The sequence below is a fragment of the Neorhizobium sp. SHOUNA12A genome (assembly GCF_023006505.1).
In the GTDB taxonomy this organism is placed as follows: Bacteria; Pseudomonadota; Alphaproteobacteria; order Rhizobiales; family Rhizobiaceae; genus Neorhizobium.
The window spans coordinates 1-85975 of sequence record NZ_JALBGV010000018.1 but is presented as its reverse complement, the minus strand read 5'-3'; the positions used below and the strand labels follow the sequence as shown (position 1 = coordinate 85975).

87 protein-coding genes, 12 pseudogenes and 1 other annotated feature are annotated in these 85975 nt (G+C 56.6%); of the genes and pseudogenes, 56 read left to right on the top strand and 43 right to left on the bottom strand.

Annotation, left to right across the window (positions count from 1 at the left end; translation table 11 throughout):
• A partial coding sequence (locus tag MOV63_RS11240; protein ID WP_247033813.1) for a DUF1173 family protein occupies nt 1–550 on the top strand: 550 nt, incomplete at its 5' end.
• 9 nt (nt 551–559) lie between these two features.
• Here the strand turns inward: MOV63_RS11240 and MOV63_RS11235 are convergent.
• Nucleotides 560–781 carry a hypothetical protein gene (locus MOV63_RS11235; RefSeq protein ID WP_247033811.1) on the bottom strand — a complete coding sequence of 74 codons (222 nt, stop codon included), beginning with the start codon at nt 779–781 and terminating at the stop codon, nt 560–562.
• A gap of 143 nt (nt 782–924) precedes the next feature.
• On the opposite strand from MOV63_RS11235, the gene MOV63_RS11230 reads away from it, so the two are divergent.
• The 3 genes and pseudogenes from MOV63_RS11230 to MOV63_RS11220 form a co-directional block, all read left to right on the top strand.
• On the top strand, nt 925–1191 hold the full coding sequence (locus tag MOV63_RS11230; protein ID WP_247033809.1) for a WGR domain-containing protein: 267 nt from the start codon (nt 925–927) through the stop codon (nt 1189–1191).
• Nucleotides 1192–1213: 22 nt separating this feature from the next.
• A complete protein-coding gene (locus MOV63_RS11225; protein WP_247033807.1) occupies nt 1214–2017 on the top strand; it encodes a group II intron maturase-specific domain-containing protein in 804 nt (267 codons plus the stop codon).
• Nucleotides 2018–2089: 72 nt separating this feature from the next.
• A pseudogene (locus tag MOV63_RS11220) lies at nt 2090–2209 on the top strand (HU family DNA-binding protein); the annotation flags it as partial.
• A gap of 87 nt (nt 2210–2296) precedes the next feature.
• Here MOV63_RS11220 and MOV63_RS11215 read toward each other — a convergent pair.
• Nucleotides 2297–2423: pseudogene (locus tag MOV63_RS11215) on the bottom strand (DUF736 family protein); the annotation flags it as partial.
• Nucleotides 2424–2567: 144 nt separating this feature from the next.
• Between MOV63_RS11215 and MOV63_RS11210 the strand changes: the two are divergent.
• The 3 genes from MOV63_RS11210 (at nt 2568) to MOV63_RS11200 (ending at nt 7623) form a co-directional block, all read left to right on the top strand.
• On the top strand, nt 2568–3446 hold the full coding sequence (locus tag MOV63_RS11210; protein WP_247033806.1) for a tyrosine-type recombinase/integrase: 879 nt from the start codon (nt 2568–2570) through the stop codon (nt 3444–3446).
• Nucleotides 3447–3456: 10 nt separating this feature from the next.
• On the top strand, nt 3457–4653 hold the full coding sequence (locus tag MOV63_RS11205; protein ID WP_247033804.1) for an IS91 family transposase: 1197 nt from the start codon (nt 3457–3459) through the stop codon (nt 4651–4653).
• 483 nt (nt 4654–5136) lie between these two features.
• On the top strand, nt 5137–7623 hold the full coding sequence (locus tag MOV63_RS11200; RefSeq protein WP_247033803.1) for a TOTE conflict system archaeo-eukaryotic primase domain-containing protein: 2487 nt from the start codon (nt 5137–5139) through the stop codon (nt 7621–7623).
• Between the two features lie 36 nt (nt 7624–7659).
• Here the strand turns inward: MOV63_RS11200 and MOV63_RS11195 are convergent.
• The 4 genes and pseudogenes from MOV63_RS11195 to MOV63_RS11180 all read right to left on the bottom strand — a co-directional run.
• Nucleotides 7660–7951 (bottom strand): annotated as a pseudogene (locus MOV63_RS11195) (DUF736 domain-containing protein).
• Nucleotides 7952–8088: 137 nt separating this feature from the next.
• Nucleotides 8089–8415: a DUF736 domain-containing protein gene (locus tag MOV63_RS11190; RefSeq protein WP_247033802.1), complete on the bottom strand. Its 327-nt coding sequence runs from the start codon at nt 8413–8415 to the stop codon at nt 8089–8091.
• Between the two features lie 621 nt (nt 8416–9036).
• Nucleotides 9037–9347, bottom strand: a pseudogene (locus MOV63_RS11185) (ATP-binding protein); the annotation flags it as partial.
• A pseudogene (locus MOV63_RS11180) lies at nt 9337–9585 on the bottom strand (IS21 family transposase); the annotation flags it as partial. The pseudogenes MOV63_RS11180 and MOV63_RS11185, both read right to left, overlap by 11 nt.
• Before the next feature lie 361 nt (nt 9586–9946).
• Between MOV63_RS11180 and MOV63_RS11175 the strand changes: the two are divergent.
• On the top strand, nt 9947–10138 hold the full coding sequence (locus MOV63_RS11175; RefSeq protein ID WP_247033801.1) for a hypothetical protein: 192 nt from the start codon (nt 9947–9949) through the stop codon (nt 10136–10138).
• 61 nt (nt 10139–10199) lie between these two features.
• Here MOV63_RS11175 and MOV63_RS11170 read toward each other — a convergent pair whose 3' ends face one another.
• Nucleotides 10200–10919, bottom strand: coding sequence for a hypothetical protein (locus MOV63_RS11170; protein ID WP_247033800.1), 720 nt, complete (start codon nt 10917–10919; stop codon nt 10200–10202).
• Between the two features lie 238 nt (nt 10920–11157).
• Between MOV63_RS11170 and MOV63_RS32945 the strand changes: the two are divergent.
• A pseudogene (locus MOV63_RS32945) lies at nt 11158–11412 on the top strand (transposase); the annotation flags it as partial.
• A gap of 109 nt (nt 11413–11521) precedes the next feature.
• Complete coding sequence (locus MOV63_RS11165; RefSeq protein ID WP_247033799.1) at nt 11522–11788, top strand: transposase; 267 nt, start codon at nt 11522–11524, stop codon at nt 11786–11788.
• Nucleotides 11789–11904: 116 nt separating this feature from the next.
• Here MOV63_RS11165 and MOV63_RS11160 read toward each other — a convergent pair.
• Nucleotides 11905–12628 (bottom strand): annotated as a pseudogene (locus tag MOV63_RS11160) (IS21 family transposase); the annotation flags it as partial.
• Nucleotides 12629–13127: 499 nt separating this feature from the next.
• On the bottom strand, nt 13128–14102 hold the full coding sequence (locus tag MOV63_RS11155; protein WP_405029320.1) for a 3'-5' exonuclease: 975 nt from the start codon (nt 14100–14102) through the stop codon (nt 13128–13130).
• Between the two features lie 899 nt (nt 14103–15001).
• On the opposite strand from MOV63_RS11155, the gene MOV63_RS11150 reads away from it, so the two are divergent.
• The gene (locus MOV63_RS11150) at nt 15002–15202 is read left to right on the top strand and encodes a hypothetical protein (protein WP_247033798.1); all 201 of its coding nucleotides are present in this window, start codon (nt 15002–15004) and stop codon (nt 15200–15202) included.
• Nucleotides 15203–15482: 280 nt separating this feature from the next.
• Here the strand turns inward: MOV63_RS11150 and MOV63_RS11145 are convergent, their stop codons facing one another.
• Nucleotides 15483–16379, bottom strand: coding sequence for a HEPN domain-containing protein (locus tag MOV63_RS11145; RefSeq protein WP_247033796.1), 897 nt, complete (start codon nt 16377–16379; stop codon nt 15483–15485).
• Between the two features lie 365 nt (nt 16380–16744).
• On the opposite strand from MOV63_RS11145, the gene MOV63_RS11140 reads away from it, so the two are divergent.
• Genes MOV63_RS11140 through MOV63_RS11110 form a run of 7 tightly spaced genes read left to right on the top strand, consistent with a single transcriptional unit; the run spans nt 16745 to nt 22379 of the window.
• On the top strand, nt 16745–18031 hold the full coding sequence (locus MOV63_RS11140; protein WP_247033794.1) for a DegT/DnrJ/EryC1/StrS family aminotransferase: 1287 nt from the start codon (nt 16745–16747) through the stop codon (nt 18029–18031).
• Nucleotides 18032–18043: 12 nt separating this feature from the next.
• Nucleotides 18044–18793, top strand: coding sequence for an aspartate kinase (locus MOV63_RS11135; protein WP_247033792.1), 750 nt, complete (start codon nt 18044–18046; stop codon nt 18791–18793).
• Nucleotides 18775–19614, top strand: a complete 840-nt coding sequence (locus MOV63_RS11130) for a nucleoside-diphosphate kinase (protein ID WP_247033790.1) — start codon at nt 18775–18777, stop codon at nt 19612–19614. The genes MOV63_RS11135 and MOV63_RS11130 overlap by 19 nt, the downstream gene beginning before the upstream one ends.
• Complete coding sequence (locus MOV63_RS11125; protein ID WP_247033788.1) at nt 19611–20225, top strand: hypothetical protein; 615 nt, start codon at nt 19611–19613, stop codon at nt 20223–20225. Before MOV63_RS11130 ends, MOV63_RS11125 begins: the two co-directional genes overlap by 4 nt.
• Nucleotides 20218–21312 (top strand): DMT family transporter, encoded by a 1095-nt coding sequence (locus MOV63_RS11120; RefSeq protein WP_247033786.1) that lies wholly within the window; start codon nt 20218–20220, stop codon nt 21310–21312. The genes MOV63_RS11125 and MOV63_RS11120 overlap by 8 nt, the downstream gene beginning before the upstream one ends.
• Entirely contained in the window at nt 21309–22130 is an 822-nt protein-coding gene (locus MOV63_RS11115; RefSeq protein WP_247033785.1) for a MurR/RpiR family transcriptional regulator, read from the top strand. Before MOV63_RS11120 ends, MOV63_RS11115 begins: the two co-directional genes overlap by 4 nt.
• A 60-nt stretch (nt 22131–22190) precedes the next feature.
• The gene (locus tag MOV63_RS11110) at nt 22191–22379 is read left to right on the top strand and encodes a hypothetical protein (protein ID WP_247033784.1); all 189 of its coding nucleotides are present in this window, start codon (nt 22191–22193) and stop codon (nt 22377–22379) included.
• 91 nt (nt 22380–22470) lie between these two features.
• Here the strand turns inward: MOV63_RS11110 and MOV63_RS11105 are convergent, their stop codons facing one another.
• Nucleotides 22471–22653, bottom strand: coding sequence for a hypothetical protein (locus MOV63_RS11105; RefSeq protein ID WP_247033783.1), 183 nt, complete (start codon nt 22651–22653; stop codon nt 22471–22473).
• On the opposite strand from MOV63_RS11105, the gene MOV63_RS11100 reads away from it, so the two are divergent.
• The 4 genes and pseudogenes from MOV63_RS11100 to MOV63_RS11085 all read left to right on the top strand — a co-directional run bounded on the left by MOV63_RS11100 (nt 22640) and on the right by MOV63_RS11085 (nt 24415).
• Nucleotides 22640–22819 carry a hypothetical protein gene (locus tag MOV63_RS11100; RefSeq protein WP_247033782.1) on the top strand — a complete coding sequence of 60 codons (180 nt, stop codon included), beginning with the start codon at nt 22640–22642 and terminating at the stop codon, nt 22817–22819. The two genes, MOV63_RS11105 and MOV63_RS11100, sit on opposite strands and share 14 nt — an antisense overlap.
• A gap of 71 nt (nt 22820–22890) precedes the next feature.
• A complete protein-coding gene (locus MOV63_RS11095; RefSeq protein ID WP_247033781.1) occupies nt 22891–23121 on the top strand; it encodes a helix-turn-helix transcriptional regulator in 231 nt (76 codons plus the stop codon).
• Nucleotides 23118–23826 (top strand): annotated as a pseudogene (locus tag MOV63_RS11090) (HipA N-terminal domain-containing protein). The gene MOV63_RS11095 and the pseudogene MOV63_RS11090 overlap by 4 nt, the downstream one beginning before the upstream one ends.
• 193 nt (nt 23827–24019) lie before the next feature.
• Complete coding sequence (locus tag MOV63_RS11085) at nt 24020–24415, top strand: hypothetical protein (RefSeq protein ID WP_247033780.1); 396 nt, start codon at nt 24020–24022, stop codon at nt 24413–24415.
• 48 nt (nt 24416–24463) lie between these two features.
• Here the strand turns inward: MOV63_RS11085 and MOV63_RS11080 are convergent.
• The 3 genes and pseudogenes from MOV63_RS11080 to MOV63_RS11070 form a co-directional block, all read right to left on the bottom strand.
• A pseudogene (locus tag MOV63_RS11080) lies at nt 24464–24755 on the bottom strand (helix-turn-helix domain-containing protein).
• 163 nt (nt 24756–24918) lie between these two features.
• A complete protein-coding gene (locus MOV63_RS11075; protein ID WP_247033779.1) occupies nt 24919–25194 on the bottom strand; it encodes a hypothetical protein in 276 nt (91 codons plus the stop codon).
• Nucleotides 25195–25329: 135 nt separating this feature from the next.
• Nucleotides 25330–25617 carry a DUF3892 domain-containing protein gene (locus tag MOV63_RS11070; RefSeq protein ID WP_247033778.1) on the bottom strand — a complete coding sequence of 96 codons (288 nt, stop codon included), beginning with the start codon at nt 25615–25617 and terminating at the stop codon, nt 25330–25332.
• 552 nt (nt 25618–26169) lie between these two features.
• Between MOV63_RS11070 and MOV63_RS11065 the strand changes: the two genes are divergently transcribed.
• From MOV63_RS11065 to MOV63_RS11045, 5 genes are read left to right on the top strand one after another with little or no spacing between them, the layout of a single operon-like run.
• Nucleotides 26170–26793, top strand: coding sequence for a restriction endonuclease subunit S (locus tag MOV63_RS11065; protein WP_247033777.1), 624 nt, complete (start codon nt 26170–26172; stop codon nt 26791–26793).
• Between the two features lie 8 nt (nt 26794–26801).
• The gene (locus tag MOV63_RS11060) at nt 26802–28397 is read left to right on the top strand and encodes a class I SAM-dependent DNA methyltransferase (protein ID WP_247033776.1); all 1596 of its coding nucleotides are present in this window, start codon (nt 26802–26804) and stop codon (nt 28395–28397) included.
• Nucleotides 28387–29607, top strand: a complete 1221-nt coding sequence (locus MOV63_RS11055; RefSeq protein WP_247033775.1) for a restriction endonuclease subunit S — start codon at nt 28387–28389, stop codon at nt 29605–29607. Before MOV63_RS11060 ends, MOV63_RS11055 begins: the two co-directional genes overlap by 11 nt.
• Nucleotides 29604–32573 (top strand): type I restriction endonuclease subunit R, encoded by a 2970-nt coding sequence (locus tag MOV63_RS11050; RefSeq protein ID WP_247033774.1) that lies wholly within the window; start codon nt 29604–29606, stop codon nt 32571–32573. Before MOV63_RS11055 ends, MOV63_RS11050 begins: the two co-directional genes overlap by 4 nt.
• Nucleotides 32570–33310: a M48 family metallopeptidase gene (locus MOV63_RS11045; protein WP_247033773.1), complete on the top strand. Its 741-nt coding sequence runs from the start codon at nt 32570–32572 to the stop codon at nt 33308–33310. The genes MOV63_RS11050 and MOV63_RS11045 overlap by 4 nt, the downstream gene beginning before the upstream one ends.
• Nucleotides 33311–33416: 106 nt before the next feature.
• On the opposite strand, the gene MOV63_RS11040 is transcribed toward MOV63_RS11045, so the two are convergent.
• The 4 genes from MOV63_RS11040 to MOV63_RS11025 all read right to left on the bottom strand — a co-directional run bounded on the left by MOV63_RS11040 (nt 33417) and on the right by MOV63_RS11025 (nt 37038).
• Entirely contained in the window at nt 33417–33770 is a 354-nt protein-coding gene (locus tag MOV63_RS11040; protein WP_247033772.1) for a hypothetical protein, read from the bottom strand.
• Nucleotides 33771–34357: 587 nt separating this feature from the next.
• On the bottom strand, nt 34358–35314 hold the full coding sequence (locus tag MOV63_RS11035; RefSeq protein ID WP_247033771.1) for a hypothetical protein: 957 nt from the start codon (nt 35312–35314) through the stop codon (nt 34358–34360).
• A gap of 39 nt (nt 35315–35353) precedes the next feature.
• Nucleotides 35354–36214, bottom strand: coding sequence for a nucleotidyl transferase AbiEii/AbiGii toxin family protein (locus tag MOV63_RS11030; RefSeq protein ID WP_247033770.1), 861 nt, complete (start codon nt 36212–36214; stop codon nt 35354–35356).
• Entirely contained in the window at nt 36211–37038 is an 828-nt protein-coding gene (locus MOV63_RS11025) for a type IV toxin-antitoxin system AbiEi family antitoxin (RefSeq protein ID WP_247033769.1), read from the bottom strand. The genes MOV63_RS11030 and MOV63_RS11025 overlap by 4 nt, the downstream gene beginning before the upstream one ends.
• Nucleotides 37039–37596: 558 nt before the next feature.
• Here MOV63_RS11025 and MOV63_RS11020 point away from each other — a divergent pair.
• Nucleotides 37597–37818: pseudogene (locus MOV63_RS11020) on the top strand (IS110 family transposase); the annotation flags it as partial.
• Between the two features lie 485 nt (nt 37819–38303).
• Here MOV63_RS11020 and MOV63_RS11015 read toward each other — a convergent pair.
• Complete coding sequence (locus MOV63_RS11015; protein WP_247033768.1) at nt 38304–39221, bottom strand: ArdC family protein; 918 nt, start codon at nt 39219–39221, stop codon at nt 38304–38306.
• 735 nt (nt 39222–39956) lie between these two features.
• On the opposite strand from MOV63_RS11015, the gene MOV63_RS11010 reads away from it, so the two are divergent.
• The 3 genes from MOV63_RS11010 to MOV63_RS11000 are packed head-to-tail and all read left to right on the top strand — an operon-like array spanning nt 39957 to nt 40862.
• On the top strand, nt 39957–40334 hold the full coding sequence (locus tag MOV63_RS11010; RefSeq protein WP_309500823.1) for a helix-turn-helix transcriptional regulator: 378 nt from the start codon (nt 39957–39959) through the stop codon (nt 40332–40334).
• A complete protein-coding gene (locus tag MOV63_RS11005; RefSeq protein ID WP_247033766.1) occupies nt 40334–40657 on the top strand; it encodes a HipA N-terminal domain-containing protein in 324 nt (107 codons plus the stop codon). Before MOV63_RS11010 ends, MOV63_RS11005 begins: the two co-directional genes overlap by 1 nt.
• Nucleotides 40641–40862, top strand: a complete 222-nt coding sequence (locus MOV63_RS11000) for a hypothetical protein (protein ID WP_247033820.1) — start codon at nt 40641–40643, stop codon at nt 40860–40862. Before MOV63_RS11005 ends, MOV63_RS11000 begins: the two co-directional genes overlap by 17 nt.
• 604 nt (nt 40863–41466) lie before the next feature.
• On the opposite strand, the gene MOV63_RS10990 is transcribed toward MOV63_RS11000, so the two are convergent.
• Together MOV63_RS10990 and MOV63_RS10985 are read right to left on the bottom strand one after the other, a co-directional pair.
• Nucleotides 41467–41910: a type II toxin-antitoxin system VapC family toxin gene (locus tag MOV63_RS10990; RefSeq protein WP_247033817.1), complete on the bottom strand. Its 444-nt coding sequence runs from the start codon at nt 41908–41910 to the stop codon at nt 41467–41469.
• On the bottom strand, nt 41907–42206 hold the full coding sequence (locus MOV63_RS10985; RefSeq protein WP_247033764.1) for a hypothetical protein: 300 nt from the start codon (nt 42204–42206) through the stop codon (nt 41907–41909). The genes MOV63_RS10990 and MOV63_RS10985 overlap by 4 nt, the downstream gene beginning before the upstream one ends.
• A 130-nt stretch (nt 42207–42336) precedes the next feature.
• Here MOV63_RS10985 and MOV63_RS10980 point away from each other — a divergent pair, with 130 nt between their 5' ends.
• Complete coding sequence (locus MOV63_RS10980; protein WP_247033763.1) at nt 42337–42846, top strand: hypothetical protein; 510 nt, start codon at nt 42337–42339, stop codon at nt 42844–42846.
• Here MOV63_RS10980 and MOV63_RS10975 read toward each other — a convergent pair.
• The 8 genes from MOV63_RS10975 to MOV63_RS32785 all read right to left on the bottom strand — a co-directional run bounded on the left by MOV63_RS10975 (nt 42792) and on the right by MOV63_RS32785 (nt 52127).
• The gene (locus MOV63_RS10975) at nt 42792–44441 is read right to left on the bottom strand and encodes a Na/Pi cotransporter family protein (RefSeq protein WP_247033762.1); all 1650 of its coding nucleotides are present in this window, start codon (nt 44439–44441) and stop codon (nt 42792–42794) included. The two genes, MOV63_RS10980 and MOV63_RS10975, sit on opposite strands and share 55 nt — an antisense overlap.
• A 193-nt stretch (nt 44442–44634) precedes the next feature.
• Nucleotides 44635–45135, bottom strand: coding sequence for a GNAT family N-acetyltransferase (locus MOV63_RS10970; RefSeq protein ID WP_247033761.1), 501 nt, complete (start codon nt 45133–45135; stop codon nt 44635–44637).
• A gap of 282 nt (nt 45136–45417) precedes the next feature.
• A complete protein-coding gene (locus MOV63_RS10965; RefSeq protein ID WP_247033760.1) occupies nt 45418–47151 on the bottom strand; it encodes an HAD-IA family hydrolase in 1734 nt (577 codons plus the stop codon).
• A 22-nt stretch (nt 47152–47173) separates the two neighbouring features.
• Nucleotides 47174–47962, bottom strand: a complete 789-nt coding sequence (locus tag MOV63_RS10960; RefSeq protein ID WP_247033759.1) for a phosphodiesterase — start codon at nt 47960–47962, stop codon at nt 47174–47176.
• A 15-nt stretch (nt 47963–47977) separates the two neighbouring features.
• The gene (locus MOV63_RS10955) at nt 47978–49225 is read right to left on the bottom strand and encodes an ABC transporter substrate-binding protein (protein ID WP_247033758.1); all 1248 of its coding nucleotides are present in this window, start codon (nt 49223–49225) and stop codon (nt 47978–47980) included.
• Between the two features lie 21 nt (nt 49226–49246).
• Nucleotides 49247–50083 (bottom strand): carbohydrate ABC transporter permease, encoded by an 837-nt coding sequence (locus MOV63_RS10950; RefSeq protein WP_247033757.1) that lies wholly within the window; start codon nt 50081–50083, stop codon nt 49247–49249.
• Nucleotides 50083–50985 (bottom strand): carbohydrate ABC transporter permease, encoded by a 903-nt coding sequence (locus MOV63_RS10945; protein WP_247033755.1) that lies wholly within the window; start codon nt 50983–50985, stop codon nt 50083–50085. The genes MOV63_RS10950 and MOV63_RS10945 overlap by 1 nt, the downstream gene beginning before the upstream one ends.
• Complete coding sequence (locus MOV63_RS32785) at nt 50982–52127, bottom strand: ABC transporter ATP-binding protein (RefSeq protein WP_293402712.1); 1146 nt, start codon at nt 52125–52127, stop codon at nt 50982–50984. Before MOV63_RS32785 ends, MOV63_RS10945 begins: the two co-directional genes overlap by 4 nt.
• 304 nt (nt 52128–52431) lie before the next feature.
• Between MOV63_RS32785 and MOV63_RS10935 the strand changes: the two genes are divergently transcribed.
• Together MOV63_RS10935 and MOV63_RS10930 are read left to right on the top strand one after the other, a co-directional pair.
• Nucleotides 52432–53187, top strand: a complete 756-nt coding sequence (locus MOV63_RS10935) for a MurR/RpiR family transcriptional regulator (RefSeq protein ID WP_247033754.1) — start codon at nt 52432–52434, stop codon at nt 53185–53187.
• Nucleotides 53188–53473: 286 nt separating this feature from the next.
• On the top strand, nt 53474–53932 hold the full coding sequence (locus tag MOV63_RS10930) for a helix-turn-helix domain-containing protein (RefSeq protein WP_247033752.1): 459 nt from the start codon (nt 53474–53476) through the stop codon (nt 53930–53932).
• 151 nt (nt 53933–54083) lie between these two features.
• On the opposite strand, the gene MOV63_RS10925 is transcribed toward MOV63_RS10930, so the two are convergent.
• From MOV63_RS10925 to MOV63_RS10915, 3 genes and pseudogenes are all read right to left on the bottom strand, one after another.
• Nucleotides 54084–54311 carry a GNAT family N-acetyltransferase gene (locus MOV63_RS10925; RefSeq protein WP_247033750.1) on the bottom strand — a complete coding sequence of 76 codons (228 nt, stop codon included), beginning with the start codon at nt 54309–54311 and terminating at the stop codon, nt 54084–54086.
• Between the two features lie 72 nt (nt 54312–54383).
• A pseudogene (locus tag MOV63_RS32940) lies at nt 54384–54705 on the bottom strand (ATP-binding protein); the annotation flags it as partial.
• Nucleotides 54706–55076: 371 nt separating this feature from the next.
• Nucleotides 55077–55403 (bottom strand): hypothetical protein, encoded by a 327-nt coding sequence (locus MOV63_RS10915; RefSeq protein ID WP_247033749.1) that lies wholly within the window; start codon nt 55401–55403, stop codon nt 55077–55079.
• Nucleotides 55404–55463: 60 nt separating this feature from the next.
• Here MOV63_RS10915 and MOV63_RS10910 point away from each other — a divergent pair, with 60 nt between their 5' ends.
• The 6 genes from MOV63_RS10910 to MOV63_RS10885 all read left to right on the top strand — a co-directional run bounded on the left by MOV63_RS10910 (nt 55464) and on the right by MOV63_RS10885 (nt 58191).
• Nucleotides 55464–55616 carry a hypothetical protein gene (locus tag MOV63_RS10910; RefSeq protein ID WP_247033748.1) on the top strand — a complete coding sequence of 51 codons (153 nt, stop codon included), beginning with the start codon at nt 55464–55466 and terminating at the stop codon, nt 55614–55616.
• Between the two features lie 199 nt (nt 55617–55815).
• Nucleotides 55816–56199 (top strand): type II toxin-antitoxin system RelE/ParE family toxin, encoded by a 384-nt coding sequence (locus MOV63_RS10905; RefSeq protein WP_247033747.1) that lies wholly within the window; start codon nt 55816–55818, stop codon nt 56197–56199.
• Nucleotides 56196–56534, top strand: a complete 339-nt coding sequence (locus MOV63_RS10900; RefSeq protein WP_247033746.1) for a helix-turn-helix domain-containing protein — start codon at nt 56196–56198, stop codon at nt 56532–56534. Before MOV63_RS10905 ends, MOV63_RS10900 begins: the two co-directional genes overlap by 4 nt.
• A gap of 300 nt (nt 56535–56834) precedes the next feature.
• The gene (locus MOV63_RS10895; protein WP_247033745.1) at nt 56835–57074 is read left to right on the top strand and encodes a hypothetical protein; all 240 of its coding nucleotides are present in this window, start codon (nt 56835–56837) and stop codon (nt 57072–57074) included.
• Between the two features lie 3 nt (nt 57075–57077).
• The gene (locus MOV63_RS10890) at nt 57078–57329 is read left to right on the top strand and encodes a hypothetical protein (RefSeq protein WP_247033744.1); all 252 of its coding nucleotides are present in this window, start codon (nt 57078–57080) and stop codon (nt 57327–57329) included.
• Between the two features lie 4 nt (nt 57330–57333).
• Nucleotides 57334–58191, top strand: a complete 858-nt coding sequence (locus MOV63_RS10885) for a DUF3800 domain-containing protein (RefSeq protein WP_405029322.1) — start codon at nt 57334–57336, stop codon at nt 58189–58191.
• A gap of 914 nt (nt 58192–59105) precedes the next feature.
• Here MOV63_RS10885 and MOV63_RS10880 read toward each other — a convergent pair.
• The 5 genes from MOV63_RS10880 to MOV63_RS10860 all read right to left on the bottom strand — a co-directional run bounded on the left by MOV63_RS10880 (nt 59106) and on the right by MOV63_RS10860 (nt 63414).
• Entirely contained in the window at nt 59106–59345 is a 240-nt protein-coding gene (locus tag MOV63_RS10880) for a hypothetical protein (protein WP_247033743.1), read from the bottom strand.
• 30 nt (nt 59346–59375) lie between these two features.
• A complete protein-coding gene (locus MOV63_RS10875; protein ID WP_247033741.1) occupies nt 59376–59954 on the bottom strand; it encodes a CDP-alcohol phosphatidyltransferase family protein in 579 nt (192 codons plus the stop codon).
• Between the two features lie 111 nt (nt 59955–60065).
• Entirely contained in the window at nt 60066–61352 is a 1287-nt protein-coding gene (locus tag MOV63_RS10870; protein ID WP_247033739.1) for a UDP-N-acetylglucosamine 1-carboxyvinyltransferase, read from the bottom strand.
• A gap of 138 nt (nt 61353–61490) precedes the next feature.
• A complete protein-coding gene (locus MOV63_RS10865; RefSeq protein ID WP_247033737.1) occupies nt 61491–62645 on the bottom strand; it encodes an iron-containing alcohol dehydrogenase in 1155 nt (384 codons plus the stop codon).
• Nucleotides 62629–63414 (bottom strand): phytanoyl-CoA dioxygenase family protein, encoded by a 786-nt coding sequence (locus tag MOV63_RS10860; RefSeq protein ID WP_247033734.1) that lies wholly within the window; start codon nt 63412–63414, stop codon nt 62629–62631. The genes MOV63_RS10865 and MOV63_RS10860 overlap by 17 nt, the downstream gene beginning before the upstream one ends.
• Before the next feature lie 268 nt (nt 63415–63682).
• Here MOV63_RS10860 and MOV63_RS10855 point away from each other — a divergent pair, with 268 nt between their 5' ends.
• From MOV63_RS10855 to aepY, 3 genes are read left to right on the top strand one after another with little or no spacing between them, the layout of a single operon-like run.
• Nucleotides 63683–65296 carry a B12-binding domain-containing radical SAM protein gene (locus MOV63_RS10855; RefSeq protein WP_247033733.1) on the top strand — a complete coding sequence of 538 codons (1614 nt, stop codon included), beginning with the start codon at nt 63683–63685 and terminating at the stop codon, nt 65294–65296.
• A gap of 16 nt (nt 65297–65312) precedes the next feature.
• Entirely contained in the window at nt 65313–66611 is a 1299-nt protein-coding gene (locus tag MOV63_RS10850) for an isocitrate lyase/phosphoenolpyruvate mutase family protein (RefSeq protein ID WP_247033731.1), read from the top strand.
• 11 nt (nt 66612–66622) lie between these two features.
• Nucleotides 66623–67732 (top strand): phosphonopyruvate decarboxylase, encoded by a 1110-nt coding sequence (aepY, locus tag MOV63_RS10845; RefSeq protein WP_247033729.1) that lies wholly within the window; start codon nt 66623–66625, stop codon nt 67730–67732.
• A 69-nt stretch (nt 67733–67801) separates the two neighbouring features.
• Here the strand turns inward: aepY and MOV63_RS10840 are convergent, their stop codons facing one another.
• A complete protein-coding gene (locus MOV63_RS10840) occupies nt 67802–68926 on the bottom strand; it encodes an alpha-D-ribose 1-methylphosphonate 5-triphosphate diphosphatase (protein ID WP_247033728.1) in 1125 nt (374 codons plus the stop codon).
• A gap of 820 nt (nt 68927–69746) precedes the next feature.
• On the opposite strand from MOV63_RS10840, the gene MOV63_RS10835 reads away from it, so the two are divergent.
• Together MOV63_RS10835 and tnpB are read left to right on the top strand one after the other, a co-directional pair.
• Entirely contained in the window at nt 69747–71648 is a 1902-nt protein-coding gene (locus MOV63_RS10835) for a potassium transporter Kup (RefSeq protein ID WP_405029321.1), read from the top strand.
• Between the two features lie 336 nt (nt 71649–71984).
• Nucleotides 71985–72371 (top strand): transposase, encoded by a 387-nt coding sequence (gene tnpB, locus MOV63_RS10830; protein ID WP_247033727.1) that lies wholly within the window; start codon nt 71985–71987, stop codon nt 72369–72371.
• A gap of 671 nt (nt 72372–73042) precedes the next feature.
• Here tnpB and MOV63_RS10825 read toward each other — a convergent pair.
• Together MOV63_RS10825 and MOV63_RS10820 are read right to left on the bottom strand one after the other, a co-directional pair.
• Nucleotides 73043–74188: a hypothetical protein gene (locus MOV63_RS10825; RefSeq protein ID WP_247033726.1), complete on the bottom strand. Its 1146-nt coding sequence runs from the start codon at nt 74186–74188 to the stop codon at nt 73043–73045.
• Nucleotides 74189–74195: 7 nt separating this feature from the next.
• Nucleotides 74196–75110 (bottom strand): S1/P1 nuclease, encoded by a 915-nt coding sequence (locus tag MOV63_RS10820; RefSeq protein ID WP_247033725.1) that lies wholly within the window; start codon nt 75108–75110, stop codon nt 74196–74198.
• Between the two features lie 186 nt (nt 75111–75296).
• On the opposite strand from MOV63_RS10820, the gene MOV63_RS10815 reads away from it, so the two are divergent.
• The 6 genes from MOV63_RS10815 to MOV63_RS10795 all read left to right on the top strand — a co-directional run bounded on the left by MOV63_RS10815 (nt 75297) and on the right by MOV63_RS10795 (nt 78918).
• Nucleotides 75297–76010, top strand: a complete 714-nt coding sequence (locus MOV63_RS10815; RefSeq protein WP_247033724.1) for a helix-turn-helix domain-containing protein — start codon at nt 75297–75299, stop codon at nt 76008–76010.
• A 59-nt stretch (nt 76011–76069) separates the two neighbouring features.
• The gene (locus MOV63_RS10810; protein WP_247033723.1) at nt 76070–76321 is read left to right on the top strand and encodes a hypothetical protein; all 252 of its coding nucleotides are present in this window, start codon (nt 76070–76072) and stop codon (nt 76319–76321) included.
• Between the two features lie 104 nt (nt 76322–76425).
• The gene (locus MOV63_RS10805; protein ID WP_247033721.1) at nt 76426–76968 is read left to right on the top strand and encodes a hypothetical protein; all 543 of its coding nucleotides are present in this window, start codon (nt 76426–76428) and stop codon (nt 76966–76968) included.
• 50 nt (nt 76969–77018) lie between these two features.
• Nucleotides 77019–77450 (top strand): HNH endonuclease, encoded by a 432-nt coding sequence (locus MOV63_RS32935; RefSeq protein ID WP_366518535.1) that lies wholly within the window; start codon nt 77019–77021, stop codon nt 77448–77450.
• An 828-nt stretch (nt 77451–78278) separates the two neighbouring features.
• Entirely contained in the window at nt 78279–78641 is a 363-nt protein-coding gene (locus MOV63_RS10800) for a type II toxin-antitoxin system RelE/ParE family toxin (RefSeq protein ID WP_247033719.1), read from the top strand.
• A gap of 34 nt (nt 78642–78675) precedes the next feature.
• Nucleotides 78676–78918: an XRE family transcriptional regulator gene (locus MOV63_RS10795; RefSeq protein ID WP_309500822.1), complete on the top strand. Its 243-nt coding sequence runs from the start codon at nt 78676–78678 to the stop codon at nt 78916–78918.
• Between the two features lie 65 nt (nt 78919–78983).
• Here the strand turns inward: MOV63_RS10795 and MOV63_RS10790 are convergent.
• Nucleotides 78984–80212 (bottom strand): IS3 family transposase gene (locus tag MOV63_RS10790; protein WP_247033716.1). Its coding sequence is split into 2 segments (ribosomal slippage): nt 78984–79918 and nt 79918–80212, totalling 1230 coding nucleotides; the frame shifts between segments, so codons are not numbered across the junction.
• Nucleotides 79815–79931 (bottom strand) — a sequence feature (AL1L pseudoknot). It overlaps the preceding gene by 117 nt.
• Nucleotides 80213–80976: 764 nt before the next feature.
• Here MOV63_RS10790 and MOV63_RS10785 point away from each other — a divergent pair.
• The 5 genes and pseudogenes from MOV63_RS10785 (at nt 80977) to MOV63_RS10765 (ending at nt 84400) form a co-directional block, all read left to right on the top strand.
• Nucleotides 80977–81261 (top strand): type II toxin-antitoxin system ParD family antitoxin, encoded by a 285-nt coding sequence (locus MOV63_RS10785; protein ID WP_247033715.1) that lies wholly within the window; start codon nt 80977–80979, stop codon nt 81259–81261.
• The gene (locus tag MOV63_RS10780) at nt 81258–81569 is read left to right on the top strand and encodes a type II toxin-antitoxin system RelE/ParE family toxin (RefSeq protein ID WP_247033714.1); all 312 of its coding nucleotides are present in this window, start codon (nt 81258–81260) and stop codon (nt 81567–81569) included. The genes MOV63_RS10785 and MOV63_RS10780 overlap by 4 nt, the downstream gene beginning before the upstream one ends.
• 156 nt (nt 81570–81725) lie before the next feature.
• Nucleotides 81726–82595 carry an AAA family ATPase gene (locus MOV63_RS10775; protein ID WP_247033713.1) on the top strand — a complete coding sequence of 290 codons (870 nt, stop codon included), beginning with the start codon at nt 81726–81728 and terminating at the stop codon, nt 82593–82595.
• Nucleotides 82511–83050 (top strand): hypothetical protein, encoded by a 540-nt coding sequence (locus tag MOV63_RS10770; RefSeq protein ID WP_247033819.1) that lies wholly within the window; start codon nt 82511–82513, stop codon nt 83048–83050. The genes MOV63_RS10775 and MOV63_RS10770 overlap by 85 nt, the downstream gene beginning before the upstream one ends.
• Before the next feature lie 480 nt (nt 83051–83530).
• A pseudogene (locus MOV63_RS10765) lies at nt 83531–84400 on the top strand (site-specific integrase).
• Here MOV63_RS10765 and MOV63_RS10760 read toward each other — a convergent pair.
• Both MOV63_RS10760 and MOV63_RS10755 read right to left on the bottom strand, forming a co-directional pair.
• Entirely contained in the window at nt 84395–85660 is a 1266-nt protein-coding gene (locus MOV63_RS10760; RefSeq protein ID WP_247033712.1) for an ImmA/IrrE family metallo-endopeptidase, read from the bottom strand. The pseudogene MOV63_RS10765 and the gene MOV63_RS10760 sit on opposite strands and share 6 nt — an antisense overlap.
• Nucleotides 85644–85799, bottom strand: coding sequence for a hypothetical protein (locus MOV63_RS10755; RefSeq protein ID WP_247033711.1), 156 nt, complete (start codon nt 85797–85799; stop codon nt 85644–85646). The genes MOV63_RS10760 and MOV63_RS10755 overlap by 17 nt, the downstream gene beginning before the upstream one ends.
• Nucleotides 85800–85975: the final 176 nt, after the last annotated feature.

The following is an 85975-nucleotide window of genomic DNA, read 5'->3' as shown; positions in this document are numbered from 1 at the left end:
GAAAAAGCTGATGGTGCTGATTGGGGAGATCAAGGAGTTCGCAGAGGCGCGCAACGGCCGTCAGGTGGTGATCAAACACATGCCGGGCTTCCGGCTCTATCTCGAAGAGCCCGCATGGCGATCCCTGCAACGGCGGTTTGAAACGGAACTGATGCTATGGCAGAGCACCGGGACATCGCATCTGATGGCGATCATGACGATCTGGGGCACGCCGGCCGGTATTACCACCATCAACGAGATTGCCGTGATGGCGGTTACCGAACACTGGCTGCCGATCGAGAGCGCCTATGAACAGCTCCTGGTCGATCGCCTCGGCCGCCTGCACTCCAAGTCGGTAAAGGGGTTGAGGTTCGATCTCCCGCGCATTCACCCGTTAGCAAATGCGATCCTGCCGGAAACAAGGCCCCTGCCCTGCGCGCTCTATATCGTCCCACCGGATGCCGGCGATGACTTCCAGGCAGCCGTGGGCAAGATGATCGACGCGCGGCCGGATCTGGCAGCATGGATCTGGCGGGTCACCGAGGGTGACATGCCGCCGCTGCCGGCCTAGGTCGTCAGCCTATTCGTCCTCGGCACCTTCCAGCAACCCGTCATAAACCTCCAGGAGCGCATTGGTGATTGCCTGCTCGAGGGCGCTTCCCGCTTCGCGAAGTTCTCCCTCGGTGCCGTCCCGCGCGGCTTTCGCCAGCTCGAACCCCTGTTCGCCGACGATCTGCTTTGCGGCCTCGATCGCCCACAGGCCGAAATCTCCGCGGCTGTCGATCGTGAGTGCGTTGTCCATTGCCGTCTACCCGTTGATGGAAAACGACTTCTATCGCGTCTCCTCGATGATCGCCAGCATTCATCAAAGTCGTGAATCGAAGCGCCTCCACCGATTCATAACTGTCGTTGGACGCAAGAGCCCGCTTTCGTCATCTTTTGCCCATGGTGACTTATACCTTTCAGCTTTACTGCCAGCGGATCGACGTAACGAAAAACATGGCGCGCTATTATGCATTGTCGATGCAGCCGACCCTGTTCGGAGAGATGGCCGTGGTACGCCGCTGGGGCCGGATCGGCAAACGCGGCGGCGAGAAGTCTGACGTGTTTGCGACGGATAAGGAAGCCGCCACACGCTTCCTCGAACTGGCACGGCTCAAGCGAGCCAAAGGCTACAGACCAGTGGGAACCTGTGGAAATCCCGGCAACTAGGTCATTTCATCGCGTTGCATGAATGACAGAGCCGAAATCAGCTGTCAGGGATCGTCACGGCCCAAGGCGTCGCAACAGCCTGACCAAGGTTCACTTGATATGTTACGCCGATGACTTCGTCGTCACAGGTGCTTCGAAAGAAGTGCTGGAGGAGGCGAAATCTATGGTCGAGGAATTTCTGTCAGAACGGGGCTTGTCTCTGTCTGAAGAGAAGACTCGCATCGTGCGGGTCGAGGAAGGCTTCGACTTCCTCGGCTGGAACGTGCGCAGATATGATGGGCATACCCACATCAAACCCGCCAAGAAGAACGTGGTGGCATTTATGCGCAAGATTCGGACGATCATCAAGGGTGCCGCCGATGTGAAGCAGGAGTATCTGATAATGCGGCTGAACCCGGTCATACGGGGATGGACCAATTATCATCACAACCAGGTGGCGAAGGAGACCTTTCGCAAGGTCGAGCACCTCATCTGGAAGTGTCTCTGGCAGTGGGCCTGTCGTAGACACCCGGACAAGCCGCTTCGCTGGGTGAAGTATCGTTACTTCGCTCGGGAAGGTACGCGAGACTGGGGATTCCGCGCAGGGATGAAGGATAAGGCAGGAAACTTCAAGTTCATCCGCCTCATCCACGCGTCCGACGTACCGATACGTCGCCACTGCAAAATCCGGGCCGAAGCGAATCCTTTCGATCCCACGTGGGACAGCTACTTCGCCGCAAGGCGCGGTATGCCATCGGAAGTTACGGATCGGCCCAGTGAGTGCACATCCTTTACCGATGCACAGGAACTGGCGGCTCTGGTCAAACAGGGCTTAGCGGAGGCTTGAGCTGTATGCTGGGAAACTCGCATGTACAGTTCTTAGGGAGGAGCGGCCCGGCAACGGGTCGTTCCTACCCGACAGGACGCGCCGGAGCGCGAAGGTCGCAATCCTGCGACGGGCGAAGCGATGAAGATCGCAGCCTCGAAGAAGCTGGCGTTCACGCCAGCCAAGGCGCTCGAGGATGCGCTGAACAAGTGACATGAAAAGAGCCCCGCCTGGTCGGCAGGGCTCTCTTCGCTTTGCTTAGCCGCGGGTGGTGCGCGACCCGACCAGTTGTAACCCTTCCTAGCCCTGCACTTCGGTAAGCGTCGCTAGATCGGAGCCGGAAAGCTCGGGTCGTCGAGCCTCACCGAGATGTAGTCCCGCTCGGTCTCGCGGGCCTGCTTCTGCACCCTGCCCCGAACTCGACGTTTTGCGGCGCACCGCAAAACACGGATTGGACTAACCCGCTCCGCTACGCCGGAGCGGCAAGGAGGTCACGTATTCAGTAGGAGCCCCAACTGCGCGAGGATGGGACGGCTGTTTGCAGCCATTCCATCGGACAGAGGAGCTCGTCATGACCCCACTTCGCCAGCGCATGAGCGAGGACATGCAGGTGCGCAATTTTTCGCTCAATACCCAACTCGCGTATCTCCAACAGGTGTCGCTGTTTGCGCGATACTTCAGCAAGTCGCCGGACTTGCTCGGCCGCGAGGACGTCCGGATCTATCAGGTCTACCTGGTCAACGAGAAGAAGCTGGCGCCGGGCTCGATCCACACCGCCATTTCGGCGCTGCGTTTTCTCTACAAGGTGACGCTCGAAAGAGACTGGGTGCCTGAAGAGGTCCTCCCGCTTCCCAAGAAGCCACAGAAGCTGCCGATCATCCTTAGTCCCGAGGAAGTGCAGCGGTTTCTCGCCTGCGTATTCGACGTCAAACATCACGCCATCCTGACCACGTGCTACGCCGCCGGCCTACGCATTTCGGAAGCAGTGCACCTGAAGACGACTGACATCGACAGCCAGAGAATGGTCGTCCGTGTCGAGCAGGGCAAAGGTCAAAAGGACCGCTATGTGATGCTGTCGCCCAAGCTCCTGGAGATCCTACGCGATTACTGGAGGATGCGGCGGCCAGAGGAATGGCTCTTCCCCGGCGATCGTACCGGCCAACCGATCACCCGGGATGCGGTGGGGCAGGCCTGCGCGAAAGCGCACAACCTCTCGCGCTTGTCCAAACCGGTCACACCTCACAGCCTGAGGCACGCCTTCGCCGTTCATCTCCTGGAGGCAGGCGCCGACGTGCGCACCATTCAGCTGCTGCTCGGTCACCGCAGCCTCGCGACCACCGCCCATTATCTGCGCATCGCCACCAACAAGGTCTGCGCCACGTCGAGCCCCTTCGAGCTCTTGCCACGTCCCGCGCCCTCCCTGCCGCCACCCAAGCCCGAGTACTTCTGAGCTTGCGCCGATGCCCCGTTCGGGGCCGGAAGTGGCGGATATATTCCGTCGCCACGGCGAGGCCTATCGTGCCCAGCACACGTCGCTGTCGACTGCTCAGCGCCGTGTTATGACGGCGATCGAGTTGTGCCGAACCGCCGCGCTCGGGGGGCACGTCGAAGCGTGCGACCAATGCGGACACCGGCGCATCGCCTTCAACAGCTGCCGCGACAGGCATTGTCCCCGCTGCCAATCGCTCGCCCGTGCGCAATGGCTGGAGGATCGTCGCGCCGAGCTGCTCGACACACAGTACTTTCATGTCGTCTTCACACTGCCGGAGGCCATCGCCGCCATCGCCTATCAGAACAAGGCGCTCGTCTACGGCCTGCTATTCCGCGCCACCGCCGAGACGCTGCGCACCATCGCTGCCGACCCCAAGCATCTCGGCGCCGAGATCGGTTTCTTCGCCGTGCTGCACACCTGGGGGCAGAATCTACTGCACCATCCCCACCTGCACCGTGTCGTCCCTGGTGGCGGGTTCTCGCCGGACGGCACGCGATGGATCGCCTGCAAGCCCGGTTTCTTCCTGCCGGTCCGCGTGCTCTCACGCCTGTTTCGACGATTGTTCCTGGAGCACCTGGAGAAAGCCTTCGACGCCGGCAAGCTGCAGTTCTTTTCCGACTTGCAGCGCCTCAACGAACGCAACGCCTTCCGTCGCTATCTGGCGCCGCTTCGAAAAGCCGACTGGGTGGTCTACGCCAAGCCACCCTTCGCCGGGCCCGAACAGGTGCTCGATTACGTCGGCCGTTATACGCACCGCGTCGCCATCTCCAACAATCGACTCGTCGATATCGAGGATGGCGCGGTGCGTTTCCGCTGGAAGGATTATCGGCACGGCGATCGGCAAAAGGTCATGACCGTGTCGGCCGATGAGTTCATCCGCCGCTTTCTGTTGCACGTCCTACCCGAGGGCTTCCATCGCATCCGCTACTACGGTTTCCTCGGCAATCGCTACCGCGAACAAAAGCTTGCCCATTGCCGCGATCTGCTCGGCATGCCGGTTCCCGAGCCATCGGCGAGCCAGGCTCCGAAGGAGTACCGCGATCGTTACGAGGAACTCACCGGGCGTTCCCTCAGGCAATGCCCGGCCTGTCGTCAAGGGCAGATGATCACTATCGAAACCTTCGACGGCGTTACCGGACCCTCGCCATACTGGGATACGTCATGAAAGAAGCGCGCCGCTTTCATCGTCGCCGTATCGCTCCGTTCGGCCGGCAAACCGCGCCGGTTCCGCCAAGGTGTGTGCCGACCTGCCCTCCAGTCCCTCCCGGCAGGACACAGCGTCAACCGTCACGTTTATCGAGACCGGAATCCGCGCTGATTTCGTCACCCACGCTCCCGCCACCCCTGCCTCCACGCCACTGTGCGATGCCCTTTCCTTGGACGGGCACCATTCAATACCCATAGAACCCCACGCGCGCCCGCGGCTTAGCCCAACACGTTTTTAACTTACCGTCGCTGTCAGACTCGGCGCGTTCCGCAATGTCGATTACCGCGACGCCAAGCTAAAAACGCTCTGCATTATGCTGATAACGTGATTATGCAGGAGTGTGGGTCGCTGAAGGTCGGACTTGCCGGTGATTTCTGCGGATTCTGCTCCGCATAATCCCGGAGGCTGAGATGGATAGTGCGTCTTAAAATACGGACGCCTTTGGCCTATGCTGATCCCCACGATCATTTGGCGAAAGCTGCAAAGTTGGCGGAAAAGAATGATGCATGGGAAAACATTGCTCGCATTCGACAGCGGCTGGCTGATCTGAATGAAGAGCGGACGGCGCTTGAGCGTGAACTGGATGCGTTTGAGCAACAGCTGATTTCCGATAGCCAGGCCGACGCAGCGAAGCCAGCCTTCGCCGACGCCCCTGTTACCAACAGCTCACCGTCGATGGAGAAGGTGGAGTTATTCCGGCAGCTGTTTGCCGGGCGCCCCGACGTCTTCCCGGTTCGCTGGAACAACAAGAAGGACGGACGCTTCGGCTATTCACCGGCCTGTTCCAATGAATGGGCGAAAGGAATCTGCGGCAAGCCGAAGGTGAAATGCGGGGACTGCCTGCATCAGGCTTTCATCCCATATTCCGGAGATATCATCGAAAAGCACCTCCGTGGCGGCGATGCTCGCTCAAGCGACTTTGTTGCCGGCGTATATCCATTGCTGCAAGACGAAACATGCTGGTTCCTTGCTGCTGACTTCGACAAGGAAAGCTGGGCGGATGATACCAGAGCTTTGCTGGCAACATGTCGTGCAAAAGGTATTGCCGCAGCCCTCGAACGCTCGAGGTCGGGAAACGGAGGCCATGTCTGGATATTCTTCGCCGAGCCCATTCCGGCCAGGATCGCCCGTCAACTGGGTGCCGCGCTGATAACAGAGACGATGGAGGACCGCCCTGAGATCGGCTTCACGTCTTATGACCGTTTCTTTCCCAATCAGGACACGATGCCACTTGGCGGCTTTGGCAATTTGATCGCGCTTCCCCTGCAAAGGAAGGCCCGCGAAAATGGCAACAGCGTTTTTGTAGATGGCGACTTGCGACCTTACGATGACCAGTGGGCGTACCTGTCGTCTTTATCCAGGTTAACGGCAGACGAAGTCTTCAGGATCGCCGACGAAGCCGAAATGTCGGGGCGGGTCTTGGGCGTCCGGATGCCGGTCGATGACGAACATGCCGACGAGCCTTGGAAGATGTTACCGTCGCGTCGTAGCGAGCCGCGGCGAATAGAGGCTGCGATCCCGCAACGCATCAAGGTCGTGGTCGCCGATCAGGTCTACATCGATAGGACTGAGCTTCCGTCCGTACTGATTGCGCAGTTCGTGCGCCTGGCAGCATTCCAAAACCCGGAATTCTATCGCGCACAAGCAATGCGACTGCCGACATTCGGCAGGCCGCGGATCATCTCATGCGCCGAACTTCATCCACGCCATGTCGCTCTACCGCGAGGCTGTTTCGACGAAGCAATCGAACTCATCGAGAGGCACGGTTCGACCGCCGCTTTAGACGATCATCGCGAAGATGGGGCTGCGCTACTTGCCGGCATTGCGTTCCAGGGCGAACTGCGGCGGCCCCAGTCGAGGGCCTTTGATGCTCTTGTCGCCCATGACACCGGTGTGCTTGCCGCGACGACGGCCTTTGGCAAGACGGTTGTCGCAGCCGCGCTTATTGCACATCGGGCGCGCAACGCGTTAGTTCTTGTCCATCGCAGGGAGCTTCTCACCCAGTGGGTGGAGCGCCTGAGCTCCTTTCTGTCCATTGATCCAAAGCAGATCGGCGTCATCGGGGGCGGAAAAAGAAAGCCAACTGGGATCATCGATGTGGCGCTGATCCAAAGCCTGGTACGGAATGGCGAGGTCGATGACATTGTCGGCAATTACGGTCATCTGATCGTCGATGAATGCCACCATCTGTCCGCTGCAAGTTTTGAACTTGTCGCTCGCAGATCCAAGGCGCGATACGTCGTTGGCCTTTCAGCGACGGTCGCCCGAAAAGACGGACATCATCCAATCATCTTCATGCAATGCGGCCTCGTTCGCCATCGGGTCGATGCAAGAGTACAAGCTGCCGAGCGTGGTATTCGCCACCGTGCCCGTGACCGTTCGACAAAGTTTGAGTTGCCGGCGCCTCTGATCTTGGCCGAGCGCCCGTCAATACCCGCGATCTATGCCGCCCTTGCGCAGGACCACGGGCGAAATGAACTTATCTTCGATGATGTGTTGAAATCGCTTGAAGCCAAGCGCTCACCGATCGTTCTGACCGAGCGGAGGGACCACCTCGATTATCTCCAGCAGAAGTTCTCACCGTTTGTAAAAAATCTGGTGGTGCTGCGCGGTGGTATGTCGGCGAAGGATCGCAAGCAAGCCACCACGGCGTTGAATGTCGCAGACGATGATGAGCGCCTGATACTTGCGATAGGGCGCTATATCGGGGAAGGCTTCGATGACGCCCGGCTCGACACGTTGTTCCTGACCATGCCTATCGCCTGGAAGGGAACTCTGGCGCAGTATGTCGGCCGTCTCCATCGCCAGCATGATGGAAAGAGAGACGTCTTGGTCGTCGATTATGTCGATAGCACCGTTCCCGTTCTGGCCCGGATGGCCGCAAAGCGACGCGTGGGTTATCGCGCGCTGGGCTATGTGATCGAATGAGGGCGCCCCGCTTTGAGCGGAGCGCCGTGGTGCTGGTCAGCGTGACCATGAGCTTGTGCTCGCCCTTGTCGCCCTGAACGAGGGAGGCGTAGACCGGCGCCGTGAAGGATGGATCGTCGAGCTTGAGCGAGAGGTATTCTGCGCCCGTTCCGCGGGCGGTCCGGCTCCAGCCTGCTCCGAACTCGACACCGGTTGCTGTGACCCGGAAGTCGGGTGCGCGGTCGTTGTCGCAGGACTTGATGGATGCCTTGACGTTGAGGGTGAGCGTCTTGATGGTGCCATTGTAGGCGCCGGTTTCGTCGCGGGTAAAGGTGCCGATCTGAGCCATTGTCGTGATCCTTTTCAGTTGGTCGGGCCGCGCCCATCGCGGTCTCACATGAGATTCACCCGTCCAGCTTCAGGTTGCTGAGTAGGCCATTCGGGGAATGACGCCCCGCGGCATTGCGGGGCGTCACCTTGAGAGTTTCAGTCACCGTTGCGGCGGTTCGGCCGCGACCAGATGAGGCTGTAGTTCTGGCCGTCCTCGTCTTCGACAAGATTGGCGTAGATCGGAGCGCTGAAGCTCGGATCATCAAGCTTGAGACCAAGGTAATTCCGGCCCTCGCTAGACTGCTTGGACCAGGCGGCGCCCATTTCGATGCGGCCGACGAAGACCCGGTGGCTGGGGGTGTTTTCGCCGCTGGCGCGCGTATCGGGAATGATACGAACCTTCTTGGCCTGGAGGGAGAGAGTGACGATCTCGCCGCTGAACTCATTGTTGGTGGACTGCTGGAATGTACCGATGGTAGCCATTTTCGTCTCCTGACTGGTTGTCGAAGCCGCCCTGTGCGGCCTCGTGGCGGTCAAGAAGCAACGGGCCAAGGCCGACTGCATCCTGGGACCGGAGCGTCAGCGGAGGACGGCGTCAGACGAGCTTGTTGCTTCGCGAGGAATGCGGCATAGCCGCAGGGGAAGAAGGTCGACTAAGCCGTTGCAGGTCAAAGGCCTGACCGGGGCCAGACCAGCCAGCAAAGAGGCAGCACGGGACGGCCTTCAGCATCATGCTGGTGAACGATGCTGGCCATTGGTCATTCAGCCGCACGGCCGGCAGAAGTGGTTAGATCGGCCCCCGCATGATGAACCTAAGGTCTGAGCCCATTCCTGATCCGCGCAGATGCACATATCAACACATCCGGTCGCCGCACAGGCGGCTGCACCATAATCCCGCTTCGACGGCAAGGCTCAGGAGGACGATACCATTCTCGATGACGGCGTTGGCCAAACCGCGATCCGGTTGTCCGCCTGGTTCCGGCGGGGCTGATCAGGCCTCTACCGAACTGATAAGTTGACCTCGTCATGCGCGCAATATGACTCCTTCGATGACGACCCCCGGCGGTGACATATTTCCACAATGCCGCGACAAGCTTTCTGGCTATTCTGCGCTCCGTCGATGAACTCGCATCGGTGCAGTTGGCGCACAGTTGCTTCGTTGATTTCGCTGGCGGCGAAGGCGTATCCGGAGATGTCTTTGTAGGTCGGGAAACGGGCGGCCTTCATGTGATAGGCAATCGAGCGGACCTCACGCTCGGCCATTTCGGCTTTCAGCAATTGGGACAGGATCGGCACGGCCGCGTCAAAGGCGGGAGCCCTTCGCCCGATCAGGTCTGTGACGGCCTGGGCCATGCCATACATCTTCAGACTACGCACAATAATAACGACGGCGCGCTCGCAGGATTATGACGCATGGCGACCTCCCACGATCTGGACACGCAAACCATCGTAGCGTTCTACATTGACTTTGGGTTCGCGCAGCAAGGTCAGCGCTTGTGGCCTATCGATGTCGGGACCGTCGGCCGTTTTGCCGTCGATCAGTCGGTGCAGCAGGTTTAGGACATGCGTTTTCGTTGCCACGCCCGCATCCAGAGCAAGTTCCACAGCCCGGGTGACAACCTGTTCGTCGTGATGAAGCACGAGGTCCAGGATAACACCTAGTGATGAGAAAGGCCCCCAGGGACTCTCCCCAGGTCTGTACGCACTTCGTTTTCGAAGTCGTCCAGCTTCATCAAGAGAGCATCCACCAACGAGATTTCCTTCTCTGTTTGCGAGGTTCCAGCGCTATGAGCGTTCATCAGTTCCATCTCTACTGAGGAAAAAAATTCGTTAATTTGAGCTTCGCTTGCGCCTTTATTGGTCCATAGGACGAAGAGGCGGCGTGCAAGAGTGTGGTAGACGACATTGTTGCAATTGCAACTAGGAGTAATTCACATAGTCCTACCACATAGCCTGTCAGTTGGCTGCGTGGCACGAAAGGTAGATTGGCCGCGCACTTTTCGTGGACAAGCTGATGGATTATATCAGCGGTGAGCTCGCCAATATTAAGCAGAACGGCATCGGCATAAAGATCGACACACATCCATGCACGGCCTGCGGTCAAGTCCTTATGCGACATATGGGCAAGAGGGCGGCGGCTTTTGGTGGGATGCGGCAATTTCCAGTTCGAAGCGGAAAATCAGATACCCGCGTGTCGGCCGTGTAATATGCGGCGGAGTAATCGTTCTATCCCGCAATATCTGGTCTATCGCGGCCGCCCCCTGATCTCAATCGCGGCCATCACCGCGATCTCTTGGCCGGTCCGGACGGCTGTAATTGATGAGCGGCTTTCCGTCGATAAGCCGCTCGAAGTTCGTCAGAACTCTATCTTCGAACGTTTTGGTGTCTATCTGAAGCTTCGGTTTGGCCGTTGATGCAATGTCGAGACGCTTCGCGTCGACCGGCAACTCATGCTCCAGTTTTCGTTTCCTGACGTTTCCGGAGTTTGACAACTCGCCGCCGCTATCCGCACGTGCCACGGCCTTTGGCTTCGCCATTTCCGCCGCTGCCTTGGAAACGCCCGTTGGCGGGTTAATGAGACGCAGAGGCTTTGTACTGAACCAACCCATCCGGGGCATTTTTGACGCATCCGATTCTTCTAGACCGCCTGCTTCCGGCTGCCACTCCGGTGATGCGGCGGAAGGAGCCATGATTTCGGGTGCGGCGGCTCCCAGTCTTCTAATTGGATTTGATGGTAACCCGACTGGTGCCTCTGGTGTCGTCGTACGCACAGCGTTCTTTATGTCATGAATACGCTCGAAGTAGTCTATGAAAGATAAATCATCGGGAGACCAGTCATGCGGATCGGGTTTAACTGGTTCGCTGTCGATCGACGTTGCGGGACTGACAGATCGCGCGTCCTGCGGGGATGTGGAGGAAGAGCCTGCAGACCATGGGGTGGCAGAGCCGGGGATGGCATCGTGTCTATCATCATCTGAGCCCGGCATCCTGCTCCTACCTCTTCGATGTACTCCCGCTCGCTGGAAAAAGACTACCTAATCCAGAACGCAAAGCAAACATTTAAGCGCTTCAACCGTAATAGCTCCGCAGAACGTTGAAGGCGCTTCATCTGCGAGTGAGTAGGCCAGGCCCCCTTACGTCGCTATGGCGACCGGGATCATCATTATGAGGTCTGCATGCAGGCGGCGGGAAGCCCAATAATTGGCTTCCCAAATCGGTCCAACGATGATTCAGTCCCTCTATTTTGGAGGCAACGATATGACGGATTTCTTTTGGTTTTCGGATGCGCAATGGGATCGGATCGCGCCGCTTCTACCCACGGACGTGCGGGGAATGAAGCGCGTTGATGACCGTCGTGTGCTGAGCGGGATCGTTCATGCCCTGCGATCCGGTGGCCGTTGGGCCGACTGCGCCGATGTCTACGGTCCGAAGAAGACGCTCTACAATCGGTTCGTCCGCTGGTCAGAGCGCGGCATATGGGAAGGCATTTTCAGCGCACTTGCCGGGTCCGAAGACGTACCCGATCAACTGTTCATCGACAGTTCCTGCATCAAGGTGCATCGCTGTGCGGGCGGTGGAAAAGGGGGCCTTGGCCCATGGTATCGGCCGCACGAAAGGTGGACGCAACACCAAGCTCCAAGCTGTCTGCGACGACAAAGGCCGCCCGTGCGTCCTGCTCCTGACGCCCGGAAACGTCAACGATTGCAAGGTCGCCGAACTGTGTATCGCGGCCATACCGCCCTCTGCAGAACTCGTCGCCGACAAGGGGTACGACAGTCAGGCTCTGCGTGAATGGCTGGAAGCGCGTGGCACCCAACCCGTGATCCGGTCGTCCGCCTGGTTCCGCCGGGACTGATCAGGCCTCTACCGAACTGGCTATGTTGATCTTGTCGTGCGCGCAGTATGCCCCCCTAGATGACGACCCCGGCGGTGACGTATTTCCACAATGCCACCACAAGCTTTCTGGCTAGCGCCGTACACACTCTCGATCGAACCATTCTCGTGTGCGATGCCTTTGTTATTGCGCGTCGGCTTCATATGGTAGTGAGCGCAAAGCTCCTCATAGCGATGGGTCAGGTCTTCCCGATCATCGGCAGCAGTCAGGTTGCGGAATGCGGCCAACAGGCTGTCGCTGCGATGGTCGTGTGGCGCGCCGCCAGGGGACCACAGCGCGCTCTGCAACCCTTCTGCAAGGGCGACGAAGCTTTCGCCGCCGAGGATGACATGGGCATGTTCGAAGCCGGAATAGGCAAGGCGGAAGTGATACAGCAGACAGTCGAGCAATTACCCAGCGACCGTGACTTTCAGACTGCCCATGTCGGTAAAATCCGACAGGCCCAACCGTCCGGGCTCCTGGACCTGACTGAAGATGACTTCCTGCTCTGCGCCATGTTCGGCGCGCCAGAACCGAATGCGCCGTTTCATCGTGAGCCGGATGCTGCCCCCAAGCTCCGGTTGACGGCGTGGTATCTCCTCATAAATTGTGACAGCACGAATGCCTGGTGCAGCCTGAAACAGGGTGACAATCTCCGCGTCGAAGATATCGGCCGGTGGATTTGGTCGCCGGCGTCCTCGCGGTTTTGCCTTCTGCGAGGGAAGGCGGACATCCTTCCCTATGCGAAAAGCGGTGGTTCGCCCGATCGAAGCCTTGGTGGCAGCAACCGTGACGGAATAATTTTAACATGAAAAGCCTCATCTGATGATCGGTTGCATGGCGACCTGGCACAAAGTGATTCTTCGGTTTTGGAAAACCGCCAGATTGACCGCGATCACAGGCGCAAGGCATGCCTGAAATTTGCGTCCCCTCTTGATTGATGCTGAATTCCAGGTTGATCGCCGCGCGGCATCGAGCCGAACGACGTGAGGCGGTCTTCGGTCAGACATGCCTCATCGAGACCGCGGCGGGTGTGTCATTCGGCCGTAGGAAGGAAAGGCAACGGCTGCCTAAAGGATGCTCCATGTGTGACGGCTTGTCTCAACCATCTCTCATTATCACCGAGAGCAAGGCCTGTGGCTCAGGAGCGTGAAATCGCTGTCCTTTTCCGGCTCGCGGAAGCCTGCTTGACGGTGAGGGCAATGGTCTTGAGAAACGCCGCGCTGAAACTACCAAGCGGCTTTGTGGACTCGAAATCAAATGCCTCGTCGAGCTCCACCGATTATACTCGTCGACAATGACGCACCGGCCGCAACCCGTTTCAAGCGCGAAATCGGTCAAATGCAGTTAGATATTTGATTGGCGGATCAGCTTCCGGATAACCGTAGATATCTGTTCGCAAATATTGCAATTCACTTTCCAGCAGCGGCTCGTCGACTTCGATCCACCACGACTTTGGCCGCCCGTCGCTGCCATCCGACCAACGATAACCACGTGCCTTTAAATGATCCTTCATATCGAACGGGCTGTTTTCGGCAAAGATGCGCACACGCGAGCGCTGGCTGGCTCGATAAAGTTCGGCGAATGGGGTCAACGCATGTGCGTGGACCTCCTGGGCTAAGACTTCGAGCAGAGCGAAACAGTCATCGATGGCCCGGTGGCCATCATGAAAATAGCCGGCTTGGCCGAGTAGATAGCTGAGCTTGGTGCCTTCGAAGCCGCGGTTCGACCAGTCAACCTCGGAATGCGAACAAGCCCAAGCTTTGCCCGATAGGATCGGCGAAAAAGCTTCGCAGAATGGCCGATCGAAAGCTGCATTGTGGGCAACAACAATGTCGGCCGGCTCGATCAACCGGCGCAACGTTGCCATGTCGATCACCTGTCCCGCGACGAGCTCGTCGGTTATGCCTGTGAGCCTGTTGATCTCAGACGGGATTGGATTGCTTGGCTGCTGCAATCCACCGTAAACTCCGACCACGTCACCGATCGTACCCGATGAATCGAACGTGAAGGCGATCGCCCCGATCTCGATGATCTCGTGCCGACGATAGTCAAGACCGGTGGTCTCTGTATCGAGGATGACGCCGTGAAGCGGGAATTCCGGACGCGTCGTAGCGGCTATGTTTCGCGGCTGTAACTTTCGCAGGATGCGGTAACGACCGGTCGAAGCCAGGTGGGCGACCATGTCCGCCTCGTCCATTTCGATAGATCTCGAGCGTTTCGAGGTCGAGTCGGGGCTCGGATGGGTGGCCCTTTCGCCCTCACTCTCGGCAAACATGTCGAACTGCAAATTCATGGCCCATACTCGAAATCGTCATCCTCCAGCAGTAGCATTGCGAGCGGGTTAAGTCACCGCTGTTACCAACCTCATTAGGCAGCAATATCGTAGACTGCGGCGTTGGTCTTCCTCACTCCTGCGGCAGGAGGCAGATAGCCCTGTCACCGTCCATTTCCGCGCGACGTTCACCGGCCTGACCGGCCGGGTGCTTCGTTCATGGCGAATCCCTTGAGCGGTATGCTCATCGAAGGTCATGCAGCTCGCTCCGACGAGGCAGTATTGGAGACTTCCGTATCCGCCGGCGATGTCGAAGGCAGGTTGTCCGAATTGCTTCTACCCCTGCTTTCCTCCCTCTTCGATCGTTTTGGGATAGCCGGTCCGTCGTAGAATCGCGTTGATGTGGAGGTGCAATATGCTGCTCGCCACATCACCCGAAGTGGGGTCACCAAAGAGGGGATCGATATCGAGCCAATCGTCAGTATGTCATCGCGGCGGTTATCACTGCGGAGGCCATCCAATAGATTACTTTTCGCAAGTCTCCGTCGAATGCGTAAAGCGCTGCCGTTCCGAGGTTCAAGGCGATCATAATTGTAGGTAGAATAGAGACAATTGACATGGAGCCCAACGACGAGTGAATCTTCTTGCATCAATGGCGGCACTCTATTCCACAGCCGGAACTGGGACATCCGTAACTCAGCTACGATTGTAGTAGCCTTAAGGTGGCCTGGAGGATGGTTATTCATTTGGCCAAAGAGAGTTCAGGAAACCCGACTTCGCGAAAAACCTCGACGCGATGCTGGAACTCCTTTGGCTCAAATGCATAACCTTTTGGGAAAACCGGGGCACCGACGCGTCTTGCGGCTGTCACCGACGTTCCAAATTGGGCGGTGCACTGAAGCAGGCCCAGAATTTAACCAGTGGACGATAAGCCGAATGCCAATTCTGGCAGCTGGATTGACCTAGCGGACCCGAAGCCGGATCCCGGCCAACTTAAGGAACAGACGGGGAACTGCTGGATCGCTCGCGATCTTGGCATCAGCGAGAACACCGTCGCCGACATTGTTCAGCGCCAACTCAAGGAGTTTATTGCAAAAGTCGCAGACCCGAAGTTAACGTAATAAGGCCATTCGTGCCAACCGAGCATCCCTTCATTAAAAAATGACGTTACATCTGCAACTCAATTTCTCTCCCGATACCACGCTCGGCCATTGGAGCGGTGCCGACCTGATGTGGTTGACGGCCTCAGCTCCCGCACCGGCATTGACACCTATCAGCTTAATCTCTTCCCCTAGCTGCGCATTTCGCTTCGTTGGGACAGTCATTTCAGCAAGTCGCGGACAAGCGTTCGCTAAATCGAGGACGGCGGGTCCGATCGAATTCCGCTCGTCTGGTTGCTGCTCAAGCCGGGGAAGCAAGCCTCTCGCGACATATCTGATCCACAAGTGCCTGCAAAGCCTTTATCCGCTCGACAACCCAACTGAGCTCTTCCGCCGTGATCGTGTAGTGCGGCGAGTAGCGTGCGTCCACATAGGCGCGATCGAGCCGCTCAAAGCTGCGCCGCGCGAACTTCGTGTCGCGGGGCCAGGCTGGGATGAGGCGGGGATCGACGCCCTCTGCGGCTGACCGGAGCATTTTCAGGCGGTGGGATTTTGGGCTATAGAGCGTCAAGACTTGCAGAACACAATGATAGGCCTCCTCCGTAGCCTGATGCAGCATAAAAGCGCCATGGCGCCAGATTCCATTGGCCAAGCTGAATTCCGCGACCTTCAGCGCGTCCAGCGAAAGCTGATACCACTGGTCGTAATATCCCTGCGCCTCCGCCCTCGCCTCCTCGGCGCTCAGAGCCTTTGGCCTTGCCAGCGGATGGCCGGTTTCCTCATAAAGCACAATTCCATCGCGGGCGATATCCACGAAAAAAGGCTTACCGCGCGCAAGCTTGTCATTGACGTCCTGGAGGCTGTGGACAATGAAATTGACGGGGGTCTTGATCCGATTGGTGATGGTGGTCTCGCGTAGGAGATGTTCGGAAACGTGATGCCAGACCTCGTGTTCTTCGCTCCAGGTCTCGATATTGACCACAATCAGCAGATCGTAGTCCGACCGATAACCGCTGCTCCGATCCTCGACCCAGTCTCCCCTCGCGTAGGAGCCGAAGAGAATAACCTTGAGTATGCGTCCTGGCTTTTGCTTGCCGGCCTGAGCCTGCTCAAACTCGTCAAAGACAATTTTGACGGCGCGTGAAAGCTCGGCTCTTTTCCGCTCCGGTAGATGTTCGAGATGATCTAAAAGTGACAAACCTCAACCCCGACTTTCATAGCAGCCTTATGGCAGCACTGCCTACCAGATCCACCCGAATTGTGCATCCCGCAACTCGACGATAGGCGTTGTCCGCCATGTTTGACAATGGCCTCGGACCATAACCGTCCGGCCTGTGCCTTGCTCACCACAAATGCCGCAGCTCATCTATCGCGTGTGTAACGATCGCGGCGGCGGCGGGCGATCATAATTCATCAAAATGCTCGCTCAGATAGAATTGTTATTTGACAGATTTATGACAATCTGTCATCACATAGAAACTCACATACAACCGAAGCGAAAGCTGTTGCGATGACCTCGCGGCAGCGATGCATTCCCATTGACCATTGAAATGGAGGCATGCGGTGCGAAATATTCCAGACGCGGCAAGGATTTCACGACCTATTCCGCATTTTCTCGCAAGGCAATCCGAGCTTGCCGTCAAGGGCGGCCCGTCGGTGATCAAGGACGGCGCGGTGACGACATGGCCCGCAGCAAATCCTAGGCATGTCGCACCCTTAAGGGTTGTCGTTGAGAGCGGTCGCTATCATCGGGTCAATCATCCCATTGTGACGGCGCTTGAGCAAAGTGTTTCTACCTTTGCTTGCGGCCGTCAGGCTCGTGCCGTGGGCAGTGGCACGGCCGCGATCCACATCGCGCTGGACTACTTCAAGTCGCGAGGCAACCATGTCGTCACCGCGGCGCTTAACTGGCCAGGCGCCGTGGGTCCCATTGCGATCGCTGGACTCGAGCCTATCTTTGTGGACGTGGAGCTTGGCAATGCAGCGCTTGACCAAGATCTAGCCGTTCAAGCTCTCGATGCGGCAACTGGTGCAGTGTTGATCACCCACCTGTTCGGCGGCAATATCCGGTGCCCTCGGCTGCGGCAAAATGGCCGAGCGTTCGGCGCTGCGCTAGTCGATGATGTCTGCCAGTCAATCGGCGCTCTGCAGCGAACCGACGATGGCCGGCTTCTCGACAGCGACGCGTTGACGCTTTCCGGCAATGGCGCCAAGCACCTTGGCGCAGGGGAACTCGGATTTCTCGTCACCGACCATAGTGGTCTGATCGATCATGTCGACAGGGTGTCGCTGACGAGCTCGTCGCGCAACGGTGAGCGCGTGTTCTCGCCGGACACGCTGGGCTTCAATTACCGACCGAACGTTTTTTCAGCGTCACTTGCCCACTCCCGCCTGGCAAGCATGGACGAACAATTGTCGGCGCGGCGCAGGAACGCCGCCTTCCTTTGGACGGAGCTGCGCGAATGTGAAGGCCTTGTCCCTCTTTTCGATTTATCTGATTCCTTGCACTCTTTCCTGAACTTTCCCCTTCGGTTCGACCTTGAGGTATTGGGCATGCCAGAGGGGCCGGCTGCTCGTGACATCATCATCGAGGCCCTTCGCGCCGAAGGTGTGCCGGTCTGGGTCTGGTTAACGAAGCCGGTGTTTGACTATCTGCCGGCATTCAGGGGCAAATGGTCGGCCGCCGCGTTTCCGAATACGGCAACGCTGTTGGACACGATGTTCTACATTTCCGAGATCGCGCCGCCCAACGGCCTCGACCTCATGCACGCCTATGCAGACGCCTTCAGAAAGGTGTGGGCTGCAATGCCTGAGCTCCGCGCCGATACTTGGCGAAAAGTCGTCGAGTGACGGGAGAAGGCCATGCGTTCTCAAATCGAGGGGTTCACAGTCTATGGCATCGATGCGGTGATCAAATTTGGCGGCAGCCTGACGCGAGACCTCGTCGCGACGAAGCTGCTGATCGAAGGCATCGCCGCTTGCGCCCAACTGGGTCACCGCCTGATCGTGATTCCGGGCGGAGGCCGTCCTGATAAAGCGATCGAGGAGATTGACCGTGAACAGCCGCTTGCGCCCGAAACCGCTCACCGCGCGACCGCGATGGCGCAGGACCAGACGGGGTTGATCCTCTGTGACCGCGGCTTCTCTGGAAAACTTCAGCCCTGCGAGACGCTACGGGAGTGCAGAATCGCGCTCGACGCCGGCCGGGTTCCAGTTCTCCTGCCGGCCAGGCTGCTAATGGATCTCGATCCGGTCGCCATGACATGGGACGTCACCTCGGACGCCGTTGCCGCGTGGTTTGCCTGGCTCGTCGATGCGACACGGATCGCCATCCTCACAGATGTCGATGGTGTGTACAGAGCCGGCTGCATCGGCGTTGAAAGCGACTTGATTCGAAATATCGCGCCGACGGACCTTCTTGAGATGGGCCATACGTCGGTCGATCGATGTGCGGCCGCCTGGATCAGCGACAAGGATCTGGAGGCCGCCGTCATCAACGGGCGCCACCCCGAAAGGCTCCGGCACTGGCTAGGGGGAGAGACTTTCGTCGGTACCCATATATCAAACCGCGTGCCCCCAGGAGAGATTGAACTATGTTCAGTGGTTCCTTAGATGCGGCCACCGTTTACGGCCCCGAGGTCATCGTTTCCGGATTGATGCCGTCTCTCGACGCCTTCATCGTTGCGTCAACTGGGCTTGAGGTGACGAGACGTTTTCTCGCGGTGCATGATGCGGCTTCCATAACGGATTTCTACAGTCTGACCGGATCAACGTCTGGCCAACACTTTCCTCTCGTCGTCGATCTATTCGAAGCGCGGTCATGCTGCGTCTCGATCTGGAGAGGCCTTGAAGCCCTACCGCGGCTGCAGAAAGTTAAGGGTGCAACACAACCATGTCGCGCCGAACCTGGCACCGTCCGAGCCGGCTTCTGGTGCGATAATCCCGTTGCCAATCTGCTGCATGTCAGCGATAGCGATAATATCGCACGCGAAGAGTTTCGAATCCTCGAAGCTCGATCGGTTACCGGCGATATCGTCGCCGGACCCCATAAGCTGGTACGCATCGCCGAGCGACCGCTGAATTCAGGTCTCTACCAGTTTGCGAGCGCGATCAGCAATCACGCGCAAGGCGGATTACCACTGGCGCAGATGGAGCGTGATCGGGATGCAGCGAGAACCGCTGCCATCTTGATAAATTACCTTCTCGATTTGTCGGAGTCCGTATCGGGATCGCTTGAGCGCCTGATCTACGCGTTTTTGGCAGGCGACAGCGAGTTCGTGAGAAGCAATCTTTCTCACCTCGGCCCAATCTCGGCTTGGCAAAGACTGATGATAGACAGCGCGATCCATTCCAACCCGCTTTGGATGGAGAAGATCAGCACCTCGCCTGCGTTCCTTTCGCAGCGAGGATCTCGAAATTGGAGCGCGGGATGACACTTTCGCAGTTTCAGTCCGACGTGGTGTCCACCCTCGCCGCCAACCGAACCCCGCGAAGTTTCTTCAGTGGCTCCGCAATCTTGGGCGGGTATCTTAGACGGCGCGTTGGCGACATCGATATTCATTGCGTTTCCGAGCCCGACTACGTCTCCTCCATGGACACCGATCTCGCCACATTGGAAAAGCATGCTATCGCAGCCAAGCCGCTATTACGGCGGGAGGCCGAAACCGAGATGATGATTTGCCGGGATGACGAGGTCACGGCCATCAACTGGGTCGTCAGCGGAGAGCCGCGCATTTGCCCACCGATTGCCGATAGGGAGTTCGGCTGGCGCGTGTCGCTTGCGGATGCGGTGCTTGAAAAGCTTTTGATGGCCGAAGGGAGCGACCCGATCAAGCATTATGACGATCTGGGGGAGTGTGCCAATGCCGGGCTTTTTTCCTTTGATCTTGTGCTTATCGCCGCGGCCTCCAACCACTCACTCCGCCTCGTCGATGCCGCCGACGCGATTGTGGCGGCGCTCATTCGCTCGACGAACCTGAACGCCGCGGCGGCATCGAAGATCATCGCCGCAAGGGCGCGTTTCATGCGGGTAAGTAATGTCTAACAGTCTGCGCCAGGGCACCAGCTTGGGCTGGTTGGGGGCGGGCTTGGGGTCCCTGTCGGCCATTCTCAGCGGCATAACGGTGCTTGCCGCCAAACATGCGTCCCAGGACATCGATGGCCTGTTGCTGACAGGGTGGCGCATTGGCATCGGGCTTGCTTGCCTTGGACCTATCGCCATTTGGCCTTGTCGGGGAGTGACCCTGCGCCTGTGCGCCCTGATCGTCACAGTCGGTGCCATTGTCTGCGGCCTGACGCCCTGGCTGATCATGGAGGGTCTCATCCGAACAGATGCTTCGACGGCGGTCATTGTGCTTTGCTTCACACCGGTGCTCACGCTCATCATCGCCAGGCTGCTCGGTCGAGAACGTGGCTCCTTCTCACGCTCGTTCGGTGCCGCGACAGCGTTTGTCGGCCTTTGCCTGTGTGTATCCTCAACGGGTCCCCTGCAAGAGCACAGCAACGCAGACCGTATGATGGGCATTGGATTGCTCACGGTCGCTGCGTTCTCCAGCGCAATCTATAACGTCCTGGCCCGGCCGTTGGTCAGTGGGGCGGGTGCGTTGGCGACGACCTTCCTGACGATGCTGGGCGGCGCCATCGCGCTCTCGATCATGATACTCATCCGCGACCACCATGTTTGGTCAAAGGAGCCATCTATGGAGACCTGGATCCTCATATTCTTCGTCGGTGCTGGTGGCGCGGTGCAATCGCTCCTGTGGCTTGCGGCGATGCGTTGCGCCGAGGCAGGCAAAATCGCGGTGCTTGTGACGTTAAGCCCTCTGTCCACTCAGATTCTCGAAGTTTGGCTTTTTGGTCGCGCCACCCCCGCCGCGATGCTGGCGGGCATCGCGGCGATCATCATAGGGTCTTGCCTGGCTTTGAGATCGACCAGTTCACCAAGTGGTCCGCAAAGCCTCCATCCCGATGGCAAGGGTGTGCGAGTAACCAGCTGCGCAAATCACGGTCAGCCCATCTCTCCGGCGACGGCTTATTCACGAGCCGTCCTATCGACGCTATACCATCGTTCGATCGAGTCGCGGTGCAGGCAAGGAACTCGACTCACATTAGGTATGCGTGGTCATAGATGAACTCACAGCGTAGCGTTTTGCCAATGATCAGGGCCCATATGCCCCAATTGCCGATGGCACTCCGACGTATCGGCAAATATATCGTCGAGAATCCTGACTTGATCGTCAAACAAACAGCTGACCAGGTCGCGACGCTATCGGGAAGCGGCAAGGCGAGCGTGGTGCGCTTTTGCCGCTTGATCGGCTTTGAGGGCTTTCAGGATTTCAAATTTGCGCTCGCGGGAGAGCTGGCGGCACGGCCGGTGCGGGCACCAGACGCCTCTGCTCTGGCCAGCCGTCAGATTTCCGAGACGTTGAGGGGGACGCTCTCGGCGGCGCTCCAGGACAACGTATCCCTGCTCGACTACAACAACGTCGAAACACTCGCTGTTCGTCTTGTCGACGCGCGGCGGGTCGATATTTATGGCGCGGGTGTCTCGGGCATCTTGGCGACACTGCTGGCAACTCGGCTTTTGAGGCTTGGCATCATGGCGTTCGCGTTTAGCGACCCGAAGATCGGCGCCGAACTCGCCCACGGGCTTGATGCAACATCCGTCGCCATCGGTCTGTCCGAGACCGGAATCACGTCCGAGACGGTCCAGGCTTTGAAACGGGCTCGCAGCGCTGGCGTGTTCACAGCGGCGATCACGGCGAGGCCAGATAGCCCGATCGTCGCGTCGGCTGAAACGGTTCTTCTGGCCGCCGCCGCGGAATCTCCGTTGACGGGCGGTGCGCTGACCGTGGCGTTCACCCAGCTCTTTGTGATCGAGGTCTTGGTATCCGCCGTAGCTATTGAGATCGGTCGCAGGGAGGCGAGGCGCCCGCGGGGCAAGCGATGACCTAACCAACCGGATCGCGCGTTTGGCGTGCGACGCTCCATCCGACGGCGCATGTCATGTATGATTGCCATAGAAGGCGGCATCATTTTCAGCAAGTTTGAACAGCGCTTCTTCAATCTCGGGCGTCTGCGCCAACTCGCTGGCTCGGATGAGCTCTTCGAGGAAATATGGCTCACGGTGCGAATGCGCATCCAATCGGGAAGACGTTCGCGACCATCGTCACGCATCATCGCCCACCGTGTGGAGTGAAACGATTCCCTCCTTGGCGAGGCGCATGGGCGCAAAATCAAAGAGTGGAGATAGGGATTATTCCCTCCGGATGCTTGCTGAGTGCTGAATTTCAGCCGTGATTGTCGGGATTGCCGAGCGCCAGGTTGGCTATGTCCGCGAAGGGGTCGGCGGAATATTGGCGCGGCATGTCGATATAGGCCTCATGAGTACCAACATGGCCGAAATCGGCAACGCCGATCGCGGCCACGAGGCTTTCCCTGGCCCAGCCGGACGATTCCGTGTTCAAATTCATGCTGCACGACGCACCGAATCTAGAAATCGGCAGCCCGCAAATTGCGGACGAGCGTAAGTATCCTGTTCAGCCGCGTTATTCGAATGGCGTGCGGCTGAATATGTTTATAAAACTTATTTTTCCCGATCGGGAATTTTTGGTCGACACTTTCGCCAAATTCGAATGATTTTCCCGATCGGGAAAATTCTGTAGACACAGGGCCAATTTCTCGGTTATTTTCCCGATCGGGAAATAAAAATGGCAAAACAAGTCAAAAATCCAGCCGACATCGGCGCCCTGGTCCGCAGCACACGCAAGGAGCAAAACTTGCGGCAGGACGAGCTTGCCGGCGTTTCGGGCGTCGGCCTCCGGTTCATTGTCGATCTCGAAGCCGGCAAGCCTACAGCACAGATCGGAAAAGTCTTGCAGGTTCTGCAAACGCTCGGATGTTCGATCGATATATTGGCTCCTGGAGAACGTAGAAAATGACGGTAAGAGTTCTCAACGTCTGGTGGGATGGTCGCATTGTCGGGCAATTCACCCAAGATAAGCATGGCTATATCGGCTTTGCCTACACCGAAGCTTGGCTTGATGACAAAAACGCTTCCACTTTCGGCCTCACTTCCGAAGCGCCCGGAGCGTTTCTCTCGCCATGAATGCCGCCCATTTTTCGGCGGCCTATTGCCCGAGGAAAGCCAGCGTCTGGTTGCGGCGCAGGCGTTGTGTGTTTCACCTGCCAACGACTTCGCCCTTCTTGATCGCTTGGGCGGCGACGTCGCCGGCACGCTTCAACTTTTGGCTGAAGGCCAGGAACCGATCGGAGCAGGACTGATTGCGGATCAGCAAACAGCAGCTCTGGATGAGGCAGGAATCGTTCGACGGAGGATGGCTCCGCTGTACGACCTGCTTTCCACATTGGCCTACCCAGACCTTTCGCCGAAAATGGCTATGCGAATCGGCGAGCGCGCGACGCTTTCGGAAATGGACGCAGCTGGTTGGCAGGCTTTCTCGAAGGAGACAGGTGTCGGCTTACTCTTAGTACGCCGTCGGGTGAAAGAACTAACTGATGCCACAGGGGAAGCGATTCCCCGATTATCAGAAAATATGTCCCCACTTGCCGCCGATTCTGTGGCGTTAAATCGCGTTGCGGCTTTGATCGCAGGCCGTGCCAAACTCGTGGCCCTGAGCATTTAACTCAACAGCGCTAACCATCTCCGCAGACATAACCCAAATATTGAGTTGTGGCCCCGGTTGCAGCGCGCGCGAGCGGCTTGCGGCGAAACCTCGTAAAACCAGACATGGCTGCAGAGCCGCGAGGCAAAGAGCAGCCTTGATTTTTTCTCTTAAAACTACTATTTTTGCTTAAAGTGAAAAAATTGAGGCAATAATGGCTACTATCGACGTGGATTTTGAAGTTTACAAGGCCCTCACCATTCGGCGTGAAACAGAGGAAATGACCTATAATGACGTCCTCAGGCAGCTGTTGAGTCTCGGCGAACAAAAGAGTTCTGAAAACGTCACCGAGAACCTTGGAGCCCTAGTTTACAAGGGTGCCGAGTTCCCCGAAGGGACGCAATTCCGTGCCACGTATAAAGGGCAGACATATACAGGCGCGATCAAGGGCGGTGTTTGGCTTGATGAAAAAGGGAGGGTACAAAATAGCCCCTCCGAAGCCGCTTACGGCATTACGGGCAATCATGTAAATGGCTGGCGCTTCTGGGAATGCCGCCGTCCTTCAGACACGGCCTGGCGGTCCATTGATTCGCTACGCCCAAAAAAGTAGGCGGTTTGCATACGCCGCGAAAACGAGTTTCGGCTCAGTCCAGGGTTGCTAGCTCGGAAGATCATCCCTTCGAGGGACAAAGCCAATCTCAAAACCGAATAGCCTGCCGATCTTTTGTAAGGTCGCAAGCGTTGCGATTTGCCTTTCCAGCCTCAATTCCCGCGATTTTACGTTTTTGCAGAAAGAGCATTCTGGCAAATTCTACTTGTGTCATGCCCAAGCCTTTGCGGATTTCTACCAACGCATCGGGCAAGCGCAGATCGGTAATCCGTGCACGTTCGGCAATTTCACGCCGGTTTGCCAAGATCTCGTCTTTTGTCGGCGTCTTCCAGCGAGGTATGATCTAATCTCCGGTGGCACTGATCAGGGGGCGAACGCCCAAGCTGACGACCCCCATAAGATGGGATTATTGGGGCTACTGCTATATACGCTTTCAACCCACCGGAATGGGTTGAAAGCGTATCCATTGTGGGGAAGCTGACCTGGCTCGATCCTGCCTGGGTCTAGAAGCCGAGCAAAGACCAAAAGCTTCTGGAATAGCAGGAGCCATCTCGCTCCCGTTCTTTGCATTCCGGTTTGAGTTTGAACTTTTCTTTTGCCATACACGCGTCGATGAGCGGCGCCTCAGTCTTCGCGGCAAATTTCTTTTCCGCGATAGCCTCCTGGCGACACAATTCGACAGCGTCATTTACTGGACCTGCGATAGCGGTCCGCCGTTCCGCATTGGCGCTTGCCGCCAAAGATGCAGCACAGATCGTTGCGAGGATAAAGTTTCGCATGCTTTCTCCTGAAATATCATGTCTGTCGGACCCATGCCGGTTCTGAAGAGACACGCTGCGGCGCCGCCGCCGCGTGTCTGCTGCCAGGCGACAGAAGCCTCACGATCAATGTCGCGAGGCTTCTGTCTTGACGGATTAGCCGCACTCCTGGAGAGCAAGCAGGTTATTGCTCCAATACCCGTCTGCCTGAGTCTGAAGGTACTTGCGTCCGCTGGGGCTCACGCGCACATGAACCCAAGCCACAACCCCGGTTTCCTTGGTGTAGAAACGGTGGGTGTTACCCTCGATGAATCCGACCACATTGGGTACGGTATCGCGCCACCGTCCGGAGCCATCAGGCTTCGGACCACCAATATGGGTGATGTGCTCATGGGTGCTGTTGCGGTCAGGCTTGTTAATGCAGTCAATACGATAGTCTGCCATTCCGGCGATCTTTCTCAGAAATATGACCTGCCCGAAGCGTCAGATCATTGATTTTTGAAACAGGGCCGGCTAGTTTCGCGATTGTTCAAGTCACGACTAGTGGGCTTCGGCCCTGGTCTTTGGAAACCGGTTGTTAGCGCAGCCGGTTTTCCATCCAAGTTACCTTCGGCGTCAGATATGGCCCCCTCGGCGGAAGTTCCTCAGGGTCGGCCGACTGAACGTCTGAGAACCGTGATCCGTCCTTGATTTCAGCAATCCGACCCTGGTTTACGCCGAAGAATGCAGCGATGTCGTGATGGCGGTCCCCCCGGCGAATCATCCCCTTGATAAGGGCTGCGTCTGCTTCCGTAAGTGAGAGCCGACTCGGCTCAGCGCGTGTAGGCATATATTTTTCTCCACTAAGTTAAGTTGAGTCAGGTTTTTGCACCCGACTATTCCCATATGACAGACTCAAAATCGGATTGCAAGTCATAATCTGATTATTAGGCTCCGTAGTAAGCTACAAGTTATGACCGTATTGACCGCGAAATTAATTTCTGCCATGATACGGGCATGAAAAAGATAGAAGAAGAACACCTCTTCGCGCTGCGTTTGGCGGAGGTTGCTGAAGTTTTTGCTGGTGTCGGCGTCTCGCGGGAGGAGACGATTGAGCGACCAGGTGACAAGCTGCCAGTGATTGGCGTGCGTGACCTCCAAGATGGCGCCGTTTCTCCTATAGAACGGCTGGATACCGTCGGCTTCCATGACCGCAACCGCGCTGTCAGTTATGCGGTTCGCGAAAACGATGTCCTGGTTACGGGCCGAGGTACAGTGCTGAAATTCGGCCTTGTCGGTAGTGAAACCGCAGGCGCTGTCGCCAGTGGCAACGTGATCGTTATAAGACCCAAGCCCCCCACAGTAGGGGGAGCCCTTTTTGCCATCCTTTCAAGTGACGTCTTCCGCCCAAAGATAGAAGTGTTGCGCAGAGGGGCGACGACGCTCTTGTCGCTGTCACCGAAAGACCTTGCAAAAATCGAGATCGATTTGCCGTCTGTCAATGAGCAGCAGCGAATTGCCGCTCTCGTCACAGACACCCAAACCGCTTATCGCACCGCCATAGAAGCCGCCGAAATCCGTCGCGCTCTTGCGCATCGTTTGATTGACGCACGCCTCTTCGGCACCAACAAGCAACTATGAGAAGAACCATGGCCAAACTTACGCTGAGCGAGCTTTACAATCATCTGTGGCGATCCGCCGACATTCTGCGAGGGTCGATCGATAGCTCGGACTACAAGATTTACATTTTCGGCTTTCTCTTCTTGAAACGTCTCTCCGATCGCTTCGAGGAGGAAGCACAAGAGTGCATCCGAAATGGTCTCAGCCCGGAAATCGCCTATAGCGACCCGGATGAGCATGAATTTTTCCTCGCCGAACGGGCACGCTGGTCGGAATTGAAGAAGCTGACGACCGGCATCGGCGATCAGCTCAACAAGGCCTGCGCAGCGATCGAGGACCATAATCCGTCGATCGAAGGCGTGCTCGCCAATATCGACTTCAATTCGGAATCACGCCTCGGCGATGCCAAGAACCGCGAAGGCGTGCTCGCCCGGCTGATCGATCATTTTTCACGCATTGACCTGTCGAATGCCTCTCTATCCGAGCCGGACATGTTGGGGCGCGCCTATGAATATCTGATCGATAAGTTTGCCGACGACGCGGGCAAGAAGGGTGGCGAGTTCTACACGCCGCACCATGTCGTGCGCCTGATCGTTGAATTGCTTGATCCCAAGCCGGGTATGCGCATCAGTGATCCTACCTGCGGTTCGGGCGGCATGTTGATTGAAAGCGCACGCCACATCGCCGATTTCGAAGGTAAACGCCTGGGGCAGCCGGTCAACGTGACGCTGCACGGACAGGAGAAGAACCTCGGCACTTGGGCCATCGCCAAGATGAACCTGCTGTTGCATGGGCTTCGCGACGCCCGGATCGAAAAGGGCGACACTATCCGCAATCCGCGTCTTCTCGATGCTGACGGCAACCTGATCCTTTATGACCGCGTTATCGCCAATCCGCCGTTCTCCCTCGACAGTTGGGGGGCGGACGACGTTTCTGGTGAAAACGAGAAGAAGGGGTTTAATCGCTTCATCTACGGCATTCCGCCGAAGAACATGGGCGATATGGCCTTCGTTCAGCACATGGTGGCGACGCTCTCGCCCAAAGGCGTCTGCGGCGTGGTCATGCCGCACGGCGTGCTTTTCCGTGGCTCGGGCGATGGGCGCATTCGCGAGGGGCTGCTGAAAGCCAACCTGCTAGAGGCGATCATCGGCCTGCCGGAAAACCTCTTTGCTGGCACGGGCATCCCTGCGACCGTTCTCATCCTCAACAAGGACAAACCGAAATCGCGCGAGGGCAAAGTATTGTTCATTCACGCAGCAAAAGAATTTGAGGAGCGGCCCAAGAAGAATATCTTGGGAGAGAATAACATCCGCCGTATCGTCGATGCCTTTGAGGCATGGGGTGAGATTGGCGCATTTTACGATAAGGCGAAGGACGTTCAGGAACTTAACTATCGCAAAGCCATCTGCGAACCGAACAACCGCTTCTGCCGCGTTGTTGATTTGAAGGAAATCGAGGAGAACGACTTCAATCTCAACATCTCCCGTTACATCGACACGCTGGAGCCGGAAAAGCCGATCGATGTGAAAGGAGAGTTGGAAAAGCTCTGGATTGCCGAGAAAGCACGTGACGAAGCCGCGGCGCGCATGAATGCCCTTCTGAAGGAAATGGGCTATGTCAACTGAGCAGTCGTGGCGACCCGTCCGGATTGGCGACCTCATCCGGGAGAGCCGCATCAAAGGCAGCAACGGCAGCAGCGCGAAAAAGCTGACCATTCGGCTTTACGGACGTGGCATCGTCGCAAGCAGCGACAGAGGTGGCAGCGAAGCGACTAACTATTTTCGACGGAAGGCAGGTCAATTTGCTTACAGCAAACTCGATTGCCTCAATGGCGCATTCGGGATTGTTCCGGAACATCTAGATGGATACGAAACGACGCTCGATCTTCCGGCCTTCGACTTCCTGGGAAAAGTGGATCCCGATTGGTTCTTGAAAATGGTCTCGCGTCCCGCGTTCTACGGACGGTTCAAGTTCGCTGCGATCGGTTCGCGAAAGGCCAACCGAGTCCCGACCGTCGAATTTCTTGCAACGAGGTTGAGTATTCCCCCGCTTGCGGAACAGCGCGCGATTGCCGAGGTCTTGGGCGCGGTTGATAACGCTATCGCAAAGACGGAAGCCTCGATCGAGGCCATAACGCAGACTTTGAACAAGACAGTTAGTTGGGTTCTGGAAAATGCAAAGTCCGTAGCCGTTCCGACCGTGAGTTTTGGTGAAGTGATCGAGAGCACCAAATACGGAACATCAGCGAAGTGCGATGATAATCCTTCGGGCTTCCCTGTACTTAGAATTCCAAATGTGCTCAGCCATGGAGTTGATCAGGGACATCTGAAGTACGCAGACCTGCCCCCTGACGAAGCAAAGAAATTTGAGCTTCGAGATGGTGATCTTTTGGCGGTTCGAACCAATGGAAATCCGGAATATGTAGGCCGAATGGCACTCATCAAAGATCTGCCAAGGGGTACACTCTATGCATCATATCTCATTCGTATTCGGGTCGATCAGAAAAAAGTGCTACCCGAATTTGTCTGGCTTAGCTCGGAAACCTTCCCGCTAAGGGACAGTCTAACGGCAGCGGCAACAACTTCAGCTGGAAATTTCAACATCAACTCGGATGGTTTGAAGTCTGCTCGACTGCCACTTCCAAGCATGGACGTCCAAAAAGAAGTTGTAGCTGCGGCGGAAATTCTGCGTCTTCGCAGATCGCGCGAGCAGGAATATCTTGAGCAGTTGCGAGATACCTCTACCGCCCTTGCCCAAGAACTCCTCTCCGGTCGCCTTCGCCTGCCCGAAAGCATGATTGGGCGACATCGCGACCAGCCCGAGCGCGCGGCATGAACGAAGCTGTTGACAGGCTGGAAATCGAATGGGTGGAGGAGCCTGCTGCGGAACTGTTACGCGTGCTGTTCGACTATCGGTTCCTGACCGGTGATGACGTGCGCCAATTGCGCGACGGGCCATCCAGCGAACCGGTGCTGACCAATCGGCTCGCCGAAAGTCTCACCCGTCTAAACCCTTGGCTTGACGAGGACGGGGTGCGCCGGGCCATCACGGCGATCACCCGCATCGCCGCCGTCGATCTGATGGAGGCCAACGAAAAGGCCCACACGGCGCTCTCTTACGGCGTCACGGCTGCCCATACAGAGAAGGACCGTCGGCAGGACCGCACAGTGCGGTTCTTCGACTTTGACAATGTGTCCGCCAACAGCTTCGAGTTTGCCCGGCAGGTGGCCATCAAGGGGCCGCGACAGGATGTGATCCCGGACATTGTCGTCTATGTGAACGGGTTGCCACTGGCTGTCATCGAATGCAAATCACCGGCGCTGGCCGATCCGATCGGCGAGGCCGTTCGCCAGTTTCGCCGCTACGAAGGCCGCGACGAATTTTCTGGGCTTGGCGCGCCGCGCTTGTTCGAAACGGCGCAAATCTCAATCGCGCTCGCCCGCGACGTCGCAAAATTCGGCACTACCCAGGCCCCGGCGCGACATTGGGCGGAATGGAAGGACGCCTATCCGCTGTCGCTCGACACGCTCGCCTCTCAGCTCGGACGCAGCCCGACCGGCCAAGACATTCTGCTCGCAGGGCTTTTGAACCCCGCTAACCTACTCGATCTCGTGCGCAATTTTGTGATGTTCGAGACGATCGACGGCCGACGCATCAAGAAGCTGGCGCGCTATCAGCAGTTCGTCGCCGTCGGCAAGGCCATCGACCGCATACGGTCGGCGCAAGACCCCAAGCGACGCGGTGGGGTGATCCACCACACCCAGGGCTCGGGCAAGTCGCTGACCATGGTGTTTCTTGCGACAAAGTTGCGCCGCTTGCCGGAGGCGGAAAACCCGACGCTGGTTATTGTCACCGACCGCACCGATCTCGATGATCAGATCTCCGCCCAGTTCAAGCGCTCGGGGTTTCCGAACCCCATTCAGGCAACCAGCGGCGAGGCCCTGCGCGAAGCCCTATCGGGTGGTGCCGGAACCACGGTGCTGACGACTGTGCACAAGTTCCACAGCGCTGTGCCGAAGCGGTCCTCAGTGATCTCCGAAGCTGAGAACGTGTTCGTCATGGTGGACGAAGCCCACCGCACGCAATATGGCGCGCTCGCCGCCCGGATGCGCGCCGGGCTGCCCAACGCCTGCATGCTCGCTTTCACCGGCACGCCCATCGACAAGAAGGACCGCAGTACCCGTGAGGTGTTCGGCGACTATCTGCACCGCTACCTGATCGATCAGGCGGTGAAAGACGGCGCGACGGTGCCGATCTATTACGAAATGCGCGACGCCAGGTTACGGATCGAGGGACGGGAACTGGAACGGGATATCCGTAAGGCGTTTCCCGAACTGAGCGACGACGAACTTGCAAAGCTCAAACGGGGTACGCGGCTACAAGAGAAGCTGGCTGGCGCTCAGGTTCGTATCGATGCCATCGCACGGGACTTGCTCCACCACTACCGCGCCGTGATCGAGCCCAACGGCTTCAAGGCGCAGGTCGTCACGATCAGCCGCGACGTAGCGGTCAGTTATGTCGAGACGTTGCGCAAGCTCGGCGCGCCCGAGTGCGCGCTGATCATGTCCAACTCCAACAACGATAGTGCTCGGTTGCAAGTGCATTACCTTTCGAAACGGGATCGCGACGATCGAATCGCCCGGTTCAAAAGGCCGAATGACCCGCTCAAGATCCTGGTCGTCTGCGATATGCTGCTGACCGGCTTCGATGCCGCGGTCGAGCAGGTGCTCTATCTCGACGCCCCCTTGCGCGAACACACGCTCCTACAAGCCATCGCCCGTGTGAACCGCACGGCGGATGGGAAGACTTACGGTCTCGTGGTCGATTACTGGGGCGACAACCGCCGCATCACCGCCGCCCTCGATCTGTTTTCGGAAGAAGATGGTGTGCTCAACGCTATGCGTTCGTTTAGCGATAAGGTGCAGTTGCTCGAAAGCCGTCACCGTGCGGGCATGCGCCTGTTTGAGGGCATCGATAGACGGGATGAGGAAGCCTGCCTCGCACAGTTGGAGCATGACGACGTGCGGGCCAAATTCGAACTCGATTTCCAGCGCTTCAACGAGGCGATGGACATGATCCTGCCCGACCCGAAAGCGTTGGAGGAGCCCTACGCCTCCGATCTGAAGTGGCTCGCCCGCCTGCGCGCGGTCGCCGGTCGGCGGTACCGCGAAGAAAGATTCGATGCCAAGCCTTATGGCGCCAAAGTGGGCGAGATCGTAACACGTTATCTATCGAGCGACGGTGTGGAGCAATTGCTTGCGCCGCGAGATATTCTTGATCCCGCTTTTAAGCAGCACCTTGATATGCTGACTTCCGCGGAGGCGAAAGCCGCGGAAATTGAGCACGCGATCCGGCATGAAATTCATGTTCACCGAGATGAGAATCCGACGGCCTATGCGTCTCTCTGGGAGCAAGTCGAGCGCATCGTGAATGAGCGGCGCGAAGCAAGAGTGTCGGCCGCTAGCGCGCTCGCCCGGCTTCAGGAGATTGTCGACAGGGTGGCGACTGTTCGGGCTGGAACCACGTCTACTGGCCATGGTTTGTCAGGAACGGCCGGCGCGATATTTCCTTTTATCGATGTTGCGCTGGACGGAAAAGCGAGTGCTGACGCCGCCTCAGACTTGGCAGGTGCGCTCGAAGGCTATGCGACCGTCGTGGACTGGCAGTTGAAAGAGGATGTGCAGCGCCAGATGAGGCGTGCAATCAAGGAGAGATTGCGAGCACAGGGCTTGGGGGCAGCCCGGATCGAGTCGGTCACGGCTATGATCATGGATGTCGCCCGAGCGAGACTATCCAGATGATACCGGCCGGTACGCAATTTGTCGATTTCGGCGGGGAACGCATCGTATATGCGGTGGAACGAACGGCGCGACGCAAGACGGTTGCGATCTCGGTTGGCTATGATGGAGTGCGAGTTTTGGCTCCGTTTGACGTGAATGACACCGACATCACTGAAGTGGTTCGGAAAAAGGGGCCATGGGTATTAAAGAAGCAAGCCTTGTATCAGGAGCTCGGCGGCAATCCGCCATTTAGGGAATTCATCAGTGGGGAGACCTTTCATTATTTGGGTCGGCCCTACCGGCTAAAAGTCATTCCAGACATCAACACGCTTGTCACCAGGATCACGGCACGAGGAGCGCTGCTTATTGCCCCGGCGCCTTCCGGCGTTGATGCTGCGATTCGCCGATCTTCCGTTCGAAGCGGACTTCGTCTTTGGTATCACGACAAAGCCAAGATTCATTTTCCCAAGCGGGCGAAGGCAATGGCCAACCTACTGGGAATACCTACCCCAATTGTTCAGATCGTGGACCAGTCCAAGAGATGGGGTAGCTGTGATGCCCATGGCAGAATACGCCTGAATTGGCGTCTGGTCATGGCGCCAATGGCGTTAGTCGATTACGTAATCGCACATGAGAGCTGCCATATCTTGGAACACAATCACTCTCAACGTTTTTGGCGGTTACTTGAGACAATTATGCCCGACTACGAGCTGCGTGTTCGTCAGCTCGATCGGAACGGCCATATGTACACCTGGTAGCGCTAGGACATTCAGTTCGGCTATTCCAGATAGAGACGATAGCGGCTTAGAAACGTATTCTGGCGTGCGTGAACTTTCCTAGCGGGATAGGCCGTGAAAAGCCCGCTCAAGCAAAGGCAAAAAACAGTATCGGCAGATCTTCAATTCGGCTGCGTCCGGTCAGAACAAACATAGGAAGAGTACCGCCCACCGCAAGCAATGCGATAGCGATGTGAAATCTCCTCGTTATCTCGTCCAATCGTGCGGCTGCTTTTCTAATTCTCATCTTCTTCGACAAAGCTTTTCGCTCTGCCGACAACCTATCATTTTGGCGCGCGAGATACGACTTGCTAGGCTCAGATGGGGTATTCGGCTTGAGCCCATCTTCGAGGATTTTGGACAGGAGGTGCTGCGCTTCGTGCTGATGATAAACGTGGTCTGTTCTCCAACAGCCAGAAACATCAGAAGGGAAGCGCAGCATGAAGTATTATGCGGGTTTGGACGTCTCTCTGAAAGAGACCTCTATATGCATCTTGGATGAAGCGGGCGCGGTGCTCCGAGTGAGCCTAGAGATGACAGTAAACTCCCTCTTGCTCTGAGTCGAGGCAAGGTGCGATACCCCGACCGTTCGAGCTTTTGTGTCTTGGACGATGCAGCTACGATAATCCTTATTATCGGCTACGGGAGGCATGTCTAGTACACGTCGACGGATGAGGCGGATGGAGACTTGCGATAATCGGACCGAAATTGGATGGGCTACGCCCGCCTATTTGAAGACCGGACATGACCGAGATACACTGTATCTAGCCTTATTTTGGTCCGTTGCAAACGCGAAATGTAGGCCTGGGTCAAACTTTAAAACTGCAAATATAACACCAATTATTCATCGTATCGTTGGGGATACGAGGCGATATTGGGTCGCAACTCAATCGAAAACGGCCTTGAGGAGCAGTTGCGAAAACCGGGTTCTATGAAAGAGGTCGACCGGTGATCGGGGCGGCAACTCGGACAAGTTGTCGTATTAAGTATTAACGGTCGGAGGATGAGCCCCTCTGCCGATATCCAGTCTCATAACTTGCGTATGAGCGATGGGTGATCAACCGGCACCCAACGGCCATCTTGGTCGTGGGAGATGCTCACGTAGCTTTGTTCTGGTGTCCATTTGGGCGTCTCGGCAAACTGGAAAAAAGCGCTCAGATCCGAGTGACCACCCAAACCGATCGTCGGGGTATATTGAGCTGCGAGCATAATCACACATGCGGCGACGGCGTTGAACGTGTGTTCGAGCCGCGCGTCGCTAAATTGTGTTTCTCTATCGTGTTTGACCCGGTTGTAAGCGTCGTACCAGGGGAGAGTCTTGGTGGGATCTTGAGAATTCCACCCGGCAAAGGGGCGAATAGGCGTTAGCCACGGATAGGGACGAAAGCCGACCGCATACTGATCGAGGCGCATGACCGGTAGCATCCGCACATAGTCGTTCGTGTTGAGTTTCTGGCCCGACCGACCGTTCGCGACCAGTACCCCCCGCCAATGCGCTTCGACCTCGGTCGCCGCAAGGATCAGCAGGTTGCGTATTTCGTGACCGTAAACACCCAGCGTTTCGGTATGGGGATGAACGATTTGGCAGATGCGATCGAGATGATGCGTCAGAGCGCGCGCTTGACCAGCACCTATGGCGATCGTGTCGCGCTCGTCGCCGGCGCTGGGACTTTTAGGATGGGCTAAGCTGCCATTTAGCGGCCTGGCGATGCGACGATAGTAGTGCGCCGGCGGGAGATCGAGGCGATGGAACGGCCCGGTCTCGGGGCCGCCAGGAGCAAACCAAGGGGTGTCTTCTCGAAATGCCGCCCAAATCGAGGTCCGTTTGCCCCTTTTAATATAGGTCCCCGCGCCCTGCTCGGGATTGGAAACACCCAGCCTCACTGCCTCAGAGTCTTCGATACGCCACACCTGCGTGCCGGACCCATCCTCGTCCTGGCGAAGATAGTGCGGCGGCGGCTCCTCTTCTCTCGCTCCGTCTTTCATCCCAGGCCGCCCTCGACGTTATCGTTCCAATTCGTATCTCTACACTACGCCGAAGCGCTCGCGCATTTCAGCGGTGCGTAACCACGTGTCACCGGGCAAGCGTTCGATGAATGCCTCGAAAACGCTGGTAAAGGACTGGAGGGTCGTTTGGTCGGTCAGCGTGTCGGCCTGCGGTGTTGGAAGCAATGGCTGCATGTCGGTCAGAAAGCGCGGCCGGGCAAGCTTTGCGAACATCCGTTCCTCAGCCTGTGCGCGCGTGATGACCTGCCCCGAAAGGGCGACGTAACGGCCAAAAAAGTCAGCCACTTTCTCTGTGTCCAGGCCCTCAAACGTGTCTAGCCCATGCGCCAAGTCGTAAAGATCCCGGCCCTTCTCCCGCTGCAGAAGTGCGCGCAGCTTGGTGGCCAACATTTCCTCGCGGGAGAATGTCGGAACGGATGCATTTCCGGTGAACCATGGATTGGTCACGCCGAACGGCAAGTCGATCGGCGGATCAAACGCTTCGATCTCGCTGATATTGGTTTCGATCTTGACGCGGATGGGGACGCCGCTGTCGTCCTCCGCCTCAATCCGGAATTTCAACTTGGGGGCGACCGGGCTCGACTCGTACTGACCGTGTCCAAGCCACGGCTCGAGAACGACACGCAAGGCGTCCAGGACCGGCCCGATCGGCCCGGCCTCTGTGCGCACGAGATCAATGTCTTCCGAGTAGCGCAGCGGAGCGGGGAAATGCAGCTTGTTGAGGGCTGTGCCGCCGCGAAACCTCAAGGCCTCGCGCAAGAAGGGGTCTGCGAATATCGCGACGATCGCCCGGCTGATGATGAGATCCTGCTCGATCTGCCGTTGGTCGGCCCATGGCGCGACATTGCCCCAGGCGATAATGTTCTGAGCTGGTATCATTCATCAGCCTCCGGATAACGGCGGACGATGACCCGCCAACGTGGGTCGCGCTCGAGCACTTCGGTAGCAAAGTCGGGATCGCCGGCTTCTTTTCGGTCCAGTTCCGTCCAGGGCAGGTTGCCACGCTCCTCCAAGGCGGTACGCATCGAGGTCATGCGTGCACCGTGACCCAGTCTGTCGAGGAGGTAGCCAAGGCGCTGTACGACCGGGCGCTCGGTGACGCGCGACAGGCTGGTTAGGCTTTCGAAATCGATCTGCGGCGCGATATCCCTGAGGACAGTGAAGACGTTGTCAAGGCCGCCGGCGCCACGAGAGTAGCGCAGAATATCGAGTGCGGTCAGAGCCGGTGACGACACTCTCATCGAACCTGTTTCGGTCTTCTTGTCGATAATGCCCGCGGCGACGGCCTCCATGTCCTTACGGTAGTAGAAGACGACGCGGTTGCGACCGGCCCTGATTTTGGGGAGGCGTTTGGCTGCTACGACTTGAAACTCCATCACGGCCTGGTGCGTGGCGCCGTGCAGTTCGGCAGCCTTAAGCAGACCGACATAATAGGAATTCCCTTCATGGCGCATCAGCGCGTCGATGTACCAGGACGGTGGCGGGGCGCCCAATGACATAAATTGTGGAGCGACGACGATATAGAAGTCGTGGCGTGGGTTGAGGAGCAGTTTTCGACGCTGCAGGCGCTCGGCCGAGTCCAGGAATGCACCACGATTGATGCCTAGCGCTTCGGTTGCCTCACGGCCGGCAAACACCACCCGGCCCTGGGAGAGCAAGTTTGAGGTATAGGCAGAAAGCGCAGAGCGTTGATCGTGAACCATGTCCAATTATCCGCTCTATGTGCAGATATTGCAACACGTCTTGTTCCCAATCGTGATCCATGTTGAATAATCCGCGCTAAATGCAGATTTTCCAACATGATTTTCTCGATTGTTCGCGAATTTGGTCGTCGACGGACGTTCCTTGCGTGTGAATTTGGGGACGGGCACCACCGATTTGATCGATGCGCTTCGACCGCTACCGCCCTGACGAATGTGCCCCACAGGCCCGCTTCGAGATGCTATCTCTTCACTCCGTCGAAAATCTAGCACAAGCAAAGGTCATGGCCTTTGAGGCAATATCGTCCGCGCTCTCGCGCGACCCGGCGGCGCAAGACAAGAAGCAAGCTGAGAATCCTGCCCAAGTACTAGTTTAACGAGACCTGCGTCCGATATTCCCATGACTTAACAAGGCGCGGTCGCCACAATCACGTTATGGATTAGTGAGCGATTCTAGTTCACTACGTGCTTCAGAGGTTGATCCCTGCGACTGGCTGAAATCAGGATCGAGAACTTTCGCACGTTCGGCGAAGGTAATGCCGGCTTCAGGATGTCGTTGCCGACGCTATGATGAGAACGCTGCTCTATGAAGCCGCACAATCGCTGCTGACACGGGTGCAGAAATGGTCGTGGCTGAAAGCCTGGGCGATGAATATCGCCAAACGCCGAGGCTTGCAGAGAGCCGTCGTCGCCTTGGCGCGAAGACTGTCAGTGATCATCCATCGGATGTGGAGTGATGGCTCGGAGTTCCGCTGGACGAAGGATATGGCGACGGCAACCTAAGTATTCTGCTTTAAAGGGGTAACCAAGTTCCGCCTGCTGGCGGTGAAATGTCCTTCGCGGGACGATGGATAAGACGAGTTCGCCATGAGTCCAGTACCGATCCGCATAACAGGATCAGGACGTGGCTCAGATTGTTCCGCCTTATCCTTCTGATCCCATATGTGGAGAGCCAATATGCTCATCCCGAAGAGAAGCGAGACCCGCGAAAGGCTTTTCCCACCGGCAATACCGGAAAGCTCGAAAGCGCTTGACCTCGACACGCCGAATAGAGAAGGACTTATTAAATTGCTTGCGGCCGCCTCCTTTCGATCCCAATGAATCAAAGGCAGTAGCCCACCGCAAGCAGCCCAGGTTGGCAGCATACGACACGACGCGCCTATCGCTAGGATGTCCGAGCCTCAATTGACGAAGTGCGACGGCCGCAGCACATCGAACCGAGCTGGGTCTCACCTTCGGAAACATAGGTCTTTTTCATGCTCCGTCTCCTATGCCGCTTCCGCGCGGGTTTGAGCTTCCGGCTGCTCCGCCACACCGCTGAACGCATGCAGGAAATCGGCGGCGCGCTGCGCATGGGCGGCGGCGGTGAAGATGGCCCGCTTATCGCCTTTAAGGACGGTCAGCCAGTTGCCGATATAGGCCGCATGATCTTCACGAACTTCCGGCGTGATGTTGAGATCGGCGCAAAGGAAGGCCGCGCCAAGTTCGGCAACAAGCTCCTCCATAGCGTAGCCCTCATCACCCCAACGTTTCCGGCCAAGATCGCGGTCCAGCCGGTTCTTGTGCTTGGTCCAGTGAACCCCCTCATGCGCCAAGGTGGCATAATAGCTTTCGGCATCCTTGAAGGTCTCGAAAGGCGGTAGCTGAATTCGGTCCTCGCCCGGGGTGTAATAGGCTCGGTTCCCGCCGTGGCGCATATCCGCACCGGTTGCGGCAAAGAAAGCCTCCGCATGTTCAATGCGCTGAACCGGATCAAGAACGGTTTGCGCCGGGTGAGTGTATTGTTGGGGAAGTCCGTCGATCTGTTCGACATTGAACACCGTATAGCCCTTCATATAAGGAATATCGCGCTCGATCTCTTCGCCGCTGGCCTCGTCCGTGTCCGTCCTTTGTAGGGTGCTGGCATAGACAACAGAACTGCCGCGCTCGCCTTTTCTGACATGCGCCCCAAACTCCTGCGCCTGTTTGAAAGTCATCCAGATCGGGGCGGAATAACCCTTCTCGATAGCCTCGGCCCACAGCATGACGACGTTGATGCCGCGATAGGGAACGCCGTTGCCCCTGAGCGGCCTTGTGATCCGCCCCGCCGCATGTTCCGCGTTCCATGGCTGCATCCAAGGCCGCACGCCTTTTTCAAGATCGGCAATGATACGATTGGTGACGGTCTCGTAAATATCCTTCTTCATGGGAAAACCTCGCTGTGTAACGGTTTGAATTCAGCGAAGCTCTTTCTTTTCAAAAGCCGCGCCTGAACCCTTGGCCAGCGCCGAGCGTCCAATTAAAAGGCCCGCGTCAGCGGGTTGGACGATCGACCGTCAGAACGGGGCTCCAAAGCCTCACCGCCTCAGGGCGGTGGAGTTCCGACAACACGGGAGGGCGAAGCCCGAATGGAGCGGGCCGGAGGAACTGAGGCTATTGGACAAGCCCCGGTCGTCGGTGTAAGCTGGAAAGAAGGGTTCAAGCGCGCGAATGCGCGCGCAACCAAAGACAGGCGGCCGAGGCCGCACCGTTTATTCCCCGATATCCACGCCCCTGACCAGCCCTTTACGCTCAACAAGATCGAGAATCTTGATAGCTGTGCTGTTTGGTTTTTTGCTTCCCTGCTCCCACGCGGCAATAGCCTGGGACGCGGGAACACTTTCACCAAGGTGCGGCGTTGACTAACGCCGCCCGTTCGAAAGCCTCGGTCTGATTTGATCTCTCTCGAATAGGCTAGATCGGCTCATCGGGAACAGATCATTGGCGCGCTTGAAAGAGCGCCAGGGTAGCGACCGCGCTCTTGCAACGGGCTAACGCCCATGGCTCGCATATAAGCGCAGGGTCGGCCCAGTCATAACTATTGCCCTTGCCTTGTCGAATTCGGCAATTAGTCATATATGACGTAAAACTAGCTTTTAATGTTCTTATCTGGATTATTGTCAATGGGATCGCCGAAATCAAAGTTGGTCCTTGAAAGACTGGGAAACGACATCCGAGGCGCTCGCTTGCGGCGCGGCATCGCCGTGGCTGATCTGGCCGTGCGCGCGGGCACATCGCCCAGCACTGTCGCGCGCTTGGAAAGGGGGGGCCCGGGTGTCGGAATTGGCACGCTTGCCGATATTCTGGTTGTACTTGGCCTTGTCGACCGGCTGGCCGACCTGATCGACATCCGCAAGGACGATCTGGGTCTGGCATTGACGGTCGAACGCCAGCCGCGTCGCGGGCGATCTTTTGCGACCACACTCCGCAGACAGAAGGCGAAGGCTAAGACGGCACCGGATGATCCGGATGTCGTCGATCCGGACGGCGCGTCATTCTGATGACCGACTTCAACGCCCATGTCGTTCTCGGCGAGAGCTTGACACCCGTTGGCCAACTGCGGTTTACGCAGGCGGGGCCGCGGCAGTTCTCGACCTTTGCCTATGATCCAGCCTGGATCGAAAATCTGCGCGCCTTTGCCGTGCAGCCAGGCTTTCCCATTGACGCTGGGCCATTTCAGACATCTGGTCAGCCCGGAAACATGCGCGACGCATTGGCGGGCGTCTTCGCCGACGCCGCACCGGATAGCTGGGGGCTGCAGGCTTCCCGAACGCAGCTATGGCAACGGCCCTTCCGAGTTCGGGTACTTGACGCTGTCCGATGATGCCTGCCGGCAGGGCGCGCTACGCTTTGTGGACGATCGGGGAGCAATCATCCGGGGAAGCGCGGCCGACGCGATACCGCGTCTGGTCGATCTGGAGGCCATCACCACCATCGCCCGTGCCTATGAGCAGGGCAAGGAGATATGCGCGGGAAACCGTCATTGCCGAGAAAATCCAGGCGATGGTGGCTCTGGGGCGGGCGAATAGCCGGATGAAGGATTTTACGATATCTGGATTCTCAGCCGGTCGTTCACCTTCAACAGCGACAGGCTGTCACGAGGGATGGCCGCCACCTTCGCGCGACGCGGGACGGCGATAATACCTCAACCTGCCGGATGCGCTGACGCCGGCCTTTGCCGAGGATGCGCAAAAGCAGCGACAATTGCGTGCGTTTGTCGGAGATGTCGCCTACGATCCGGGTGATCTGGGGACAGTCATTCGAGCTATAGGCGCATTCTTAATGCCCCAGGCCTCCTCGGCAGCGAGCTCGGGCCAATGAGCGGCTTGATTTCGACCATGGGTGTGTGGGGAACTGACAAGGCGGCCTCCCTGAGCGGATATACGCCCATCAACACGTCCCAAGTCCGATCGAACCTCACTTCGCGGCTCCAGAGCGCGTATCAAGTCTGGCGATCGGGCCGGTGGCGCTCGCGGCGGCTATTGCCAGGGTCTCTGCGCGGCCACTCTGCGATCAGGGCCTGCAGGCGGAGGCGGCCTTGCTTCTGATCAAGCGCCGAAAGGGTATCGCCGACATCGCGGCTCTCGGTTAAACCGATAAGCTGGTATTCTAGCGGGGCTGCGGCTGGTCCTGTCATTTCCGTCCCCTGTCGCCATCCCTGATCGGATTGACGAACTCGATATCGAAGAAGTCTTTTTCGTTGTCGGTCACGACGATGCAGTCGTTGGCTTCGGCAACGGCGGCGATGATCGTGTCGAGGGCGCTCCGAGGGCGTCCGTTGGCTTTGCCGTTGGCCATGAGCCGCGCCCATATGAGGCCAGCTTTCTCGTCGAACGACAGAACCCGGCCTGCAAAAAGTATCTGCGGACCGTCCGGCCCCGTAAACCAGGTTTCGAGTTCGTCACGTCGCTTGCCTGATGGCTTCTCAAGCACGCCACGGCGAATCTCAGCGACAGTGAGCGAGGCGATGAAAAGGTCATCGTCGTTCTGGTCGGCCATCCAGACGAGCAGGGACTCCGACGGGGTCGGTTTCGCGATGTTACTGATGATGTTGGTATCGAGCAGATATCGCATCAGATCTCCACCTTGCGTCCTTCTTCGCGAGGACGACTAAGGTCGAGCTCGGCTCCGACGAGCGGGGATCGGCGCAGTGCGGCAAGGATGCCGCCTTTTTTCGGCGGCTCACCGGCGATGGTCTGGCTGACAGCCGCGCGAAGGCGAGAGGCATCCGGGCCGTCTTCGGCAAGGCGGCGCGCCAATGATCGAATGAGGTCGCGGTCGGCATCGCGACCAAGCACCTCAAAGCGGGCCAGACCGCGCTCGCTAAGGCGAGATCGATAGTTTTGGATGGCGCGTTTTTGCGAGCTGCCCATGGTAACCTCTGACTTATTTCCAGTAATATAGCCAGAAGGTGACGTTTTAGCAAGGTCCGGTTAGGCTGCCTGCGGCCCGCCAGCGGCACTGTCGCAGCTTGTGGAGCGTCTTGATGCGACTGTCTTCGGGTTGATCGAGGCCCTCGACGCTGATCGCGCCGACCTGCCCAAGCTGCTCGATGAGGCCCTACGCCGATCATTGTGGGCGCGACAGATTTCGCGTGAGGGAGAAGGCACCAAAGCGTTGCATCAGAAAATATTCGAGGCTCGCGCCAACCTCATCTGGACGTGGACAACGGCGCAAGCCCGAAAGGGACACTTCGCAATGGGTGTCGGGCTTGAGGCCGGCCTGACGATCGATGAGATGGCAGACGAACTGGGAGCACTGGTCGATCGTGCGGGCATGGCGTCACTTCCTGGTGACGTAGAGGAACTTTCGGAAGCGCTGGCCGGCCTTGGCGAGCGGCTTCTGGTCATGCGGCCGTTCATTCCTGACAAGAAAACCGCGTTGCCCGGCAATTGGAAAATCATTCTCCGGCAGTGGATTTCGGGAACTGATGTCTTGGAAATGTCGGTTCCGCGGTTTCAAAAGCCGGACAGGGGGAACACCTGCTGTTGGGATCGGTCGAGAACCGAGTAAGCAGTCGAGGTGACAAGATGTGAGTTGATTTGCTTGAAGTCGCTTAGCAGGTCGAGATGTACCGAGCTGGCCTCGGCGGCACTGATATCGCCCTCGCCGAGCCGCCTAAAATGTTCTATGGCGCCCTCGCGCTCGGCGGTGCGGAATGCCGTTTTCTCATCGATCAGCAAGCGTGCCAGGCGGCCATCCTGAGACATGAAGAGGGCGGCCGCGTTCCTTAAATTCCTCATCAGGCGATCCACGAGCTCTTCAAGAATCCGCCTCTCATCGTCAGAAAAGGCGATCCCTTTGCGGCCACACTTCTCCAAACGAGGAAAGACGTTCCGATCGAGGACATCACCCGCTTGTTCCAACCCCGTCGAGAACAAAAGGATTTGTTCCCGCCGGCGGTGCTCCGCCTCGCCGAGCCAGTCGGGACCCATCGACGTGACATATCGCTTTATCGCGTTGTCGAGCCGGTCGAGAACGTCGTCCAGCTTCCTCAATCCCGAAAACAGCTTGCGATCCGGTACATGGAGCGCGCGCCTGGCACCCGCCAGCATTTCGTCCAAGGTATCGACCAACCGCAGAACCTCACGCGCGGCCGCTTCCAGCGCGACGGCCGGGGTCCCCCGTGCCACAGGTTCAAGGTAGCGGGGTCGCCCCGCATCGGTATCGTCCGGCCTGCTTGGCATCAACCTTGTCAGGATATTCGCGACCGGCGACAGGAAAGGCAGAGATATCAGCGATACGATGAGATTGAAGCCTGTGTGGAAGTTCGCGACAGCGCGCGCCCCGTCACCGTCGGTTGGCGCCATAAAGGACGCGATAGGATCAAGTGCCGCGAAAGCCACCGCTATCCCGAAGACCTTGGTCAAAAGGTTACCAACAGGAAGCCGCTTGGAGGAAAGATCAGGCCCCGCCGCCTCGACAACCGGGTTGATAGCTGTCCCGAGGTTCGCACCGAGGGTGAGAACGAATGCCTGATTGGGGTCAATCACGCCGTTGGCCGCCAGCGACATGACCAACAAGACGACCGCGACGCTGGAATGAGCGGCCCAGGTTAAGGCCGCCGAGAGCACGAGGCTGAGAAGCGGCATGGAGGAAAGCATGCTCAGCACCGAGCCCAATCTCATAGCCCGTGAAAATTCAGACACGACCTCCAGCAACTGGTGAAGCGCGAGAAGCATAAAGCCAAGGCCGATAAAGACGCGGCCGAGATGACGCATCTCCGGCTTCATCGCGCGGCGAAAGAATACCAGGCCCACCAGAATCAGGGCGGGCGACGCCGCTGCCACATCAAAGGAAAAGAGCTGCGTGATAAGCGTCGTGCCAACATTGGCGCCGAGCATGATGGCAAGAGCGGGAACCAGGCCGACATAACCACTCGCGGCGAATCCCGACGCGATCATACCTGTCGCGGTACTGCTTTGAAGAATAGCGGTGGCGACCAGACCGGCGAGGAAAGCCCTGAACCGACCGCGGAGCGCTACCCCGAGGAACCTCCTCAATTTCGGTCCATACGCGCGCTGGATGCCGGTTTGCACCATCCGCGTTCCCCACAGGAGCAGCGCGATGTGGCCAAAAAGGCTGATTACCGCAAGGATCGTGGACATGGCAACTCTCGTTTGTTGGGGAACGCGTTCCACATCGCCGACCTGTCGATTGACAAAGTTGGACGGCGTCGCGCCCTGTTGTGTGGCTCGAATAGTCGGGCGCGCCACGCTTGATGACGCAGGCGCTCAACCGCGATTTCGCCCCGCCGAGCGCGCCGCTCGCCCGACATGAGTCAGCCAACCGGTGCCGCCGTTACTCCAGGCTGAGTGCCATGAGGAATTCATCATGGAAGACATCTCCGATTTTCAGCGCGCGCGGCTCGCGGCCATATTCCCGGAAGCCGAGGTCATGGTACAGGCGATAGGCAGCCGGATTATCGGTTGAAACGGTTAGTCTGAGCTCGCTCACCATCCCTCTCACGTCATTGATCAGCGTCGCGAGCATGTTCTTGGCCAGCCCGTGACCCCGGGCATCCGGCATCAGATAGATCCCCCAGATCGTGCCTTTGTGGCGTGTTTTTGCGAGGCCCCCCCTCTCCATGGCGGCGATCCCTTTGAGGGTATCCTCGCGCCAAACGCCGAAGACGACATGTGTCTCCAGTCGGTTCGAAAAAAATGACAGCGGTTCGACGGCCTCTTCCGCGAAGGAATAACCAAAAAACCGCGGCGCGCTTCGCAAGGCCTCGAGACGAATCGATCTGAAAGCAGCAGCGTCTTTGGGTGTCAGGCGCCGGATTGTAAAACTGTCTGCCATTGACAACCTCCACCGTTCGATCGGGTGAGTTTTATCGCGATCCGATCTCTTTCGGAATATCCCCCAACCGCTTCTCCGGGGAATGGCGGTTGGCGCTGGGCTATGCGCGCCCTCACAAGACGATGGTGTCTCCTCTCGAACAACGGTTTGAACAGGCGGTACCTGGGTGCGGACAGCGCTCGAGGACCGGCGAGCAGCCGGTGATCCATCAGGACCCGGCACAAAGAGGCTCGACCAGCGCGGATCAACGCTTCGTTGTTGGGCGAATGTCGCGGGGTCACGTTAGCCGGTCCCCAAGACCTCATTGATCAAAACCGGTCGCCCCTCTTTTATGCTCTTGAGGGTCGCCTCGATCATTCCGGTCACAACGAGCCCGTCGTAACCGGTTGCCTCGGGCATGTCGCCGGAGGCGACGCAATCGATGAAATATTTGATCGGTTCATACTGAAAGCCCCAGGCCTTTCCGTAGCGTGTGAGGGCTTCCGACGAAAACGGCGTGTGGAAGCGGTCGGTGTAGATCCAAAGGTTTGGCTCGTTGCGCAGATCGAGTCCCCCCTCCGTACCATAGAGGGTAAGGCGCTGGTCCACCACATTCGAGTAGCTCTCCGGGAGGATCCAGGAGCTTTCCAAAGTGAACACGGCGTCATTCTCGAAGGTGAACATTGCCTGGATTGTGTCGAAGCAATCGATATTGTGGCTTTGCAACACGCCTCTGGAACCCTTGGCGTAGACTTCCCGCGGCTCGGAGGCGACGAGCCATCGGACGATATCGGTCATGTGTGGCATCAGGAACCACTCCGGTCCCGAGCGCGCCCCCCATCCCAGCATCTTGGTCGGCACCCAAATAGTGTCACTGAGGCGGGCATATCCCATGACCGGCTTACCAAGTTTGCCACTTTCCGCATAGGATTTGGCACCCATGAACAACGGATGCCACCGCGCGTGAAAATCCACCATCAGGATGCCGCCGCCGGTTTCGGCCGCGTCGAGGATCGCCTTGGCGTCGGCGACCGATGTCGCGATAGGTTTTTCGATCAGCACGTTTTTGCCCGCAAGCAACGCGGCCACGGCCGGCTCCCGATGGAGATGGTCGGGGGTGGCGATCGTGACCGCCTCCACATCCGAGGTGAGAACGTCCGTTAGTCGCGTCGACCAGTCGCAGCCGAACCGTTCGGCTGCGGCGCGGGCGCGGTTTTCATCCAGATCACAGATGACCGCCAATTCGGCCGCCGCGTGCGACTTCAACGCCAACGCGTGGTTGGCGCCCCATATCCCGGCGCCGACGATCGCGGTTTTGACCGGCCTTGTGTTTGTCGTCATTGGTTCTGCCTCCCTTGTTCGGTTGACGGGCCTGCGAAGCCCAGGGGAAAGATGGTTGAGGATGTCGGCGAGCTGGAAGATGACAACCTCCGCGCCGGCCGCCTTCAAAAGGTCCGCATGTCCCGGTCCGCAATGGCTGCCGCCACAAAAACCAATTACCCGCATTCCAGCTCTGACGCCCGCGGTCACACCTGCGACACTGTCTTCCACGACCACGCTGTCTTGAGGCGCAACACCCATCTCTTGCGCGGCGTGCAGGAAAATATCAGGTGCCGGCTTTCCATTCGGCACCATCGCGGTGCTGAAGATGTTGGGGTGAAAGAGAGGTAGCAAGCGGGTCATCTGCAGACCGAGCCGGAGTTTCCCGGGCGCGCTGCTGGAGGCGACGCAGACTTTCGTATTGAGCTGTTCCAAGAGTGCGCGAACACCCGTGATCGGCCGCAACACCGTTCGAAAAGCGGCCTCGACCCGCTCCTTGACCTGCTCCTCCAGTTCCGCTGGCGTCGTGAATTGGTAGTCCGCGCGCAGAATGCGTGACAATTCCGCGAAATTGATTCCCGTAAATCGGCGCGTGACCTCTTCAAGGCCAATGGGGCATCCGGCGGATTTCAAAGCGCGGGTGAGGATCTCGCACCCCAGATACTCGCTGTCGATGAGAACGCCGTCACAGTCGAAAATGATGAGTTTTGGATTCATGGGATCGTTCCTGGTGGAGCCTTCAAACGCCGCCCGATATCGCAAGGACCGGCCATTCCTCGGCCTCCACACGCGTGACGCGGAAGCTGTTTCTGTCGAGAGTCGCGATATCGAATTGGGGCGTCATGGCGACGAAGCGCGCGTCGCGGCTGGAAAAGTCCGGCAGGATGTGGTGAGCCGTGCCGGCGGAGGTGGTGAATGGTATTCCGTCCCACTGTCCCGACATGGAGACATGGACGTGTCCGCAAAAAATGTGCCTGACCCGCCCGTGCGCCTTAAGAAGTGACATGACGGCATCGGGATTGCTGAGGAGCATCCCCTCGAAATGCGGCAAGCCAACGCCGCGGAAGGGGTAATGCGTGAAGATCGCGACGTCCTTGTCGGCGGCGTCCGCCAGTGTGTCGGCCAGCCACGACAAGCGGTTTTCGCAGAGCCGGCCCTGCGATGAGCCTGGCGCCAGCGTGTCCAGGTAAATGAAACGCGCACCGCCGATATCGTCGAAATTCTGGATGAACCCGTGCGCATCGGTTGCCGTGTCACTGAAGACCGACCGAAAGCTGGCCCGGTCGTCGTGATTGCCGAGCATCAGCCGCGTGGGGACGGGAAAGGTCGCCAACCTTTCCCGCAGCATCGTGTAGGCTTGGGCTTGGGCGCGGTCGGCGAGGTCGCCGCTGATCACACAGAGGCGCGCGTCGGAATAATCTCGCTCGATTCTTCTAAACACGTGATCCAATCGACGCATCGGATCGATCCCAAACAGTGTCTCGTCCGGTCCAACGAGGTGGGGATCGGTGACATGGGCGATAATCAATGGGGAATCTCCGCGTCACTTCGGAAGCAGTGCGCGCGTCTCGCGCGCCATGGCCGCCAAGGTTTCCTCGGCATCGGCCCCACCCGCGATCCGTGTCATGTTGTCGACGAGATTCCGAGCGATTTTGACGCCGTTCTGGCCCGGCCACGCGGCCCACTTGCGCGCGATCGGAATCTGACGTGAACTGGTTTCCCAGTTCGGGTTCTGTTTGAAAAAATCACCGAGATAGGTCGCCTCCAAGGCTCTGGTGTTCGCCGGCATGTAGCCTGTGGCCTTCGCGACGATTGTCTGTCCGACCGGACCGCTGGCGAATTTGATATAGTCCCAGGCGGCTTTCTGTTTTTCGTGATCGGTTGTGACGATGACGGCGGCCATGCCGCCGGTCGGCACCCCTGCCCTTTGCGGATTGGCGAGCGGCATGGTTGAGGTCCGCATGACGAACTTGCCGCCGATCTGCTTTTCGAAAGTGCTGATGATGGAGGGCGAGGTGAAGTAGATTCCGAGCGTGCCGGCCGCAAATTGCTGGCGCGCGGCGCGCTGCTCGATCGCCTTCTGCCCGCCCTCCGTGAAGAAGCGTTTGAAGAGCCGCATCGCGGCCTTGCCCTGTGCGCCGTCAAACGCGATGTCTTTGCCGTCGGCGCTCATTAACTCGCCGCCCTGATTGAAGATCAGATTCTGAAACATCCAGTCGTCCGTCCCCACATCGTAATACATGCCGTCGATGCCGCCGCCCAATGCTGTGATCGAGTGCGCGAGCTTGATCAGGCCGTCCCAATCGGTCGGCAGCCTGCCGGGATCGCCGCCGGCTGCCTTCACCAGGTCCGTGTTGAAAAAGACGATCGGGGTGGAGGTGGCATAGGCGAGCGCGTATTGGACGTTGTTCACTTGACCGAGCGAGAGAAGTCGATCCGAGTAACCGAGCCCCGCCAGGTCTTGGCCAGCTGTGAAGGGCGTCAGTGGGACAGCGATTTTTCTGGAAACGAGGTCCGGGATTTTCTGCAGGCCGGAGATAAAGACGTCAGGCAAGTCCGTGGTGATGGATTGGCGGAGCACCGTTTGCAGGGCTTCGTCATAGTCGGGTGCGGCGGCACGGAAGGTGATCATCACTCCGGGATGGTTCGCCGTGAAGGCGTCGGCCACGGCCCTGTGGAAGGCCTGATGCGACGGATAGGCGTATTGGACCGTCAATTCGGTTTGAGCGAGTGCCGACTGCGCGGTCAGCGGCAAGGCAAGGGCGAGCGATATGAGGCTGCGGAAAAGCATGTGTTATACCTCTTTGTTGGGTTATTTTAGCCCGGTGACGGTTAGTCCTCGGATGAATTGGGCTTGAGCGAAAAGGAAGGCGATCACGAGAGGCGCGATGACGATCGTGCTGGCGGCCATCAGCGCGCCAATATTTCCGCCAGCCTGGCTCGACTGCCTGAACATCATCAAGCCGAGCGGCGGCGTGGCGAGGCTGGGCTCGGTGATCACGATGAGGGGCCAATAGAGATCGTTCCAGTGGGCGATGATGGAGAAGATTGAAAAGGCCGCAATTGCTGGCAGCGCTGTCGGAACAACGATGCACCAAACGATGCCGAGCTCTGAATATCCGTCCAGACGCGCTGCCTCGATGATCTCTTGCGGAAAAGTCTTGAAGAACTGGCGCAGCAGGAAGATGCAGAAAACCGATATCGAGAACGGCGCGATCAGAGCAGTGTAGCTGTCGAGCAAGCCGAGATAGGCGAAGGCGATATAGATCGGCAGCGCCGGAACCTGGATGGGTACCATCAAGCCGAGAAGCACAAGCGCCATCAGAGCGCTGCTTCCGCGGAACGGGATCTTTGCCAGAGCGTATGCGCATGGTGCCGCGATGATCACCTGGACCACCAGGATCGAAAGCGAAACAACTGCGCCGTTCACCATCAGCCGCAGCAACGGCGCTTCGGTGAAGGCGGCAATATAGTTCTCCGTTCCGCCCCACTTCGTTGGAAGCAGCTGGAATTCGGCGAGGAAAACTTCATCGGGCGTTTTGAAGGATGTGATGACCATCCAAAGGAACGGTGTCAGCATGACGATCGCACCGCAAAAGAGCACGAGATGCGCCAGCGCGCTGGAGACGGGCGAATATTGGCGAACCATTAGTAATGCACCTTTCGATCTGCCACACGCATCTGCAGGATGATGAGACTGACGGTGACGAGCAGAAAGACAACGGTCAGCGCGGACGCGTAGCCAGTGCGAAAATACTGGAAGGCCTCCAGGTAGATTGAATACAGGATGACCTCTGTCGCTTTGTTGGGACCGCCCTGAGTGATAACCGCAACGGATTCGAACACCCGCATCGCATTGATCGCGGTTGTAATGGTTACGAACAACGTCGTCGGACCGAGCAAAGGCCAAGTCACGATCAAAAACCTGTCAATGCCGCCGGCCGCACCGTCGAGGGCGGCGGCCTCGTCTATTTCCTTCGGAATTGAGCTCAATCCGGCGAGGAAGAGAACCATGTTGAAACCTATCGACTGCCAGATACCGATAACTGCCAGCGAAACGATCGCCCAGTCCGGATCAGACAAGAAGCGGACCGGATCGACCCCGAGCACTTTGAGCAGATGATTGGCAAGACCGATGCTCGGATGCAGAATGAACTCCCAGACCGTCGCCATAGCGACCAACGTCGCCGTGACCGGTAGGAAAAACGCGACTTTGTAGAACCGGGTTAAAGCGCGCCGGCGTTCAATTAACAGCGCCACAGCAAGAGCCGTGAAAATGGAGCCGGGAACGACCAGCGCGACGTATAACGCGGTGTTACGGACCGACTGCCAGAAAACCCGATCGGCTAACATGTCGGAATAATTGCTTAGCCCGATATAGCGGAGTCCATCCATTCCGAGCTCGTAATCGGTGAAGGATAAAACTACGACGACTGCCGTGGGGAGCACAAGAAAGGCCAACAGGAGCGCGGTTGCAGGAAAAACCAGCAACGACATCGTCCCAAAATTATATTGTCGTACCGGCCTGTCGAACGTCGACGTCATCGTCATGCCGCCGCCCTCCGCTGATGTCTCAATCGCGACCCGTCCGAGCCGAACAAAAAGAGTTTCGAAACGTCGAGACTAAGGTGTACAAGCTGGTCGCAGCTCATTCGGGCCGCGTTTCCGGGCTCGACCCGAGCGATGATCGGATGTTCGGCATAGTCCACTGCAATATGTGCGAAGGCCTCCGCACCGAACCTTTCACAGAAGATCAGCCTGCCGGACAGGTCCGACTGTTCGCCTGATGAGACGGTGGCGCAAGCCTCGGGGCGGAACGCGATAGTACAATCCGGGGATGCGCTGGCCATTGCACCGAGTTGACAACCCAGCTGGGTGTTTGCGATGGCGATAAACGGGAGCGTGTTGAGTCCGGGATTCGATATGAAGCTTGCCACCTTCAGGTGGTCCGGATCATCGTAAACTGCTTCAGGTGTGCCGATCTGAAGGATTTCGCCTGCGAACATCACGGCGATACGGCTCGACATCGTCATCGCTTCGGCCTGATCATGGGTCACGTAGATCAGTGTGACCCGCAGGCGACGATGAAGCTGCACGAGCTCGCTCCGCATTTGAACACGCAGTTGAGCGTCGAGATTTGACAGCGGCTCGTCGAGAAGAAAGACGCGAGGCTTCCTGACAATAGCGCGACCAAGCGCCACGCGTTGACGCTGGCCACCGGAAAGCTGAGCGGGCTTGCGTGACAAGAGGTGCCCAATGCCCAAGGACTTCGCCGTCTGCTCGACGTCATCGTTGATCTGGGAGAGCGTTGCGGCACTCCGCGGTAGCAAGGGACCGACAACCGGCAGTCGTTGAGGCAATGACAGACGCCGCATGCGCAGCGGCACGGCGATGTTCTGCGCGACTGTAAGATGGGGGTAGAGCGCGTAGTTCTGGAATACCATTGCCACGTCGCGCGCTCTGGGCGGTGCATCGGTGACGATCCGACCGGCGATGCGGATAGAGCCCTCGGAAGCTGTTTCCAGACCGGCGATCAAACGCAGAAGCGTTGACTTGCCGCATCCCGATGGCCCCACCAGCGTTAAAAATTCCCCTGGTCGCACTGAAAGATCGACGGGTCCAAGGACCCGGTGGCCACCGAACTGCTTGGTTAGTCCCGTGGCGTCTATCGCCGCGTTGTCGATGTCGGTCACCTCTTCCCTCCTCATAAGTATGGTCCGCGTGTTCCATCTATAGTGGATCATGGTTCCACTTTTATGACAAGTGGGTCACAGCAACAAGCGCCTGATTTCAATGAAAAACCCAGTCTCAGTGGGCGATCGCGAGCCTCCAGATGTTCTGCATCAGTTCTAATTTCACCCCGCGATTCTCCCGTAAAAAAAGAAAACTCGATGTTAAAATTGGGGGAATGCAATTGGAGGTTTAACGTGAGAAACTTGCAGAAAAATTTTTGCGCGATTCGCTTTACGAAGCTTCCTTCGGAGTATGATCAGGATAATGGCACTGAAACTTCCGGTCTCATCCAGGATCAGAACGCGACTCTCGATTTTTCCGCCAGCACTCGCGAAGGTCGGATCCTATGTCAACGCTCGTCCTAGCCTGGTGCTCACCCAGTCGGTTCGCGAAATCGCCCAGGCCTGCAAAGTCGGGTCAGCGACGGTGATCAGGTTCTACCGTGAGATCGGTTTTCAAAGCCTCCTGGAACTCAAGATCGCACTCGCGAGCGAACTTGAGGCACAATCGCGATTGCTCCAGGAGACATCAGGTTCCGTGAAGGTTGGCGATCGATTCGTTCAGGCTCTGGAAGAAAGCCGGTCATATCTTCGCGAAGAGAATGTCTCCAAGCTCGCGCTGGGTTTGATGGGCGCATCCCGAATTTATGTTCTTGGAGAAGGAACGGCTCAGTTTTCGGCTCAAGCTCTTGCTGCTCGACTCGTGGAATACGATCTGCCGGCGTTTGCCGTATCAGCGAAGGGATTCGAGGACGCGCATCGTCTTGACGGCTCCTGCGTCGTCATATGGTACCTAGGACCGGAGGTCGATGCGAACATTTTACGGCGCCTGCGCAACATCCGCAAGCTTGGTGCATTCATCGCCACGATCCCCTCTCAGATGAGCGCCAGCATCGATAAGGTGTCCAGTGTTGTCCTGCCGGCGATAACTGAATTGCCCAGCGCAGCACTTACACACCAGTTCATTATCGAGACACTGATTGCGGAATTAGCCATAGCTCGCCGCACGCATTCTTTTTAAAGGTCGCCTCAACGGAGCACGGCATCATTCATTGAACGCAGTGCTAGCAATTTCGTTTTGATACCGTTATACGGGCAGAAGGCAGCGGAGCTGCCTGGGGCGTGGAAACCCCGTCAACCGAAGATGTGCTTGTTTGCGCAGCGATCGATGAATTCCCTATGGTCGGGGAGCCTGTAACGTATAGAAGAGGTTCTTTGAACCGAAGGTTACAGGGGCTAGACGGCTTTCCAACTCCCCGATCGCCAGACATGTTGCGACTTCGTCGCAGCTTCGCAAGGGGTTCACAATGCAGCACCGTCGACAAGCCCGCACATCCGACACGAAATTTTCCTGCATCGGATTATTGGAAATTCGCGTACCTGAAGCTGTCGCGATTGACGAAGCGATTGGGCGAAAGATCCGCGCCCGTCGAATGGATCTAGGGCTCTCGCAAAGCATGCTCGGAGGAACGGTTGGGTTGTCGTTTCAGCAGATACAAAAATACGAGTCCGGTGCCAACCGCGTTAGCTCGTCCACGCTTTTCCAAATGGCGTGCCGCCTTGGTATCCCGCTCACCTATTTCTTTTCCGAATTGCCGGACCCGTTGAGCGAAGGTATGGGTTTGCGCGCGGAAAGCGACCGAAATTGGGAATACATTCGGTCACCAGAAGGGCAATTACTTGTTGAGACTGCGCTCGCACTCCCTCGTCAAGTTCGATCGAGGATCCTGGCGTTGATGGAGGTAATGGCAGCCGAGGAAACCTGACCTGGCAACGGTCCATATTGTGGCGGGCCCAGCCCCTCGCCCTCGTCCTCCACGAGAAGGAGGGCGCGGCATGCGCATCGCATCTGGTCCCGCGTCCCCTGTGCGGCTTTGCCGTGAAGAGCTGAACTCTATGATTTTCGGCAATTGTGCGTCATTTCGGGCCTAGTGGCCAGATCGTGAGCGCCGTCTGTTCGTCCTTGGCATCGACAGCCAGCGCGAACACGCCTATTTCCAGACGCAGAGCGCGATTTGCCGCATCCCATAACAAGGCCGCGCCAAGTCGCTTTCCCCTAAATTCCACATCGATTGCCAGCCTCCCAACACGGGCGACGGGAATCACCGGATGGCGCGGCAGCAGCCGCGCAAAAATACCGGACAATTGCCAGATACCAACTGGTGTCCAAATTCACCTCTTATCGGCATCCAAATTTAATCCCCTGGTGGTGTTAGATCAGCGCTTGGCCTGCCCGGCGCTGACCCGGGTTGCAGAGGGTAGGCCAAGTGCGGGTGATAATCGTCTTCGGCTTTGAGAGCGGATCTCGAAGCGCGGGGACTCGTTTCCGGTTTAGCCAATCTCGCAATGAGGGGCCAGACGGTCCAGAAGTGCTGTCGACATTTTGGCGTCGCCGAACACTGATGGCAGATGGCCATTCGCCGAACGCCAGGTTCGTGGTGACAATGATCGATGTGCGCTCGCAGAGCCTGCTGATCAGATGGAACAGGAGCTGACCGCCCGCCTGGGCAAATGGCAGATAGTTGAGTTCGTCGAGGATGAATCCGGTATGTTACCGGCACCATCCCGAGGATCTGTGTTGGCATCAACAATGTGATGCACAGGGCCATACAAGACATTGTCCAAACGATGAGCAAACGCGAGATTTTCCCGCTGGCTGCTCATTATGTCTCGTGCGGCTCTCAGACTAGAAACTATTTCGGAAACCTCCGCCTCCGTGCCTGACAGGCCGGCTGCGAGCGCCCGCATAGTTTCTGCATCGCCCTTGCCTTCGGTGATTTTACGCAATTGAGTTAACATGCCATTTTTGGAAAAATGAAAGCCGGCCAGCCTTACCCACTTCTTCGGGGTAGATTTTCGAGTAAACGTAGCTCTGCAGATCATACATGACCATTTCGTGCGCTCCCAAGGTCAGCCGAGCCGATTAACCCTTGCCGTAGTACTCCTTTCCCGATTCTGCTGGACTCGATCGGCCAGTGGGGGATGGCTTTCCCGATAAAGCGCGGTGAGGACACCGCCGGCAATCGATATCGACTCGATGGCAGACTCAATGATGCCCCGCATGATCGCTCCGCCAGCGAAAGCGGCCGGGGGAACAAGTAGCCGGCTCTCGTCGTCCGATCCAGCAGTGCCTATGCCGGCAGCATGGCTTTTGATGTCAAAGCCAAATCCGCCTATGACGACCACCTGATTTTCGAGCTGGGCGAGGTCGATAAACTCGCCCGCTATGGTGCCCATTTCCACGTCTCGGTTTATTTCGCGTGCTTCGACCTGGACGTGCCCGACCGGTTCCATTAGGTGTCGCTGCACGACCTAGTGTCTCGGCCGCCGGAACGTGGGGGCAAGGCCCGTGTCGTCACCATCCCGACCACCGAGGTGTTCGAGGCGGCGTTTGCCGAACCGTTCCTTGATGCTTATCTGCGGTTCAGCGAGCATTGCCTTGCCCTTTGAGGAAGAAGCTTAGGGGCGCCGCCCCTCGCGCCCGCAAGAGGGCCGAGCCTCGGCTACGCCTTCGGCCGCACCAACCCTCTTGCAGTTGCTACCCCCGGCCCTCGCCGGTCAGGCAGGGTTGCATGGGATGCAACCGCCTTTCAAAGAAAAATGACAAAAGGCTTGACGGATTATGAGTGTTTACTCATAATATAGGTAGATGGAAAAGTTGCCCAGCCCTACCCGACCGCTGCTCTGGATAGCATCCAGCCGCAAAGACTATGCGGATTTTCCGCCCAAAGTGCAGGAAGCCTTTGGCTTTGAGCTGTTTCTGGCACAGACGGGGCAACATCCTCCATCAGCGAAGATGCTTAAGGGCCTCGGCAATGGTATAGTGGAGTTGGTCGAAGACCACGACAGCGATACCTACCGCGCCGTTTATACCGTCCGTTTTGATACGGCCGTTTATGTGCTGCATTGCTTCAAGAAGAAGTCAAAGCGCGGCATCAAGACCCCCCAGGGCGATATCGAGCTGATTAAGCGCCGTTTCCGTGATGCGGAAGCCGATTATGCAGCGAAACAAAATGAGGAGCGCAAGCGATGAAAACCGAACACGTCGAGGTTCATGCCAGCCACCCCAATATCTTTGCGGAGCTGGGACTACCGGATGCCGAGAACCACTTTTTGAAGGCTCAGATTGTGGCCGCCCTGCATCGTCTTGTCACCGAGCGGAAACTCAATCAGGCGAAGGCTGGTGCCCTCATGGGCATCACCCAGCCCGAAGTCTCCCGCCTCTTCCGGGGGCATTTCCGGGAATACTCCGTCGAACGCCTCATGAGCTTCCTAACCGCCTTCAATCAGGATGTTGAAATTGTTATACGGCCTCATGCCAAGGCTGGAGAGGCCGGAAACATAACCTTCAATGCGGTCATGGCGTAACGGGACTCGCTCCCGGCCGAGGGCTCATACCATCACTCAGAACGAAAAGGCGGGCTTTATCCCGCCTTTTCGTTCTCTCAATTCCCGGCCACGAGCTGCTATCCTGTCAACTCGGCAGGCCCTTGCAGAAATTGGTTTGGAAATACCTCACCATCCCCAGCCGGAACCGACCCCCGGGGTTCGAGGTCTGGGGCGTCGTCACCAGCTCCATCCGGAAGTTCGGATGCGGGCTCGGAACCCGTCTGTACCAGCATGTCCTGCAGCTCCGCGAACGCGTCCTGCACAAAGAACTACGCCACAATGCATGGCGCTGCGCTGGGTCTCATCTTCGAGGGCTCTGGCAGCCATCTCCAGCAGACGCAGGCGGTCTCGGACCTGATGGGCTTTGTCGATGAAATCTGTGAAATGGGGCATCTCGTCTCCGTAGTCATATTGCTCAAAGCTCACCAAGTGATTTCCCAAAAGGCCGAGCTGCTTAATGCGTATGCCCCTAACTGCGATGCGCCGATGGACAGGCCTGCCGGGCTGGCGCAGATATAACGCATGTCCGCACAGATTCACCCTCTTCCCGTCGTGACCGAGCAATTCGAGCGCGAGCGAGCGGCCCAGGCCGAAGCCCGGCACATCGTCCTACAATGGTTGCAGGCGATTGAAATGGCACGCCGGGCTGGTGAGGAACTCGCGCTGCTGGGATTTGTAGAGAGCATGGACATGACGCTCGCTGCGACAAAGCTGGAATGCAATCCGCCCGTCGAGGCCCTGCGGCGGCTGATTAGCTGGCGCGATCCATCTTGAAGACATTGCGGAAAACGTCAAAGCATTCCGACGCGGTTTTCGCTATATAGCCATCCATGACAGCAGTTCCGAATATCACCTCTTTATCGACGACAGCGGCAGCCGCGATCCCGATCGCCGCCTAAAGCATAACCGCGACGACAGCATGGACTGTTTTGCCTTGGGCGGGATCCTGATCAAAGAAGAGGACGCCGACGAGCTGAAGAGCCGTCACGCCGAGTTCTGCGCCAGGCATGACATCACCTATCCGCTGCATTCCAATCCGATCCGTGGCGGTCGGGAGAACTTCGGTTGGTTGAAGAATCCGGAGAAGGCCCGGGCGTTCTTTCCCGAGCTGGATGAGTTCATGGTGAGCCTCCCGGTGCTGGGCATTGCGGCCGTGATTGACCGGCCGGGATATGTCGCCCGTTACAAAGAGCATTACGCCGAACGTCTTTGGCTGATGTGCAAGACCGCCTATTGCATCCTGATCGAGCGGGCAGCCAAGTACGCAGACAGCCAGGGTCGCGTGCTGCGCGTGTTTTTCGAGGAGACGGGCAAAGCTGAGGACCGGGCGCTGATCGCTTACCACAAAAGCCTGAAGGAGGTCGGGATGCCATTCGATAGCGGCACATCATCCAGCTACGGATCCCTCAGCGCGGCTGATTTCCGCCGCATCGTTATGGGCGATACTAAGCGCCGTACCAAGGAGACGCCGATGATCCAGATCGCGGATCTGATGCTCTACCCAATGGCCAAGGCCGGTTATGATCCGACCTATCGGCCGTATGTGCAGCTGATGAAGGCCGGCCGGCTGATTGACGCACAGCTGGAACCGGAAGATCGGGCATTGTTGGGGATAAAATACAGCTGCTTCAAATGAATAAGGCCCGATAAATCGGGCCCTAAACATTTCGGCCCGCGCCTAGCGCTGACCCCGGAGCGTTGCTCTAGGGAAATATAGGTCACTATCGCATCCGTTGCAACACTGTTCAAACACCCTCGGATAGTCTCAAATTAAATCAAGGGGTTACTATCGATTTAGAAAGTCTGTACCCGGCCTGACCGGCGATGTCTGGCGGGTACGCCCGGCAAGCTACGCTACCTCGCTCATCGTCGCCCGCAATGGAGAAGTAACGTTGCAACCGACAGGTTTGCTTAAAGAATTTTTCCTCAATATGCTGACGATCAACAGGCCAGCTCCCCCATGTCCGACGTTTACGCCTATCGCCTGAAATCCAGCAATAGCAACCAGGTGAAGAACCTCCTCGCTGAGGGTCAAATCGCCATAGGCTGGAGTGAAGCGAGGGTCGTGGATTCAACTTTACCAAGGACGACGTTCGCCGCGAAATCGGCTACCGCTATCCGCATTTGGAAGCCGAAGGGAAGCTCGATGCCACAGTGCGCTTTGGCAGAGCTTTGTGATTCGGCATGAAATGCCCAATTTGTTCGCCCTCTTCCGGCACAGCTCATTCATCTGGCGTATTCGAGGTGTGGTACCGAACGAGGAAAGATATATCGCTTGGCTCTCGAAAATCGCCAGGGCCGATGCAAGCGCGATTCCTGACAACCGAGACGGAGGATATTTCAACGCTCGCCTGCAAGCGACTGCGCCTGCGCCGATTGCGATAACTGCATGAGCAAGGAGCTACGATACGAAACCGACCTGATGGATGCGGAATGGGTGGTGCCGCTTCTGAAAAATGCGGCGCTATCTAGGTAGCGCCGCAAAAAACGATGCCATTACATGTAATAGGTAGAAAACTCATATTGAGGACACGGTAGAACCGCCCGCTTTTACACTGCCTTGCCTTTTATTCGAGCCAGCAGCGAGGCCATGGAGGCCGCAAGCGACGCTTTATTTGAAAGCTGCCGCATGTTGCCACTTAGGCTACCAAGCGTGTGAGCACTCAATTCTGTCCCCGGTCTATATTGTGACACGGCTTCCAACGGTCCTTTCGCGATCTGAACCATCATCTCGCTCAACGACGCAAATACCTTTCCGATCAACGCATCATCAGATTCTTTGATTGCCATGATTACCTCCTATGGTTTAGCGCTCACCAATCAATCATATCTGGCGTTGTTTCTCAAGGCTCTGTATTGAACTATTGCGCCAAATACGAAAATAGACCACGCAAGCAACGCCCAGACCGTAAGGCCCACCAAAGGCGCACCGAAGAAACCCGTGATCATCGCAAGGTTTGAGTCAAGTGGCATATATGGCAGCATGTTCGATGTTAATTTGCTAAAAATGGGATAGTTGGAGTTGGCGTCTTGATAGATATTCATGAGAATATACATAACGTAAAACATGAAGGCGCCTGAAAGGTATACGCCGGTAACCAATACTGACGTAAAGGCATCTACATGAGGAGATAGATGCCCCGCGATTACACCGACCACAATGGCTGATTGAGAGACCCAGTGGAGTACGTTTTCTAAGAAAGCGCCAGCACTGCTGGCTTTCCCACGCTCCCTTGCAAGATCTCCATCCAGACAATCGAAGAATGCGGCGGCTAATATACAGAACGACCCAATGATCGACCTAACAAAGCTTCCGTCAGAGAAATTCACGGCAGCTAAAATATAAAAAGCAAACCATATGATTGTAAAGTGGTTTGGCTTTAGAAGACGCGTTGTCAAACTCCTCGCCAACGATTTCGAAAGAGGTCTTATCGGTCGATAGATGTATCCGTCCAATTTAGTATGTCCCTTTTTTAGAGTTGACGGACGGTATATTGTTAAAATGGCGGGTTACGTCCAGCGAACCCGACAGCCCATAGCTTGCAATTTTTCCACGAAAAGTGGGTGAGCCCGCCGGATTGGATCTGCGTGTCGGATAGTCGATTGGCCCTTGATTTGGATGGCGGCGATGAAGAGCCCAAGTACGACACGAATGATATAAGGCGCTTCTACGGTCGCAGGGCGCAATTGTGAGCCGCCAAGAACAATAAGTCTATGCGGATCAGATAGATGAACTCTGGCACCAAATTTCGAAAGTTCAGCGCTCCACGACAGAGCACCTTCATAAACCTTGTTCCAAAACATTATCTCACTATTACATCCGACGGCTATGCCAATTGCCTGAGGCAGCAAATCTGCAGGGTAGTACGGCCAAGGCGCGGCCTCAATCTTCGGAACAAGCTCTGGCGTGAGTGGCATTTCGACATTTCTGTCCCAACCATCAACTACGATCTCATCATCGGATACAACTATTTTTAGACCTAATTTTCGATACTGCCGAATGATCAACGGCATATATTTTGCGACATTGGTCTTGACCGCAATCCTCCCTCCGCTGACGCCGCCAATGGCAAGAAAGGTTGCAACTTCATGGTGATCATCCGGTACATCGAAGGCCACTCCTTGTAGTTTATCGACTCCCTGAACGACGAGGTATGAGGTGCCGATGCCGGAAATATTCCCTCCCATGGCGGTAAGCATTTGGCAGAACTCTTGTACGTGAGGCTCCGAGGCGGCATTGTTGAGTGTCGATCTGCCATCGGCGAGAACCGCCATCATGAGGAACGTCTCGGTCGCAGTGACGGATGCGTACTCAGCCCAGATATCTGCTGCACGAGGCCGTCCAGACAACGTAATCTCGCGCGGTTGCGAGGTAGAAATAGAGCAACCAAACGCCGCAAGTACGTCGAAATGCGGATCGAGTTCGCGAATGCCCAGTGCGCATCCCTTCGCCTCGGTATCAAACATAAGATAACCCTTTCTCTGGATTATCGGCGCGAGCAACAGGACGGCAGAACGTATTCCCAACGGTAATTGCGGATCACGAGAAGCGATAACGTCTGCATCGTGGCGAACAGTGATTACCTGCTCATCTCTGTGCCACTCGACCGAAGCCCCCAATTCTTTATAGCAATCTAAGATTTTCTCGACGTCGCTGATGTCCGGTACATTTTTGAGAGTCACTTCTTGATCGGTGAGAAGAGTGGCGCAGAGCATTGGCAGGATCGCATTCTTACTGCCCGAGGGTGTCAGCCGGCCGTTTATCGGAATGCCACCTTCAACAACTAAGTCAGCCATGTTTCACCCTCTCCCGTTTCATTTCCCAAGTCACAAGGATTTAGCGTTTTTTTATGAAATACAATCGGAAATATCTGAACGCCGCGGATAAGCCGTAAGTTTGCGCTGCGACCGTTTCGAGAATTAATAGGAAAAAGGTCAATCAAACAACGCAATCAACTGCGACCGATCCAGTTTTACAGGCGAGTTTGCCATCCGAGCCAAATCGACGAGGTCCACTGTCTTGTGTATGTCTTGCATAGAAAGGCCGCAATCTTTGGCCGTCGGAGCGAGACCAAGCTCATCAAGGAGGGACCCCCATATTTTCGCGATCGGTGCCTTTTGTGAGGCGCCCAACGCAGATTCGATTAGACCATATGGAGCCCTCCAGACTCCGAGTTTGGCTGAACTGTTTATCAAGCTTCCAAACAGCTCAAGATATCTTCCCATCGACAATGATACCGCGTGCCCGTGCGGAATTCCCTGACTATACGACAGGTTGTACGACAACGCATGCGGTATTGTCGTTCGCGTGATCGCGATCGCCTGCCCGGCGAGGTGGCCCGCTATTGCCATTGCTCGTTGCGCCGAGGTCTCCCCCGCCACTGCGCGCCGTAAGTATTGAGAAGCAATCAACAACGCACGCCGAGCGCGGACGGAACTCTCCGGAGTTGTGAATTTTGAAAGTAACGATTCAATGGCCTGGCACAAGGCATCGAGACCTGCGACCGCATTGACACTTGCAGGGGCGCTGGCGAGGAATCGTGCATCAACTAGCGAAACGTCGGGCACTAGCGAGATATTTTCAATGGAAGCCTTGCGACCTTGATCGTAGACGACAGCAAAGGGCGTACACTCGCTTCCGGAACCTGCTGTCGTCGGTAGAGCGATCAGAGGCACGTTGCGTCTTGCGTTGACGTCGCCTCGGATGACTGCTCTGGCCGCTGCTGTATCTCGTATTCCGCAGGCTAGCAGCTTTCCCAGATCAATCGTACGCCCGCCGCCTATCGCCACGATACATCCGATTGGTTGATTGCCGATTAGCCTCGCGGGCTCGGATAAATACTCTGACTCCAGTACACTTCCACTGATAGGAATGACGAGTTTTTCATCGGATATCGTCGCCAAAGCGTTCTCTGCTGCTCTAGATGAGCCGACATTCCGCCCGACTATAACTATCGTCCTTCCAGGAATACCAATTGTCTTTATGGCACGCCCAAGCAATAGGGCCGCGCCACATCGAACCAATCCGCGCCGAAACGGAGCGCCACATTCACTGGTGAGATCTAACGATGTTTCAAAACGAGAAGACACGAAACTCGAACCGATTGCTGCTTTTTCCGTTTTGGAAGCTTTGAATCTTCCGCTCGTAATACTCCTCGCGGATTGGCCCACCTACCGAGGGTGCAAACGTAAATAATAGATGCCACGAATCCAAGGAGGAAGAGTTGTGGGCTGTTCGATGTGGTGCCTCGCTATCGAGGAGAAGTGCGTCGCCCATATCTGCATCTACCGCCATAGGTGCCATTGTGTTGAAAAGATCATCTGTCATTTTACCCTTCTCGTTGGGAAAGCGACCTAAGTTGTGTTGTTCGTCGACAACTTCAAATCCTCCATGGAACAAATCGGAATGGCCTAAAAATAGACCGATCGAGACAAACCTCTCTGCAAACTCGCCCCAGCCAGCCGCAGAGTCTTGATGCGGGGCGTAGCCACCGCTACCGGCGTAACGAATGTTCAATTTATCTTTGAACAAGACAACCGGGCATCCCAGGTAACTTTCCGCCGCTCGGATAATACGCTCGCCGAGCCCTGCGGATTTCAGGATCGTCAGCGCTTCCCAAATCCTTTCGACACGCGTTAGGCGACTCTTCCCATCTGGCAATACATCGTAGTAGTATAGACAATGGGGATGTCCATCGCTGTCCATAGTTGTGCGCAGCAATTGTTCCTTTAGCAACAATATTTCAGCTTTCGACGCGAACGGGGAAATAAGCTTCCATCCACGCCTTCGAGCAACGGCTGTCTCGTGAGCCAAATCGTGCAGAACGACGGGCTTGTTATTTCCATCAAGTAACGACATCTCGTGTTTGCCTCCAACTTCACGTGAGATAGTTCCTTGCGTTTCTCCTGCGCGACCAAACGATCCCGAAGAGCAGCAAACAGATATCTTGGTGATATTTAGCTTGTATTGGCCGCACTACCTATAGTAGTGTAATCGCCGACGGCATGCAAGTGAGTGCTGGCCGTTTTATCGATCGCGCCTTGATTTTGAGTCTGCCGGTTATGGCCGAACTTCGAATCTTGCTTCACGTACTTCCGATGCATTTCATGTTGGATTGCATCGGAAGATGTTATTGATCAAAAAAACTGCGGGTCTTGTAATGACAACAAGAATAGAATCGCTGAAAAAGCCATACGTTGATCCGGATGCTCAGCCGAAAATTAAGTATAGCGACATATCAAAATCAAAAACTAATCGTTGCAATAGGGGGATTCAGCGTGTTTTGCTGATTTCGCCAGCGGCTACTCTATTCAAGGGGGATCTTCCCAGATGCACCTATCCTCTCGGTCTAGGTTACATCGCGTCGGTATTGGAGAATAACGACTATGAGGTTGCGATTCTCGACTGCCTTGTGGAGGGTTATTATAATTCGACTCCAATAGCAGATAATCCCGATTTTGTGACATACGGGATAGACCGGACGGAGATATCTAAGCGTATCGCAGCATTTTGCCCGGATATAGTCGGCGTTTCCAGTATATTCTCCAACCAATCCGATGCTGTTGGCGAAGTGTTTGCGGCAATTGGAGATGCGGCACCAAATGCTTATGTCGTTACCGGAGGAGCGCACGCTCGCTATTTTCCCCATAACTATTTCGAGGATTTTGGAATCGATGCGGTATTTCTTAGTGAGTCTGAGGCGACATTTCTACATTATGTTGAGTATCTCAACGGCGCATACGATATCAACGATATTCCGAGTATAATCGCACGACTTCCAGATGGTTCGATATTTGAGAACTCTGAGATGGCGTTGATCCGCTCAAAAGAGCGAAATGATAGCGGCTTCTGGGCCGAACTTGACCAGATCCCGTTTCCCGCTTGGCACCTATACAATATGGAGGCCTATTTTGACATCAAAGCATACCAATCTCCCTATACGATAGGTGATCGAGTAGGGCAAATTTATACCAGCAGGGGATGTACCGCAAAATGTACTTTCTGCACGACAACAAATTTCTGGGGTGGAAAGTTGCGCCGCCGCAGCCCGGAAAACGTCCTTGAAGAATTGCGGCGTCTCCAAGACGGCTACGCCATAAACGAATTCCACATCCAGGATGACAATATAACGAATGATCTTCAACACGCGAAGTTTCTGTTTCAGCATTTAAAAGAATTGAAGCTTCCATGGTGCACGCCACAGGGCACGGCATTATGGCGGATGGACGAGGCGCTTCTTGACCTGATGGTCGATTCCGGCTGCTACCAGGTTACCTTCGCAATTGAAAGCGGTTGCCAAAGGGTTCTGAATGATCTCATTCGGAAACCATTGGATCTACAAAGAACAAAACACTTAATAAGGTACGCCAGCAGTATTGGATTATCCGTCCACGGTTTTTTCATTGTCGGCATGCCGCCAATGTTTGGTCACTCTGGAGAAACGGTGGACGAAATGTACCAGTCCTACCGTTTTGCCGAAGACGCAGGGTTTCATAGCGCATCATTCTTCACGGCGACACCAATAGTCGGCTCTGTCCTCTTGTCCGAGTGTCTACGACAAGATTTTATTGCGAAAAACACCCCGTTATATCGAATGTCATATAAGCAAGGGCTTATAGATGTGCCTGGCCTTTGGCGCGGAGTGGAGATCGCCAGTTTGGCCGCTCAGTTCAATAAGGATTTTAACCGCGAAAACCGTCTGAGGAAAGGGCGGAAAACTTGGACTGAAAACCAATATTAAAGGGAGCCTCTGGGGTATGCATAGCAAGATTGTTTACATAAGCATGGTTGGAGATATGCTTCATGCGGGTCACATTAATATTGTAGAAAAAGCACGTGGACTTGGGAAGGTTGTGGTAGGGGTAATAACAGATACCGCCGCGACCACTTATAAGCGATTACCTTTCATGCCTTATGAAGATAGGGTCCGGGTTATCAGTAGCCTTGCCGGGGTCGACAAAATCATCCCTCAAGATTCGCTGAGTTACCGCAGCAATTTGGAGCTGGTGCGGCCCGACTATGTCGTTCACGGTGATGACTGGCAGTACGGGGATATGGTGTCAGCGGCGCGTCGGGAGGTGATTGAGATTTTATCCCAATGGGGCGGCGAGTTGATTGAAGTGCCATATACACTGGGCATTTCTTCTACATTGTTACATCAAGCCTTGGAGGAGCGAGGGATAATGGCGCGAACTCGCCAAGCACGCTTTCGTCACCTGCTGAATGTCAAGCCGCTGGTGCGGATAATTGAGGCGCATAGTGCGCTTTCGGCTCTCATATCGCATCGAACGAGGGTGGCTGAACGAAGGTTTGACGCTCTTTGGCAGAGCAGTCTGACAGATGCAACAATGCGAGCAAAGCCGGATATTGAGATCGTTGACGCCGGGTCTCGTTTGGCCACAGTTAACGAGATTTTCGATGCCGTACCTCTCCCCCTCATCTATGATGGAGACACGGGAGGTACTTCTGAGCGTGTCTATCACCTAGCTCGGTCCCTGGATCGTGCAGGCGTGTCGGCTCTTTGTTTAGAGGATAAAGAAGGAGCTAAGCGGAATTCCCTATACGGAACCGCCGCCGGTCAGCGGCAGACTTCCATTGAAGAATACAAGGAAAGAATTTACGCAGCGAAGGACGCAACCGCTGCTGGTTTAATGTTCATTGCCCGAATCGAGAGCTTTATTTTGGGCGCAGGTCTTAGCGATGGTGTTGCCAGGGCCGAGGCTTACATTGACGCGGGTGCCGATGCTATCCTCATTCATTCGATTGCGGTTGATCCCGGCGAAGTTCTTTCCTTTTCGAAGAACCTTCGCGCAAATGGTATTATAACGCCGATTATCGTGGTACCTACAACGTACGGCTCGACCCATGAAGACGAGTTCGTCGACGGTGGAATAAACGCTGTGATATATGCCAACCATCTGCTTCGTGCGGCATATCCTCATATGGTGCAAACCGCTCGCCATATTCTCGAGAATGGTCGATCTGACGATGACTGGACGAGAGATGTACTCGCTGATGTGAACGATTTGCTTTCATTGATTCCGGCATCACATTAGGATCTATTGCGATGCGGCTCCTCGAGGCGATGAAGGAAAGTGGCATCAAATTCTTCAGCGGTGTGCCGGATTCCACGATGAAGGCTTTTTGTTCGGCTGTGGCGACGGACGCAGGCATCGAACACGTCAGCGCTGCTTGCGAGGGAGGGGCCGTTGCGCTTGCTGCTGGACATTGGATAGCCACGGGATGTCGCGGTCTCGCTTATATGCAGAACTCCGGCCTACCAAATGCGATCAATCCCTTATTATCACTGCTGCACGGATCCGCCTTCGATATCCCTATCGTTTTGGTCGTCGGTTGGCGAGGTAAACCCGGACTCCAGGATGAACCTCAGCATCGAGCCATCGGTTCGTTAACACCCTACTTGCTGGCGTCAGTCGGTTTTGAAATTATCGATATTGATAGTATCGACCAAAACACATTAACGGCGCGCTTGATTCAGGGCCAGAAGGAAAATTCTCGACAAGCAGTCTTGGTTTCACCCGCGGAATCGGAGGTTACCGCTTCACCCGTTAGATCAACGACAGGCAGCGAATACGCTCTCGACAAAGAGACTGTTTTGGAGGCAATCGTGTCTGCGGCGGACAAAGGTTCAATATTCATCGGAGGGATTGGGCATACCGGGCGGGAGCTGATTGCTCTTCGGGAACGGCTGTTTCAGCCACCCAGTCAAGATCTCCCGGCAGTCGGCGGGATGGGTTTTGCTGGGCCCCTCGCGATGGGTATTGCTTTGTCACAGAGTAGTCGAAGGGTATATTGTATTGATGGAGACGGCTCGTTCCTGATGCACACGGGGAACCATGCCGTTGTTGCCAGGCATCCGAAAGTTGCATTCACCCACATCGTCCTTGATAACGGATGCCACTTTTCGGTGGGCGGTCAACCATTGGTCGCAGAACTTGATCTTGCATCGGTGGCACATTCTCTTGGTTACCAAGTGGCCGTGTCGGCGCAGAGCGTCCAAGAGATAGTAGATGCGATACACACCATCGCATCTACCGGCGGGCCAGGAATGTTGAGAGTAGGTATCAAAGATCAGCAACCCCGCGCCTTACCTCGCCCAAAGCAATCGCTTCGCGATTGGCTTGCTGAATTTCGCTCTTTTCACGATTTCGGTTGACGGCGTCGCATCGTAGCACGATTTTGCTCCCAGCCGCGATCAGTTGGAATCTGATCCAGCAATAGCGGATTAGCTTACCCTGATCCCGTTAGCAAAAACTGAGCGTATAAAAGGCTCCCCCTCGACCAATTTCACTTGCACAAAGTCCGCGGATCGATCCGGTTCAATACGTCCGACGTCTGATCGCCCGATCACGCTGGCCGGGTTGCTCGTAACCATCTCGATTGTAGCAGCTGAAGGGTCACCGTGTGTAGCGTTACTCCACACGGCCGGCATCAGTGTATGCGGTGCATAGTCCGAGGAAATAACAGAGGCCAACCCGTTATCAATTAGTTCGTGAGCGGCGACATTACCAACGTGACTTCGACCATTTAAAATGTTCGGTGATCCTACCAAAACCGGAATCCCGTAATCCTTGGCGAATTTTGCGGCCGAAAAGGTCGTTGGAAATTCGGAAAGGGAAACTCCGAGCTGTTTTGCCTCGATCACATCGACCTCATTTTCGTCGTCGTGAGAAAAGATTGTCTTGCCATAGTGAGAACTGACTTCGTGAACTGAAGAAAGTAGCGACGACCGAGAGGCTTCGTTCCTGGTCCGCGCGTCCAGCAGACTTGTTGCTTCACTCTGCGAAAAGCCCAGACGAACATGATATGCCTGCATCCAAGAATCGAGGGTCTTAAATTGCCGTCTACCCGGCACGTGCTCCATCAGTGAAATGGCAGCAACCAATTCGTGATAATGTTGAAGGAAGTCCGCTAAGTAATCAACTATATTTTCGTCAAGTATTTCGCAACGAATATGAATACAATGCTTACTTGTGAGTTGCCCGCGAAATACTTTTAGCGCGTCGCCCAGCTCCTTGAGAGGGTCAAGCGGGTGAACGCCATTGGCGCGCGTCTGCAGCTGGATCGAGTCGCAACAGGTTGTGATGCCGGACGATGAAATAACCCGGTCGTAAAAGCTAAATATCTTTTTGGTTGGAAGTTTGAATCCTGGACGAATGATGGTTAGCTTATCAACATAATCGACGTGCAAATCGACAAAACCAGCGACAATGTAATCGCCTTCGAAATCATACCCCGGAATGTCTCTAAGTGTCTGGCTGCCTATTTGCAATATTTTATCTTTCATGACCTCTATATCAGCTAGCTGCCACATACCATCTATCAGAGCTCGACAATTCTTTAACATCATGTGAATATATTCCTTCTGTCAATGAATGAGTGAGCGATACACTTTGGATTGAGATATATTAATGCTTTGAAGCTTAGGTTAGCATCAAGAAGATCATGGACCCAGTTCAAATTGCTTCTGGCTCCATCGCGAATGACTTGCCAGCCAGCATTTCGGGTGGCAGGGCTCAATCTCGCTGTCAGCGCCATTGTATAATCGAACACCGTCTATCTCAGTCGCGCCACGGTGCGTCTGCAACAAGGGGCTGCAATATTCCCGACGACCTGCTCATGCACGTCTTGCAGCTCAGTTTAGAACACATTCCCCTCATCTACTCTTGGGGCGCCGGGCAGCGGCTGCCCAAATGTCGTCAGACCCTTGTGCATCTCCGATCGATTCCGGCGAGCGGCCTGTGCTAAAACGCGGAAATCGTAAAAATGGAACCGCGAAATTCCTTTAGATCGGTTCTGATGCTCCGCAATGGGTGCCCTTCCGAGAACAAGAGTAAAATTTTGCGCCAACAGCAACAGATGTGAGCAATAGAATAAAATATTATACCGATCTTGGTTACATATGAAATAGCTTTGTGGAAGTCCGATATTGAAACTATTTCAATTATGTTCGACAGTATTTCGGGTTCAATTTCAAACTGTCACATCGCAAGCGGATGATTTCCGGATTACGCTCTTTCCCTGCTCGCGCATCCCCCTTGGCGCGGGCCACCTAATCTCCCCGGCGCGAATGCCGGGGAGATATCTTCAAAGGACGCATGTCGCAAATCAAGCCTCAACTTTATGCTGCATATTTGTTCACCAGCGGCGATGACCATAGTGAGGAACGCATGACAATGTCTCAAAGTCACGCTCCATCTGCCGACGGCGACAAAACGCGGTTCTTTGCCCTTCTTTTGGGCGCGGTGGGCGTCGTCTACGGGGACATAGGCACGAGCCCGCTCTACGCCTTCCGAGAAGCGTTGCGGCCCTTTGCCCATGACGGCGTCAGTCATGACGAGGTCGTCGGCCTGATTTCGCTGATGCTCTGGACGCTGACGCTGATCGTGACCGTCAAATACGTGCTCTTTCTCCTCAGAGCCGATAACGACGGTGAGGGAGGAACACTCTCGCTGCTCGCCCTGCTCATGAAGAATGCCGAGCGACACAAGGCGGTGTTGTTCTTTGCCGGGGTGATAGGAGCCGCCATGTTCATCGGTGACGCCATGATCACCCCCGCTCTATCGGTTCTGTCGGCGGTTGAAGGCCTAAAGCTGGTGACGCCGGCGCTCACCGATTATGTCCTGCCGATTTCAGCGATGATCCTGGTGGTGCTCTTTCTGGTTCAATCAAGAGGCACCGCCGCCGTTTCAAACCTCTTCGGGCCGATCACCGTCGTCTGGTTTCTGGTAATGGGCGCCGGCGGGCTCGCCCACATTGCCGATGACGCGTCGATCCTCAACGCGATTAACCCCACCTACGCGGTGTCTTTCATGACGCATGCGGGCTTTGTCGGTTTGATCGTGCTGGGCGCGGTATTCTTGACAGTCACGGGGGCGGAAGCGCTCTACGCCGATCTCGGCCATTTTGGTAGGCGCCCGATCCAGGTGGCCTGGTTTGCTCTCGTCTTCCCGTCACTGGCGTTGAACTACCTCGGACAGGGGGCCCTTGTTCTTTCCGATCCGGCTGCTTCCTCCGATCCATTTTTCTTGATGTTTCCGGAGTGGGCCTTGCTGCCGGTGGTGATCCTCGCCACGGCGGCGACGATCATTGCAAGCCAGGCGGTGATCACTGGCGCCTTTTCGCTGGCCCGGCAGGCGATCCATCTTGGCTTTTTGCCGCGGCTCGGGATCTGCTTCACCTCCGAGACCAGCACTGGCCAGATCTACGTTCCAACCGTGAACACTGTTTTGCTGTTCGGCGTCCTGTTCCTGATCTTTTCGTTCGGGGATTCGGGATCGCTCGCGACCGCCTATGGTATCTCGGTGACCGGCGCGATGGTGGTAACAACCGTTCTCGCCTTCGCGTTTGTCCGCGTTGCGTGGGGCTGGCCGCTGTTGGCCGCCGTCGGATTCCTTGCGCCACTCTTCATTCTGGAATGCGTCTTTCTCAGCGCTAACCTCCTAAAGGTTCACGATGGCGGTTATGTTCCGATCCTGATCGCCGCGGCAATCATGATCTTGATGTGGACCTGGCGCAAAGGGACACTTCTTCTGCGGGAGAAGGCGGCCCGCAACGACGTGCCGCTTGAGACCTTCATTGCCTCCGTGGAGCGAAAGTCGGAGCCTGCGCCTGCGGAAGTTCCTGGTACCGCCGTGTTCCTGACGAGCGTTCCCGACAAAACTCCCGCCGTGCTCCTTCACAACATCAAGCACAACCATGTGCTTCATGCGCGCAATGTCATCCTGACGATCAAAACCGCGGCGGTGCCGTTTGTCCGAGAAAGCGAACGGTTCAAAATAACAGACCTTTCCGAGCGCTTCACCAGGATCGAACTCACCTTCGGCTTCATGGACACGCAAAATGTCTCGAAAGCGCTTGCCCTTTGCAAGAAGGCCGGCTTCAAGTTCGAAATCATGTCGACCTCCTTCTTCCTCGGCCGCCGCAAATTGATCCCAGATCCGAATTTTGGTCTTCCGAAATGGCAGGATCGACTATTCATCACCATGGCCAGAACTGCCATCAATCACGCGGATTATTTCAGCCTTCCCCCCAACCGGGTGGTGGAGCTCGCAGAACAAGTCGTGATTTGACGGGAATTCGATCAAGTCGGCGCCAGCTCCTGCGGAGTTTGACTAGGCCGACGCGATCCGCTCATGTCATCGCAGAGGACAGCAATGAAGTTCGAAGCGGCTCGCACTCTTCACCCAGGTGGGCGCACCGGCGCAGTGTTCGGCGGCATTGGGATGAGCCCACTTGACGCATTCCGGGAAAGTTTCATCGGCCAGTATCGCTTATCGCTTAGTCGTGGACCGAGATGTCGATGTTGACGTGTTGCTGCGGATCATGAGTGGCCTGGAGACGCTGCGCTGAACCCATTTCCGGTGGGATCAGGGGTCAAGGTATGGCTGGCGACGGGCCATACCGACATGCGTTGCGGCTTTCCTTCGTTGGCGCTGCGGGTACAGGAAGTCTTGAAGCATGAGCCATTGTCAGGCCGCCTGTTGGTCTTCCGGGGGCGCAGATCGGATATTTTGAAGATCATTTGGCACGATGGATTGGGCTTGTCTGTTTACCCGACGGCTGGAGAAAGGTCGGTTCATTTGGCCGAACGTGGAGGGCGGCTCGTCGTTCGTCAGGAAATAAACAAGCCGCCGCTCGTCGATATGGAAGACTGGCTGCGCCGGGAACGGGGAGGATCTGTCGCGATCCTCCCCCGAGATCGAACCTATCAATTAGGTGGCGAACGAGATTTCAGCACATTCCCATTGCGCGTCGACGTCATGACGGCAGTGAGATTTGGCCGTTATGACTGAACCGCTCTCGCTCTCAGCAATCATGTTCGTAACGTGTCGCCTCATTACTTTCTGCCTACCAATCAGTTGCGACCTGATTTGTAGGCGGGGATCTCGCATTTCTTTGAGCTTATCGGCCGTCGGGCCGGATCTTTGCCAGTCCTGAGTGGTCGGCATGCGGGCGTTCAGCCCCGCACCCGGAGGGCTGGCAGACAATGTTTGCTGCAGGTCCCGCAATAGGGTTCGCCGACTACATCATCGTATCTCCGCATATCCTGGTGACCTTGGGTAAGTCCCTTTGTGCGGGATTTCACAGGACCGAGCCCTGAGAGCCTGTACATACAAATAATCTCGGCCTCATCCGGCAAACATTGCTCCTTACTCGTTGCAGAAGGGAGCCTTTCCTGCGCAGCGGCTTCGGTTGAGCAGATCAGGACGAAGCTTACAACCAGGCGCTTAATCATATCGCTGAAACCCCTTGCTATCGGAAGGAACGGTCCTATCGCGGTTGGAGGGAACGATACCCTCAAATCCACCAGATCCGCCCCCCACAGGCCCTTGACCGGCCCTGCTTTGCTGGCAGCGTATCGACTCCGGATCGGTCTGACACTCAGGGAGGGCCGATGACGGTCGCGTCTCCGCCAGAACGCCGGTCGACCAAAGAAGCGCAAGGGTGACGAGAAGTTTCCAGATCATTTGGTTGGACTCGCGGCTTGAGGAGCGGGTTTGACGGTAAGGGCAATGCGCCTGAAGCCGAATGTGACCGGTCGCGCAAACGTCTGGTCCAGGTTGAGGCGCGTCGAATAGCGGCCTTCGTGAACAAGCCTGTCGTTGGCAGTGCCTGTCGAGGATGTTCCGCCCTCACCCTTAGATTTATCTTCCGCGCTTTCCTCCGCCTGCTGCCGCGACGCCCGAGCGGTAAGGCTGTCGCCCCGGTACCGGCTGATTTCGATCTTTCGCGTTACAAACACTTGCCGGACGAGGCTGACGTAAGGCTCGTAGATATATTCGCTGTCTTTCATCTCGTTGATTTCGTCGCCGAACGAGATGGCCATCAGCGCTCGGGCATTGTCGTCTCTGCAGAGATTTTCCTGGTTTTCACTACAAAAGGCGAGCAGCAGCTTGAAAGCTCGATAGGCCTGGATCGAGTAAGTCTCCGGTGACGGAATTGATATCTCTTCCGTCTCGCCGGTTCTGCGTCCGAGCGCGACCTGCCACCAGCTGGCATCCGTCTCGACATAATGTTTGATGCTAAGCCCCGGAAACGCCGTGAGGTAGGCATCAATTTCGTTTCCGGCAGGTTCCTGCGGCACGATGGCTTCGGTCATGACAGCCGGCCGTTCCGCAGCATTGGGCGGCGGGGTAGTCGGGGGCGGCGGAACGTCACGGAACCTGTAAGGCCGTTTTTCAAAGCTCTGGGCCAGATCTTCACGCTTGGCCCGGCCGATCTTGATACCCCGTCCGGCAAAAACGGTGCTGTCTGGCGGTGGAGCATACTTTTCACCTGTGGCCGTCAATTTCAGCGAGAGGTAGATGTCGCCGACAAACATGTCCTCCTGAGGTGGATAAACCGCCTCAATCCCAAGCCTGCCGATCGTGCGGTTCCACGCCTGCGCGACCTGGTCGGTTTCGGCTTCTCCAGGTCCATCAAAGGGATCGATCAGCCACAGGGCCAAGGCCCCAAGAACCAGGACTGCAATGATGGCAGGCGCCCTTTGTGCCAGGGAAGCCTGATCGAAGGACGGTAGCCAGCCACGCAGGCGATCGACGAGGGCCTTACCTGTTGGATGCGGAGGATCTACTGTCGGCGGATTGCCGCCATCGTCGGCCATTGCCATCCATCCCTCATCTCAACGCCGTGTTGATCACCAATGCCAGACGCGCACCGGCGAGCGCTGCTTGCGATTTGGCCACGGAGCGCGCGCGGTCCTCGTATGCCTGGTCGAGCCGGTAAGGACCGATGCCGCCCCCGATTACCGGCGTATAAACCTCGTTCTGGGCAAGGGCGAAACTCTCGATCAGCCAGAGAGCCGGGTCGGAGACCTTTGCCTTTAACGCATCAGGCGCAGGAAGGGCGTCTGCGGCCACCACTGCCTTTTCAGGCGTGCCATCGGTCCCCAGGAGCGCGTCCCAATAGAGATGAAGCCTGACTTTTTCGGCCCCGATCGGAATGACCTCTTCATCGTTGCCGCCGCGATCATCGTCGAGTTCTTTTGAAAAGCGCGCGGTGGCATGGAGCGGCTGATGGAGATCGCCGACGATATGGAGCATCCAAACGAGGTCATAAGACTTCACGCCCTCGCTCGCGGTTGAGGACAGTGCCTCGGTAAAGAGCCGCAACTGGGTCAGCGCGTTCGGTGCGTCCGGCATCCGGACCGGGGTCTCGTCCGTCGTGAAGGGAATATCGATATAGTGCCAGTAGTCATGCACGAACTTGTCGTCATACCCGATGTTCCGGCCTGCAGTGTCTTTGGCAATATCATCGCGTGTATAGGCCGGATCGCGCTTGATATCGTCGGCCCAGACCGAGGCGCGGCTAAAGGCGGCAAGGCCCTTATCGGCGTCAGCGACGCCTTCGGTCCATCTGCCGTAAGCCGGGTTGAGGGTCATCAGGTGATCGACCTTAGCCCGTACCGCGGGATCGAGTTTTTTGTACGCAGAGACCGCAATCGTCATATGGCCAAGGTCCCACCAGGCCAAAGCCGGTGACGCAGACACGAACAGCAAGGCAGCCGTGATGGCGCGAAAAAGTCCCTTCATTGCCCAACCCCTGAATGAAATTTCCCGTTAGCGAAGAAATAACTTAAAGTTGTATGTCCTGTCCAGAGGCAATGAGGCCGAAGCCCCAATCGAGGCGGACGAAGACTCGAAACGGGAAATTTGCATTACATCAGCTTTTTATTATGATCACTTCACAAGTGAATTTTTCATAACGAGATGTCTCAAATGCTCCCTGAACAAATGCGTGCGGCCCGTGCAGTACTTAATTGGTCCCTTGATCGCTTGGCCGAGAAATCCGGCGTGCACCGCAATACGCTCTCCAATTTCGAAACACGAAAATTCGAAGGCGATCCGGCCAAGGTGGCGGCTGCGAAAAGAGCCCTTCGTGCGGCTGGCATTGTCTTCATCGAGGAAGGCGCGGAAGCTGCGGGTGTGCGTCAACGCAGATATCGGATCGGCGATAGAGTGAGCTTCCGGCGGCCAACGACGGTCGGTAATCGCCACTTCACGCCAAGCGACATCGGGACGGTTGTGCAGGTCGAAGGGCATCCACCCGCCATTGGGACGACCTATCGTATCGCTGTGGAATTCGCCGATAGCCTCCCACTGTCCCTTATCTTCCAGTTTGAATTCGAGCTTGTCGCGGCGTCGCCGAATATCTCACTTCGCGAGTTCGTCGAAAACAGCGGTTATTCCATGATCCCGAACGGACATTTTGTTATCAATCCCGCCGGTGACACTGAGATCCGAATGGAGACAGACCTTTCCAAACTTCCGACCGACGTCGGCGCATGGATCGTGATTCCTACTGCAGACACAGAACTTCTCAATGAGGTCGAAGCTCGGGGCTTTTGGCGACAAGAAGCATCGCAGACCTTGTATCTGTTGTGGCGGCAGTTTTCTGCCGGGGTCAGCCCAACATCATTCAACAGGTCATGAGCCTGAGTGTCGTGCGGGTTGGCCAGTGAGACCGGATCAGCCAGATAGGCCTGGAGCTTTTGCAATATGGCATCGTCGGGGGACTGGTGGAGCTGGGCGCGGAGTTCACCCACGGCCAGGGCCGCGCCTTGTCGGGCGGCTTCCGCCAGCATGTCGCGCAGTTGGGTATCAGCCGGCACCAGCGCTCGCAGGGCTTCCATGAGCAAGGACTTTCATTGATGGGATTGGGTGCGGTTGGAGATCACCGCCCATCCATTGCCTCACAGCCGGAAAATGACGTCAAGCGTCATGCCCCTGGACAGCTTGTGTAAGGTTGTCCGGCCTATTGCGGGCATTGGTTTGTTGTCGTTAAGATATATTTGGCTGAAGCAACAACGTTCCTGGACGCCAATCACATCAACGCAATGGAGCTCTCATGAGTGCGCGCCTGTCGACGGCCATCAGAATCGGAGATGCCGCCAGGGCGATACTTAGAAAGACTCGGAGCTTCCCAGACCGAGGATTCGGCGATTATGCAGACCTGCGCGAAAGTAATCATATCGGTGTTGAACCTATGCTTCTGGCGCTATCCATGGAATTGGCACTCAAAGCGTGGTTCGTTTTCGACTACGACGATCCAAAAGTTGCCAAATCGCACGACCTGATCAAGCTGTTCGAACGCCTGAAGCCCGAAAGCCAAGAGAAACTCGAGGCCGAGTTCAAGAGGTCGGTGGTCCCGTACCATCCCAACGGTCTCTTCATCGACGACAACATTCGTCACATGCTGTATCAGCACAAGGATGCCTTCATCGACTGGCGCTATATGCACGAGCCAACGAAAACGGTGAGGTTTGATGTGACTGCTTTTGAGGCGACGCTCGAAATGGTTCTCCGGGAATTCCAGAAGAGATATCGCATTGAGCCGGCGACGCAGCTTGGCCATCCTGAACGCATTCCAGACCGGCTCAGACGGCCATGAGACGACCGACCAATTAGCTATCGCCCGCTCTAACCGCTTCAGTAGCTTAGATGTACCGTACATGGGCGTGGTATGGCGACCCAAGCAAAAGTTTGGAAGTGAGGCCTAGACAACCCGAGAGCAGACATGTCTCAACTGCGCATCCTTTGGATGTGGCGATGCGGAGAAGCATGGGACGGTGTCCGAGAAAAAAACGAGGTCTGCAGGCTCGTCTGGATTTCCTCACACCCGACGAGCGGCAAGCGATCAGAACGCAGATTTACGAGCGAGACCCGCCGTTTTGCGTGTGGTGTCACGCGTCGCTGACCGAGGGAAAGCCTGGCAGGCCCTTTACCCTCGACCATATCATCCCGCGAATTGAGGGTGGGCCGTTCAAGCCCGATAACCTGGTCCTTGCGTGTCACATGTGCAATTTCAAGCGCGGTCGCAAGTCGATCCTGGAATATATGGTGTATCGAGCGGGATTGCCTCGTCGTCAATAGGTGCTCCAATAGGTGAGGCAGGGCAGCGCAGATGTATGAAGACTCTATTTGTCCTGGGGCTGTAGCCGGAGCATCAGCTACTGGTGCAAAGGGGACTTCATTCCACGCCTAACAGGACGCCAAGCCCTCTGTGACGGGTCGCAGGGGGTCAACCAGACCAAGATCATAGATCATGGTCGTTTCCAGGTTCCCCTTGTGATCGACGTAGTGGGAGATAGCCTCATGGGAGACCCCTCGACGCGGAAACCTGCTACGCGCAAATCAGGCCCACCCTTAAGGTCGAGTATCGGAGCAGGCTGGTTTTTGCCTCTGTCGGCGTCACGGTAGGGGGCAAAAAGACCAACTGCATCGGCGCGGCGACCAAGGTGTTTTGTCCGTCTTTCCTGAATTCCTGATTTTCAACGAGGCGAGTGATCCCATGGCTATAGTTTCCTGCCGCGAATGGGAGCAATCCGTGTCCGATCAGGCCGAGACGTGCCCTCATTGCGGAATAAAGACCCCATGCGCCAACAAGCACGGCGATCTTGCCATTGACGCTATGGCCCAGCAAATCGGCGCGAAAGTCGAAAAGAGGCTATTACCGCGTATGAAATCTAAAGGGCTGCGGTCTATTTCGCGATTTTTATCATCTTCTTGATTGCGCTTTTCTCAGGCACCCTCACCAGCATTGTCAAATCCCTGATGACGTGAGCAAAACCGTCCCAGCGTCCTTCCAACACATGACAACCAACCAGCCAAGGGAGGAATACTCCCTTGGCTTTGTCGTTCAATCCAATGAAAACTTGACAATCACCCTCAGCAGGTATACCTTATGAGGTAAGGATTGTTATGAACACACCCGCGAAGATATTACAGGCCGCATTTTTCACCACAGACGCGGGAAAGCGGCCAGTGCGGGAATGGCTCATGGAGCTACCACCGGAAGACCGGAAATCCATCGGCGAGGATATTGCCACACTGGAATTTTGCTGGCCTGTCGGTATGCCGAAATGCTCCCCGATGAAGGGCATCAAGGGCCTTTACGAAATCAGGTCGAATATCTCGTCGGGCCGCATTGCCCGTGTGTTCTTCGTCCTCATCGGCAATCAGATGGTGCTTTTGCACGGCTTTGTCAAAAAGACGCAAAAGACACCGGACAAGGAATTGAAACTGGCGACAGCCCGTATGAAGGAGGTGCAGCGCTATGAATAGGAACCCACATATAGGCGAAAGCTTCGATAGCTTTTTGCGTGATGAAGGCATTTTCGATGAGGTCACGGCGACCGCCATCAAACGCACTCTCGCGCTCCAGATCGAACACGAAATGGCTGCGCAGAATATTTCCAAATCGGAAATGGCGCGGCGCATGAAGACAAGCGCAACCCAACTCGGGCGGCTGCTTGATCCGAACAACGACCGCATTCAGCTTGATACGCTGGTGAAGGCCGCATCTGCGGTTGGCAAGAATCTCGCGGTGAGTCTTGTCTAAATATGTGAGAGTTCGGGTTTGCTGGATGAACCGCACCGGGTTTACCGGAGGCCATTTGGTTTAAGTTATGCGGCCATGGCTGGTGCGTCCAGTATGGCGTAATACAGCTCCTCGGCTTCGGCTGGGGGAGTGTTTCCGATGGGCTCCAGAATTCGCCGGTGGTTGAACCAATCGACCCATTCCAGGGTAGCGAACTCGACCGCCTCGGCGTTGCGCCACGGCCCTCGTCGATGGATGACCTCTGCTTTGTAGAGACCGTTGATCGTTTCGGCGAGAGCATTGTCATAGCTGTCGCCAACACTCCCGACGGACGGCTCGATGCCTGCCTCAGCCAATCGTTCGGAATAGCGAATGGACACGTATTGAACGCCTCTGTCGGAGTGATGCACGAGGCCACCGCCGTGAACGGGACGCCGATCATGAAGCGCCTGCTCCAGAGCATCAAGGACGAAACCCGCGTGTGCCGTCCGGCTCACTCGCCAGCCGACGATGCGACGGGCGAAGGCATCGATCACAAAGGCCACGTAGACGAAGCCCTGCCAAGTGGCGACATAGGTGAAGTCCGAAACCCACAGCCTGTTTGGCGCAGGAGCTTTGAACTGGCGATTCACACGATCCAGTGGGCTCGGAGCCGATTTGTCCGGGAACGTCGTGCGGATCGGCTTTCCGCGAATGATGCCCTGCAGGCTCATCGACCTCATCAGCCGAGCGACGGTGCAGCGGGCGACGTCGAAGCCTTCCCGCTTCAATTGCCGCCAGACCTTGCGAACGCCATAGACCCGGAAGTTCTGTTCAAAGACACGACGTATCTCGATCTTCAGGGTGATATCGCTACGGGCGCGGACCGACAGGCGGTCCACATCCAAGCGCTTGGCGACGTTCTCGTAGTAAGTTGACGGGGCAATCGGCAATAGTCTGCAGATCGGCTCGACCCCGAACACGCCTCGGTGTTCGTCGATGAACGAGATCATCGTTTGAAGGGGCGGTCGAGCTCCGCCATCGCGAAATAGGCAGACGCCTTGCGCAGAATCTCGTTGGCCTGACGAAGCTCACGGTTCTCCCGTTCAAGAGCCTTCATCTTCTCGGCCACATCACTCGGCAAGCCTGCTCGTTTGCCGCTGTCGACCTCGGTCTTCTTCACCCATTCATGCAACGTGGCTGGCGAGCAGCCGATCTTGGCCGCGATAGATGAAACGGCAGCCCATCGCGACGGGTGTTCTGCTTCGTGATCCAGCACCATACGGATGGCACGGTCGCGGACTTCAGGTGAAAACTTGTTGGTTGTCTTGCTCATATCGGCTCCACTCTCTCAGAAGTTGGAGCCTCCGGCAAACCCGGTGCGGTTCAGGATCTCTGATCTACTCATGACGATAGGGCCACAAGGCGTTCTCTGATGAAGTCCAACGAATATCTTGAAGTTTTATCGAATTACGGGTCTTCCGAGCTCGCTGCCACATCAATCAAGTGGGTGCGTTCTTCCGCAGACAGACGAAGGGAGAAGGGCGGAAGGCGTTTTTTGCCGCTCTGACCGTCCGTTGAAAGGTTGAAGTTTGCCGTCAGGGCCATGGCGGCACCGGAAAGTCTTGCGACTTCCGGTGCTCAAGAAAGGCATTCCATTCGGTCAACACCTCGAACAATTCGTTCGAGGCATCGCCCTCAAGGCGCGCCAAGTTTTTCAATAGCCTACGCGTTTCTAGGCCTGTCGTGCCCGGTGCTATGTAACGTTCATGCAACGGAGCCCTCCGCATCGAAGAAACAAAGGACCGATCGCCCTGGCTCCAGCAGAAACGGGGCTTACCAAGATTAAGCAAAGGCCCGAGTACGACAGTGATACCGGGTTACCAGCCGAGACACGGGCCAATGGATATCCCGTGGCGATCCGGTTAGCATGGATCCCCGGTTGAAATCGCCTCCTTCAAACGACCAGGCTTCGCTGTTGGAAATTGGCCTTCCGCGGATTAGGCGGGCGCCTTTGCCGTTTAAAACCACCTGTCAGGAATTGATAGGATTCTATCCCATTTTATGCTATAAGGGTGCAGAAGGACAGGAGTGCAACCCATGAGATCGACGCAGCAGATGAGCATCACGTTGCCGATCGAGATGGCCAACCAGGTGAAAAGCCGTGTTGCCAGCGGAAGCTACGCTTCGGAAAGCGAAGTCATCCGGGAAGGGCTGCGTGCGCTCGAGGAGCGCGACAACGCCGTCGAGCAGTGGTTGCGCATCGAGGTGGCGGCTGCCTACGATGCCCACAAGGCCAATCCCGGCAAAGCCCGGCCACTGGACGAGGCATGGTCGCGGATTGACGCGGAGATGGATGCTATCGACCGGGAAGAGGGCGAGTGAAGCGCTACTATGTCCGCCTGACCGAGGAGGCGGAGGCGGATGTGGCCTGGATCTACCGGTTTGTGCGCCGGAAATCGGCCTCCACGGCCGTAGCGCGTAACTACATCGGGCGTATTCGGACGTTGCTGAAAGAATTTGAGGTTTTCCCGGAGCGCGGAAGTATCCGCGACATCCGGGATGGCATGCGTGTCGTCGGTTTCGGGCGGCGTGTCAGCATCGCCTTCATCGTCGAGAGTGACGACGTCGTGGTCCTGCGGGTCCTCTATGCCGGGCAACAGTTCAGAACCGATGAAGACGGTGTTTTGTGAATCTGTTCAAGAAGTTGTTTACCCTCCGCCACATGCACAGGCCGCCTCGCTCAAAGACGAGGCGGCCTGTGCATTGATTTGCATCTGGTACATGGTTATCGCAAAATTTTGTTCGTAAGATCGTAATGAGAATTCAGTGAGTTCGATGGAAATGGCATGATCTGCGAAGTGGACAATAAAGACGAACGGGACGACTTTTCGCCACCAACGCTCCGTGAACTTGCGGGTCGATCCGGCTATATCTGCGCCTTCCCTGGCTGCAGAAGATTAACCGTCGGTCCGTCGGATGATCGGAAATCCGGCCTCAGCATGGTTGGAGTGGGGGCACACATCACTGCCGCAAGTAAGAAGGGACCAAGCTACGACGAAAAACTCTCGTCCGAGGAACGCGCCGATGTTCATAATGGCGTTTGGATGTGCCAGACGCACGCAAAACTCATCGATGACAACGCCAGCAAGCATACGGCGCCGGAACTGCGACGGTGGAAGACTCAGCATGAGGAGTGGGTTTTTCGGAGAGTGGCCAATAGTCCCGCGCATCCTCACGCTGGGATATCGGTGCTCAGGCTATCAAACGTTGGGCCGTTTCGACAACGGACAGAGCTGAAGCTTGGCAGAGTGACTGTAGTTGCTGGCGACAACGGTACGGGAAAAAGTACCTTATGCGAAGCACTGGCGGCGTTCTCGGGCGAACCCCTGTTTACCGAGTTCGCCGAACGTTGGGGTTTCGGCACCAATCCTTGGGGAAATGCTTGCGTCGAAACCACGGTGATAAGAGGTGAGGACGTCACCAATGTCAAACTTACGGAGCGTTTCCGCCCGTTTTACGTGCCTGCGGCAACTGACGAGGACGGCACGTCTGGAGATGATGACGAAACTGATATCGAGGGGGTGGTATCACGTCAGTTTCAAATTGAGGTCAATGGCGCGCTGGCTTGCCTATGGCCGACCTCTCTATATTCGACCATTTTTTTTATGAAGGCCTCCGCGGTAGTCAGCAGCCCTCGTTCAAGCAGGCCATTTTAAACCTTGCTCGACAGTTCAGGCTCCCGGAAGACGTGCTTTGGAACTCTCTTACGGACGACTTCTTCGTTTCGAGCAGCTACGCGTGCAAGTTCCGCCGCAAGGGCTCAAGGGAAATCGAAATTGCCCTTCCAGAGCGCGACTTTTACCTACCCCCAGAAAATCTCAGTACCTCAGAACAGTGGCGCATCATCCTTGCCCTTACAAACAGACTTTGTACGCAAGATCGTCGTCCCACTCCGTGGATGATGATTGTTGATGCCGACGTAACAGGTCGCTTAGATTCGGAAGGCAAGGCTCTCCTGCTGAAAATGTTTGGTGGAGAAGATGACAATGGCATCCAACTGGTGGTCTGCCTAACCTTTCAAAACGACGTTCCAGTCGCACAGGACTTGCTCAACGAAAAGTGGCTTGGCGCCCACGCAGTCGGCAGATTGACTGCTCACACTTTCCTCTAGGGCTAAGGGGCAGAACCGGAAGTTGACGACTGCTTCTGCAAGGTCACTCAAACAGCTCGGCTGCTTCCTCGACAAGCCTGTCTGGAGGGGCTGGCAAACAGCGTAAAACGTATACGATTCAGCCGCGAGACCGAGGGGGCGAAAAGATTTGGGGAATCAAGCAGATCAAGGATCTGAGGCCTGCCGTTCGAAACGGGCATAAAAAAAGCAATGCCCACGTTTCCGCGTTCAAAGCCTCCGAGAAGACACATATGTCGTAGGGGGAGCGATGTCAATGTCGTGGTCAGCAGCTAAGCTAGGTGCGCCAGTATCATTTGGTATCGCCTCTGCAGCAAGTCGGAATAGTGGGCCGTGATTGTAAACTCGAACGTCCGGCATTGTCTCAGACAATTATAAAGAAATGGGCCAAATCATCGAGCAAAACAGCGAAATTCACGTCGAGGACACCGCAGCTCCATCTCTCAGCACAAGTGTCTACGCATGATGTTTCCGCCGCGGAGGTGTCGGGCGAAAGCCACCTCCCTCCCCTCTCCGGCGGATCCCGAGCAGACACCTGCGCATCTCAAAGACCTGACCGATCGAGCGCGTGGCTATGTCGAGGCGGCAAGCTCCGCGAATACTCGGAACTGCGCTCAACGCGGCGCATCGCTCGATCGCAAGGACCGCGCCACCGCCACCGTGATGGCTGGTATTTGCAACACCCACGCGTCCCCTCCCCGCCAGAAGGAAGCCGTTCTGCCGGAAGATCTGATCGCCATGCTGGAGACGCTGGATCGGGGAAGCCTGCGCGGTTTGCGCGACCGCGCGATGCTGCTGATCGGCTTTGCCGGCGGCCGGCGCCGCTCGGAAATCATCGAGCTCGATCTTGGCCGCGACCAGAGCGAGGACGGACGCGGCTGGATCGAGATCCTCGACAAAGGCCTGCCGGTGACGTTGCGGGGTAAAACCGGCTGACGAGGTGGAGGTCGGCCGTGGCTCCTCCGATGCCACCTGCCCGGTTGTCGCCATCGAGACCTGGATCAAGTTTGGAAAGATCGCCAAGGGTCCCCTGTTCCGTCGCGTCACAGGAAAGGGCAAGGATGTCGGACCGGACCGCCTCAACGACAGGCAAGTCGCCCGCCTGGTCAAGGCGGCGGCGCTTGCCGCCGGCGTCAGGAGCGACCTCGGCGAAGCCGGACGCGCCGAAAAATTCTCCGGCCATTCCCTGCGCGCCGGCCTTGCCTCGTCCGCGGAGGTCGATGAGCGCTACGTCCAGAAACAGCTGGACATGTGCCTGCTGAAATGACCCGCAAGTATCAGCGCCGCCGCGACCGCTTCCGGGTCAATCTCACCAAGGCGGCAGGCCTATAGGCACGCTTGCGCTATCCGGGTCTTGTTTTCGATCTGCCGTTCGATGAGTGTTGGAGAAACAGCAAATTCGTTCGCAATCGAATAGATATCGCGCTTGTCGCGTTGCATCGACATTACCTCGTCGACTGGCGCGAGAAATTCCGCAGCGAAAGCACGACCGGCGGCCTGACGGAAAGCACGCTGCAAACCGTTAATTGGAGCGATTTGAGTAGACGGAAAGCACACTGCATCACCAATTGCGCGCGCCATCGAGAACAAGTGCGCGGTGTTGGCTTCTGCGGATTCACCGTGATTGCGCAAATGAATATGGACGCCGTCCGGCCTTTCATGCCGGAGCGCATTGATCCCGTCCACCTTTGGTGCCAGCGAATACCGCTGACCTGCCCCGAAGCGACGCGCCAGATCCTTGAACGATGAAAAACGATGGTTCTGCTCGAGCCCGCATTTCACGCGCATCGAGCGCGCTCGGCGGTAGCCATGGCTCCAGGCAGTTTCCCGCGGCTGTGCGGGCGTGACATCGTCGAAATCCGCCACCATGTCGCGCAGGTCGGGGATACGGTAGCTCATGGATCCGGTTGCCGCCATCCGACGCACCCACTCGATTAGCTTGGATTTGTCAGTCTCTCCCGAGCCGGAAACAAACTCTACCATCGTTTCCCTTTCGAGGAATATACGCTCGGCATCCTCTATGAAGGACGCGCTTTCCTCCGAGATCTGATAGGGATCGAGAGCCAAGCTTCCTGCGGCCTCGCAGAACGCTTTCTCCTCGTCCACCTGGCAGGAGGCTAGCACCCGATTCCACCGCAAGTGCGCGCTCGTATCCACGATGCCAATTGCAGATAGACGACTCAGAACCTCCTCGATCAGTGACGACAACCATGTCTCGCCTTCCCCCCTCGTCATCAACTCCGACATCCCGCCCCAAAAGCGGACGTCCGGACCATCGTAGTTCCTTTGATAGGCGCTAATTTCGAAAGCCGCGCCGTCAAACTGCAGACGCACATCTGGCAACAGGTAACCACTGCGGTAACGAGTGATTGACACCGCGTGATCGCGCTCGCCAAAAATTCTCCACCAATCATGTGCAAGGCCGTTCGCGAGCCCGTAAAGGGCTACGGTCACATGGTCGCCTAGCTGGCCATCGAGCAAATGCTGGGTTGCGTTCTTTTCATCGATAAACAAACGCAGGTCTCCGACGGTCGCTCGTTCCTCAGGCGCCGCATTGATCCCATCGCCCTGCCACTCAATCGAATGCTTCACTTTTCTCCGCCTCGGTTATCGGCCAACCCTTATAGGCTCCTAAAATCTGGTTGATAGCAAAGCCAAACCAGAATTGACCTAGATCGTCCTTATACCAGATATGCTTCGGATATGTCTTGTCACCTTCAAAAAAGCGCATCTGGCGATTCCGAAGAGCTTTTTGAACCCATAAAGTGGCAACATCCCGCTCCTGCTTTGTCACCTTTGGGCAGATACCGTTGAAAAAGTCGGCGTTGCTGTCAGTGCGAAGTTCTGATTCACTCCTTCTAGGGATTTAGGAGGATTTTCTGATGATGGGCGAACGGATGGTAGCGC

Bases quoted from the DNA above. Each gene is read 5' to 3' on its own strand.
- MOV63_RS10850 (WP_247033731.1), top strand. From the start codon at position 65,313: ATGCATAGCAAGATTGTTTACATAAGCATGGTTGGAGATATGCTTCAT.
- MOV63_RS11045 (WP_247033773.1), top strand. From the start codon at position 32,570: ATGATACCGGCCGGTACGCAATTTGTCGATTTCGGCGGGGAACGCATC.
- MOV63_RS11235 (WP_247033811.1), bottom strand. From the start codon at position 781: ATGGACAACGCACTCACGATCGACAGCCGCGGAGATTTCGGCCTGTGG.
- MOV63_RS11115 (WP_247033785.1), top strand. From the start codon at position 21,309: ATGAACTCACAGCGTAGCGTTTTGCCAATGATCAGGGCCCATATGCCC.
- MOV63_RS11230 (WP_247033809.1), top strand. From the start codon at position 925: ATGGTGACTTATACCTTTCAGCTTTACTGCCAGCGGATCGACGTAACG.
- MOV63_RS11065 (WP_247033777.1), top strand. From the start codon at position 26,170: ATGAAAAAGATAGAAGAAGAACACCTCTTCGCGCTGCGTTTGGCGGAG.
- MOV63_RS10805 (WP_247033721.1), top strand. From the start codon at position 76,426: ATGAGTGCGCGCCTGTCGACGGCCATCAGAATCGGAGATGCCGCCAGG.
- MOV63_RS10775 (WP_247033713.1), top strand. From the start codon at position 81,726: ATGATCTGCGAAGTGGACAATAAAGACGAACGGGACGACTTTTCGCCA.
- MOV63_RS11130 (WP_247033790.1), top strand. From the start codon at position 18,775: ATGTTCAGTGGTTCCTTAGATGCGGCCACCGTTTACGGCCCCGAGGTC.
- MOV63_RS11210 (WP_247033806.1), top strand. From the start codon at position 2,568: ATGACCCCACTTCGCCAGCGCATGAGCGAGGACATGCAGGTGCGCAAT.
- MOV63_RS10935 (WP_247033754.1), top strand. From the start codon at position 52,432: ATGGCACTGAAACTTCCGGTCTCATCCAGGATCAGAACGCGACTCTCG.
- MOV63_RS11035 (WP_247033771.1), bottom strand. From the start codon at position 35,314: ATGAAAGACGGAGCGAGAGAAGAGGAGCCGCCGCCGCACTATCTTCGC.
- MOV63_RS10755 (WP_247033711.1), bottom strand. From the start codon at position 85,799: ATGCGCTTTTTTGAAGGTGACAAGACATATCCGAAGCATATCTGGTAT.
- MOV63_RS11030 (WP_247033770.1), bottom strand. From the start codon at position 36,214: ATGATACCAGCTCAGAACATTATCGCCTGGGGCAATGTCGCGCCATGG.
- MOV63_RS10915 (WP_247033749.1), bottom strand. From the start codon at position 55,403: ATGGGCACCATAGCGGGCGAGTTTATCGACCTCGCCCAGCTCGAAAAT.
- MOV63_RS11120 (WP_247033786.1), top strand. From the start codon at position 20,218: ATGTCTAACAGTCTGCGCCAGGGCACCAGCTTGGGCTGGTTGGGGGCG.
- MOV63_RS10905 (WP_247033747.1), top strand. From the start codon at position 55,816: ATGGAAAAGTTGCCCAGCCCTACCCGACCGCTGCTCTGGATAGCATCC.
- MOV63_RS11070 (WP_247033778.1), bottom strand. From the start codon at position 25,617: ATGGCAGACTATCGTATTGACTGCATTAACAAGCCTGACCGCAACAGC.
- MOV63_RS10825 (WP_247033726.1), bottom strand. From the start codon at position 74,188: ATGGCAATGGCCGACGATGGCGGCAATCCGCCGACAGTAGATCCTCCG.
- aepY (WP_247033729.1), top strand. From the start codon at position 66,623: ATGCGGCTCCTCGAGGCGATGAAGGAAAGTGGCATCAAATTCTTCAGC.
- MOV63_RS11040 (WP_247033772.1), bottom strand. From the start codon at position 33,770: ATGCTGCGCTTCCCTTCTGATGTTTCTGGCTGTTGGAGAACAGACCAC.
- MOV63_RS11055 (WP_247033775.1), top strand. From the start codon at position 28,387: ATGTCAACTGAGCAGTCGTGGCGACCCGTCCGGATTGGCGACCTCATC.
- MOV63_RS11075 (WP_247033779.1), bottom strand. From the start codon at position 25,194: ATGCGAAACTTTATCCTCGCAACGATCTGTGCTGCATCTTTGGCGGCA.
- MOV63_RS10815 (WP_247033724.1), top strand. From the start codon at position 75,297: ATGCTCCCTGAACAAATGCGTGCGGCCCGTGCAGTACTTAATTGGTCC.
- tnpB (WP_247033727.1), top strand. From the start codon at position 71,985: ATGCGTTGCGGCTTTCCTTCGTTGGCGCTGCGGGTACAGGAAGTCTTG.
- MOV63_RS10890 (WP_247033744.1), top strand. From the start codon at position 57,078: ATGTCCGCACAGATTCACCCTCTTCCCGTCGTGACCGAGCAATTCGAG.
- MOV63_RS11005 (WP_247033766.1), top strand. From the start codon at position 40,334: ATGACCGACTTCAACGCCCATGTCGTTCTCGGCGAGAGCTTGACACCC.
- MOV63_RS11205 (WP_247033804.1), top strand. From the start codon at position 3,457: ATGCCCCGTTCGGGGCCGGAAGTGGCGGATATATTCCGTCGCCACGGC.
- MOV63_RS11125 (WP_247033788.1), top strand. From the start codon at position 19,611: ATGACACTTTCGCAGTTTCAGTCCGACGTGGTGTCCACCCTCGCCGCC.
- MOV63_RS11025 (WP_247033769.1), bottom strand. From the start codon at position 37,038: ATGGTTCACGATCAACGCTCTGCGCTTTCTGCCTATACCTCAAACTTG.
- MOV63_RS10985 (WP_247033764.1), bottom strand. From the start codon at position 42,206: ATGGGCAGCTCGCAAAAACGCGCCATCCAAAACTATCGATCTCGCCTT.
- MOV63_RS10895 (WP_247033745.1), top strand. From the start codon at position 56,835: ATGCATGGCGCTGCGCTGGGTCTCATCTTCGAGGGCTCTGGCAGCCAT.
- MOV63_RS11010 (WP_309500823.1), top strand. From the start codon at position 39,957: ATGGGATCGCCGAAATCAAAGTTGGTCCTTGAAAGACTGGGAAACGAC.
- MOV63_RS10955 (WP_247033758.1), bottom strand. From the start codon at position 49,225: ATGCTTTTCCGCAGCCTCATATCGCTCGCCCTTGCCTTGCCGCTGACC.
- MOV63_RS10820 (WP_247033725.1), bottom strand. From the start codon at position 75,110: ATGAAGGGACTTTTTCGCGCCATCACGGCTGCCTTGCTGTTCGTGTCT.
- MOV63_RS10860 (WP_247033734.1), bottom strand. From the start codon at position 63,414: ATGTCGTTACTTGATGGAAATAACAAGCCCGTCGTTCTGCACGATTTG.
- MOV63_RS11110 (WP_247033784.1), top strand. From the start codon at position 22,191: ATGATTGCCATAGAAGGCGGCATCATTTTCAGCAAGTTTGAACAGCGC.
- MOV63_RS11175 (WP_247033801.1), top strand. From the start codon at position 9,947: ATGGATTATATCAGCGGTGAGCTCGCCAATATTAAGCAGAACGGCATC.
- MOV63_RS11135 (WP_247033792.1), top strand. From the start codon at position 18,044: ATGCGTTCTCAAATCGAGGGGTTCACAGTCTATGGCATCGATGCGGTG.
- MOV63_RS11170 (WP_247033800.1), bottom strand. From the start codon at position 10,919: ATGCCGGGCTCAGATGATGATAGACACGATGCCATCCCCGGCTCTGCC.
- MOV63_RS11085 (WP_247033780.1), top strand. From the start codon at position 24,020: ATGGCTACTATCGACGTGGATTTTGAAGTTTACAAGGCCCTCACCATT.
- MOV63_RS11015 (WP_247033768.1), bottom strand. From the start codon at position 39,221: ATGAAGAAGGATATTTACGAGACCGTCACCAATCGTATCATTGCCGAT.
- MOV63_RS10900 (WP_247033746.1), top strand. From the start codon at position 56,196: ATGAAAACCGAACACGTCGAGGTTCATGCCAGCCACCCCAATATCTTT.
- MOV63_RS10965 (WP_247033760.1), bottom strand. From the start codon at position 47,151: ATGAATCCAAAACTCATCATTTTCGACTGTGACGGCGTTCTCATCGAC.
- MOV63_RS32935 (WP_366518535.1), top strand. From the start codon at position 77,019: ATGTACCGTACATGGGCGTGGTATGGCGACCCAAGCAAAAGTTTGGAA.
- MOV63_RS10835 (WP_405029321.1), top strand. From the start codon at position 69,747: ATGACAATGTCTCAAAGTCACGCTCCATCTGCCGACGGCGACAAAACG.
- MOV63_RS10800 (WP_247033719.1), top strand. From the start codon at position 78,279: ATGAACACACCCGCGAAGATATTACAGGCCGCATTTTTCACCACAGAC.
- MOV63_RS11155 (WP_405029320.1), bottom strand. From the start codon at position 14,102: ATGAATTTGCAGTTCGACATGTTTGCCGAGAGTGAGGGCGAAAGGGCC.
- MOV63_RS11225 (WP_247033807.1), top strand. From the start codon at position 1,214: ATGACAGAGCCGAAATCAGCTGTCAGGGATCGTCACGGCCCAAGGCGT.
- MOV63_RS11095 (WP_247033781.1), top strand. From the start codon at position 22,891: ATGGCAAAACAAGTCAAAAATCCAGCCGACATCGGCGCCCTGGTCCGC.
- MOV63_RS10770 (WP_247033819.1), top strand. From the start codon at position 82,511: ATGGCCGACCTCTCTATATTCGACCATTTTTTTTATGAAGGCCTCCGC.
- MOV63_RS10785 (WP_247033715.1), top strand. From the start codon at position 80,977: ATGAGATCGACGCAGCAGATGAGCATCACGTTGCCGATCGAGATGGCC.
- MOV63_RS10930 (WP_247033752.1), top strand. From the start codon at position 53,474: ATGCAGCACCGTCGACAAGCCCGCACATCCGACACGAAATTTTCCTGC.
- MOV63_RS10880 (WP_247033743.1), bottom strand. From the start codon at position 59,345: ATGGCAATCAAAGAATCTGATGATGCGTTGATCGGAAAGGTATTTGCG.
- MOV63_RS10975 (WP_247033762.1), bottom strand. From the start codon at position 44,441: ATGTCCACGATCCTTGCGGTAATCAGCCTTTTTGGCCACATCGCGCTG.
- MOV63_RS10945 (WP_247033755.1), bottom strand. From the start codon at position 50,985: ATGACGATGACGTCGACGTTCGACAGGCCGGTACGACAATATAATTTT.
- MOV63_RS10950 (WP_247033757.1), bottom strand. From the start codon at position 50,083: ATGGTTCGCCAATATTCGCCCGTCTCCAGCGCGCTGGCGCATCTCGTG.
- MOV63_RS11050 (WP_247033774.1), top strand. From the start codon at position 29,604: ATGAACGAAGCTGTTGACAGGCTGGAAATCGAATGGGTGGAGGAGCCT.
- MOV63_RS11105 (WP_247033783.1), bottom strand. From the start codon at position 22,653: ATGAATTTGAACACGGAATCGTCCGGCTGGGCCAGGGAAAGCCTCGTG.
- MOV63_RS10870 (WP_247033739.1), bottom strand. From the start codon at position 61,352: ATGGCTGACTTAGTTGTTGAAGGTGGCATTCCGATAAACGGCCGGCTG.
- MOV63_RS11060 (WP_247033776.1), top strand. From the start codon at position 26,802: ATGGCCAAACTTACGCTGAGCGAGCTTTACAATCATCTGTGGCGATCC.
- MOV63_RS10855 (WP_247033733.1), top strand. From the start codon at position 63,683: ATGTTATTGATCAAAAAAACTGCGGGTCTTGTAATGACAACAAGAATA.
- MOV63_RS10840 (WP_247033728.1), bottom strand. From the start codon at position 68,926: ATGATGTTAAAGAATTGTCGAGCTCTGATAGATGGTATGTGGCAGCTA.
- MOV63_RS10970 (WP_247033761.1), bottom strand. From the start codon at position 45,135: ATGGCAGACAGTTTTACAATCCGGCGCCTGACACCCAAAGACGCTGCT.
- MOV63_RS11190 (WP_247033802.1), bottom strand. From the start codon at position 8,415: ATGGCTACCATCGGTACATTCCAGCAGTCCACCAACAATGAGTTCAGC.